Origin of the sequence: Cupriavidus oxalaticus, assembly GCF_038900635.1 — a bacterium.
GTDB classification, from domain to species: domain Bacteria; phylum Pseudomonadota; class Gammaproteobacteria; order Burkholderiales; family Burkholderiaceae; genus Cupriavidus; species Cupriavidus oxalaticus_B.
Map to the genome: position 1 here is coordinate 1 of NZ_JAYMRX010000011.1, position 115,343 is coordinate 115,343.

General features: G+C 64.4%; 98 protein-coding genes and 2 pseudogenes (1 of these 100 running past the window's edge). 55 read left to right on the forward strand and 45 right to left on the reverse strand.

The genetic code is table 11. The features are described from left to right. Positions 1–189: 189 nt before the first annotated feature. The 4 genes from VSR71_RS18310 to VSR71_RS18325 are packed head-to-tail and all read right to left on the reverse strand — an operon-like array spanning position 190 to position 3,728. Positions 190–798: a PqiC family protein gene (locus tag VSR71_RS18310; protein WP_342915266.1), complete on the reverse strand. Its 609-nt coding sequence runs from the start codon at positions 796–798 to the stop codon at positions 190–192. Beyond that, on the reverse strand, positions 795–2,426 hold the full coding sequence (locus tag VSR71_RS18315) for an intermembrane transport protein PqiB (protein ID WP_342915267.1): 1,632 nt from the start codon (positions 2,424–2,426) through the stop codon (positions 795–797). The genes VSR71_RS18310 and VSR71_RS18315 overlap by 4 nt, the downstream gene beginning before the upstream one ends. Then, positions 2,410–3,084 (reverse strand): paraquat-inducible protein A, encoded by a 675-nt coding sequence (locus tag VSR71_RS18320; protein ID WP_342915268.1) that lies wholly within the window; start codon positions 3,082–3,084, stop codon positions 2,410–2,412. The genes VSR71_RS18315 and VSR71_RS18320 overlap by 17 nt, the downstream gene beginning before the upstream one ends. After that, positions 3,081–3,728 (reverse strand): paraquat-inducible protein A, encoded by a 648-nt coding sequence (locus VSR71_RS18325; RefSeq protein WP_342915433.1) that lies wholly within the window; start codon positions 3,726–3,728, stop codon positions 3,081–3,083. Before VSR71_RS18325 ends, VSR71_RS18320 begins: the two co-directional genes overlap by 4 nt. Positions 3,729–4,026: 298 nt before the next feature. Between VSR71_RS18325 and VSR71_RS18330 the strand changes: the two genes are divergently transcribed. Next, complete coding sequence (locus tag VSR71_RS18330) at positions 4,027–4,674, forward strand: TetR/AcrR family transcriptional regulator (RefSeq protein WP_342915269.1); 648 nt, start codon at positions 4,027–4,029, stop codon at positions 4,672–4,674. 9 nt (positions 4,675–4,683) lie between these two features. Here the strand turns inward: VSR71_RS18330 and VSR71_RS18335 are convergent, their stop codons facing one another. Next, a complete protein-coding gene (locus VSR71_RS18335; RefSeq protein WP_342915270.1) occupies positions 4,684–5,397 on the reverse strand; it encodes a TetR/AcrR family transcriptional regulator in 714 nt (237 codons plus the stop codon). Positions 5,398–5,722: 325 nt separating this feature from the next. Here VSR71_RS18335 and VSR71_RS18340 point away from each other — a divergent pair, with 325 nt between their 5' ends. From VSR71_RS18340 to VSR71_RS18350, 3 genes are read left to right on the forward strand one after another with little or no spacing between them, the layout of a single operon-like run. Then, positions 5,723–6,874 (forward strand): efflux RND transporter periplasmic adaptor subunit, encoded by a 1,152-nt coding sequence (locus VSR71_RS18340; RefSeq protein ID WP_342915271.1) that lies wholly within the window; start codon positions 5,723–5,725, stop codon positions 6,872–6,874. Beyond that, the gene (locus VSR71_RS18345; RefSeq protein ID WP_342915272.1) at positions 6,871–9,924 is read left to right on the forward strand and encodes an efflux RND transporter permease subunit; all 3,054 of its coding nucleotides are present in this window, start codon (positions 6,871–6,873) and stop codon (positions 9,922–9,924) included. Before VSR71_RS18340 ends, VSR71_RS18345 begins: the two co-directional genes overlap by 4 nt. A 29-nt stretch (positions 9,925–9,953) precedes the next feature. Beyond that, positions 9,954–11,318 carry a TolC family outer membrane protein gene (locus VSR71_RS18350; protein ID WP_342915273.1) on the forward strand — a complete coding sequence of 455 codons (1,365 nt, stop codon included), beginning with the start codon at positions 9,954–9,956 and terminating at the stop codon, positions 11,316–11,318. Positions 11,319–11,498: 180 nt separating this feature from the next. On the opposite strand, the gene VSR71_RS18355 is transcribed toward VSR71_RS18350, so the two are convergent. The 5 genes from VSR71_RS18355 to VSR71_RS18375 all read right to left on the reverse strand — a co-directional run bounded on the left by VSR71_RS18355 (position 11,499) and on the right by VSR71_RS18375 (position 19,539). Next, on the reverse strand, positions 11,499–12,869 hold the full coding sequence (locus VSR71_RS18355; protein WP_342915274.1) for a HAMP domain-containing sensor histidine kinase: 1,371 nt from the start codon (positions 12,867–12,869) through the stop codon (positions 11,499–11,501). Further along, the gene (locus VSR71_RS18360; protein ID WP_342915275.1) at positions 12,862–13,542 is read right to left on the reverse strand and encodes a response regulator transcription factor; all 681 of its coding nucleotides are present in this window, start codon (positions 13,540–13,542) and stop codon (positions 12,862–12,864) included. The genes VSR71_RS18355 and VSR71_RS18360 overlap by 8 nt, the downstream gene beginning before the upstream one ends. A gap of 150 nt (positions 13,543–13,692) precedes the next feature. Further along, a complete protein-coding gene (locus tag VSR71_RS18365) occupies positions 13,693–15,150 on the reverse strand; it encodes an efflux transporter outer membrane subunit (protein WP_342915276.1) in 1,458 nt (485 codons plus the stop codon). Position 15,151: 1 nt separating this feature from the next. Next, entirely contained in the window at positions 15,152–18,313 is a 3,162-nt protein-coding gene (locus tag VSR71_RS18370) for an efflux RND transporter permease subunit (RefSeq protein ID WP_342915277.1), read from the reverse strand. Positions 18,314–18,327: 14 nt separating this feature from the next. Beyond that, positions 18,328–19,539, reverse strand: a complete 1,212-nt coding sequence (locus tag VSR71_RS18375) for an efflux RND transporter periplasmic adaptor subunit (RefSeq protein WP_428979428.1) — start codon at positions 19,537–19,539, stop codon at positions 18,328–18,330. Between the two features lie 380 nt (positions 19,540–19,919). Here VSR71_RS18375 and VSR71_RS18380 point away from each other — a divergent pair, with 380 nt between their 5' ends. Then, positions 19,920–20,864, forward strand: coding sequence for a hypothetical protein (locus VSR71_RS18380; protein ID WP_342915278.1), 945 nt, complete (start codon positions 19,920–19,922; stop codon positions 20,862–20,864). Between the two features lie 266 nt (positions 20,865–21,130). Here the strand turns inward: VSR71_RS18380 and VSR71_RS18385 are convergent, their stop codons facing one another. After that, positions 21,131–22,192 (reverse strand): porin, encoded by a 1,062-nt coding sequence (locus tag VSR71_RS18385; RefSeq protein ID WP_428979429.1) that lies wholly within the window; start codon positions 22,190–22,192, stop codon positions 21,131–21,133. A 368-nt stretch (positions 22,193–22,560) separates the two neighbouring features. Here VSR71_RS18385 and VSR71_RS18390 point away from each other — a divergent pair, with 368 nt between their 5' ends. Both VSR71_RS18390 and VSR71_RS18395 read left to right on the forward strand, forming a co-directional pair. Beyond that, the gene (locus VSR71_RS18390) at positions 22,561–24,213 is read left to right on the forward strand and encodes a methyl-accepting chemotaxis protein (protein ID WP_342915280.1); all 1,653 of its coding nucleotides are present in this window, start codon (positions 22,561–22,563) and stop codon (positions 24,211–24,213) included. A 266-nt stretch (positions 24,214–24,479) separates the two neighbouring features. Then, entirely contained in the window at positions 24,480–25,517 is a 1,038-nt protein-coding gene (locus VSR71_RS18395) for an AraC family transcriptional regulator ligand-binding domain-containing protein (protein WP_342915281.1), read from the forward strand. Between the two features lie 470 nt (positions 25,518–25,987). On the opposite strand, the gene VSR71_RS18400 is transcribed toward VSR71_RS18395, so the two are convergent. Beyond that, a complete protein-coding gene (locus tag VSR71_RS18400; RefSeq protein WP_342915282.1) occupies positions 25,988–29,395 on the reverse strand; it encodes an adenylate/guanylate cyclase domain-containing protein in 3,408 nt (1,135 codons plus the stop codon). A 427-nt stretch (positions 29,396–29,822) separates the two neighbouring features. On the opposite strand from VSR71_RS18400, the gene VSR71_RS18405 reads away from it, so the two are divergent. Together VSR71_RS18405 and VSR71_RS18410 are read left to right on the forward strand one after the other, a co-directional pair. Next, positions 29,823–30,497, forward strand: a complete 675-nt coding sequence (locus tag VSR71_RS18405; protein ID WP_342915283.1) for a heavy metal response regulator transcription factor — start codon at positions 29,823–29,825, stop codon at positions 30,495–30,497. Continuing rightward, positions 30,494–31,900 (forward strand): heavy metal sensor histidine kinase, encoded by a 1,407-nt coding sequence (locus tag VSR71_RS18410; RefSeq protein WP_342915284.1) that lies wholly within the window; start codon positions 30,494–30,496, stop codon positions 31,898–31,900. Before VSR71_RS18405 ends, VSR71_RS18410 begins: the two co-directional genes overlap by 4 nt. A 1-nt stretch (position 31,901) precedes the next feature. Here VSR71_RS18410 and VSR71_RS18415 read toward each other — a convergent pair whose 3' ends face one another. The 8 genes from VSR71_RS18415 to VSR71_RS18450 form a co-directional block, all read right to left on the reverse strand. Then, positions 31,902–32,117 carry a hypothetical protein gene (locus tag VSR71_RS18415; RefSeq protein WP_342915285.1) on the reverse strand — a complete coding sequence of 72 codons (216 nt, stop codon included), beginning with the start codon at positions 32,115–32,117 and terminating at the stop codon, positions 31,902–31,904. Positions 32,118–32,445: 328 nt separating this feature from the next. Then, positions 32,446–33,117: a c-type cytochrome gene (locus tag VSR71_RS18420; RefSeq protein WP_342915286.1), complete on the reverse strand. Its 672-nt coding sequence runs from the start codon at positions 33,115–33,117 to the stop codon at positions 32,446–32,448. Positions 33,118–33,292: 175 nt separating this feature from the next. Continuing rightward, on the reverse strand, positions 33,293–34,894 hold the full coding sequence (locus tag VSR71_RS18425; protein WP_342915287.1) for a gamma-glutamyltransferase family protein: 1,602 nt from the start codon (positions 34,892–34,894) through the stop codon (positions 33,293–33,295). Between the two features lie 86 nt (positions 34,895–34,980). Continuing rightward, positions 34,981–35,148 (reverse strand): tripartite tricarboxylate transporter substrate-binding protein, encoded by a 168-nt coding sequence (locus tag VSR71_RS18430; protein ID WP_342915288.1) that lies wholly within the window; start codon positions 35,146–35,148, stop codon positions 34,981–34,983. 18 nt (positions 35,149–35,166) lie between these two features. Further along, the gene (gene phnE, locus VSR71_RS18435; protein ID WP_342915289.1) at positions 35,167–36,189 is read right to left on the reverse strand and encodes a phosphonate ABC transporter, permease protein PhnE; all 1,023 of its coding nucleotides are present in this window, start codon (positions 36,187–36,189) and stop codon (positions 35,167–35,169) included. 22 nt (positions 36,190–36,211) lie between these two features. After that, positions 36,212–36,979, reverse strand: a complete 768-nt coding sequence (gene phnC, locus VSR71_RS18440; protein ID WP_342915290.1) for a phosphonate ABC transporter ATP-binding protein — start codon at positions 36,977–36,979, stop codon at positions 36,212–36,214. Positions 36,980–37,074: 95 nt separating this feature from the next. Further along, a complete protein-coding gene (locus VSR71_RS18445; protein ID WP_342915291.1) occupies positions 37,075–38,022 on the reverse strand; it encodes a phosphate/phosphite/phosphonate ABC transporter substrate-binding protein in 948 nt (315 codons plus the stop codon). Positions 38,023–38,136: 114 nt separating this feature from the next. Beyond that, complete coding sequence (locus tag VSR71_RS18450) at positions 38,137–40,287, reverse strand: phosphocholine-specific phospholipase C (protein WP_342915292.1); 2,151 nt, start codon at positions 40,285–40,287, stop codon at positions 38,137–38,139. A gap of 350 nt (positions 40,288–40,637) precedes the next feature. On the opposite strand from VSR71_RS18450, the gene VSR71_RS18455 reads away from it, so the two are divergent. Next, positions 40,638–41,486, forward strand: a complete 849-nt coding sequence (locus tag VSR71_RS18455) for an HAD-IIA family hydrolase (RefSeq protein WP_342915293.1) — start codon at positions 40,638–40,640, stop codon at positions 41,484–41,486. Here VSR71_RS18455 and VSR71_RS18460 read toward each other — a convergent pair. The 7 genes from VSR71_RS18460 to VSR71_RS18490 all read right to left on the reverse strand — a co-directional run bounded on the left by VSR71_RS18460 (position 41,473) and on the right by VSR71_RS18490 (position 48,936). Then, positions 41,473–42,330 carry a MurR/RpiR family transcriptional regulator gene (locus tag VSR71_RS18460; protein WP_342915294.1) on the reverse strand — a complete coding sequence of 286 codons (858 nt, stop codon included), beginning with the start codon at positions 42,328–42,330 and terminating at the stop codon, positions 41,473–41,475. The two genes, VSR71_RS18455 and VSR71_RS18460, sit on opposite strands and share 14 nt — an antisense overlap. Positions 42,331–42,476: 146 nt before the next feature. Further along, entirely contained in the window at positions 42,477–43,613 is a 1,137-nt protein-coding gene (locus tag VSR71_RS18465; protein ID WP_342915435.1) for a DSD1 family PLP-dependent enzyme, read from the reverse strand. Between the two features lie 32 nt (positions 43,614–43,645). Next, positions 43,646–45,244: a M81 family metallopeptidase gene (locus VSR71_RS18470; RefSeq protein WP_342915295.1), complete on the reverse strand. Its 1,599-nt coding sequence runs from the start codon at positions 45,242–45,244 to the stop codon at positions 43,646–43,648. Then, positions 45,199–46,182 (reverse strand): tripartite tricarboxylate transporter substrate binding protein, encoded by a 984-nt coding sequence (locus tag VSR71_RS18475; RefSeq protein WP_342915296.1) that lies wholly within the window; start codon positions 46,180–46,182, stop codon positions 45,199–45,201. The genes VSR71_RS18470 and VSR71_RS18475 overlap by 46 nt, the downstream gene beginning before the upstream one ends. Positions 46,183–46,359: 177 nt before the next feature. Then, positions 46,360–47,331 carry an ornithine cyclodeaminase family protein gene (locus tag VSR71_RS18480; protein ID WP_342915297.1) on the reverse strand — a complete coding sequence of 324 codons (972 nt, stop codon included), beginning with the start codon at positions 47,329–47,331 and terminating at the stop codon, positions 46,360–46,362. After that, a complete protein-coding gene (locus VSR71_RS18485) occupies positions 47,321–47,950 on the reverse strand; it encodes a helix-turn-helix transcriptional regulator (RefSeq protein ID WP_342915298.1) in 630 nt (209 codons plus the stop codon). The genes VSR71_RS18480 and VSR71_RS18485 overlap by 11 nt, the downstream gene beginning before the upstream one ends. Positions 47,951–48,033: 83 nt before the next feature. After that, a complete protein-coding gene (locus tag VSR71_RS18490) occupies positions 48,034–48,936 on the reverse strand; it encodes a LysR family transcriptional regulator (protein WP_342915299.1) in 903 nt (300 codons plus the stop codon). 148 nt (positions 48,937–49,084) lie between these two features. Between VSR71_RS18490 and VSR71_RS18495 the strand changes: the two genes are divergently transcribed. From VSR71_RS18495 to VSR71_RS18530, 8 genes and pseudogenes are all read left to right on the forward strand, one after another. Continuing rightward, a complete protein-coding gene (locus tag VSR71_RS18495; protein WP_342915300.1) occupies positions 49,085–50,068 on the forward strand; it encodes an aldo/keto reductase in 984 nt (327 codons plus the stop codon). 92 nt (positions 50,069–50,160) lie between these two features. Next, positions 50,161–51,054 (forward strand): NAD(P)-dependent oxidoreductase, encoded by an 894-nt coding sequence (locus VSR71_RS18500; protein ID WP_342915301.1) that lies wholly within the window; start codon positions 50,161–50,163, stop codon positions 51,052–51,054. Between the two features lie 44 nt (positions 51,055–51,098). Then, on the forward strand, positions 51,099–52,046 hold the full coding sequence (locus VSR71_RS18505; protein ID WP_342915302.1) for a LysR family transcriptional regulator: 948 nt from the start codon (positions 51,099–51,101) through the stop codon (positions 52,044–52,046). Positions 52,047–52,246: 200 nt separating this feature from the next. Continuing rightward, entirely contained in the window at positions 52,247–52,726 is a 480-nt protein-coding gene (locus VSR71_RS18510) for a (2Fe-2S)-binding protein (RefSeq protein WP_342915436.1), read from the forward strand. A 20-nt stretch (positions 52,727–52,746) separates the two neighbouring features. After that, positions 52,747–55,077: a xanthine dehydrogenase family protein molybdopterin-binding subunit gene (locus VSR71_RS18515; protein WP_342915303.1), complete on the forward strand. Its 2,331-nt coding sequence runs from the start codon at positions 52,747–52,749 to the stop codon at positions 55,075–55,077. 861 nt (positions 55,078–55,938) lie between these two features. After that, a complete protein-coding gene (locus tag VSR71_RS18520) occupies positions 55,939–56,208 on the forward strand; it encodes a hypothetical protein (protein ID WP_342915438.1) in 270 nt (89 codons plus the stop codon). Next, positions 56,196–56,462 (forward strand): annotated as a pseudogene (locus tag VSR71_RS18525) (xanthine dehydrogenase family protein molybdopterin-binding subunit); the annotation flags it as partial. The gene VSR71_RS18520 and the pseudogene VSR71_RS18525, both read left to right, overlap by 13 nt. A gap of 327 nt (positions 56,463–56,789) precedes the next feature. Then, a pseudogene (locus VSR71_RS18530) lies at positions 56,790–56,963 on the forward strand (DDE-type integrase/transposase/recombinase); the annotation flags it as partial. Here VSR71_RS18530 and VSR71_RS18535 read toward each other — a convergent pair. From VSR71_RS18535 to VSR71_RS18550, 4 genes are read right to left on the reverse strand one after another with little or no spacing between them, the layout of a single operon-like run. Beyond that, the gene (locus VSR71_RS18535; protein ID WP_342915304.1) at positions 56,915–57,976 is read right to left on the reverse strand and encodes a Wadjet anti-phage system protein JetD domain-containing protein; all 1,062 of its coding nucleotides are present in this window, start codon (positions 57,974–57,976) and stop codon (positions 56,915–56,917) included. The pseudogene VSR71_RS18530 and the gene VSR71_RS18535 overlap by 49 nt on opposite strands. Then, the gene (locus VSR71_RS18540; RefSeq protein WP_342915305.1) at positions 57,973–62,373 is read right to left on the reverse strand and encodes a hypothetical protein; all 4,401 of its coding nucleotides are present in this window, start codon (positions 62,371–62,373) and stop codon (positions 57,973–57,975) included. Before VSR71_RS18540 ends, VSR71_RS18535 begins: the two co-directional genes overlap by 4 nt. A gap of 2 nt (positions 62,374–62,375) precedes the next feature. Next, entirely contained in the window at positions 62,376–63,107 is a 732-nt protein-coding gene (locus VSR71_RS18545) for a hypothetical protein (protein WP_342915306.1), read from the reverse strand. After that, positions 63,104–64,624, reverse strand: a complete 1,521-nt coding sequence (locus tag VSR71_RS18550) for a hypothetical protein (protein WP_342915307.1) — start codon at positions 64,622–64,624, stop codon at positions 63,104–63,106. Before VSR71_RS18550 ends, VSR71_RS18545 begins: the two co-directional genes overlap by 4 nt. Before the next feature lie 322 nt (positions 64,625–64,946). Between VSR71_RS18550 and VSR71_RS18555 the strand changes: the two genes are divergently transcribed. From VSR71_RS18555 to VSR71_RS18585, 7 genes are all read left to right on the forward strand, one after another. After that, positions 64,947–65,273 carry a hypothetical protein gene (locus tag VSR71_RS18555; protein WP_342915308.1) on the forward strand — a complete coding sequence of 109 codons (327 nt, stop codon included), beginning with the start codon at positions 64,947–64,949 and terminating at the stop codon, positions 65,271–65,273. After that, the gene (locus tag VSR71_RS18560) at positions 65,260–66,543 is read left to right on the forward strand and encodes a HipA domain-containing protein (protein WP_342915309.1); all 1,284 of its coding nucleotides are present in this window, start codon (positions 65,260–65,262) and stop codon (positions 66,541–66,543) included. The genes VSR71_RS18555 and VSR71_RS18560 overlap by 14 nt, the downstream gene beginning before the upstream one ends. Before the next feature lie 561 nt (positions 66,544–67,104). Continuing rightward, positions 67,105–68,829 (forward strand): GMC family oxidoreductase, encoded by a 1,725-nt coding sequence (locus VSR71_RS18565; protein ID WP_342915310.1) that lies wholly within the window; start codon positions 67,105–67,107, stop codon positions 68,827–68,829. A gap of 55 nt (positions 68,830–68,884) precedes the next feature. Next, complete coding sequence (locus tag VSR71_RS18570; RefSeq protein WP_342915311.1) at positions 68,885–70,360, forward strand: aldehyde dehydrogenase family protein; 1,476 nt, start codon at positions 68,885–68,887, stop codon at positions 70,358–70,360. A gap of 555 nt (positions 70,361–70,915) precedes the next feature. Continuing rightward, on the forward strand, positions 70,916–72,019 hold the full coding sequence (locus VSR71_RS18575) for a porin (RefSeq protein ID WP_342915312.1): 1,104 nt from the start codon (positions 70,916–70,918) through the stop codon (positions 72,017–72,019). Beyond that, on the forward strand, positions 71,997–72,773 hold the full coding sequence (locus tag VSR71_RS18580; protein WP_342915313.1) for a cupin domain-containing protein: 777 nt from the start codon (positions 71,997–71,999) through the stop codon (positions 72,771–72,773). The genes VSR71_RS18575 and VSR71_RS18580 overlap by 23 nt, the downstream gene beginning before the upstream one ends. A gap of 51 nt (positions 72,774–72,824) precedes the next feature. After that, positions 72,825–73,811 (forward strand): tripartite tricarboxylate transporter substrate binding protein, encoded by a 987-nt coding sequence (locus tag VSR71_RS18585; RefSeq protein ID WP_342915314.1) that lies wholly within the window; start codon positions 72,825–72,827, stop codon positions 73,809–73,811. Here the strand turns inward: VSR71_RS18585 and VSR71_RS18590 are convergent. Then, positions 73,798–74,730: a LysR family transcriptional regulator gene (locus VSR71_RS18590; protein WP_342915315.1), complete on the reverse strand. Its 933-nt coding sequence runs from the start codon at positions 74,728–74,730 to the stop codon at positions 73,798–73,800. The two genes, VSR71_RS18585 and VSR71_RS18590, sit on opposite strands and share 14 nt — an antisense overlap. Before the next feature lie 298 nt (positions 74,731–75,028). Here VSR71_RS18590 and VSR71_RS18595 point away from each other — a divergent pair, with 298 nt between their 5' ends. From VSR71_RS18595 to VSR71_RS18605, 3 genes are read left to right on the forward strand one after another with little or no spacing between them, the layout of a single operon-like run. After that, a complete protein-coding gene (locus VSR71_RS18595; protein WP_342915316.1) occupies positions 75,029–75,559 on the forward strand; it encodes a flavin reductase family protein in 531 nt (176 codons plus the stop codon). A gap of 31 nt (positions 75,560–75,590) precedes the next feature. Further along, positions 75,591–75,806: a CDGSH iron-sulfur domain-containing protein gene (locus tag VSR71_RS18600; RefSeq protein WP_342915317.1), complete on the forward strand. Its 216-nt coding sequence runs from the start codon at positions 75,591–75,593 to the stop codon at positions 75,804–75,806. 27 nt (positions 75,807–75,833) lie between these two features. Next, positions 75,834–76,058, forward strand: coding sequence for a CDGSH iron-sulfur domain-containing protein (locus VSR71_RS18605; protein ID WP_342915318.1), 225 nt, complete (start codon positions 75,834–75,836; stop codon positions 76,056–76,058). 249 nt (positions 76,059–76,307) lie between these two features. Here VSR71_RS18605 and VSR71_RS18610 read toward each other — a convergent pair whose 3' ends face one another. Both VSR71_RS18610 and VSR71_RS18615 read right to left on the reverse strand, forming a co-directional pair. Next, positions 76,308–76,706 (reverse strand): cupin domain-containing protein, encoded by a 399-nt coding sequence (locus tag VSR71_RS18610; RefSeq protein WP_342915319.1) that lies wholly within the window; start codon positions 76,704–76,706, stop codon positions 76,308–76,310. A 136-nt stretch (positions 76,707–76,842) separates the two neighbouring features. After that, entirely contained in the window at positions 76,843–78,066 is a 1,224-nt protein-coding gene (locus tag VSR71_RS18615; RefSeq protein WP_342915320.1) for an AraC family transcriptional regulator, read from the reverse strand. Between the two features lie 136 nt (positions 78,067–78,202). Here VSR71_RS18615 and andAc point away from each other — a divergent pair, with 136 nt between their 5' ends. The 6 genes from andAc (at position 78,203) to VSR71_RS18645 (ending at position 83,963) form a co-directional block, all read left to right on the forward strand. Further along, positions 78,203–79,480, forward strand: coding sequence for an anthranilate 1,2-dioxygenase large subunit AndAc (andAc, locus tag VSR71_RS18620; protein WP_342915321.1), 1,278 nt, complete (start codon positions 78,203–78,205; stop codon positions 79,478–79,480). 13 nt (positions 79,481–79,493) lie between these two features. After that, complete coding sequence (gene andAd, locus VSR71_RS18625) at positions 79,494–79,958, forward strand: anthranilate 1,2-dioxygenase small subunit AndAd (RefSeq protein WP_428979426.1); 465 nt, start codon at positions 79,494–79,496, stop codon at positions 79,956–79,958. An 11-nt stretch (positions 79,959–79,969) separates the two neighbouring features. Then, a complete protein-coding gene (gene andAb, locus VSR71_RS18630; RefSeq protein WP_342915322.1) occupies positions 79,970–80,302 on the forward strand; it encodes an anthranilate 1,2-dioxygenase ferredoxin subunit AndAb in 333 nt (110 codons plus the stop codon). A 15-nt stretch (positions 80,303–80,317) separates the two neighbouring features. Next, positions 80,318–81,541, forward strand: a complete 1,224-nt coding sequence (locus tag VSR71_RS18635; protein ID WP_342915323.1) for an NAD(P)/FAD-dependent oxidoreductase — start codon at positions 80,318–80,320, stop codon at positions 81,539–81,541. Positions 81,542–81,610: 69 nt separating this feature from the next. After that, positions 81,611–82,996 (forward strand): MFS transporter, encoded by a 1,386-nt coding sequence (locus VSR71_RS18640; RefSeq protein ID WP_342915324.1) that lies wholly within the window; start codon positions 81,611–81,613, stop codon positions 82,994–82,996. Positions 82,997–83,048: 52 nt separating this feature from the next. After that, positions 83,049–83,963: a dioxygenase gene (locus VSR71_RS18645; RefSeq protein WP_342915325.1), complete on the forward strand. Its 915-nt coding sequence runs from the start codon at positions 83,049–83,051 to the stop codon at positions 83,961–83,963. Between the two features lie 97 nt (positions 83,964–84,060). Here VSR71_RS18645 and VSR71_RS18650 read toward each other — a convergent pair whose 3' ends face one another. From VSR71_RS18650 to VSR71_RS18660, 3 genes are all read right to left on the reverse strand, one after another. Next, entirely contained in the window at positions 84,061–84,882 is an 822-nt protein-coding gene (locus VSR71_RS18650; protein ID WP_342915326.1) for an ABC transporter permease, read from the reverse strand. Beyond that, positions 84,875–85,747, reverse strand: a complete 873-nt coding sequence (locus VSR71_RS18655) for an ABC transporter ATP-binding protein (protein WP_342915327.1) — start codon at positions 85,745–85,747, stop codon at positions 84,875–84,877. Before VSR71_RS18655 ends, VSR71_RS18650 begins: the two co-directional genes overlap by 8 nt. A gap of 119 nt (positions 85,748–85,866) precedes the next feature. After that, positions 85,867–86,907 (reverse strand): ABC transporter substrate-binding protein, encoded by a 1,041-nt coding sequence (locus tag VSR71_RS18660; protein WP_342915328.1) that lies wholly within the window; start codon positions 86,905–86,907, stop codon positions 85,867–85,869. Between the two features lie 448 nt (positions 86,908–87,355). Here VSR71_RS18660 and VSR71_RS18665 point away from each other — a divergent pair, with 448 nt between their 5' ends. The 6 genes from VSR71_RS18665 to VSR71_RS18690 all read left to right on the forward strand — a co-directional run bounded on the left by VSR71_RS18665 (position 87,356) and on the right by VSR71_RS18690 (position 91,280). Then, positions 87,356–87,826 carry a plasmid fertility inhibition factor family protein gene (locus tag VSR71_RS18665; RefSeq protein ID WP_342915329.1) on the forward strand — a complete coding sequence of 157 codons (471 nt, stop codon included), beginning with the start codon at positions 87,356–87,358 and terminating at the stop codon, positions 87,824–87,826. A 159-nt stretch (positions 87,827–87,985) separates the two neighbouring features. Beyond that, positions 87,986–89,050, forward strand: a complete 1,065-nt coding sequence (locus tag VSR71_RS18670; protein ID WP_342915330.1) for a VWA domain-containing protein — start codon at positions 87,986–87,988, stop codon at positions 89,048–89,050. A gap of 291 nt (positions 89,051–89,341) precedes the next feature. Beyond that, a complete protein-coding gene (locus VSR71_RS18675) occupies positions 89,342–89,662 on the forward strand; it encodes a hydroxyquinol 1,2-dioxygenase (RefSeq protein WP_342915331.1) in 321 nt (106 codons plus the stop codon). Between the two features lie 39 nt (positions 89,663–89,701). Then, positions 89,702–90,121, forward strand: coding sequence for an organic hydroperoxide resistance protein (locus VSR71_RS18680; protein ID WP_342915332.1), 420 nt, complete (start codon positions 89,702–89,704; stop codon positions 90,119–90,121). Positions 90,122–90,178: 57 nt separating this feature from the next. After that, positions 90,179–90,679, forward strand: a complete 501-nt coding sequence (locus tag VSR71_RS18685) for a DUF1097 domain-containing protein (RefSeq protein WP_342915333.1) — start codon at positions 90,179–90,181, stop codon at positions 90,677–90,679. Positions 90,680–90,845: 166 nt separating this feature from the next. Further along, a complete protein-coding gene (locus VSR71_RS18690) occupies positions 90,846–91,280 on the forward strand; it encodes a MarR family winged helix-turn-helix transcriptional regulator (RefSeq protein WP_342915334.1) in 435 nt (144 codons plus the stop codon). 42 nt (positions 91,281–91,322) lie between these two features. On the opposite strand, the gene VSR71_RS18695 is transcribed toward VSR71_RS18690, so the two are convergent. Together VSR71_RS18695 and VSR71_RS18700 are read right to left on the reverse strand one after the other, a co-directional pair. Further along, positions 91,323–92,099: an enoyl-CoA hydratase gene (locus VSR71_RS18695; protein ID WP_342915335.1), complete on the reverse strand. Its 777-nt coding sequence runs from the start codon at positions 92,097–92,099 to the stop codon at positions 91,323–91,325. A gap of 151 nt (positions 92,100–92,250) precedes the next feature. Continuing rightward, positions 92,251–93,330, reverse strand: coding sequence for a porin (locus tag VSR71_RS18700; protein ID WP_342915336.1), 1,080 nt, complete (start codon positions 93,328–93,330; stop codon positions 92,251–92,253). Between the two features lie 196 nt (positions 93,331–93,526). On the opposite strand from VSR71_RS18700, the gene VSR71_RS18705 reads away from it, so the two are divergent. Then, on the forward strand, positions 93,527–93,793 hold the full coding sequence (locus tag VSR71_RS18705; protein WP_342915337.1) for a DUF4148 domain-containing protein: 267 nt from the start codon (positions 93,527–93,529) through the stop codon (positions 93,791–93,793). A 379-nt stretch (positions 93,794–94,172) separates the two neighbouring features. Here the strand turns inward: VSR71_RS18705 and VSR71_RS18710 are convergent, their stop codons facing one another. Then, positions 94,173–94,976, reverse strand: a complete 804-nt coding sequence (locus VSR71_RS18710; protein WP_342915338.1) for an SDR family oxidoreductase — start codon at positions 94,974–94,976, stop codon at positions 94,173–94,175. A 334-nt stretch (positions 94,977–95,310) separates the two neighbouring features. On the opposite strand from VSR71_RS18710, the gene VSR71_RS18715 reads away from it, so the two are divergent. Both VSR71_RS18715 and VSR71_RS18720 read left to right on the forward strand, forming a co-directional pair. Further along, positions 95,311–96,054 (forward strand): response regulator, encoded by a 744-nt coding sequence (locus VSR71_RS18715; protein WP_342915339.1) that lies wholly within the window; start codon positions 95,311–95,313, stop codon positions 96,052–96,054. Next, positions 96,051–97,352, forward strand: a complete 1,302-nt coding sequence (locus tag VSR71_RS18720; RefSeq protein WP_342915340.1) for an ATP-binding protein — start codon at positions 96,051–96,053, stop codon at positions 97,350–97,352. The genes VSR71_RS18715 and VSR71_RS18720 overlap by 4 nt, the downstream gene beginning before the upstream one ends. 120 nt (positions 97,353–97,472) lie before the next feature. Here VSR71_RS18720 and VSR71_RS18725 read toward each other — a convergent pair whose 3' ends face one another. Continuing rightward, positions 97,473–98,912 (reverse strand): efflux transporter outer membrane subunit, encoded by a 1,440-nt coding sequence (locus tag VSR71_RS18725; RefSeq protein WP_342915341.1) that lies wholly within the window; start codon positions 98,910–98,912, stop codon positions 97,473–97,475. A 194-nt stretch (positions 98,913–99,106) separates the two neighbouring features. Between VSR71_RS18725 and VSR71_RS18730 the strand changes: the two genes are divergently transcribed. The 8 genes from VSR71_RS18730 to VSR71_RS18765 all read left to right on the forward strand — a co-directional run bounded on the left by VSR71_RS18730 (position 99,107) and on the right by VSR71_RS18765 (position 106,165). Continuing rightward, positions 99,107–99,595 (forward strand): helix-turn-helix domain-containing protein, encoded by a 489-nt coding sequence (locus VSR71_RS18730; RefSeq protein ID WP_342915342.1) that lies wholly within the window; start codon positions 99,107–99,109, stop codon positions 99,593–99,595. Positions 99,596–99,674: 79 nt separating this feature from the next. After that, positions 99,675–100,793: an HlyD family secretion protein gene (locus VSR71_RS18735; protein WP_342915343.1), complete on the forward strand. Its 1,119-nt coding sequence runs from the start codon at positions 99,675–99,677 to the stop codon at positions 100,791–100,793. Further along, the gene (locus tag VSR71_RS18740) at positions 100,793–102,394 is read left to right on the forward strand and encodes a DHA2 family efflux MFS transporter permease subunit (protein ID WP_342915344.1); all 1,602 of its coding nucleotides are present in this window, start codon (positions 100,793–100,795) and stop codon (positions 102,392–102,394) included. Before VSR71_RS18735 ends, VSR71_RS18740 begins: the two co-directional genes overlap by 1 nt. Positions 102,395–102,406: 12 nt before the next feature. Beyond that, positions 102,407–102,607: a hypothetical protein gene (locus VSR71_RS18745; protein ID WP_342915345.1), complete on the forward strand. Its 201-nt coding sequence runs from the start codon at positions 102,407–102,409 to the stop codon at positions 102,605–102,607. Between the two features lie 27 nt (positions 102,608–102,634). After that, positions 102,635–103,822: a thiolase family protein gene (locus tag VSR71_RS18750; RefSeq protein WP_342915346.1), complete on the forward strand. Its 1,188-nt coding sequence runs from the start codon at positions 102,635–102,637 to the stop codon at positions 103,820–103,822. Positions 103,823–103,891: 69 nt separating this feature from the next. Then, the gene (locus VSR71_RS18755) at positions 103,892–104,350 is read left to right on the forward strand and encodes a MaoC family dehydratase (RefSeq protein ID WP_342915347.1); all 459 of its coding nucleotides are present in this window, start codon (positions 103,892–103,894) and stop codon (positions 104,348–104,350) included. 12 nt (positions 104,351–104,362) lie between these two features. After that, positions 104,363–105,319 carry a ketopantoate reductase family protein gene (locus VSR71_RS18760; RefSeq protein WP_342915348.1) on the forward strand — a complete coding sequence of 319 codons (957 nt, stop codon included), beginning with the start codon at positions 104,363–104,365 and terminating at the stop codon, positions 105,317–105,319. 36 nt (positions 105,320–105,355) lie between these two features. Continuing rightward, positions 105,356–106,165: an oxepin-CoA hydrolase, alternative type gene (locus VSR71_RS18765; RefSeq protein ID WP_342915349.1), complete on the forward strand. Its 810-nt coding sequence runs from the start codon at positions 105,356–105,358 to the stop codon at positions 106,163–106,165. Positions 106,166–106,252: 87 nt separating this feature from the next. Here the strand turns inward: VSR71_RS18765 and VSR71_RS18770 are convergent, their stop codons facing one another. The 4 genes from VSR71_RS18770 to VSR71_RS18785 form a co-directional block, all read right to left on the reverse strand. Then, positions 106,253–107,254: a tripartite tricarboxylate transporter substrate binding protein gene (locus tag VSR71_RS18770; protein WP_342915350.1), complete on the reverse strand. Its 1,002-nt coding sequence runs from the start codon at positions 107,252–107,254 to the stop codon at positions 106,253–106,255. A gap of 95 nt (positions 107,255–107,349) precedes the next feature. Beyond that, entirely contained in the window at positions 107,350–109,287 is a 1,938-nt protein-coding gene (locus VSR71_RS18775; protein ID WP_342915351.1) for an acyl-CoA synthetase, read from the reverse strand. A gap of 2 nt (positions 109,288–109,289) precedes the next feature. Further along, positions 109,290–110,081: an enoyl-CoA hydratase/isomerase family protein gene (locus tag VSR71_RS18780; RefSeq protein WP_209754222.1), complete on the reverse strand. Its 792-nt coding sequence runs from the start codon at positions 110,079–110,081 to the stop codon at positions 109,290–109,292. Between the two features lie 28 nt (positions 110,082–110,109). Continuing rightward, the gene (locus VSR71_RS18785; protein ID WP_342915352.1) at positions 110,110–111,294 is read right to left on the reverse strand and encodes an acetyl-CoA C-acyltransferase; all 1,185 of its coding nucleotides are present in this window, start codon (positions 111,292–111,294) and stop codon (positions 110,110–110,112) included. Between the two features lie 438 nt (positions 111,295–111,732). Here VSR71_RS18785 and VSR71_RS18790 point away from each other — a divergent pair, with 438 nt between their 5' ends. The 4 genes from VSR71_RS18790 to VSR71_RS18805 all read left to right on the forward strand — a co-directional run. Then, complete coding sequence (locus tag VSR71_RS18790; protein ID WP_342915353.1) at positions 111,733–112,212, forward strand: carbon monoxide dehydrogenase subunit G; 480 nt, start codon at positions 111,733–111,735, stop codon at positions 112,210–112,212. A 117-nt stretch (positions 112,213–112,329) separates the two neighbouring features. After that, complete coding sequence (locus tag VSR71_RS18795; RefSeq protein ID WP_342915354.1) at positions 112,330–112,827, forward strand: (2Fe-2S)-binding protein; 498 nt, start codon at positions 112,330–112,332, stop codon at positions 112,825–112,827. Further along, on the forward strand, positions 112,824–115,196 hold the full coding sequence (locus VSR71_RS18800) for a xanthine dehydrogenase family protein molybdopterin-binding subunit (RefSeq protein WP_342915355.1): 2,373 nt from the start codon (positions 112,824–112,826) through the stop codon (positions 115,194–115,196). The genes VSR71_RS18795 and VSR71_RS18800 overlap by 4 nt, the downstream gene beginning before the upstream one ends. Then, positions 115,193–115,343, forward strand: partial view of a xanthine dehydrogenase family protein subunit M gene (locus VSR71_RS18805; protein WP_342915356.1) — the start only. The gene runs 716 nt beyond the window's last position; 151 of the gene's 867 nt are visible here — the first part of the coding sequence; its start codon is at positions 115,193–115,195; its stop codon lies off the right edge, out of view. The genes VSR71_RS18800 and VSR71_RS18805 overlap by 4 nt, the downstream gene beginning before the upstream one ends.

Genomic DNA, 115,343 nt, shown 5'->3' on the forward strand with positions numbered 1-115,343 from the left:
GAAACACGCGCTTGCGCGTGCGGCGATTGCTCAGGTCCAGGCCAAGGTCAGTTTGTTTCATGCGCCCATTGTCGCTGGAAACATTCTTCATGCGTACCCGAAGTCGCATGAGTTTTGAACACCATCCTTAGCTGGAACCGGTAGCAGCGACATGTGGCGCGGTGGCAGCCGGTGCGAAGCGTTTCACGTCTAGCGGTCAAGCGATTGCACGCCAACTGCAATATCGGCCGCGGTGGCCGCGAGGATCTCCCGATACGCCTTCACCACGCCCTCCACCTGCCCGGGCGCAGGCACCTCCGCTTCGGTGCGGCCGCTCAGGACCTTGCCGTCCGGCAGCCGCCGCACGGTCCAGGCGATTGTCGCCGCTGCCCGCTTGCCCACGTCGGCGTCGAGGGCTACCACATCGGTCGTCACGCGGAATGCCGGCTGCCTTGCCGACAGGCCGCGCTGGTAGACATCCACCGCATCGAGGCTAGCTTGCAGTTGCTGCGACAGCGCATCGCGCAGTTCGTTGGGTAATGGTGAGGTCCAGCGCGAGGTGTCGGACAGCTTGAGGCCACCGCTGTTGCCGTCACGCACCACCAGCTGAATGCGGTTCAGGCGCTCCGGCACGCGCACCGGCGTGACTTCGATCCATAACGGGTCGCCGCTACGGCTGGCTCGCCCGGTCACGGGCGGCGCGGCGTCGGAGCGATTGGCCGCCAGCGTGTAGTAGCGCGCCTCGGGCGACGCGCAGCCGTTCATCATCATCATGGCCGCGGCGGCCAGCGTAAGAACCATCGTCAGGCGTTTCATCATTTCTCTTCCCTCTTGCCTTGCAGGAGCGCTTCGGGATGCCGCTCGAGATAATCGGTGAGCATGCGCAGCGAGACGGCTGTCTGCGTGAGTTCCTGCATCATCCGGCGCGTATCCTGTTGCAGCGATGCATCGGGCGCCAGCGCCCCATTGGCCGTGTCGAGCGTGCGGCGCATATCCTGCAGCGCAGCGACCACCTGTGGTGCCACGTCGCCATTGACCTGTGCCACGAGCTTGTCCGCCTTGACCAGCATCTTGTTCATCGACACCATCGCCGTGCGCGCGTCCTGCCCGATCTGGTCGAACGGCACCTTGCCGATCTTGGTGACGATGTCGCCAAGCTTGGCCTGCAGTTCATCGAAGGTGCCCGGTGTGGTGGGCAGTTCAGGCACCGACGCGTTCAGGTCCACGTCAACCGGCGAGGACGCTTTCGGAAAGAAATCGAGTGCCACATACATCTGGCCGGTCAGCAGGTTGCCGGTGCGCAGCTGCGCACGCATGCCGCGCTGCACCATGCTTTGCACGATGGCGCGCTTGCGCATGTCGTCAGCCACGTCCTTCTCGCGCAGGCCCATGCGAGACGGATAGAGCTCCACCACCACTGGCATGCGAAAGGCCTTCTTGTCACGCTGGTATTCGATGCCAATCGAGCGCACCTGCCCGACGGTCACGCCGCGGAAATCGACCGGCGCACCGGGCGACAGGCCGCGCACGGACTGATCGAAGTTGAGCACTGCCAGCGCGGGCGCGAGCTCGTCCGGTTCCTTCATGGCTTCGGACTGGTCCGCCGCCAGCAGGTACTCGGTGTTCTCGGCGGCCGCGGCATGCGCGGTGGAGTGCTCCGGGGCCTGGAAGGCTACGCCGCCAAGCATCACGGTTGCCAGCGACTGCGTGGACAGCTTCAGTCCGTTCGCGTCGAGCTTGAGGTCGACACCGCTGGCGTGCCAGAAGCGCGTATCGGCGGAAACGAGCTTGTCATAGGGCTTGTTGACGAAGACCCGCAGCGTGATGTCGCGGCCGTTCGGTTCGAGCTGGTACGCCACCACATGGCCGACCCGCACGCGACGATAGTAGACCGGCGAGCCGATGTCGAGCGAGCCCAGGTCCTGCGCACGCAGCACGAACTGCCTGCCGGTTGCGTCGGTGGTGATGACCGGCGGATTTTCGAGCCCGGTGAAGCTGCGCCTCGTCTCGCCCGACTTGCCGGCATCCACGCCGATATATGCGCCCGACAACAGCGTCTCCAGTCCCGACACGCCGCTCATGGCAAAGCGGGGCCGTACCACCCAGAACCGTGTGTCGGCCACGGCGAAGCTTTTGGCGTCCCTGGTCAGCGCAATCGTCGCGATCACATGCGAACGGTCCGCTGCCAGCCGTGCCGTCTTGACCAGTCCGATATCGACGTCCTTGTAGCGCACGGCGGTCTTGCCTGGCGTCAGGCCTTCGGCAGTGCGGAATGTGACCGTGATCTCGGGCCCGCGCGACGCAAGCGTGCTGACCAGCAGCGAGAGTCCGACCACCGCCGCAACGATCGGGATTACCCAGACGAGGGAAGGTAGCCAGCGCGCGCGGCGCTTGCGTCCTGGCGGCGGTATATCGTTGGGTGGAGGATGGTTAGCGTGTTCGGGCATTGTCGGAGTGTTGCAATTCGATGGGGGAGGGCGACGTCTCGAGCGCATCCCACAGCAGGCGGGGATCAAAGCTCAGTGACGCGAGCATGGTCAGTACGACAACCGAGGCAAAGGCCAGGGCTCCGGCACCGGGCGCAATCGTGGCCAGCGCCCCTGCACGCACCAGCGATGCCAGCAATGCCACCACGAAGATATCGAGCATGGACCACCGGCCGATGACTTCGACCAGGGTGTAGAGCCGGGTCTGTTCGCGGATGCGCCAGGTCGATCCGCGGCGCACCGACAGCAGCAGCAAGGTCAGGATCATCAGCTTCAGCAACGGGACGACGATGCTGGCGATCAGCACCACGATCGCCAGCATGTATGAGCCGGACAACCACAGATAGATCACGCCGGACATGATGGTGTCGTGCTGCGTGCCGAAAATTGACTGCGTCACCATGATCGGCAGAAGATTTGCCGGGATGTACAAGAGGTAGGCTGCCAGCAGGAAAGCCCAGGCGCGCGCCAGGCTGGCCGGCTTGCGATGATGCAGTACGGTGCCGCAGCGCGGACACGGTTCGGCGTCGAGCGTCATCGGACTGAGCCGGTCGCACGTGTGGCACAACAGCAGTCCGCGCGAGGTGGCGGTAGGGTGGGGCGACCGAGGCGCGGTCATGACGCGGTATCCCGCGGGCAGGGCGGTACGTCATCCGCATCTTGCACATCGAGGTGGTGCCAGAGTTCACGCGGGTCGAACGAGAGGATGACGGCCAGTACGACCACCAGGGCGCTGAACGACCAGAGTGCGACGCCAGGCACCACCTGCGCAATGGTCGACAGCTTCACCAGCGTCACCAGCACGCCGATCATGAACACTTCGATCATGCCCCACGGCCGCGTCCGGCAAATGCCGCGCAAGATGCGCTCGAACCCGGGTGGCGTGCGGCGCCGCGCCATCGGTACGAGCAGGTAGCACATCATCAGCAACTCGGCCAGCGGAAACAGGATGGTCGTGGCGAACACGAGCATCGCCACCGGCACCATGTCGTCCGCGCAGAGTGCCTGTACCGCGCCCCATAGCGTGGTCTCCATGCGCGAGCCCTTGAGGTCCATGGCGACAATGGAGTACGCGTTAGAAATCAGAAGCAGGATCAAGGCTGCCACCACGAGCGGCAGCAAGCGCCGATAGGCTCGCGAACTGTCGCGATACAGCGCGCCGCCGCAGCGCAGGCACGTGGCGCGTTCGTCCGGTGTCAGCACCGCGCGCGTATGGAGTGCGTCGCAATGCTCGCAGGCCACCAGCTTGTCCGGATCCTGCATGGCAACTGGCAGCGAGGCGTGGTTCTGATGCACAGGGGTCCTGGGGAAAATGATCGGCCTCGTTGCGTGAGGCAAGCAGCGCGTGCGCGCATCGGAATTTTTCGCGAGTTCCGTATTCTTCCACATAATGACTGTAGTGTCATCATGACATCGTGTATGTTATAAGAACGGCACGGGCGCGTTGAAGCAGCGTATTGCTATAATCGCCGCGTCACATAAGGTCCTCTAACTGAAGATGCCTGCCGCCGCTGATCCCAAAGACCATCGCCCCCGCGTTGCCGCAGAACGTCGTGAACGGATGCGCAACCGTCTCATTGAAAGCGCAATGATCGTATTTGCGCAAAGGGGTGTCGGAGCCAGCGTGATCCCGGAAGTCATCGCGTCAGCTGGCGTCTCGCAAGGTTCTTTCTACAACTACTTCCGGACTAACGAGGATCTGCTGGCGGCTGTCGGCGACGCGCTCAGTCACGACATGGTGCAAATGATCGAGGGCGTGGTCGGCGATATCGAAGACCCGGCGTTGCGGGTTGCAACGGGGATTCGCTTATACCTGCACCTGGCGCGCTCCTATCCTGTCGTGGCGCAGTTCCTTTCCGGTACGGGCCTGCTGCTGGTCGGCAGCAAGAGTGCTGCCGTGTACGAATACCTGCCCACGGATATCAAGGAAGGCCTGAAGGCGGGCACGTTTGACGAGACGGCGGCCGACGTGGCAACGGACATGGTGGCCGGTGCGGGGCTGATCGCCGTTCACCGCATGGCCAAGGGACGAACACCAAGGGATTATCCCGAACGGATTGTCCGGGCGGTGTTGCGGTCGCTCGGCGTGCCTGCGGCGAGTGCGGTACGGTTGACCTCCACGCCTTTGCCAAAGCTTGTGGCGCCGCCGGAATCCTTGCTCGAAAAGGCCCAGGAGAAGCTCGCCGCCAGGGCCGAGCCCTCCAGCTAGCAGCCAGCGCTACGGCACATCGCTGATCGTTTGCGCGAGCAAGCCGTCGAACAGCGCCTCGCTCGCATGCAGTGGCGACCTGGATATCGCATCGGCCGCTGATTCCTCCACGCCCAGGGCGCGCAATGCCACGGCAGCGGCGAGCTCCGAAAAATCTTCGCGACCTTCGGTATCAAGCATGCTCTGCATGGCGCTCATTGCGGCGCCGGCAACGATATTGAAGCCCAGGGCGATCGGCATGCGCTTGAAGCGATTGCGACGAACGCCTTCCTCTATGTCCCTGCGGACAAACTCCAGCATATTCGGCGCGTGGTAGCCCGCCCATCCGAGCCGGCCAAGGATGCCAGCCACACCCGGCTGGTGTACCGTCAGAACCGACGCCAGCCGGATGCCCCTGGCGATGTGCTCGGCCGGGTCGTCATGGTCGCGCACAATGGGGTCGGCCGCCCGCACCCACTGTTCGGCGATCTTGCCGACAAGCTCCCGCATGATCGCGTCGGACGACGGAAAGTATTTGTAGAACGTTCCGCGTGAAACCCGGGCTGCCGAAATGATGTCGTCGATGGACGGCGTCGCGGCGCTGTTCTCCAGCATCAGGCGCATCGCACTGTTCAGCAACAGCGAGCGCATACGCTGCCGCCGCTTTGCCGCAACGCGCTGACGGTGGTCGCCCGGCTTCCACGGCTCTGTTTCCGCTGCGAATCGCGTCTGCATCGGGGTCATTGATCTGTTCTCTCCTCATGGTTGATGCGTCGACGATGCCGCGCGCCGGTCCTCCGGCGTCTTCGGCCTATGCCCTCGCATCACTCGGCGTATAGCCATTGTCGTTGCGCACCACATCCTTCCGGTGCACGTGCTTTCTTGGTCGCATGCGGTCCGGGACCTCGAAGTCGACCCGTCCTCACACACTAAAATAAATTGTACGTCATCATGACAAGTAAGTCATTATGACGTAGACTTCGAGCTCTCAGAGCGGGCGAAAGCCCGAACAGGCCTGCCGTCAATGACGCCAGCACGAGTCACGGAGGCTCGGTGACGTGGAACGCCGATGACTGGCAGGCGCGGGACGGACCTTAGCGGAGCGCAGAAATTGAACAGGAACCTTCGAGCGGCAGCTCTTACCATCATCGCGGCACATCTGGCCGCATGCACACCGGGTCCGGAGCCCGAACGCAAGGACGTCAGGCCGGTGCGGACAGTGGTCGCGGGCCGCACCGCCGGGTCGGTCGGTGCGACCTACTCAGGCGAGATTCGTGCGCGTTACGAAAGCCAGTTGGGATTCCGCACCGCCGGCAAGATCGTCGCGCGCATGGTGGAAGTCGGGAGTCATGTCAAGCGCGGCCAGCCGTTGTTCCAGCTCGATCCCACGCAAGAAGCGTTGCAGGTAGCCGCGGCGGGCGCGGAGGCTGATGCGGCAAGAAGCCGGGTAGCCCAGGCGCGGGTGGACGTCAAGCGTACCGAGCAACTGCTCGCCCAGAGCTTTGCCTCGCAAGCCGAGCTGGACCAGCAGCGGCTGGCGCTTAACCAGGCGGAAGCACAACTGCGTTCGGCACAGGCGCGCCAGCAGCTGAATGCCAATATGCGCGGATTTACCACGCTCGTTGCGGATCGCGATGGCGTGGTCAGCGCCATCAACGCGGAAGCTGGCCAGGTGGTTTCAGCCGGGCAGACGATCGCCACCGTCGCGGCCGACGGCGAACGCGAGGTCTCGATCAGCATTCCGGAGTCGCGCGTCGACGAACTGCGCAAGGCACCGACACTGACGATTACGGTGTGGGCGCAGCCGGACAAGTCCTGGACGGGCAAGGTCCGCGAGCTCGCGCCGGACGCGGACAGCGTCACCCGGACGTATTCGGCGCGCATCTCCATTCAGGAGGCGGATCCGGAAGTGCTGCGCTTGGGCATGACAGCGTCGGTGATCGCACCCGACGTGGACGGCAGTGGCGTAGTCCGCGTGCCGCTGACCGCCATCGTCGATCACGATCGCGGCCGCCAGATATGGGTGGTCGACCCGAAGACGTCGCGGGTGATCGCACGTGAAGTCAGGCTGGGCGCGGCGCAGAACGACAGCGTCATCGTGGTTGAGGGGCTGGCGGGCGGAGAAACCGTGGTCAGTGCCGGTGTGCACATGCTGCAGGCTGGCCAGCAGGTGAAGGTGGCCGAGACGGTAGCGGTCGCCAGGGCGGGAGGTGCGAAGTGAAAGGTATCAACCTGTCCGAATGGGCACTGAAGCACCAGCAGATGGTCGCGTTCCTGCTGTTGCTGTTGTCAGTGGCCGGCGCGCTGGCATACGGCAGGCTGGGCCAGAAGGAGGACCCCGAGTTCACGATCAAGACCATGGTTGTGCAGGCGTACTGGCCGGGCAGCTCCGCGCAGCAGATGGCCGACCAGGTCACCGACAAGATCGAACGCAAGCTGCAAGAGGTCGCGGAGATCGACTATACGTCCACCTATGTGAAACCGGGCGAAACGCAGGTCAAGGTCAACCTGCGCGAGAATGTTCCACCGGAGGCCGTGCCGGATGTGTGGTACCAGGTCCGCAAGAAGATGGGCGACATCCGGCATACCTTGCCCCAGGGTACGCAGGGCCCGTTCTTCAATGACGAGTTCGGAGACACGTTCGGTAATCTCTATGCGATCACGGGCGATGGCTTCGACTATGACGACCTGAGACGGATTGCGGATGCCGCGCGTAATGAGTTCCTTCGTGTCAATGACGTCAACAAGGTCGACCTGGTAGGCAAGCAGGAACAGAAGATCTATGTCGAAGTCTCCACCGCCAAGCTGGCCTCGCTGGGGATCGACCCGGCACTGATCGCATCGACGCTCGCACAAACCAATGCCGTGACCTCCGGCGGTACGGTGCAAACGTCGGCGGAACAAGTGCGGCTGGCTGTCAGTGGCGAGTTTGACTCGGTCGAGAAAATTCGCGCCATCGGTATCCGTGCCGGCCAGCGTGCCTTCCGTCTTGGCGATATCGCCGACGTCCGCCGGGGCTTTGTGGAGCCCGCCACCTCGAGGATGCGCTTCAACGGCAACGAGGCGATCGGACTGGCGGTGAGCATGCGCAAGGGCGGCGACGTGATTCGCCTTGGCGCAAAGCTGGACGAAACGATCCAGCGCATCGAGTCCAACTTGCCGGTGGGCGTGCAGATCCACGCCGTCAGCGACCAGCCGCGTATCGTCGAGCATTCCGTTTTCGAGTTCAAGAAGAGTCTGGCCGAGGCCGTGATCATTGTGCTCGTCGTCAGCTTCCTGTCGCTGGGCTTGCGCACCGGACTGGTGGTCGCGCTCAGCATTCCGCTCGTGCTGGCCATGACCTTCCTGGCGATGTACGTGATGGGCATCGAGCTGCAGCGCATCTCGCTGGGCGCGTTGATCATTGCGCTCGGACTGTTGGTGGACGACGCCATCATTGCCGTCGAGATGATGGCGCTGAAGCTGGAGCAGGGCTGGGACAAGTTCCGCGCCGCCACATACGCCTACACCGCCACGGCTTTCCCGATGCTCACCGGGACGCTGATTACGGCGGCGGGTTTTCTCCCGGTCGGTTTTGCGAAGTCGGGAACGGGCGAATATGTGTACTCCCTGTTCCAGGTGGTGGGCATTTCGCTGGTGCTGTCATGGATCGTGGCCGTCCTCTTTACACCGTACATCGGCTTCAAGCTGCTGAAGGAGCATGCGCACGCGTCGCATGACGAGGACGCGGTCTACCAGCGCGGCTTCTATGTCAAGTTCCGCCGATTCATCGACTTCTGCCTGCAGCAGCGCGTGTGGGTACTCGGCATTACGGTCGCCGCTTTCATCGGCTCACTGTTGCTGTTCAAGGCAATACCTCAGCAGTTCTTTCCGGCGTCTGACCGGCCCGAACTCATCGTGGACCTGTGGATGCCGAAGGCTTCCACGTTCGAGGCGAGTCAACGCGAGGTCCAGAAGCTGGAAGGCCTGCTCAAGGGCGATCCGGACATTGCGGCGGTGACCAGCTTTGTCGGCAACGGTACGCCGCGATTCTACCTGCCCCTCGACGTGCAGACGCCCAATCTGAATCTGGGCGAGATGCTGGTGATGACGAAGGGCGGCGAAGCGCGGGAGCGGGTGAAAGAGAAGCTCGAGAAGCTGTTCGACGAGAAATTCCCCAATGTGCGCGGCCGCGTCAATCGACTTGAGAACGGTCCGCCGGTCGGTTACCCGGTGCAGTTCCGCGTGTTCGGGCAGGACAACGCCAAAGTGCGCGCAATCGGGCAGAAACTGGCCGCGATCATGCGCGAAGAGCCGCACGTGCGCCAGGTCAACCAGGACTGGGGCGAACGCGTCAAGCGTCTGCAGGTCGACGTCGACCAGGACAAGGCGCGTGCACTGGGTGTCAGCTCCGGCCAGATCAAGGAGGCACTTGAGGCTTCGCTGTCGGGCACGCCAATTACCCAGTACCGCGAGGAAGACCAGGGTATCGACGTGGTCTCGCGCCTCGTCGCCGCGGAACGCACGGACCTGAACAACCTGAAGGACGCAAAGATCTACGTTCGCGACGGCAAGTTCGTGCCGGTCTCGCAGGTTGCCCGACTTACGCTTGACAGCGAGGACAGCGAGCTGTGGCGGCGTAACCGCGTGCCAACGCTGACGGTCCGTGCCGATATTGCCGGGGCGCAGGCACCCGACGTCACGCGTGCACTGCAGCCGAGGATCGACGCACTGGAAAGAGAACTTCCGCTCGGCTATGGCATCGAGATCGGTGGCGCTTACGAATCGAGTGCGAAGGCCCAGGCTTCTGTTTTTGCGGTGATGCCCGTGACGATCATCGCGGTGCTCCTGCTGCTGATGTTCCAACTGCAGGATATGAGAAAGATGGCGATGGTCTTGCTGACAGCGCCGCTCGGGCTGATCGGTGTCAGCATCATCATGGCCGCGTTCCGGATTCCATTTGGTTTTGTCGCCATGTTGGGCGTTATCGCCCTCGCCGGGATGATCATCCGCAACTCGGTGATCCTGGTAGTGCAGATCGACCAGGACGTGGCCACGGGTGTCCCGTTGTGGACGGCCATCGTCGAGGCGGCGGTGCGACGGCTACGCCCGATCGTGCTGACTGCCCTGGCCGCGATCCTGGCGATGGTGCCGCTTACCCATTCCGTGTTCTGGGGTCCGATGGCGTGGGCAATCATGGGCGGGCTCGCTGTTGCCACGGTGCTGACCCTCGTCTTCCTTCCCGCCCTGTATGCGACCTGGTACCGGGCCAAGCGTCCTGCGACCGTCTGATCGCCAATGTGACGATGAGAGTGATTTCGATGAAAAGATTGAGTATGGCCCTGCGGGCCGGGCAGGTGGCATTGGGCTGCGTGCTGTTCCTGAACGCCGGAGAGTCGGGCGCTATCGATGTCGTGACGGCCTATCAGCAGGCATTGGCGCATGATCCGACGAGCCTCGCTGCAAACGATGCGCTCACGGCGGGGCGGGAGAGGGCAGTGCAAGGCGATGCCTTGCTGCGTCCCCGCGTAAGCCTCCAGGCGACGCTGGACAGGATCAACAATCGTTCGTCAGGCAACCCGCCGGCCGACGTCGCGCCATTGGTATCCAGCGATAGTTCGGGAACGTCGCGGCAGGCCGGCGTGGTGCTGGTTCAGCCGCTGTACGACAGGGCCGCGGTCGCCACGAAAAAGCAGTTCCGCGAGCAATCAAACCTGGCGCAGACGCAGTTCGATCAGTCTCGCCAGGAACTGGCCTTGCGGGTGGCCGAGGCATACTTCGGCGTGGTGTTGGGCGAGGAAACGCTCCGTGTGGTGCGAGCCGAGAAGGCGGCCCTGCGCCAGCAACGCGACCGCGCCAAGGCGCGCTTCGACGTCGGCCAGGGCAAGATCACCGATCTTCATGAGGCCCAGGCGCGCCTGGATGGTGTAGAGAGTCGCGAAGTCACGGCGCAGTCCGCGCTGGAACAACGACGCACGCGATTCCAGGAAACGATCGGCATGCCGCCCGATCAGCTCAACGCGCTGGCACCCGGTTTCTCGCCGAGGCCGCCGGAACCAGACGATCTCGCGGCGTGGCAGGCAAGGGGCGAAGAACAGAGCTACCTCGTCAAGACCAGGCAATCGGAGCTCGACATTGCCGGCGCGGAGATCGACAAGTACCGCGTCAGCAGCCGCCCGACTGTCGCGCTGGTGGCACGTTATGGCGCACAAGGGCAAACCGGCAATCTGGCTCCCTGGATTGCAGCCAGCAACACCCGAACCGCGACGGTTGGCTTGCAGCTCAACATTCCGCTTTACGCGGGCGGCGGCCTGGATTCGCGCGAGCGTGAATCCGTTGCGAGGAAGAGCCAGGCGGCGCAGGAGGTTGCCGCCGCGCGGCGAGACGTGCGCCTGAAGGTGCAGGACGGATTTCTCTCGGTGAAAACGGGCGTGTCGCGCGTCGCCGCACTCGAGCAGTCGCTGACTTCAGCGCGCAGCGCGCTCGCGGCGACGACGCTTGGCCGGGACGTCGGCACCCGTACGGAACCCGACGTGCTGGACGCGCAGCAGCGCGTGTTCGCCGCCGAGCTTGACGTGGTCCAGGCACGCCTGGACTACCTGCTTGGCCGTCTGCGTCTTGCTGCCGCGGCGGGCGAGCTGAGCGAGGAAACCTTGCGCTCGCTGAATGCCTGGCTCGCATCCTGATCGCGAAATCCTATGATCGGAGATCTGCAGCACTTGGAGCGGTAGCTATCTCGTCGCCAACGCGATGCCTTCAAGGCTGTCGGTCAGAAAATGCAATTAATCGCCAAGCGAGCAAACCCAGCAAAAAATGGAGCAAGCAGGCGAGGGCTCGCGCCGCTTGAGGGCGGGCGCGCCGCGCCCTCAGGTGCGTCTGGGAGAAAGGACTAGCATTGCCCTTAACCCCGGGTGATTGTCAGTTAACTCAATGGCGCCGTCGTGCAGCTTTGCGACGGCGGCGACGAGACTGAGCCCCAATCCCACACCCGGCGTACTGCGACTTGCGTCGCCGCGGTAGAAGCGCTCGAGAACTTTGTGCTTTTCTTCGTCGGGAATGCCCGGTCCGTCGTCTGTCACAGCGATGACGACCGCTCCATCTGGGCGGTGCGAGGCCTCGACGGAAATCGTTCCATTCTTCTGGGCATACTTGAGCGCGTTGTCGATCAGGTTTCCGACCGCCTGCGCAAGCAACAGGGGATCGCCTGCCAGCGGGAGGGGACCGGACGACCGGAAAGACAGGGCGATCCCCTGGAGTTCCGCCACAGGTTGATAGAATTCGGCGGCTTCGCCTGCCACGGCGGCTGCATCGACTTCGATGAATCCGGAGCGGCGCGTGCCGGAGTCGATTTCCGCCAGGCGCAGCAGCGCGTTGAAGATGCCCATGACGCGATCCACGTCGGCGATGGCGGTGTCGATCTCGGCGAAGGTTTGTTCCGGACGAGGCCGGGTCACCGACAATTCTTCCAGGCGGGCTCGCAATTCCGCCAGCGGTGTGCGCAGGTCATGCGCGATCGCATTTGACACGTTTCGGATGCCCTCAACCAGGTGCTCGATCTGATCGAGCATTCGGTTTTCGGTCTCTACGAGCGTGTTGAGTTCGCTTTCACCGCCGTAAGCAGGCAACCGGTGCGCGAGGTTTCCCTGCATGATGGCCGCGGCTGCCTGGTTGATGTCGTGCACCTTCGAGAGTAGCGTGCGGCGGACCAGTAACCCTCCCGCTACGCCAAGCAGCAAAAGCATGCAGGCGGCGCCCACCAATCCGGACATGAACAACGCTTCGAGCTTTTCGAACCGGCTGACGTCCCGCCCCAACAATAGGTGATACCCGCCGGGAAGTACTTTGTGCAACAGCACAGCTCTTATCACTCGGTTGTGTACTTGAATTGACGCTGCATGCACGCCTGTCGATGCTGAAACCTCGCGGGGCCAGGCCGGCAGATTGCCGGCGAGTTTCGTCAGTGCCGGATCGGCGAACAGAATGACTGTATTCTCGACGTCCTCGAGTTCCCCGCCCACTCGCATTTGAATTGCCGTTGCCAGGGCATCGGCGCCCTGCCTGGCAAAGAGGTTCACCATATTCTGCGCATCGGCCTGTAGCACCTCGGTTCGACTTTGCTCGATGGTGTTGTGCCAGGCGTATAAGAGCGGTGTAGCGAACAGGCCGAGGACGACCAGGCTCACGGCGATATAACCGAGTCCCACATTCAGCGCAGAAAAGCGCAAGCGTTTAATCATCTGCCGTCAGCATGTAGCCGGCGTTGCGAATGGTCCGCAGCAGTTGCCGTCCGCTGCCGTCATCGATCTTCTGGCGCAGCTTGCTGACGTGGACGTCGATGACATTGGTCTGCGGGTCAAAGTGATAGTCCCATACGTTTTCCAGCAGCATGGTTCGTGTTACTACCTGGTTGGCGTGGCGCATCAGGTATTCGAGCAGCTTGAATTCACGCGGTTGGAGCGCGACGGCTTTGCCCGCCCGCGTTACCTTATGGGCAAGCAGGTCCATGGAGAGGTCGCCCAGCGTCAGCGTGGTCTCGGCCCGACCCTCCTGTGAACGCCGCAGGAGGGCGTCCAGGCGCGCCAGCAGTTCGCCAAAGGCGAAGGGCTTGACAAGGTAGTCGTCCCCGCCGCTCTTGAGACCCCGGATGCGATCATCCACATCGGTTAGGGCGCTCAGGATCAGGATAGGGACCTTGCTTCCGGTCTTGCGTAACGCCTCGATGATCGCCAGGCCATCAATGCCGCCTGGCAACATCCGATCCATGATGATCGCGTCATAAGGCTCGCTTGCGGCGAAGAACATGCCGTCGCGCCCGTTGTCGGCGTGATCCGCGGTGTGTCCCGCCTCGCTCAGTCCTTTCTTGAGGAACTGGGCGACGCGCTCGTTGTCCTCGACGATTAGTAGTTTCATGATGAATCCGGTTTTGCCATTGCGATTGCGAAGGACTTCGCCTCCGCGCAATATCTGGTCTCCAGGTATAAACTGATGAAATATTAGGCACAGTGTGATCCGGTTGCCAGCCCTGGGGTGATCCGACCGCCGATGCTCACAATTCCGGGATTATGAGGCACCTCCTGCCCGCCGCGGTGCATCGCCGGTGCGCTGGATCCAGCCGCCACCGAGCGAGCGGTACAGGCCGACAAGACTGGTCAGGCGGTTCAGGCGTGTCGTGACCAGCGCCAGTTGCGCGTTGTACAAGTCGGTCTGCGCGGTCAGTACGCTCAGGTAACTGTCGGTGCCGCTCGTGTAGAGCATGTTGGCCAGCTCCAGCCGGCGCTGCTGGGTATCGGTGTAGCGCTGCTGCGCCGCCAGCTGATCGTCATAGGTGCCGCGCGCCGCCAGGCCGTCGGCAACCTCCCGGAAAGCGGTCTGGACCGCCTTCTCGTATTGCGCGATGCCGATGTCCTTCTGGACAGTAGCGACATCCAGGTTGGCCTGGTTCGCGCCGGCCGTAAAGATCGGCATGACCAGGGAGGGTATGAAGGACCATGCGCTGGACCCGCCTGCAAACAAGCCGCCAAGCGCCGCGCTGGCCGTACCCAGGGTGCCGGTGAGCGAGATGCGCGGAAAGAAAGCCGCACGCGCGGCGCCTATGTTCGCATTCTCAGAGCGCAGGACGGCCTCGGCCTGCAGGATGTCGGGGCGGCGCTGCAGCAGATCAGAGGGCAGTCCGGCCGGAATATCGGTGAGGATCGGCTGGGCGCCGAGCCTGACCGGCGGGGGCTGGTCGGCCGGCAGCGGCTGGCCGACCAGCAGTACCAGCGCATTCTCGGCCTGGGCGCGCAGCCGGACCTGAGCGGCGTAATTTGCCTGTGCCTGTTCGACGGTGGTTTCCGACAGTCGCAGGTCCAGTTCGGACGCGGTGCCTGTGTCGAATTGCAGTTTCACGATCTTGTAGGCTGCCTGCGCGGTTTCCAGGGTGCTTCGCGTCACCGCGAGTTGCTCGTCGTAGGCGAGCATGGTGAGGTACTGATCCGCGATTTCGGATACCAGCAGGATCTCGATCGCCTGGCGCGCGTAGACACTGGCCAGGTACTGCTCGAACGCCGCATCGGAGAGGCTGCGCAAGCGGCCGAAGAAATCAATCTCCCACGACGCCGAAACACCCACCGAATAGTTGCGGGAGGTGTTCGCGCCGGAGCCTGAACTGCCGGTCGACGTGCCCGTGGCCGAAGCGCTCGCGCCGGCGTTTACCTGTGGAAACATGGCCGCATGCTGGACGCGGTATTGCGCCTGGACTTTCTCGACGTTCAGCGCCGCGACGCGCAAATCCCGGTTGTTCTGCAGTGCGAGTTCAACCAGCCGCTGCAGGCGAGGATCGGCAAGGAAGTCACGCCAGCCGATGTCCGCAGCCGGCAGCGTTGTACTGCCGGTACTGGCGGACGCGGTCTTGTAGGCCTCGCCCGCGGGAAACGCGGCTGCCACCGGCGCTGCCGGTCGCTGGTACACGGGCTGCAGCGAGCAGCCGGTGGCAAGGGTTACGAGTAGCGCACTGGCGACGCCCGTGTATCGCTTCATGTCAGTGTCCTCCGGTGCTCTGGTCAGCCGCAGCCATCGCGGATGCGGCGGGCTCGACCGGTTTCTTTTTGCCAAGCCTGTTGCTGACTACGACATAAAACATCGGGATCAGAAATGTCGCAACAAAGGTGGCGGTCAACATCCCGCCTATCACCCCGGTGCCGATTGCGTTCTGGCTGGCTGACCCGGCGCCGCGTGCAAGCGCGAGCGGCAGCACGCCAAGCACGAACGCCATCGAGGTCATCACGATCGGCCGCATGCGCATGTGTGCCGCTGCAATGGCCGCCTGGAGCGCGGTGAGGCCCTCGGCGTGACGCTCGCGCGCGAATTCGACGACAAGGATGGCGTTCTTTGCCGACAGGCCGATGGTGGTCAGCAGCCCGACCTGGAAGTACACATCGTTGGACAAGCCCATCAATGCCGTGGCCCCGAGCGCGCCCAGGATGCCGAGCGGCACCACCATGATGACGGAGACCGGGATCGACCAGCTCTCATACAGGGCGGCCAGGCTCAGGAATACCACCAGGATCGACAACCCGTACAGCAGGGGGGCCTGCGAGCTCGATTGCTGCTGCTCGAGCGAGGTACCCGTCCACTCGAAGCCGATACCCGGGGGCAGTTGCCGTGCGAGCCGCTCCATCGCCAGCATTGCCTGTCCGGAGCTCTTGCCCGGCGCGGCCTGGCCCTGGATCGCCATGGCTTCGACGCCGTTGTAGCGCTGCAGCACCGGCGGGCCGTAGGTCCATGCAGATGTCGCGAACGCGGAGAAGGGCACCATGGTGCCGCCGCTGTTGCGCACATAGAGCAGATTGATGTCGTCGGGATTCATGCGATATGGCGCATCGGCCTGCACATATACCTTCTTGATGCGTCCGTCGGTATCGAGGAAATTGTTGACGTAGCGCGAGCCCCAGGCAGTCGAGAAGGTCTGGTCGACGTCGCTGAGGCTGACGCCGAGCGCGGCGGCTTTCTCGCGATCGATATTTACCTTGAAAGTCGGGTTGTCCTGTTGCCCGTTGAAGCGCACCTGTGCCAGGTCCGGATCCTGTTTGGCCAGCGCGAGGAGCTGGTCGCGCGCCTTCGCCAGCGCCTCATGACCGAGCCCGCCGCGATCCTCGAGTTCGAAGTCAAAGCCCGCGGCAACGCCCAGGCCGCGGATCGGCGGTGGGCTGACGGGGAAAATGATCGCATCCTTGTAGGTGGCATAGCGCTTGACGATGCGCTCGGACAAGGCCTTGGCGGACAGCTCGGGACTGTTTCGCTGGCCCCAGTCCTTGAAGCGGACGAACAACTGGCCCTGGCTCTGGCCGCGGCCGGCATTGTTGAAGCCATTGACCATGAAGGTGGCCTCGACCATCGCCGCTTCATCCTTCAGCAGGTAATTGCTGACCTCGTCGAGTACCGCGCCGGTGCGCGCCTGCGTGGCGCCAGGCGGTGTCTGGACCTGCACGAACATGAAGCCCTGGTCCTCGTTCGGCAGGAACGAGGTTGGCAGCTTGACAAACATGATGCCCACGGCAGCCACGATCGCCGCGTAGATGATCAGCCAGCGTCCGGAGCGCGCTGCGACGTGCCGTACGCCATGCACATATTTGTCCCGGCCCTTGTCGAAGGTGCGGTTGAACCAGCCAAAGAATCCCTTCTTCTCGCCATGATCCTCGCGCGGTGGCTTCAGCAGCATGGCGCACAAGGCGGGCGTGAGCGAGAGCGCAACGAACACCGACAGCAGCATCGACGAAACGATCGTGAGGGAGAACTGGCGGTAGATCCCGCCGACCGTGCCGCTGGAGAACGCCACCGGCACGAACACCGCGCTCAGCACCATCGCCACGCCGATCAGCGCACTGCTGATCTGCCCCATCGCCTTGCGGGTTGCCTCAAGCGGCGACAGTCCTTCCTCGTGCATCACGCGCTCGACGTTCTCCACCACCACGATGGCATCGTCCACCAGCAGGCCGATGGCGAGCACCAGGCCGAACATCGACAACGTGTTGATGGTGAAGCCAAGCGCCGACATCACGCCGAACGTTCCCAGCAAGACCACCGGCACCGTGATCGACGGGATCAATGTGGCGCGGAAATTCTGCAGGAACAGGTACATCACCAGGAACACCAGGACGATGCCTTCCAGCAGGGTCTTGACCACTTCTTCGATCGAGATCTTGACGAAGGGCGTGACGTCGTTCGGGTAGACCACCTTCAGCCCATGCGGGAAATACGGTTCCAGCTCCTTGATGCGGGCGCGTATCGCCGCGGCGGTGACCAGCGCGTTGCCGCCCGGCGCGAGCTGGATGCCAATGCCGGAGGCGGGCTGGCCGCTGTACTTGTTATCGACGTTGAAGCTCTCAGCACCGAGATTGATGCGGGCGACGTCACGCAATCTTACCTGCGAGCCGTCGGGCAGCACCTTGAGCAATACCTTGCCGAAATCCTCGCTCGTGCGCAGCAGCGTCGCTTCCGTGATCGTTGCGCTCAGCTGCTGGTTCTGCACGGCCGGTGTACCGCCGAGCTGGCCTCCGGAGATCTGCACGTTCTGGCTTTGCAGCGCCGCAGTGACGTCAGTCGGGGTGAGGGCGTAGCTATTGAGCCTGTTCGGGTCGAGCCAGATCCGCATCGCGTACTGCGTACCGAACACGTTCAAGTTGCCGACGCCATTGATCCGGCTGATCGGATCCTGGACATTGGAGACAACGTAGTTGGCGATGTCGAACTTGCTCATGCTGTTGTCAGCCGACACGAAGCCGATCACCATCAGGAATGCGTTGGTCGATTTGGTGACGCGCACACCCGACTGCTGGACCTGGGCCGGCAGCAACGGCACGGCCAGTTGCAGCTTGTTCTGCACCTGCACCTGGGCGATGTTCGGGTCTGCACCGCTGGCGAAGGTGAGCGTCGTAGTCGACTGGCCGGTATCGTCGCTGGTCGAGGACATGTAGAGCAGGTTGTCGATCCCGCTCATCTGCTGTTCGATCACCTGGACCACTGTGTTTTGCACGGTCGTCGCGGAAGCCCCGGGATATGTCGTGCTGATCTGTACCGAGGGCGGCGCCACTGGCGGAAACTGCTCGATTGGCAGCGACTGGATGGCCAGTCCCCCCGCCAGCATGATGAGCAGGGAGAGGACGATCGCGAAGATGGGGCGGTCGATGAAGAATCGTGCCATGTCTGTGTCCGCCCTTATCTTTCCTGCGCGAGCACGGGAGTCTGGCGCGTTGCCGACGCCCCGCCGGTGTCTGTTTTTGCCGCGGCCTGCGCCGTCTGGCCTTGCGCTTCGACTGCCTGTACCAGCATCCCGGGTTGCACTTTCTGGCCACCGGCCACGATGATCCGTTCGCCATCGTTCAGGCCTCCGGTGACAATCCACTTGTCACCGAGCGTGCTTTGCGCCTGGATCGTGCGTTGGACAACCTTGTTATCAGGGCCGACAACCAGCGCGGTGGCCTGCCCCTGCGGGTTATGACCGACGCCAGGGACTGGCACCAGGAATGCGTTGTCATTCACGCCTTGCTCGAGGCGGGCGCGCACGAACATGCCGGGGAGCAGGACATTGTTCGGATTCGGGAAGATCGCGCGCACTGTCACCGAGCCGGTGGCCGGGTCGACCGTAACGCCGCTGAATTCGAGCTTGCCGGTCAGCGGATACTGCGTGCCATCCTCCAGCCTGAGCGTCACCCTGGCCTGGTCCAGGCCGTGCAGCTTTACCTGTCCGCTGGCGACGTCGCGTCGAAGCTGCAAACCGGCGACGCTTGCCTGGTTGAGGTCTACGTAGATCGGATCGATCTGCTGGATCGTGGTCATCAGCGTTGCCGCGCTGCCTTGCACATAGGCGCCCTGGGTGACCTGCGAAATACCGCTGCGACCGGCGATCGGCGCTACGACGTCGGTATATCCCAGGTTGAGCCTTGCCATCTCGACGGCAGCCTTGCTGGCGGCAACATCGGCGGCGGCCTGCTTCCGGGCCGCGATCGCGTTGTCATAAGCCTGTTTGCTGATCGCGTTGCCGGCAACGAGGGTCTGGTAACGCTCCGCCTGTGCGGTCGTGGTGGCGAGATTCGCTTCCGCCTTCTGCAGTGTCGCCAACGCGCTGTTCAGGGCGGCGCGATACTGAGCCGGATCGATCTGGTAGAGGGTCTGGTTCGCCTTGACGTCCGCGCCTTCCTGGAAGCTGCGCTTTTGCACGATGCCGTCAACACGGGCCCGCACCTGTGCAATGAGGTAGGCGGAGGTGCGGCCGGGAAGCTCCACCGAAACCGGGACGCTGGTCCGCTTGGCCGTGACCACCGTGACTTCCGGAGTCGCTGACTTTGGACGCGCTGGCTTTGCGGGACCGCAGCCCGCGATCGCGAGGACTGCCAGCGTGACAGGCAGGCAGGCACTGCGCCGAAGTATGTTGTGCGAATTTATCAAGGCTCGATCCCAGTAGTTTGTGAAGAGCGGGTGGTTGCACTCTGCGCGATCGCGAATTAAGACTGGGTTGGCGGTTCATTAACAATTGTTAATGTCCGGGGGAAAGCGAGGATGACAAATCCGTAATCGAATCGACAGCTTTGCACGCCCCTGCACTGACTAAAATCCACGCCGTCGCATGCGAAGGACGCCGGCCGGAACTCGCCCCGGCGCAGCACCACCGCAAAAATGCAGCCTTTGGTCTGAAATTGCTTCGCTGGAGAGCACCGCATGCGCCAGCGAGCGAACCTTGTCACCCTGAAGAACTGGAGCGGGACATGCCTGAATGGACTTCGGCAGGATCTTCGATACTTGCAGCATTCATGGCCTCGCTGGTCGAGTTCGTGGAGGCACTCACCATCGTGCTGGCGGTTGGTACCGTCCGCGGCTGGCGCTCGGCGCTGCTGGGGACTGCAGCCTCGCTGGCCGCCCTGATGCTATTGGTTGCAGTTGCTGGCCCCGCGCTCGCCAGGATTCCGCTGCCGGTGGCCCAACTGGTCGTTGGCACGCTGTTGCTGCTGTTCGGCCTGCGCTGGTTGCGCAAGGCAGTGCTACGGGCGGCGGGCATCTTGCCGATGCACGATGAAGATCAGGTGTTCACCGCGGAGACCGAAGCCTTGCGCCGGCACACCGGAGCATCCGGCAGGGCGATCGATGCGGTGGCATTCGCGACCGCCTTCAAGATCGTGATGCTCGAAGGGATCGAGGTGGTGTTCATCGTCATTGCGATTGGCGCGAGCGGCCGCGTGATCCTTCCCGCGTCCATTGGTGCCGGCCTTGCGTTGCTTGTGGTGGTGGCGCTCGGCGTGTGGCTGCATCGACCGCTGGCGAATGTCCCGGAGAATGGCCTCAAGTTTGGCGTCGGTGTCATGCTCGCTGCTTTCGGCACCTTCTGGGCAGGCGAGGGTATTGGCCTGTCGTGGCCGGGTGAAGACTGGGCGATCCTGGCACTGATCGGCGTCTTCGGCGTCGTTGCGCTGGCCATGGTTCATCTCTGCAGGCGTCTGCGCAGGACGTCCTCGGCGCTGCCGATCTCAGCCCCCGGCGAACGTCCGCCCACGCGGGGCCTCCTCGCGCATGTGGCCGAGGAAGTGATGGGACTTTTCGTGGATGACAGCTGGCTGGCCTTCGGCGTGGTGGCCTGGGTGATAGCTTCGTGGGAGATAGGCGCGATGCATGCCGTCGCTGTGGTCAGGGCGGGGCCGCTGTTCGCGGTGGGACTGATTGTGCTGCTGGCGGCTAGTATGGTCCGGCGTGCGCGCGCCTGAGGGGCAGTCTCCCGGCACCACTTTCCCGTACCGAGGTAGACGCCGATCTGATCCGGCTGGAACAGGCCAGCCACACACTGGGCCGGGGCGACGATGCGACCTATCCCGAAGATGGTTGGCAATCTGCTCCGGTAATTCTACAAGAATGCTTCTGACTTATCGTCCGCTGGACGATTATTGAATCTGTCATTCAAAAAAGGCCATCGCGGAATGGCGATGGCCGTAGAAGACCCCTGCAGGTTGCAGGAGTGTCGATAACACTTGCGTCAGAATCTGTGTCGGATACCGAGCACCGCACCGGTTTGATTGGAGCCTGGCCAGACACTCGTTGGGCTACCACTGGCCGCGTTGAAACCGTTCACGCCAAGCTGCGACCCGCCCTTGTTTCTGACGTATCCGAGGGTCAGGTATGCATCAGTACGCTTTGAAAATGCATAGTCGGCCGACGCCACAAGCATCAGTGGATCAGCGTTCGACTGACGTGTGTCGGTGTAGTATGCGGCTCCGGTAAGCGACAGCGCGCCGGTCGCGACGTAGCGTAGTCCTGCATAGTACAGGTTTGAGCGTACGTTGCCATTGGCGCTGCCGTTCAGCCAGCGGTACCCGGCGAATGCCTTCATTGTGCCAAAATCGTACGTGCCACCGACCAGCAGGCGGCGATCTTTCTTATCCTGTGTCGCAATCGTGCTGCCCTGGAATTCATCGTAGACCAGGCCGGCAGAAAGCGCCCCAGTTTGATAAGAGAGCGAGCCTCCGATATTCCGGTCGATCCGGAAATCACCTGGCACCTCTCCCGCGCCCGTTCTGCCGAAACTATAAAGCGCCGCGGCAGTCAGGCCACCGAACGAGATGTTGTACTTTACCGCGTTATCGGCGCGCCCAGCGACAATGGGATCGCTGCTGTACAGCGAGTAGCGCACAGAAATCGCCATTGGATCGAGTTGCTCCGACAAGTCGTACATCGGAGTGGTTTGTCGGCCAAGCTTCAAGGTACCGTACTTTTCGCTGGAAAGGCCGACAAAGGCGGCGCGGTCGAATAGCCTGCTGCCGCCGTTGTTCAATCCCGAATCCACGGAAATGCCGCTTTCGAGCTGGAAGATTGCCTTCAGGCCGGCGCCCAGGTCTTCCAGACCGCGAATTCCCCATCGTGAGGTCGACAGATTTCCGGATGACATGCGCGCCAGGTTTTTGCCGCCGTTGGCGGTGGGTGCGTTCGACAGGTATTCGATGCCAACATCGGTCACGCCGTAAAGCGTAACACTGGATTGTGCGAATGATGTACCAGACGCGATTGCCAGGAGAGCCGCCGAAGTCAAGCCCGATTTAATTCCCACTTTGTTTCCCCTACTTGTTTATTGAACTAAATGCCACCAAAAATCCCGCGCAGTATAGAGAGCGCCATCTTTCGGTTCGATTACGAAACAGTTACGGTGCACCGGGGACGGGTTGCACCAATCCTTGCTCAGCGACATGGTCTCCGTTCACAGTCTGGCCGTGGCTATGGCTGTGGTTGTGGCTGAGCTCGAGCCGGGCGACCTGCGGTCTAACGCGCTCGCCGCCCAGTTGTCGCGGGCCAAGGTCAAGCGACCTGGCGCGCAGAGAAGGTTGTGTGTCGCAAATTGACACATCAATGTCCTGACCCCCCCTCCGATAACCTGTTCAAGACACATCTTCCAAATATGATTGAGAAGGTTCCATGAACAGTGCTCCGCTTATCAATTCCCAACTCAGCGTCGCCGGGCGCCTGACGATTGGGTTCAGTGTCGTCATTGCGCTCTTTCTGGGGGTTGCCGCAACCGTTCTCTACACCAGCGCAAAGCTGGAGGAGGCGGAACGGTGGAACACGCACACCTATCAGGTCCTTGATAAGGCAGATCTGCTGCTCAAGAGCATGATCAACATGGAAACCGGGGCCAGAGGTTTCCTGATTTCCGGTGAAGACATATTTCTTGCCCCATGGGCCGCGGGCTTGCGTGATCTCGAATCCGGGCTGGCAGATGCCAGGCGCTTAACCTCCGACAACCCGGCGCAGCAAATGCGGCTGGATAACATGAAGGCAAGGAGCGACGAGTTCGTGGCGGTGGCGAACTCGTTGATTCGGCTTCGCCGGGATGTGTCTGCCGGAAAGCGGGAGATGCCTGAATTCATCGCTGAATTCACCAAGGCAAGGGACAAAGCCGCGATGGATGGCTTCCGGGCGGTCGACGGGGAATTCGACAAGGCGGAGCGAGACCTGCTTGTCACGCGCACTGTGGCTGCCGACGCCATGCGGTCACTAAACCACAATGTGACGATCGGGGGCGCCGTTCTTGCCATCCTCCTGGCTGCAGCCATGGGGATCTGGGTGACACGGGCGATCACGCGCCAGCTTGGCGGGGAGCCCAGCTACGCCGTGAACGTTGTAGGCGAAATTGCCAGAGGTGACCTTGGCGCCGATATCCGCGTCGCGGCGGGTGACAGTAGGAGTTTGCTTGCGGCGATGAAATCTATGCGCGACAGCCTGGCACAAATGGTGATCCAGATACGCAGCAGCAGCGACTGCATTGCCACCGGCTCGGCGCAGATTGCAACAGGCAATACAGACTTGAGCCAGCGGACCGAAGAGCAGGCCAGCAATCTTGAGCAGACCGCAGCGTCCATGGAGCAATTGTCCAGCACGGTACGGGCCAATGCCGAGACCGCGGCCCATGCCAATCAACTGGCCGCCGAGGCGTCGGCGGCAGCAGTCAAGGGCGGTGAAGTCGTCGGCGCGGTGGTTTCCACGATGCAGGAGATTGCGGCTTCGTCCAGCAAGATTGCCGACATCATCGGCGTCATCGATGGCATCGCCTTCCAGACCAATATTCTGGCACTCAACGCTGCGGTGGAAGCGGCGCGTGCTGGTGAACAAGGCCGCGGCTTTGCCGTGGTGGCCAGCGAGGTTCGCAGCCTGGCCGGCCGCTCCGCGAGCGCGGCCAAGGAAATCAAGTCTCTGATTGGCGCCAGTGTCGAGAAGGTGATGGCGGGGACGCGTCAGGCGGATGAGGCGGGCATTTCCATGGGCGAGATCGTGTCGCGGATCCAGCGCATGACCCAGATGATCGGTGAAATCTCCAGCGCCTCCGCTGAACAAGCGACAGGCATCGGCCAGGTGGACGATGCTGTGAGCCAGCTCGATGTGGTGACGCAGCAGAACGCCGCGCTGGTGGAAGAGAGCGCGGCGGCGGCGGACAGCTTGCGGCAGCAGGCGGCACGACTCGCCGAGGTGGTGAGCGTGTTCAAGCTCGGAAGCGGAGCGATTTATCAGGTAGCGCAGGTACCGGCCGTTGCAACCGGCGCCGAGCGGGCCATGGCACCGGCCGCACGGTGAATGCGGCACGCCAGGCCATCAGCTTCGTCGGAACGCATCATGACGCAGATCGTTGAAGCGCACAACGCGGTTCCGCTCGGGATTCAACCCAACGACCGTCCGAGCGCGCAAGGCGCCGGGTCGGAGAGCGGATGCTCATCCTCGTCAAGATCGGAATGCTGATGAACCAGGATTCGGGGCTGATTGACAGCTTCGCGCATTGAAATGGTTGCAGGCAGCACGCGTTACGGAAATGTAATCCGATCCGCCGCCGCGGAAGTCTATGCTTGGCCGAACATCAATGTACTAATAAGGCCGGCAACGGCCAGGTCGATCAGCCAACCACCATGTCTAGCATTCGGTCCAGTGCCCTGACAGCCTTCACCAGCGTCGTCACCCGCCTGGGCGGCTCTCCGAGAGACCTGATGATGGCGGCGGGCATTCAAGAGGATGCATGGCTTAAGTCCGGTGCCTTCGTTCCATTCGAAACCTTCGCACTGCTGCTGGAAATGGCCGCGGAATCGCTCGGCTGCGCTGATTTCGGACAATGCCTGGCGAACGGCCAAAGCGTGTTTACGCTAGGTCCGCTGATCTTCATGGTCCTCGGTGGCTGCACTGTCTGCCAGGCGTTCCAACGTCTGGATCGGTACTTCCACCTCTATGTGACGGGGATACGCCCGACGCGATGTTCCGGGCAGCAACGAGACACGACTGAGATCCGACTGGAGTTCCGGATGGAGGCTGCATCCAGGTACGCACAGGCTGGCGAATTTCTCCTGGCAACCGCGTACAAGGTTGCCAGGCTGCTCGCAGGTCGCAAGGTAGACTTCGTGAGTGCCGTGGCACCGTCACTGGCCATGCCCGGTGATGCCCCGGCGAACGCCACTCATGAGCCGTTTGTACGCCTCGGCCGCGGTGGGGATCACTACAGCCTGATCGTGGACAGGCGGATCATGGAGTTGACGGAGCCATATCGAAACAAGGCAATCAGGGAGGCTCTCGCCGAGTACGTGGCCTCATTCTCGGTTGACGGGGAGCTTTGCCTGGCCGATCAGGTGTCTCGTGCTATCCTGCATCTCCTGCCCACGGGGTACTGCAAATTGCCAGCGGTGTCCTCTTGCCTTGGCTGGCACCCCCGTGGCTTGCAGAGAGCATTGACACGTCATGGCTTGCGATTCTCCAGTCTCCTGGCGGAAGCAAGACGTGAGATGGCACTACGCTACGTGGCAGACGGAATACCGCTGTTGATCCAGGCGTCGCTGTTGGGATATGGCGAGAGTGCTTCACTGCACAGGGCATTCAGAGCCTGGCGCGGTCTGCAATGACATCGGCCCGACTGGGCAGACATCCAATACGATCCTGATGTAACGGTGGCTGAAGCTGGGCATGCCAGTTGTCATCAAATGCCACTTCCCGGCAAAAGGCGTCTTGCGGATACTGTGTCCCGCAATGCGTGAATCGAACTTTGATCGTGCGAGTTGTATCTCGTTGAATCGAGGCGCCGCTTGCATGGCGTCGGCATCCCTATTGCTGTGTGGCAGCTATAAGCGGCAAACGGAACGGCACTGTCTATCACTGGATTGCGGACGGCGTGCGGGGTAGCCGTCCGCAATCACTTCACGTCGCCACCCGAGCACGCGCTGGTGCTGTGCTGCGATGAGAAGCGCCAGCGCTATCAGGATCACTGCTATCGCTTGAATAGAGGCCGGGATCGGGCTGCCGAGAGATCATTCCGCGACTGACGGCAAAAGCGGCAGTAAGGCTCCAGGTCGATCACGGCCAATGACGCGCGCCCTTACGGCAGTTCGTCGAGCAGCGCCCGCGCCAGCGGCAAGTCAGTGGTGTCGAAGCCTTCCGCGAACGCGCCATAGATCTGAGCCAAGTGCTGCCGGGCTGCTTCTGCCTTTTCCTGTCGTTGCCATAGTCGAGCCAGGCTCAGTGTTGCGCGCAGCTCCAGCGACTTCGCACCCTGGTGACGAGATACCGCGATTGCCTTGTGAAAACACGCCTCGGCTTCCCCAACATTCGCGGAGGGGGCGCCTTCCATGCCGGACGCAAGGAGCATCAACTCCCCTTTAAGCCTGCGCAATTCCGCTTCATAGAAGCGCTCCCCGGTCCTATCGACGATGCCCAACGCCTCGTCCAGCACGTTCAGCCCCGCGTGCGCCTGCCCCGCGTTCCCGTAGCATTCGGCCAGCAGGGCCAGGAAATACGAGCGCTCCCGCTCAGCCCCCGTCGCCCGGTAGGCGGCAAGACCCTGGCGGATCTGGGCGATTCCCTCCTCGCTGTTCCCCTGCACGGCCACCGCCCAGCCGCGGAGGATGGGCGCCCATGCCAGCCAGAACGGAAATCCCTGTTCGGTTGAGAGCGCCATGGCGGCCTCGGCCGCCTCCCGGGTCTGCCGCGCGTCACGCCGAAACTGATGAAGCTCTGCCATAAAGACCAGGCAGTGAACCAGACTAAATGGGTGAGACATCTTCCGGGCCAGGGCAAGCGCATCCTGGCCCCGCTTGCCGGCCTGATCGGCATGGCCCTGATACCACAGGATCCAGGCCACAAAGGTCAGGCTACGGATGCCCGGATCCAGCCCGGAAGCAAAAGCACGGGTTTGGTGCAGCCCGGGCCAGTAGAGCGCGAGCGCCTGCTCGTGGTGGGCACGAGCTGTGGCGAGGTCACCTTGGAAGTACAGGGTCGCTCCCAGTGCACTATGTGCTTCCACCAGCAACGCCGAGTCCTGCGTGTTCCGCGCTATGCGGAGCAGCCGCTCACCTAGCTCGCGTGCGATAGCGTACTCTGCGCGCAACTGATAATAGGTCCGCAGTCCTAGGAGCGCCGGGAACAGTTGCGAAGCTTCCCCGACCTGATCGCACAGCGCCAGCGCGCGAGTGTAGGTCGTCTCCACCTCCTGGGCGGCATAACCTCGAGCGGCCATCAGGGCCGGGCCGATGGCAAGCTGCAGTGCGAGCTCCTGCTCGGAGCGTTCGGGCGCGTCGGGCAGGCGCTTGAGCAGTTCCAGCGCCAAGCCGAGGTGCCGGATCGCTTCGAGACTGGCGGAACGCTGGAGGGCCTGTTTCCCCGCAGAGTGCAGATACTCCACAGCTTTCGGAACGTTGCCGCTCTGGCTGTAATGGTGGGCAAGCTCGCTGCAGTACTCCTTGAGCTGGGTAGGATACAACGCCTCGATGGCCTGCGCGGTGCGTTCATGCAGCACGCAGCGCTGTTCTGTGAGCATCGAGTTCTTGGCAACCTCCTGCGTCAGTGCATGCTTGAACGCGTATTCCACCTCCGGGAACGCGGGCCGCTCGTAGATAAACTCGGCGGCCTCCAGGCGCGACAACAGGCGGCGCAGTTCGCCTTCAGGCCGGCCGGCGACCGCCTGCATCAGGCTCCAGGGAGATTCCGTGCCGACCACGGCCAGGGTCTGCAGCAGCCCCTTCTCCTCACCGGGGAGCCGATCCATGCGAGCGGCAAGCACGCCCTGCACGGTGGTCGGGATGCGAAACGCGGTCGGCGTCGTCTCGATCCGGTAACCTCCGGGCTCGCCGAGCAGCGCTTTCTCCTCGGCCAGGGTCTGGACGACCTCCTCCATGAAGAAGGGATTGCACTCGGTCTTCTCTAGGATGAGCTGCTTGACGGGCCTCAGTCCAGGATCGTCCCCCAGCAGGACGCTGAGTATGTCCTGGGCTTCCGCGGGGCCCAGAGGATCGAGCCGCAGCTGGGTATAGTAGCTTTTGCGGTCCAGGTCATGCTTGTACTCGGGCCGGTAGTTCAGTAGGAGGAGGATCCGGGCACTTGTCATGGAGTCGACGAGGAACCTCAAGAAGGCCGCCGTGTCGCTGTCCAGCCATTGCAGGTCCTCGAACAGGAGCTCAATGGGCTGATTGAGGCTCTCGCGCGCTAGCAGGCGCATGATGGCCTCGAACGTGCGCTGCCGCCGGATGAGCGGGTCCATGCTCGGCAGTGCCGAATCCGGCTCGCCGATGCCCAGTAGATACAGCAGGTAGGGCAAAAGGTCTTCCAGACTGCGCTCGAGCGTCAGCACCTTGCCCATGACTTTTTCCCGGCACCGTTGGTCGTCGTCTTGGGCGGTGATCTGGAAATAGTTCTTCAAGAGCTCAATCAGGGGCAAATAGGCAAAAGACTTGCCATGCGAAATCGAAGCGGTTTCGAGCACAAGACAGCCTCGATGCGAGCGCTCTTTGAATTCATGGAACAGCCGCGACTTCCCGACCCCGGCTTCCCCCAATACCCCGACGATCTGCCCGTGTCCTGCCCTGGCTTGGTCCAGCGCCCGGTGCAACTGCTCCAGTTCGGGCTGGCGCCCCACAAATCGGGCCAGGCCACGACGCTCGGCCACTTGCAGGCGCGTGCGCAGTGGCCCCAGGCCAAGTAGCTCATAGACAGTGAGCGGCTCGGGGATGCCTTTGACCTCGGTGTCGCCCAGGGTCTTGAACTCGAAATACCCTTCGGCCAGCTTATGGGTTGACGCGCTTACCAGGATGGACGAGGGCGCGGCAATCGTTTCCATCCGGGAGGCGATATGGGTCGTGTGCCCAACCGGTTCGTAGTCCGTGTGCAGGTCGTCCTTGCGAATCCAGCGCACCACTACCTCACCCGTGTGGATGCCCACCCGGATCTGCAGCGGGATGCCTCGCTCCAGACGTATCCGATTACTGTGGCGTCGGATTGCTTCCTGCATGCGGAGCGCTGCATACAGCGCCCGCTGAGGATGGTCCTCATGGGCGATGGGGGCGCCGAACAGGGCCAGGATTCCGTCGCCCAGCGACTTTGCCACGTAGCCCTCGTAGTGGTGCACGGCCTCCATCATCAGGGCGACGACGGGGGCGATCAGGCGGTCGACTTCTTCCGGGTCCAGGTTGTGTATCAACGCCGTCGAGCCGGCCATGTCGGCGAACAGGACGGTGATGGTCTTGCGTTCGCCGGATGTGTCGTCACCCCGCGCTTCCAGGGCAGCCTGCTCGGCCAGGATGCGCTCGGCCAGATAGGGAGGGGTGTACTGAACGGGGGCGGCGGGCGACGCTTGCGAACAGGCGCCCAAGGGCGCACCACATTGATTGCAGAATTTGGCGGCCGGACCCGAATCCTGGCCGCAGCGCGGATACACGCGTACCAGCCCGGCTCCGCACCCCTCGCAGAATTTGGCTCCGGCTGAATTCTCTAATCCGCAGTTCGAGCAGCGCATACAACCTCACTTGCGCACCTTCTTCAGATTAAACGCCTAACCAGCATCTGCGGGCAATCAGTTGACGCAAAATTCGATCGATTGGAAGAGTGCCAGGGCGTCGAAATGGATTGCGTGAGATCGAACGCGCACTTTCCATGCGGAGGGCCTCGGCCGCCTCCTTGGCCTGTGCCACATGTCCCGTAACGCTCCATACATGCGCTTCTCGGGTATCGCGCGCGATGCGGCTGTTCGCCCAGTCATCGGGCCCGCGTCGGCCGGCCTGGCCCTGGGACTTCGCGCAGGACGAGCAGTTTATTCCCTGCACCCCGGCACGGGGCTATCCAATACGCTCAGAACGATTACAGTCTTGTCATTCCGCGCAGGGTGCGCCGGGATATGATCACTGCCTGCAATCCAGACGGCAGCAGCAGGGGGGCGCAAGGCAATGAAGATCCTGGTGGTGGAAGACGAGCCCAAGACGGCGGCGTACCTGCGCAAAGGCCTGACGGAATCGGCCTTCGTGGTGGACGTCGCGGTAACGGGTGCCGATGGACTGCATCAGGCCATGGAGCATGCCTATGACCTGATCATCCTCGACGTCATGCTACCCGGGATGAACGGCTGGGACCTGCTCAGGCAACTGCGCGAGCACAAAGACACGCCGGTATTGTTCCTCACCGCCCGCGACGACCTGGAGGACCGGGTGCGCGGCCTGGAGCTTGGCGGCGACGACTACCTGGCCAAGCCGTTTGCGTTCGTGGAGTTGCTGGCACGCGTGCGCACATTGCTGCGGCGAGGGCCCTCGCGCGAAGCCGACCGGATAGAGATCGCAGACCTGGAAGTAGACCTGATTCGCCACCGCGTTACCCGTGGCGGGCAGCGCGTCGACCTGACGCCGCGTGAATTCGCGCTGCTGCACTTTCTTGCGCGGCGGCATGGCGAGGTACTGAGCCGTACCCAGATCGCTTCACACGTGTGGGACATGAACTTCGACAGCGACACCAACGTGGTCGATGTTGCCGTCCGGCGGCTGCGTGCCAAGATGGATGACCATTTCGCGCCGAAGCTGATCCACAGCGTGCGCGGCATCGGCTACGTCCTCGAAGCGCGCCAGTCGTGAAGTCAGCCGGCTCGCTCACCGCGCGGCTCGCGCTGGCCTTTGCGCTGATTGCGGGGGGGGCCTTTGCCGGGGTCGGGCTATACCTATATCATGCGCTGGCCATGCAGATCGTCGAGCGGGACGACGCGGAACTTCTGCGCAAGGCCGCCCGCGCCCGCGCCGAACTGGCCGAGACCGGATCGAGCAACGCCGAGGGGTGGAGCAAGCTCGGCGGCGTGGTCGCCGGCAATGCCGAGTATGGCTTGCTCGCCAGCGCGCCCGACGGCACGCCGCTGGTAGCAGCGGGTGCAGAGCCGGGCGTGCCGCCCGAAGCGCCGGTGCTGCCGCCGGGAGCGCCGATCGGGCCGGCATCGATTCGCGCATGGAGCGGCGCCGACGGACTGCCTGTACGCGGCATCTCGATGCTCGCGCACGCCGGCGCGCAGCCGCTGCCGGTGCAAGTCACGGTCTACCAGGTTGCAGCGTCGCGCATGGCACTGTTGCGCGCCTACCGTTGGAAGCTGGTCTTGGCGACGTGCCTCGGTGCCCTGGCCGCGGGCGTGCTTGGCTATGCCGCCCTGCGCACCGGCATGGCGCCATTGCGTCGCATCGCCGCCGGCACCCGGGCCGTGACGTTTACCAGCGGAGCGGTACCCGTCGATCCGTCGCTGCTTCCCGTGGAACTTAATGAGCTGGCGCTGGCGTTGCAGCACATGATCGAGCGGCTGCGCGAGCGCTACGAGCGCTTGTCGCAGTTCTCCGCGGACCTGGCGCACGACTTCCGCACGCCGATTAACAACCTGCTCGGACAGACGCAAGTGGCGCTTGCCAGCGACCGGTCGGTGGAGGAATACCAGGCACTCCTCGTGTCAAACGTGGAAGAATACGAACGCCTTGGACGGATGATCGAGAATATGCTGTTCCTGGCCCGGGCCGACAACGCGCGCGTGGCGGTGCACTACGCGGTGCTGGACCTTGCCACTGAGCTGGAGCGGCAGGCGGACTATTTCGAGTTGCTGGCGGACGCCCGGGGGGTCACCATTCTCGTCGATGCCCAGGGCCAGGTCTATGCGGATCCCGTGCTGCTGCGGCGCGCCGTCGGCAACCTGATCTCCAATGCCGTTCGCTACGCGCCCACCGGCACACAGGTGCGACTGTGGGCGCGCGAGGTGGGCACGCAGGTGCGGATCGAGGTATCGAACCCGGGCCCGGGCATTGCTGCGGAGCATTTGCCGAAGCTGTTCGAGCGGTTTTTCCGTGCGGACCCCGCCCGGGCCAACTCCGGCGAGTCATCAGGCATCGGGCTTGCCATCGTCAAGACCATCATGGATCTGCATCATGGCACCGCGCAGGCGGAATCGACACCGGGGCAGGAGACCTGCTTCCGGCTGATTTTTCCGGGCCGCGCGGATCCGGGCCAATGACTCAGCCTTGCGCCGGCAGGTGGGCGCCATCGAAGTATGGATCGCGCGCGTTGTGGTCGGCGCCGTCCGTGAAAGGGTCGCGCTGGCGGTGGACCTGGTCGGTGCTGCTGGTTCCGTTGGCGTCGCCGGGTTGATCGGTGGCTGAGGCAAAGGGCGCTGCGGAGCCCAGTACCGTGAGCAGCAGGGCGGCAATAAGGATTCGGCGGGTAGGCATCATGACACTCTCCGGTTGATTTGTGCGGCGCGGATCGTCGCGCCGTGCAAAGCAGTGTATGTATCCGATGCCAACCAAAGCATTGCTGCTTGATGACAGGGTTGAAAGCCTCCGTGAGCTACTGTGAAGCGATGCCGTCGCGTATCAGGTTCAGGGCTATGGCATGCCACTGCTCACCCGGGGGCTGCACCCGCTACGGCGCTTGGGCCCGCCGGCAATCAGACGAGTCAGGTCTGAAACGATGTGGTCGAATCCTCCTCCCCCAGTATTTCACCAGATGTGGTGCGAGATTCCCGATGCTGGCCCATGCCTCTAACGCGTGCCCGTCGCCTCAGGGATCAACCACCGACAGGTAAGCTGCAGCCTCTTCGATCTGCCGTTCGTTCAGCGTGGCCGCCACTGCCGTCATTGTTCCCGGCTCTGGCGTTCCCGCCTTCGCGCGGGCCTGGAATTCATGGAGGCGGTTGATGACAAATGCCGCCGGTGCACCGGCAATGCTCGGATAGCGCGCGCCGTTGCCTTTTCCACCGGCCGCATGGCAGGTGAAGCAAGCGGGAACGTTCGGCGCCGCTCCTAGCTCGGCTAATCGCTTGCCGGCCATCACCAGATCGGGCGGAGGTGGGTGTGCCCCCTCCACCCGCGGAGGATGCTGGGTTGAAAAGTACACCGCGAGGCTGCGTATCTCGCTGTCAGAGAGATCATGTGCAACACTTTGCATGACGGCACTCGCACGGGTTCCTGCCTTGAACATGGATAGTGCATGCGCAAGATAGTCCGGATTCATTCCCGCGAGCCTTGGTGCGCCAGCTACCGTACCGGCTCCCAAGACCCCATGGCACGAGACACAGCTGGCAAGGGAGGGCGCTAGCGCACTGGGAGCAGGATCCGTCGCCGTGACCGCGGATTGCGCATGACAGACGCCGGAAACAGCGATGAGCGCCAGCAAACCAAGCCGCAAGCGGCTGCGTCGCAATCTGGGAGGGTAGTGGCCGGTCATGAGCATCCTCCTGGTAGGCGTTGCCCGGACAATGATTCGGCAGGACTATGCCGGACCGATACTGACAAATGAGTTGCTGAGACAACTACGAAATTGTCATGATAAAAGCGTCATTCTTGCTCCCGGTACGGGACGGCGCCCGATCCATCGATTGATTTCCCTTTCAACTCAGCAGGTTAGTTTAGAAGCCCATCGGATACCCATCCTTGCGATGGTCCGACGCCGCCGCGTAGCCCTCGTCCAGCCGCATCGCCAGTTGGGCGGCGCCAAACTCCATGCTGTCCGGCGCCGCCACTTCCACCGGGTGTCCCATCGCCCGCAACGCCTCGACGGTGGCCGGAGGGCATTGCGCTTCCAGGGCCACGCCGTGGTTGTCGTCCATCACGCGCCAGCGCGGCGCGTCGCAGGCCGCCTGCGGGTTCTGGCCGAAGTCGGCCAGGCGGCTGGTCATCTGCACGTGGCCTTGCGCCTGCATCGAACCGCCCATCACGCCGAAGGCGGCGAGTGGGTTGCCGCCGCGCATCAGGAAGCCCGGAATGATGGTGTGGAACGGCCGCTTGCCGGGGCCCACCTGGTTCGGATGGCCAGGCTGCAGCGTGAAACCCCAGCCGCGGTTATGCAGCGCAATGCCGGTGCCGGGTACCACCACACCCGAGCCGAAGCCCTTGAAGTTGGACTGGATGAACGACACCATCATGCCGCTGCGGTCGGCCACCGTCATGTAGACGGTGCCGCCGCTATGCGGCTTGCCTGGGCCCGGCTGTGAGGCCCGCTCCGGATCGATGGCGCGGGCGCGCGCTGCCAGGTAGGCCGGATCGAGCAGGTCGGCCGCGGTGATGCCCGTGGTGGCGGCCATCGCGTCGGCATCGCCGACATAGGCCTGGAGGTCGGCGAAGGCGAGCTTCATCGCCTCGATCTGCAGATGCGTGGCGCGCGCCGAGTCCACGCCGGCGCCCGCGATATCCCAATGCTCCAGCATGCCCAGCGCCATCAGTGCGCCGATGCCCTGGCCGTTTGGCCCGATCTCGACAAGTTCGACATCGCGATAGGCCATGCGGATCGGGTCCACCCAATTGGCGCGGTGGGCGGCCAGGTCGGCCTCGTCCAGGCGGCCACCGGTGGCGCGCGCATGCGCGGCGATCTTGCTGGCCAGTTCACCGTGGTAAAAGTCGTCGCCCATGCTGCGCGCGATACGGGTCAGCGTGTCGGCCTGGCCGGGGCAGGTAAAGCGTTCGCCGGGCTGCGGTGCGCGGCCGCGCGGCGCGAAGGCCTCGGTAAAGCCCGGCTGCCCGCGCAGCACGTCGATCTGCGCCTGCCATTGCCGGTGCACGGTCGGCGACATCACGAAACCGTTGCGCGCATATTCCAGTGCTGGTTCGAACAGGTCTTCGAACGGCAAGGAGCCAAACCTCTCCCAGGCGGCGCGCCAGCCCGAGACAGCGCCGGGCACGGTCACGCTGTCCCAGCCCTTGTACGGCATTGCCGCATGGTGCGAGAACGAGTCCGGCGTCCAGGCGCGAGGCGCCCGCCCCGACGCATTGAGTCCATGCAGCGTCTCGCCGTCCCATATCAGCGCGAACGCATCGCCGCCGATGCCGTTCATGCAAGGTTCGACCACCGTCAGTGCGATCGCTGTGGCAAGCGCCGCGTCGACGGCATTGCCCCCGCGCGCCAGCATGCGCAGCCCCGCCGCCGCCGCGAGTGGCTGGGAGGTTGCGATCACGTTGTCGGCCAGCACCGGTACGCGTTTTGAGCGATAGGGGAAGTTCCAGAATGCGTTCATGTCGTTGGGAAAGGAATCAATGGGGAGCGGCGGCAAGCGCCACTCTTGCAGGGAGACAAGCAAGATAGGAGAGCCGGTCGGCCGCGTCAGTCGATCTTGACCTTGGCGGCTATGGCCAGCTTGTTCATGACCTCCGGCGGCGGGCCCTTGGGCGCGACCAGGCCGATCAGGTTGTCGGCAAGGAAGTCCTGGATACCGGCCTCGCCCATGGTCTGCGCCTGCGGCAGCGAACCGAGGCGCTTCTCGGAGGCCACCCGTGACTGGTCCGGGCCTTACATCAGCTTCGCACGCACGCGCGCCGAGAACTGGTCGAGCAGGAACACCACGATGAAAATCGCGATCAGGATGGTCGCAACATGGCCGTACTGGAACATGTCGAAGCGGCCCTTGAGTTCCTGACCGATGCCGCCCGCGCCGACCAGCCCGATCACCGTCGCCATGCGCACGTTGCGATCCAGGATGTATAGGGTGTAGGCCGTGTATTGCGGCAGCACCTGCGGCAAAACCCCATACCACAGCGTCTTGAGCTTGCCCGCGCCGATCGCTTCCAATGCCTCCTGGGGTTTGTTGTCGGCGTTCTCGATATCCTCGGCATAGAACTTGCCAAGAAAACCCGCCGCATGCAGGCTCAGCGCCAGCACGCCGGCGATCGGGCCGAAGCCATAGGCCAGGACCAGGAACAGTGCGACGATCAGTTCCGGCGCCGAGCGCAACAGGCTGATCGCGCCGCGCGCGAGCGTGTAGGTGAACCGGTTCGGCGTGTAGTTGCGCGCGGCGAGGTAGGCCAGCGGTATCGAGAGCAGCACCGACAGCAAGGTGCCCCAAATGGCGATCTCGACGGTCTGCACCATCTTCACGAATACGGTCCACAGGTAGCCGGCTGGCCTGACCAGGTACTCGGTACGCTCCAGCTTCGTTTCCCATTGCAGCGATTGCGGGTTGAGGTGCTGCTCGCGATTCTCCTGGACTTCAATATGGGAGAACATCGGCAAGCGCTGGCGATCGAGCCCGGGCAGGCGCGCCACTTCTTCCCTTTCGCCAAGCGCCGGTGGCCACATCGACTGGGCTACCCGACCCAGGCCGCGCACCACCTGCGAGTCGGGGCTCAGCCCAAGCAGGTTGCCCACGGCCTGGCCCGTCATGGCGAGCATGCGGTCCATCTCGGTTCGCTGTCCGGTGTAGAGCAAGGCCGCCAGCAAAGCGAGTGCGATCAGCAGATGGCGGGCGGTATAAGGCGGATCGAGTTTCCAGCCGGCTTGCGCGCCGGGCATTGGCATCAGGGCAGGTTTGTTCATCGTGGTGTCCTTCTAGCGTCCATCAAGCGGCTATCGGCAGCGAGACCGCGTCTTCCCAGCTTACGTCCCCATACAAGCGCTCGACCACCTCGTCGGTGAAGTCGGCAGGGGTTCCGTCGAATACGATGCGGCCGCCGCGCATGCCGACGATGCGGTCGCCGAACTCGCGCGCCAGCTCAAGCTGGTGCAGGCTGCACAGCACCGCGCTGTTGCGCGCACGCGCGGCGTCCCGGATCAGGGTCAGGATGTCGCGCGAGATGCGCGGGTCGAGGCTGGCGACCGGTTCGTCGGCCAGGATCACTTCGGGGTCGAGCATGAAGGCGCGCGCGATGCCTACGCGCTGCTGTTGCCCGCCAGAGAGTTCGCCGGCGCGGCGGCGCAGGTGCGCCGGGTCCAGGCCCACGCCGGCAAGCAGCGCGCACGCGCGCGCGCGATGTTCGGGTGCGAACCAGCCCAGCAGCGCGCGCGCCGTCGATACCGTCGGCAGCAGGCCGGCCAGCACGTTGCGCGCCACGGTCATGCGCGCGGTCAGGTTGAAATGCTGATGGATCATGGCAATGCGGCAACGCAGCTGGCGCTCGGTGGCGCGGGTCAGCTCGATGCCGTCGATGGCGACGCGCCCGGTGCTCGGCCGCATCAGGCCATTGACGGCACGCAGCAGCGTCGATTTGCCCGCCCCCGAGGGGCCGAGCACCACGCAGAATTGTCCGCGCGGTACCGACAGGCTGATGTCCGACAAGGCCGCCGTACCGTCGGGCCAGACCTTGGACACACTATGGAAATGAATCATGGGAGACTGCTGCTTGGAGGAATAGGAGCGGCGGCATCGCGCCGCCATCGGGGCCAGCATGCGCAAACGGAACGCAGTCGGTACGCAGTCGGCGCTTAACGCGCGCTGGCCTTCCTGATGATGTCGGTCTTGACCTGGTCGGTCACCAGGTCGAACATCTTGCCCGCGGCCGCCATGTCGGTTTCGCTCACCTTGGAGGTATAGCCGTCGACCTTGCTGCCGCCATAGCCGCGGATCTGGTCTTTGCTGATGCCCGGCAGCTTATTGATGTTGTTGAAAGCGTCGCGCAGCCTCGCCTTGACGCCGTCGCTCAGTTTCGGATGCATGGCCAGCGGAGGGTAGGGGATCGGCGCGCTTTTCGCCACCACCTTGATCCTGGCGGGGTCGATGGCCTTCGCGTTGGCCGCTTTCTCGAAGGAGTCGAACGAAGCACCACCGGCATCGACCAGGCCCTCGGCCAGCGCCTTGAGCACATTGGCGTGGCTGCCGGCCATGCTGATCGCGGCGGCGTCGCTGGCCGGCCGGATGCCGGACGACAGCATCATCGCCACGGGCACATTGAAGCTCGACGTCGAGTTGACATCGCCCAGCGCGATCTTCTTGCCCTTCAGGTCACTGATCCGCGAGATGCCGGCATCGGCGCGGGCAAAGATGCCAGAGTAGTACACCGACTGGCCGTCGCGCACGGCGAGCGCGAGCAATTCCGCGCAGCCGCGGGCGCGCGCCTGGAGATAGCTGGCGGCGCCATACCATGCGATATCGGCGGCGCCGCTGCACATTGCTTCGACCACGGCGCCGTAGCTTTGTCCGATCTTGATATCGAATTTCAGTCCCGTGGCCTGGCTGATGGCGCCGAAGATGGGCTCGAAATCCTTCTTCGTGCCGTCCTCGGTGCCGCCGTCGGCCGGAATCAGCACGACGCGCAACGGGCTGGCCGCGCTGCCGTCGTGCTGCGCCTGCGCGAATACGGTCGCGCTGCCGGCCAGGCCGGCGCAGGCCAATACGATGGCCGTGATGGTCCGGATGCAAAATCTGCGGTACATGGTGATAGGTCCTTCTCTCGGTGGTATAGCCGCCGCCGATGGCGGCGAATGGATAAGCGGCCTGCACCAAGGCAGGCCATCCGCTCAAGTCAAAAAGTCATTAAGCGCCGGAAATCACGCGACAGGCATGGCCATGGCCGGATCGCTGACGCTGTCCTTGCCGGTTTCGAGACGGCCGGCAAAGCGCCGCAGGTAGCTCGCGTCGTCCGTGCGCACCACGCTGAAGTCATACCAACGCGCGCTCCGTTCCAGCGACCAGCGCTCTTCCACGACCTCGCCGCCCGGGGGTACGGTCAGCGTCCATGGGCCATCATTCCGGTACGCGTTGGCCTTTACCGTCACGGTGCACGGGGCGTTGCCGGTGTTGCGCATGTGCAGGTACAACTGACCATTCTTCGGGTCGTAGCAGACCTGGCACTCCGGCTGCGCGCCGCTGGCGGCCACCGTGCCGGTGAAATGCCGGACGAAGCCGTTGGGCCCGAGCACCCACAGGTCGTACTTGCCGTTGTCCGCGACCACGTCCCACGCGTCCGACAAAGTCTTGTCCGCTTCCACGGTGTAGCGTCGCGGGATACGGTCCAGGTGCAGCTTGTCGTAGACATGGAACACCGCGCCCTGCGTGCCGCTGTTGGCGAACAGCAGCGTCACGCTGCGGCCCGCGCTGTCGACGCGCGCGCTGGTGTGCAGCTCATAGGGCAGCGCGCGCGAGAAGCGGGTGCCGGTTTCCTGGAACAGCGGCTGCGGCGTGGCGGGCGGCGTCGGCGCGGGCATGGACTTCTGCTGCGCTTCGATGATCGCGTAGTCGCTGGTGTCGGGCAGTGCCGGGAACTTCGGGTCGTTGGGCGTGGCGAAGTCGAAGGCCGAGGTGAGGTCGCCGCAGACCGCGCGGTGCCAGGGGCTGATGGCGGGAATGGTAATGCCAAAGCGCTGTTCGAGGAACAGCCCCACCGACGTGTGATCGAAGGTTTGCGAATTGACCCAGCCGCCCTTGCTCCATGGCGATACCACGTACATCGGCACGCGTGGTCCCAGTCCCCACGGGCGGACGACGCCGCTGATGGTGTCTTCGGGATGCAGGTACTTGCGTGCCGGGTCGGAGAAGTACTCGCCTTCCAGCGGCAGCGTCGATTTGCCGGCGAGCGTGCCATCCAGGTTGTAGGAGGGCACGGCCGGCGGCGGTAGGTGATCGAACAGCCCATCGTTTTCGTCGAAGGTCTGGAAGAACACGGTCTTGCTCCAGACGTCCGGGTTCGAGGTCAGCGCGTTCAGCACCTGGGCCGTGAAATTGCCGCCGTGCTGCGGGCTAGACGGCGCGCCCGGGTGTTCCGACTGCAGCTTGGTCGGCAGCACCCACACCACCTCGGGCAGCGTGCCGTTCATCACGTCGCGCTGCAGGTCCTCGATGGTCCACAGGCTCATGCCTTCCTTGTACAGCGGCGATTCCGGCTGCGCCGTGCGGAACGAATCGAAGGCCAGGCCGCCGTGCATGGCGCCGGTCCAGTTGTCGTTCGGATTTTGGTAGATACGCCAGCTAACCCCTGCTTTCTGCAGCACGTCCTGCAACGTGGGCCACCGGAACGACGAGCCGGCATAGGTGTAGCCCGGCGTCGGCAGCGCCCCCTTAATCCAGCAGCGCAGGTTGTTCGGCTCGGCGTCCGTATCGGTGCTGTTGATGCCTTGCGCGCGCAGGTCCGGATTGAAGTTGGAACCCGAGAAGAAAACGATGCGGTTGGGATCGGTGCCCGTGGTGATGGAGCAGTGATAGGCGTCGCAGATCGTGAAAGCTTCGGCCAGCGCGAACTGGAAGGGGATGTCGTCGCGCTTGTAGTAGCCCATCGAGTAGGGCTTCTTGTACTTGGGCCACATGCCGAACTTGCCCTGGTTCCAGGCCGCCTGCGCATCCGAGAACGAGTGCGGCGTGCTCGGGACCAGCAGCGCGTTCATGGTCTGCTTATCCAGGTGAAAGGGCGGAATCTCCCTGGTGCCGTCCGACTGGTACCAGACCGGCTTGCCGCTTTCGAGCGGGATCGGGAAGCGGTCACCGAAGCCCCGCACCCCTTTCATGGTGCCGAAGTAGTGATTGAAGGCACGGTTCTCTTGCATCAGGATGACGATGTGCTTGACGTCCTGGATGGTGCCCGTCTCTACGGCGGCGGGCACGGCGAGCGCGCGGCGGATGCTCGGCGGCAGCACCGTGAGCGCGGCGGCGGCACCCATGGCCTGGCTGGCGGCGCGGAGGAAGTTGCGTCTGTCGTTGGATTGCATGTGGCTGACCTGTGGGCGATGGGGGGAGGAGATCAACAGAGGCTCAGGGGGCGCAGCGCAGCGTGTCCGCCGGCTTTTTCTGCTGGTTCGCTTGTGCCGATGAAAGTTGCTGTGACGTTGCCGTGGATGCGGAGTCTTCTCCGCCACCGCAGCCGGCCAGCGCCGAGCTCAGTACAACGCCAGCCAGTACAGCGAGACATCTCGTTCGAAGGGGAGTCATGGAGGTTCCGTGTCGCGTGGTGGGGATGGGGCTACACGAATCCTAGGCACGCCACATGACAATTGAATGAACAATGCTCAATAAAAAGATAATGTAAAATGAGAAAAATTCAATGCTGATGGATGCATGCATGACGATCACCAAGCTATGCCTTTCCGACCAACGTCCGGCCGAGGCCGACATTGCACAGGCGGAGCTGCCACCTTGGCGCGCGGCGCCATGGCGTTACCTTCTCGACCTCGACGGCACGCTGATCCGCGACGGTGGGGCCCTGCCGGGTGCGGCCGCACTACTTGACGCGTTGCACGGCCGTTACGCCATCGTGTCAAACAACTCGACCGACACGGCGGGGGGGCTGGCGCGCAAGCTGCGCCGCATGGGCCTGTCGGTTGCGCCGGCGCAGTTGATTCTCGCCGGGGAAATGACCGTGAACTGGCTGTGGCGCACCTCTCCCGATGCGCGTGTGTTGTTGCTGGGCAGCCCCGCACTACGCCGCTATGCGAAGCGGATGGGCTGCAGGCTGGTGGAGCGAGATCCAGAGGTGGTGCTGCTCGCGCGCGACCCGCACTTCGACTACGACAAGCTTTCGCTGGCGGTGAACGTGCTGCGCGCCGGCGCCCGGCTGGCCGTCACCAATCCCGACCTCAGCCATCCGGGCGACAATGGCACATGTGTGCCCGAAACCGGTACGCTACTGGCTGCGCTGACGGCCTGTGCCGGGGTGCGGCCGGAGTGCATCATCGGCAAGCCTTCCGCCGTCCTGTTCCAGGAAGGGCTGCGGCGCTTGCGGGCTAGACCGGGGCAGGCGCTGATGATCGGCGATAATCCGGCGACCGACGCCATGGGCGCTATCGCGCTGGGCATGTCATTTCTACTCCTTGGCACGGCACCTGGTGCTGAGGCGGAGACGCCGGGGCAGCTGCTGGACACATGGTGTTCCGGCCGCAAGGCGCTGCACTTCAAGCTCAATAGCGTTTGAGCGACAGTATCTCGAAGGTGTGGCGAATCGTCTTGACCGCGTGCTCGTAGTCGGCGAGGGACAGGCAGGCGATCAACACATCGATGATCGCCAGCTGCGCCAGGCGGCTGGTCATGGCCTCCGTGCGGAACTGCGTTTCGCGCGCCATGGTCAGCAGCACCACGTCGGAGAAAGCCTGGAGCGGCGATTTTCCAAAGTTGGTGATGCAGACGGTGTGCGCGCCGGCTTCCTTGGCCAGCCGCGTCGCCGTTACGGTCTCATGCGTGCTGCCGGAATGGGAAATCGTCAGTACCGCGACATCCGGTCCGGTCAGCGATGCGCTGATGACCTGCACATGCGAATCGACCACGGCTTTAGCGTTGAGGCCGATACGGAGCATGCGGTAATGCGCGTCCTCCGCGATGGGGGCCGCGCTCCCGATGCCATAGATCTCGATGCGCTTTGCCTTCTTCAGGATGCGCACCGCGCGCTCGAGCGCGCCGACATCGAGGGCCGACTGCGTCTCGTGCAGCGTCTGCACGTTGCTCTGGAAAATCTTGCGCACCACCGTGGCGGCATTGTCGCTGGGCTCCAGGTCTTCGTGGATCAGTTGTACCGGCCGCACGATCTCCTGCGCGAGCGCGATCTTCAGCTGCTGAAAGCCTGTCGCACCAAGCGTCTTGCATACGCCCACCACGCTCCCCTCGCTGGCGCCGGTGCGATCTGCCACTTCACTGACTGACATATGGACCACCTCCTCGGGATGGCTCGCGATGAAGTCCACAATCCGCTGCCCGGTGGCCCCCAGCGTGTCGCGGATGCTGGCAATACGCGTCACGATGGCGCTCAGCGCATTCTGCGGCATGCTGGCGGCGGGCTTCCTGGCGGCTTTCTTCTTGTCGGCTGGCATGGAAATTCTTCTCTGGACGTCCGTTGCTGCGGACCGGTGCTCGCCATTGTAGAAGAACCCCGCACGCTATCGGCAGACCCACGGGGGAGTACTGGCTCGGCTCACCAGCCATGGAAACGCGCCCAGGCCGCCAATTGGCCGTCACCGGAAAGCGCCCGATACTCGGGGAACTGTGCACCGGTCGCACACGCATGGTTGGGAAGGATGCGCAGCCGCGTGCCAACCGGGAATCGCGCGGCGATGTCTGCATCGGGCGCGCCTTCGCGCGACACGATGCCGTGCTCCTGGTTGGCGCCGCTGAGCACGTAGCCTGGCAGCACTGCGCCGTCGATGGTGCAGACCTGCCCATAGCCATAGTCCCGATTCTGCTTCTGCGTGCCGCGATCGCGGCTCATCGCCATCCACCCTGCGTCGACAATGGCCCAGCCCTTGTCGCGCTGATGGCCGATCACCGTGGTCAGTACGCTGAGGGCGATGTCATCGGCGGTACAGACGCCCACGTTGCTCATCACCAGGTCAAACAGCACATAGACGCCGGCCCGCACCTCGGTGACGCCATCGAGCTGCGCCGCGGAAAGTGCCGTCGGGGTCGAGCCGATGCTGACCATCGAGCATGGGAGCTGCGCGGCCCGTAGGCGCTCGGCCGCGCGCACGCAGCCGGCACGTTCCTGCTCGGCCAAGGCACTCAAGGCTTCAGGATGATCTAGCTCGTAGCTCGATCCAGCGTGGGTCAGCACGCCACCAAGGCGCATGCCCCCATCGTGCAGGGCGCGGCCGACATCCAGCAGCGCAGGATCCTCAGGCCAGATGCCGGAGCGGTGGCCGTCCGTGTCGATCTCGATCAGCACCTCGAACACCTCACCATTCGCGCGCCCGAATTCTGCGATCGCCTCGGCCGAGGCCACGCTGTCGGTCAAGAGCTTTAGGTCGCAGCCGCGCCGGCGCAATGCCAGCGCCTGCGGCAGCCGGTGCGCTGCCATGCCAACGGCATAGAGGATGTCGGTGACGCCCTCGGCGAAAAAGTACTCAGCTTCCTTGAGCGTGGAGACTGTGATGCCGTTTGCGCCGGCGGCGAGCTGGGCACGCACTACCGGCGTGCACTTGGAGGTCTTGACGTGGGGCCGGAAGCGCACGCCGAGCGCGTTCATGCGTTGCTGCATCCGATCGATGTTGTGCTGCATGCGCGCGACGTCGATGACGGCTGCGGGTGTATCGAGGGTGTCGAGAGTAGTGTGCATGTCGGACCGGATGGGCGATGGGTGGGGAGCGATCAGCTCAACAGGCGGATGCGCGGCGTCCACTCTGTGATGGCGTCCAGGGGAACAACGGGCCGGGGCAGGCGCCGGAAGTCGAAGCGGGACAGTACCGGCGAGGTCAGGCCCGGGGCGTCGACGCTGAAGATCTGTTCGGGGCCGAAGAACTCGTCGAATGCGGCGCGGAAATGACCGCGCGATTTCACCACCACCGTGCGTGCCGCTGCGATATCGATGCCGAACATCTCGAAGAAAACGGGCTCGTGGCATTGATGGCGGTTGGTGATCACCACGACCTGCACGCCTCCCACGCGCAGGAGCGCCGACGGGCCCAGGTTGAAGCTGCATCCTGCCAGCTGCCCCCGGCGTCCCACGCATTGGCCCGAATGCAGCCGCAACACCGTGGCCGGCGCGCTGAAGGCTTCGGAGTATGCGGTGCTTTCGCCGCGGTTGAAATGGGCGGTGAACTCGGCGCCCACGCCGAGGGCGTGGGCCTGCGCGCTGAGCTGGGGATCGGTGACCACGCCCAGCGCGGCATCGCGCACGCCTGCGCGCAATAACGCCTGCAGCAGGAAAGGGGTATTGCCGCGCCCGCCGCCGCCGGGGTTGTCCGCCACATCGGCCAGCAGTACGGGCGGCAGCGCGTGGTCCTCGCCCGCGGCCTTGGCCAGCGCGACCGCCTCGTCAACAGACGTCAGCTCGGGGGTGAAGGCGGCGCGCCCGATCCAGGCTGGCATCACCAGCGCCTCGGCGGTCTGCCGGGCGAGCCCGGCATCGCCGCGCGTCGAGACAATCACCGTCAGGCCATTCTTGGGTGTATCGCCGAAGGCAAAGCCGCCTACTACCGAAACATTGACGATGCGCGGATCGTCCAGCGCTTCCGCTTGCCGGATCATGTCGGCGTAAGGCCCGGTTCCGGGCGCGGTCAACAACTGGGTCGGCGGCGCACAGACGGGCATGCGCACATGGGCGACGCAGAAGCGCGCGCCTTGCATCAGCTCAATCAGTATGTGGGCCGCCTCGGTGCCGCGTTCGGCCATGTCGGTATGCGGATTGCGGCGATAGGAAATGAGCGTGTCCACCGCGTCGACCATGCGATCGGACACATTGGCGTGTAGGTCGACGGTCGCGACGACCGGCACCGACGGCCCCACGATGGACCTCACCCTCTCGAAGACCAGGCCATCGGGATCATCCTCTTCGGTGGTGATGGCGGCACCGTGCTCGCAGATGTAGACGGCGTCCAGCGGCAAGGCGGCGCGCAGTCCCCGCTCGAAAATGGCAAGCGTCTCCATGAAGAAGTCGTGATCGACGGGGCCGCCCGATTCAGCATTGGCGAAGAGAATCGGCACCGGCGTCCACGGGCCGTTGGCATCCATGTGGCGGACAAAGGCCGGGATCTCCGGTGTCATCGCGGGTGCGGCGGCGCGGGCATCCGCCAGCAGCGCACTGCCGGCCAGGTAAGCTCGGTCGACAAAGTCGGCCCGTGTGGACACTGGAGCAAAACGGTTGGATTCGATGGCAAAGCCAAGCATCGCGATGCGGGGGGGGGACATGGTCGGCGGCATGCTCAGTTCTGCTTGGGGATCTTCGCGGTTTCGACCAGGTCCGCCCATTTCTTCTGCTCGCTGGCGATAAAGCGGATGAAGTCGTTGCGGTTGCCCGTGGCCGCGACCGCGTTGGCATTGGACAGGTCCTGGCGCAAGCTGTCGGACTTCAGCACCTTTTCCAGTGCCGTGCCGACCTTATCGACGATCGGCTGCGGCGTGCCCTTGGGAAACACCAGGCCACCCCACGAGACGTTCTCATACCCCTTCAGACCCGACTCATGGAGCGTCGGCACGTCGGGGTACAGCGCAATGCGTTCGCGGCTGGTGATCGCCAGCGCGCGCAGCTTGCCGCTCTTGACCAGCGGCCATGCCACCGATGCATTGGTAATGGTGTAGTCGAGCCGCCCGCCGGCGAGGTCGGTCAGCGACGCCGGGTCTCCGTTGTACGGGATGAACAGCACGTCGATGCCGGCCATCTTCTTGAGCAGTTCGCCGCCCATATGGCCGCTGCTGCCGGTGCCGGCAGCCGCGTATGAGAGCTTGCCGGGCGACTTCTTCGCCAGTGCGAGCAGCTCGCCAACGCTTTTGACCGGGGAGTCGGCACGGACAACCAGCAGGTTGTAGATGGAGAACATGCGGCCCACAGGCACGAAGTCGTGGTGCACATCGTAGGGCAGCTTGTTAAACAGGGCCGGGTTGATGGCTAGCGTGTTGATGTTGCCGTAGCCCAGCGTGTACCCGTCCGGCGCAGCGCGCTTGACCTGGGCCATGCCGATGTTGCCGGCGGCGCCCGGACGATTGTCGACGACAAAGTTGGCGTTGGTCTCTTTGGCGAGGTGCGTCAGCACGACGCGGGTCAATACGTCGGCCGATCCGCCGGCTGCGGAAGCAACAATGACGGTCACCGGCTTTTGCGGCCAGGCGTTGTCGGCGGCGCGGGCAGGCGCAGTGAAGCTACAGGCGGCAATCAGTGCGAGAGCCGTGAAGGCAGTGGTGGGGCGCATGAAACAATCTCCGGAAAATCAAAGACAAAAAAGACGATAGGGAAGGAATGGGGGTCCTTGACCGTCCGGAATCGCATCATTGGCACGCGGTAGGCAAGGCGCCGAAGCCGCGTAGCGGCTGCGGTGAGATCGTCGAAAGCAATGTGGTCCTACATAGTGCAGACTCCGATGCGCGCATTACCAGGACCACGCGATGCTGGAGCCCACGCGGGCCGCGCCAGCGCGCTGATGGAGCAGGCGTGCGACGGTCAGGTCCTGCAAGGCAAGACCAGTCATGTCGAATACCGTGATGTCGGTCGGGTGCCGGTCCACGGCTGCCTTTCCGGTCAATAGATCGCCTAGTTCGGTGCACGGCGTATCGGGAGCCCACTGGGTTTCACCGATCTGGCGCGCCTGCGCCCGGTCGTCGACAAAAAGACGCACCCGCTCCAGCAGGCCCTGTGGCAGCTCGCGCTTGCCCTTTGTGTCGGCGCCGACGCAATTCAGATGCGTACCGGGTTGTACCGACTCCGCTTCAAACAATGCACCGCCGCCCGGTGTTGCGGTGATCACGACATCGCTCTCGGCCACCGCAACATTGCGGTCGTCGGCATGCAAGACGTCGCAGCGGTGCGCGAAGTGCGCTTCAAACGCTGGGTCGGGCTTGCCGTCCGCGGTGGCATAGCGGACCTGGCACAGTGCCGGCAATAGCTGCAGCGCAAAGCTCAGCTGCACGCGCGCCTGCACACCGGTGCCGAACAGGCACAAGCGGGTACTGTCCGCTCGCGCAAGCTGCCTCAGCCCCAGGCCACCCGCGGCTCCGGTGCGCATGGTGGTGACCGCATTGCCGTCGATGATGCAGACCGGCCGACCGGTAGCGGGATCGATCAGCATGATCGTGGCCTGGTGCGGCTCGCCACCCAGCCGGCGGTTGTCCGGCCAGAATCCCGCGGCCTTGAAGCCGAGCAAGCCTTGCGCCTGCACATCGCCCGACTTGATGCCGAATACACCGCCGGTCGCGAGCGGCTCGCGCACCACGGGGAAAACACGGCCATCTCCCTGGCTATGCAGCACGAAGGCCTCGCGCACGGCTTGCATGACATCGTCAGGCAGCAGCAGTGCCTCGACCTCGTTCTTGTCGAGGAGCAGCAGGCGGGCGTCACTTGGCATCGCTGTACACCGTTGCCCGCGATACGCCCAGGTGCATCGCGACGATCTCCATCGCCCGGCGCACCTCCATGCAGCCCGCTTCCTTGAGTTCGCGTATCAGTGTACGCCGCTCGGTCGCCTTCAGCGAACGAGGCGTGGTTGCAAGCCGCGCCGCAAACTGGTCGATGCGCTCCCTGATACCGTCCGCGCTGATCGGATCGAGCGATTCGGTAACACCCGCGGCAGCGCCAACGCTGCCAAATTGTCCCAGCATGCTCTGCAAACCGCGGAAAAGGGTCAGGTCCACATTCAGGCACAAGGCCGCGATATATCGTCCGCTGGAATCCTTGATGCCAATGGACGTGCTTTTCGCTTGGCGGCCATCGGCAAACTGGTTCGCATAGTTCGCGATCACCTGCTGATATTGCGGATCGGCAATACGGGCCAGACCGAGTTCGGTGGCGGGATCCCCGGGCTGCCGACCGGACAGATTGTTGTGGATCGCCAGGATGGCGTGCTCAGGGTGCAGGAGGTCGTGGACAACCACCTCGCAAAACGGCGCCAGCGTCTCGCCGAGACCCTGCGCCACTTGCTCGAGTTGATCGAGCAGCGCTTGCTGCTCCTTGGTTCGTTTCGTCATATGGACAGAATATCCAGTGTTAGACGATTCGTCAAGGCAAAGAAATCCAGTTGTCATGGCGCACGCGTGCGCCCGTCGCCGGTTCAGGTGTTGGCCGCGCGGATCATGTCGATCAGTTGCCGCAGGCCGGGCAGCGTCTGCCGCCGGCTTGGGTAGTACATCACCATCGGTGGACCGGCGACTGCCCATTTCGGCAGCACCACTTCAAGGCGGCCGGCGGCGATGTCGTCGGCCACGCGGCGTTCGAGGCAGTACGCGAGCCCGACGCCATTCAGCGCGGCATCGACGGCAGTGTCCGTCTCGTTGGCGCTGACCGGGCCAGGTACGTCGAGTTCGAGTGCGCGGCGTCCGTTGCCAAGCTCCCACCGATACAGCGAGTTGTCGCCGATGCGAATGCGGACGCACGCGTGGCGCATCAGGTCGGCTGGCTGCGCCGGCCGCCCGTGCCGCGCCAGGTATGCGGGAGCGCCGACGATTACCCAGCGCAACGGTGGCGTCAGCGGCACTGCGATCATGTCGCGCGCGACCGTGTCGCCATAGCGAATGCCGGCGTCGTAACCGTCGGCAATGATGTCGATCAGCCGATCGTCGACCGTGATGTCGAGCTGTATTTCCGGATACGCGGAGGTGAAAGCGGGCAGGATTGGACCGATCAGCAGGCGTGACGCGTCACGCGGCACATTGATGCGCAGGCGGCCGACCGGCGAGGTGCGGTAGCGATCAAGCTGGTCGATTGCCGCGCCGATGGTCGCAAAGCCCTGGTCAAGCTGTTCCGCCAGCGCGCTGCCGGCCGCGGTCGGCACGACCGAGCGGCTGGTGCGATTGAGCAGCTTCACACCCAGCCGCGCTTCGAGATTGCGCATGGCGTGGCTCAGCGCTGACGTCGACACCCCCAGTTCGACCGCCGCCTGGCGGAAACTGCGGCGGCGGCAGATGGTGACGAACACATTGAGATCGGCAAGCTCGGTGCGGGTGAAGGCGGGCATGGCATAAAAGGTGATGTGGCTTGCCTCAACGGTTCGTTGAATTCAGCTCAATGATATATGAGCTAAATTGTACGCTTCGAGTCGCTGGCCGAGCGCAGTCTCAACGCGCTGTTCAGCGCTCGCAGCAACCACCCTTGGAGCATTGAGCATGAATGTCGAGACGATACGTATTGAAGGCATCCCGATTGCGGTATCGCGCATTGCGCTAGGCACATGGGCGATAGGCGGCTGGATGTGGGGCGGAACCGACGACACCGCCTCCGTGGCGACGATCCGCAGCGCGCTCGACCAAGGCGTCAATCTGATCGATACCGCTCCCGTGTACGGCTTCGGCCATTCAGAGGAAGTAGTGGGCAAGGCGCTGGCCGGCATGCGTCACCATGCAGTGATTGCGACCAAGGTGGCGCTCGAATGGGGCGATGGTGGCGTGCGGCGCAACGCCACCCCGGCGCGTATCCGGCAGGAGATCGAGGATTCACTGCGCCGTTTGCGCACTGACTATATTGACCTGTATCAGGTGCACTGGCCTGATACTCGAGTGCCATTCGAAGATTCCGCGGCCGAACTGGAGAAACTTCGCGTCGAAGGAAAGATCCTGGCTGTCGGCGTCAGCAACTTTTCCCCCCGGCAGATGGACGCGTTCTCTGTCGCTACACGGCTTGCGGCAGTCCAGCCCCCTTACAACCTGTTCGAGCGCGCGATCGAAGCTGACGTACTGCCATACGCGCGCGAGCAAGGACTTGCCGTGCTGGCCTATGGCGCGCTGTGCCGCGGGCTGCTGTCCGGGCGGATGCGCGCGGTCACCACGTTCGACGGAGATGACCTGCGCAATGCGGACCCGAAGTTCCGGCAGCCGCGTTTCGCACAGTACCTGGCGGCCGTGGAGGCGCTCTCGGCATTTGCCCGCGAGCGCCATGGCAAATCGATGCTTGCATTGGCGATCCGCTGGATCCTCGACCAGGGCCCGACGATTGCGCTGTGGGGTGCCCGTCGCCCGGACCAGTTGGGCGGCGTCGGCGACGCGTTCGGATGGAGGCTGAGCGCACAGGACATGGAGGACATCGATGTCCTGCTCGCACAGCATGTGACCGACCCGGTCGGTCCGGAATTCATGGCGCCGTCGCTGCGATAGCACGGCGTGGCAGCGGACGGGCAAGCTTCTTCCGTTACCGCGGCATTGCCAGGGCGCTGCCTTGTCTACATTTCGTTCCTTGGAGTTTCATCATGCAGATTGGATTTGTCGGGCTCGGCGCAATGGGTGCCGCGATTGCCAAGAATTTGTTCGAGTCCGGGCACTTGGTGCAAGTGTTCAACCGCAACCCGGCGCGTACCGAACCGCTTCGCAGGGCAGGGGCCGCGGTCGCTGCGAGTCCAGCCGAGGCTGCACATCGCGCTGAGGTCGTTTTCTCGATGGTCGCCGACGATGCCGCGCTCACCTCGGTCACGCTCGGTGAAACGGGAATCCTCGCGGGACTCAGTCCAGGCGCGGTGCATATCTCGATGAGCACGATCGGCGTTGATACCGCCCAGGCTCTCACGGTCCGGCATCGTGAAGCCGGGGTGGGCTTCGTCTCGGCACCGGTGTTTGGCCGGCCCAACGCGGCGGCGGCGCGCAAACTCTTCATCATGGCCGCAGGCGTCGACGAGCACCTGAAAGTTGCGGTGCCCCTGCTTGAGCAGTTGGGGCAGTCCGTCGGTATAGTCGGGGCCGATCCTTCGCAGGCGAATCTCGTGAAGCTGATCGGCAACTTCATGCTGTCGGTGATTATCGAGACGCTGGGCGAAGCCTGCGCGGTGGCGGACAAGGGGGGAATCGACCCGAAGCACTTTGTCGAGCTCCTCACCAATGCAAACTTTAACGCGCCGCCCTACAAGATCTATGGTTCCATGATCGCGTCGCAGCAGTTCCAGCCGGCGGGCTTTTCGCTGCCGCTGGGCCAGAAGGACAATCGGCTGATGCTGGCGGCTGCCGAGGCACTCGGGGTCCCACTGCCGCTTGCCAGCCTGGTTCGCGATCGCTTTCTTGCCGTGCGCGCGCAAGGCATCGGTGCCGAGCATGACTGGTCGGCCATGGCGCTTTGCGCGCTGAACGATGCAGGACTGCACAAGCACGTCTAGCTCTGATTCCGGCGTTGTACGTCAATCGATATTGCCGAGGGCGCATGCTGAACCGACTCGAATTGCTCAGGATTTTCTGTGTAACCGCGGAATCGCCTTCATTCAAGACGGCAGCAGCTCGTCTGAGCACCTCGCCACAGACCGTCACGCGCGCGGTGAAGGAGCTGGAAGATCTGGTTGGCGAGCCCCTGTTTCACCGCAATACGCGTAGTGTGCGAATTACCGCAGCAGGAGAGCGACTGGCCGAACGCGCACGCCAGACGATGCGGGATGTTGACGGCCTCTTCGCCCAGACTTCGGCGCGCGCCTCGACCGAGCTGAGCGGCGCTGTGCGAATCACAGCGCCGTACACGCTTGGGCGCGAACACCTGCTACCGGCCCTGCGGCAAATTGCCCTCGATCATCCGGGCCTCATGCTAGACCTGCGGCTGTCGGACCAGGTTGCCGACGTGGTGGACGAGGAAATCGACATCGGCGTGCGTCTTGGCATGTTTCGCGACCAACGCTTCGTTGCCCGCATGACGGGGCGGATATCGTTCCATGTGGTCGCGACGCCGGAGCTGGTGGCACGCGTCGGCAGGCCTGTGGTGCCCGCGGATCTCCACGGGCTGCCCACCACCGGCCTGGTGGCGGGCGGCACCCGCCGACCCTGGCCCTGGTACTTTGCGCAGGGTGAGCAGTTCATTCCCCGCACCCCGGCGTTCCTCACCGATGACCCGGAAACCGAGCTCAGCGCGTTGCTGTCCGGACTCGGTTATGGCCAGCTGCCGGACTACCTTGTCGGCGCGTACCTCCGCGCGGGCCGGCTCGTCAGCGTGCTGGAAAAGCACACGCCGCAGCCATGGGGCCTTTACGTATTCCGTCCGCGGCGCGCGCCGGTACCCAAGCGCGTTCGGCTGGTGTTCGATGCACTGGTTGCGCATTTCACCGATCCCGACCTGTTTCCCGGCAGCGGAGAGGGTGGCAGGTGCAGAGCGTCCGGCGTCGCGTAGGCGGTGCGCATGGTCCCTCGCGGCATCGCTGCCGCGCTGCCGGTCTTCCAGGCACAACGAAGAATTCCGACGCCTGGAATTATGAATTCCCAAGAATTTCATTCCGGGTGCGCCGCGCGCGCACCAGAATCTCTCTTGTATTCGCCGCGCTCGGCTTTGTAAAGGCCGTCCCTTCCCACTGGCACGCCCCGCAAGAGAACATGAGAACAATCACCATCAACGGTAAGCCCCGGAAGATCGATTTGCCCGACGAAGCGCCGCTGCTGTGGGCGGTGCGCGACCACCTCGGGATGACCGGTACCAAGTTCGGGTGCGGCATGGCGCTGTGCGGCGCCTGCACCATGCACCTGGACGGGCAGCCGATCCGCTCCTGTGTCACGCCCGTTTCTGCGGCAGCAGGCAAGAAGCTCACCACCATCGAGGGCCTGGCGGCCGATAGGGTCGGGCAGGCGCTGCAAGCGGCGTGGGAACAGTTCGGCGTAGCCCAGTGCGGCTACTGCCAGGCCGGCCAGCTAATGTCCGCCACGGCGCTGCTGAAGGCGAATCCGCATCCCAGTGAAGCCGATATCGATGGCGCCATGAGTGGCAACATCTGCCGCTGCGGCACCTACACGCGCATCCGCGCCGCCATCCAGCATGTGGCGAAGTCGAACGTAACAGGCAAAGGGGGCGCAAAATGAAACAGGCACCAGTGAGCGGGATGAGCGGTATTGATCTGGCAACGACGCTGGCAACGACGCAGGACGCCACCGCCGGCCCGCCCGCGTCGGCAGGTCGGCGCCGATGGCTCAAGGGCATGGGCGCGATGACAGGACTGGCACTGACTGTCGGCCTGGACGGCGTCGTGCTGGCGCAGGAGGCCAAGAAGTATGGCCGCGACGGGATGCCGGGTGGCGCGGTGGACGATCCACTTGTCTTCGTGCAGATTGGCGAGGATGGCCGCGTCACGGTCGTGTGCCATCGATCCGAGATGGGGCAGGGCGTGCGCACCAGCCTTCCGATGGTGGTGGCCGACGAGCTGGAAGCCGACTGGGGCCGCGTGGCGGTAGTGCAGGCCCTGGGCGACGAAGCGCGCTATGGCAACCAAAATACCGACGGCTCACGCAGCATCCGGCATTTCTTCGAGCCGATGCGGCGCGTCGGCGCCAGTGCGCGGCACATGCTGGAAGCTGCCGCTGCCGCGCGCTGGGGCGTGCCGGTGAGCGCAGTGCAGGCGCGTAACCATGAGGTGGTGCATGCGGCAAGCGGCAGGAAGCTTGGCTACGGCGCGCTGGCGCGCGACGCGGCCCGCCTGCCCGTGCCCCCGGCCGCGAGTCTCAAGCTCAAGGATCCCGCCGAGTTCCGCTATATCGGCAAGGACAGCACGCGCAATATCGACGGCCGCAATATCGCCACCGGCCGCGCGCAGTATGGGATCGACGTGCGCATGGACGGTCTGCTGTACGCCGTGATCGCCCGTCCTCCGGTATTTGGCGGCAAGGTGGCCAGCTTCGACGCGGCGCAGGCCGAAAAGGTGCCCGGCGTGGTCAAGGTCGTGCCACTTGCCGGCAGCCCGGCGCCGGCCCTGTTCAATCCGCTGGGTGGAGTTGCGGTGATCGCAAGCAATACCTGGGCCGCCATCAAGGGCCGCGAAGCGCTGAAGATCCAATGGCAGGACGGCCCCAACGCCAGCTACGATTCGGCTGCTTTCAAGACCAGCATGGAAGCGGCAGCCAAGCGGCCGGGCCGGGTGGTGAGAAACCAGGGCGACGCGATGGCAGCGTTGGCTGGCAGCGGCAATCGGATCACGGCGCAATACTACCTGCCGCATATCGCGCACGCGCCGATGGAACCGCCGGTCGCTACCGCAAGGGTGAGCAACGGGACGTGCGAGGTGTGGGCGCCGGTGCAGGCGCCCCAGGCCACGCGCGAGACCGTTGCCAAGGCTCTCGGTCTCAAGCCGGAGAAGGTGACCGTCCACGTGACGCTGCTGGGCGGTGGCTTCGGCCGCAAGTCCAAGCCGGATTTCGTCGCGGAGGCTGCGCTGTTGTCAAAGGCAATGGGCGGCAAGCCGGTCAAGGTGACCTGGACACGGGACGACGATCTTCACCACGACTACTTCCATACCGTCTCGGTGGAGCATCTGGAGGCCATGCTGGGCCGGGACGGCAAGGCGCTTGCGTGGCTGCACCGGACCGCGGCGTCGTCTATCAGCTCGACCTTTACGGCAGGCTCCAGGTCGGAATCGGCGGTGGAGCTGGGAATGTCCGCAATCAATGTGCCCTTTGACATCCCTAACCTGCGCGTCGAGAATCCCGAGGTGGAGGCGCATACCCGCATCGGCTGGTTCCGCTCCGTGTCCAATATTCCGCACGCTTTCGCCGTGCAGTCATTTGTCGCTGAACTGGCGACGGCGGCGGGCAAGGATCACCGCGACTACCTCCTGGCGCTGCTGGGGCGGGATCGCCGCATCGATCCTGGCCAGATGGGTGACACCTGGAACTACGGCGAGTCGCCGCAGCAATATCCGCTGGATGTGGGCAGGCTGCGCAGGACTATCGAAGTGGCGACGCGCGGAGCGGGCTGGGGCCGCAAGCTTCCGTCGGGCCGCGGCCTGGGCCTGGCGGTCTGCTACAGCTTCGTGACCTATGTGGCCGCGGTGGTGGAAGTGGTGGTCGGCCAGGACGGTAGCATCAGCGTACCGCGCATCGACGTTGCGGTCGATTGCGGTCCCCAGGTGAACCCGGATCGCATCCGCTCCCAGGTCGAAGGCGCTTGCATCATGGGCCTCAGCCTGGCCACCAGCGGCGAGATCACCTTCAGGAACGGGCGCCCTCAGCAGGACAATTTCCACCAGTACGAGGTCTTGCGCGCGCCGGCCGCTCCGCGGCAGATCCAGGTGCACCTGCTGCCGAGCCGCTTTGACGTGCCGCTCGGCGGGGTCGGCGAGCCGGCGACGCCAACCATTGCACCGGCGCTGTGCAACGCAATCTTCGCTGCCACGGGCAAGCGCATCCGTACGCTGCCGATCCGGGACCAGCTCAAGGCCTGATCTGACACGGACCGCCGATGAGCAGGCCGCGCGCCGTGGCGCACTATAGGAGGGCAAAGCGCTCATCGGGGTTTCGCGTGCTTGCTGTGAGCCGGGCAAGACGGTGTCGATGGTGCGCGCCGGCACGGCGTGAATCCCAACCGGCTTTTCCACTGTGCGCAAGCTGTTACCAGGACGGCAGCCTGTCGGCCGTCAGCGCCGACGAGGGTCTGCGATTGTCGACAGTAAAGCTTGAACTGCGCCCCCGCGATTGGCCACTTCCGGGGGGCGCGAGCAGGTGCCACCAGCGTCCGCCGGTGGTGGGGTTTGCCGCCGCAACGCTGAGGGACTCTAGGGACGGCTCCGAGGAGCGGACTCGCTCATTGTGCCCAAGTTGGCGGTAGGCGGTTTGCAGATCAACTACGCCGTTATGCCCAGCACACCGGACATCAAAAGCCACGCCATGGTCCCGCGTCTTGCCAAGATTCGCATCAGGCACTACAACAAATCGAGTCGGACGCCGAAGGAGGAGATATGGAGGGAATCTCTCGCATGGGCTTTCATCCGGTCTCCCTTTGCCGCATTACGGCCGTTTATGCCATGGCAATGTCCACTTCTGCGCGGCAGGCCCCGGCGGCACATTCCAGCCCACGCAGGTGTCGGCGGCGCCCGATCGCAATGCTGGCTTGCAAGCCTTTGCCAACATCGAACGCGTCCTACTACATCCCCGCTGCCTGAATTGCCATGTGCCCGACGGCCCACTGCAGGGCGACGCGAAGGCGACGCACTATCCCGTGGTGCAGCGCGGCGCCGACGGCAAAGGAGTTGCACCGCTGCAATGCGCCACCCGGGCTGGATACCGATGGCCAGTCAGGATGGCACATGCCACCGGCGAAGATGAAGATGTCCTGGCTTGGACTCAACGGCCCTGCGCTGTGCAAGGTGTTCCGCGATCCAAAAACCAACGGCGGACGTTCGCTCGCGATGCTCGAAGAACATATGGTCACAGACCACCTTGTTGCCTGGGGATGGCAGCCGGGGCCGGGCCGCACTTTGCCGCCGCTGGACAAGGCAGCTTTTGACGAGCAGGTGCGCACGTGGATCCGCAATGGCGCACCTTGCGATACGCGCGAACCTAGGGCGGCCTGTTGATGGGGCTGGGCACCACGCTACCGGGCGCGCAAATCACGCTAAAGGACGGCGTGGTGCAGCAAAGCAACTGGAACAATTACCGGCTGGCCACGCATGCAGACATGCCTGCGCAGGTTTCAGTGCACGTCGTGCCCTCGGCCGATCCGCCGACGGGTATCGGTGAGACCGCGGTGCCGCCGATCGCCCCCGCATTGGCTAACGCGGTGGCGGCGCTTACTGGCAAGCGGTATCGCAGCCTGCCGTTCGTCGCATGACGGAATGCAGCAATTGCAGCGCTGGTACCTCTTGGCTGACCCCTTGACTGCAAGGTCAAACCGTCTCCGATGCAGAGGCGGCATCCAGGGTTTTTAACGGCTGCCATCAACAGCGGGCCCCCCGCGATGGCCGTCACGGAGGAGTCATGCTCCGCCAGCACCGCAGCTTGCGGGGTATTTTTTGACCGCAGCCCAGCCGCTTGGCGGCCGATAGCCTGAGAGCGCTATTTCTACCCTCGCCGATACCGTCGAATTTAGTGCTTTGAAACAATCTCGGTCAGCGTTTCGCGTCGGCCATTGGGGGCTTGCCCGCTGCGCTTCATTTGCACCACCCACCGCGCGCCAACAGGCAGACCCGCACCTGATCTGGTGCAGCGGCACTTCTGTGCCGAGGCGCCCAATCAGCTGTGGGTCGCCGATGCGACGTACACTCCGACCGCTGCCGGCTTTTACTATCTGGCTGTCGTGCTCGACGTGTACAGCCGGTGCGTCGTAGGCTGGGTGCAGCCATTGATGCCAATGGCACCGGCATGGAGTTGCTCAGTGCCCAACGCCTCCTGAGGCAACCACGTGCCCGCAGACCAAACTGCTTCTAGTTCTGTGGCCAGCTCTACGCCGAGCCAGGCAGCCGCCAGTCCCGCTGCATAGGTTGCACATTCTGGCTTTTCACGCCGCACCCCGTTCAAAAGCAACCAGCGGTACAACGAGAGTGCCGCAGAAACAGTCGGATAGCCTGGCTCGACGGAACGGTTGAAGTCCACGGGAATCGACAAGCCCTTCGGGTCCAAGTCGCCGAAGTATTCCGCTGAAGAAGCTCCTGCTTCCTGCATCGCTTGGTGCAACGCTCGCCCAGTGAGCCTGAAGTTTTCACCTCCGCCATAGATGACCGCCGTGTATCGTCGCGTGGTCTCGTTCCATTCGGCGAAGCTCCAGTACGTATTGTGGTTTTCGACAACGAGTACGGCCTTGCCAGGCGCATCAACCTTGCGATACGGTAGCGGCTGAGGCACCCGGAAGCAACCGATGACGGAGAGTGGAAGCCGGCCGCCAAAGAGAAAATCCCCGGCAGACATGTTGTCGAGCCGCTTCTCGTCGCCGAAGATTTCCAAGGAACGTTCCTTGATCGGAACAGAGGAGAAAGTCCCTCTGCGTCGGAGTAGGAAGTCATTGATGGGCCGTAGCGCTGACAACTGCGATGGTCTCAACTCTGGCCAGAACCCCAGCTCCGGGGCCCAGGTCACGTCGACATGGATCACAGAAACCTTGGGGCGAGGCGAGCTCTTCAACGTGATCCAAAGTGGAAGAGCTGGCGAGCCGGTCTGTTCCCAACTTCTGGCAGCAGGCAGCGAGATGGCGCCGTCAGCTTCCAGCTCTTTCAGCGCCCTCAGCAGCATCACACCGCGGTCCGGGCTGTTCTGGACATCTGGGTACAGCGAGAAGTAGTGCCGGCGCAGCTCTTCGAGTGGCACACGCTTGCGCGGCGACGATAGTAGCGCTTCAAGAAACTCACTCAAGCCGTCAACTCCTCGGGTACGTTGTTAAGCTTTAGGTTCGCGAACTCGAGATGCCAGCGTCTCGTCTTGCTGTTCTGTCCTGCACGGCGCAGACGGATGAATCGCTGAAACTCGCCGAGAGCGTTAAAGTCCTGAAGTGCCGTGGCGAATAACAACTGGACGTCCATGGCCTCGGCCAGCAGCCGTTGGGCGCGCCACATGGTGGGGCTGGTGGCCTTCGCGAATGGGTTGTCGAGGATGAGCGGCCCACCGGCGATGCGATGTACCTGCGCGTGGTTCTCCGCCCGCAACTGGTTGATGACCAGGTACAGGAACATCGCCATGACGACGCCTTCGCCACCGGAGTTCGAAACTCGCTCAACCGGTACGTACTGCTCGGTCTCCTCAATGGACATCTTCAGGACTTGCAGTCCCAGCGGGCGCCCATAGATGCGCGTCACAGCATCGGCGATGAGGTCTGTACCGCGCGGAGGGAACACATTCGTATCAACCAACATGTCGAGATAGGCACTGAGGGTCTGGCGTCGCGTCTCGACCGGTACCGAGCTGAAGTTTGCTCGCATTTTCAGGACTTGCTTGCCCCCGACGTATGGGGCGCCCACCGGTACTGACTTGTCCTTGCTCGTCGCGCGATTGAGCGTCGTGATGGCCGAGCGGACGATGGCGAGAATCTCCTCGACGCAGGCATCGAAATCAGCTTGCATCGACTGCAGCGTTGCCTCGGTTGTCGCGATGCGATCGTCTAGATGCTCTAGAAGCCGTTTTGCGTCCGTACACGCGGCACCGAACTCGTTGGCGACCATCTGCTGCGCAACATCAGGGTCGACCTCGCGGAACGATTGCTCCGACGCAGCCGCTTTGACGAGCTCGAAGACATTGCGGGCCTTCGCCTGCAGATTGCTGACGCCTTGGTTTTTACCCGTGTAGTCCTTCAGCAGCGCGTTGACTTGGTTGCTGGCGTCGGCCTCGAGAACAAGGCTGTCAGAATCAGGCACCTCGAAGGTCATTCCCACTTGGGCGCCGATTTCCGCTGCGATGAGCATAGGATCGGGCTTGTCTTCAAATCCCATGCTGCTGCGCAGCATCACCTCAACCTTTCCGTCGGCCTCCGCGGCCATGCGTTTCCGATTGGCTCGGTCCGCGGCCTGGTTCGCGGCTTCGTTGGCCGCACGCATCCGTTCCAACGCCGCGTTCACGCGGTTCTCGGCCTCCGTCATGAGCGCAGCCAGGGAATTTAGGTCCAAAGCCTCGTGAACGGGTACTGCGGGGCCGAGGTCTGTCTTATTCGAGTCAAACCACTTCTTTGACTCGCCGTTCACGACCTGCAGATTCGAGGCGGCGTTTACCTGCTCTGGCTTGGCCGCCTCCAGCGCGGTCGCGACGTTGGCCAACGCTTCTTCATAGTTCGCATCCATGAAGGGCTTAAGGTCCGCCATCTGGACCCCCTTGAATTCGCGGGTGAACTCCTTGGCCTTGTCCTCTCGGCGGCTTCGAGCATCTTCCAGCTTGTGGGCCAACAGCCCTAGTCGCTCCCTTTCCTCGGCCAGATAAGCCGCTTCTGCATCGCTGTAGATGCGGCGCAACGTCTCTACAGGTCGCGGGTTCTGCAACAGCTGTTCGTGAGCCGGATAGTCCTTGTCATAGTGTGCAACGCCCGCACGCTCTTCGCCCGCGACCTTGAGTTCATGGTCAGTGCTCACGCGCAAACCATGGTCGTGGTCGTGTTCACCCTGCAGTCGCTCAAGGCCCTCATCGGCTGCGGATTTGCTTTCCTGTGCTGCGATGATGCCTTGCGCTACGTCCACCAGTCGGTGGACGCGCTCCGCATGGCCGGCTTCGTGTTCGTTCTGGAACGTGAGAACTGCTGCGGAAGACAGAAGTGCAGCCTGTCGTCTCGCATCAGCGGTCTGGGCTTGCAGCTCCAGCTCTTGTGCTTTCTCATCCAGCTCAAGCGCGAGCGATTCGAGGGACTCCGCGCGTGCTGTCGCTGCTGCTGCGTCTTCTTCGAGTGCTACCTTTCCGGCTCGTGCCTGTCCAAGTTTTCCGTCGCCGAATGCTTTCGCGTACGTATCCAGCTCGTGGATGGCCTTCAGCGTTTGGTCGTGGCGCTCCCGATACGCGGACCGACGCTCGTCTTCATCGGTGACGCGGAGCTCAAGATTCGAGCCCAGCTTGGCGGCAGCCTCGACGTTAAAGGCCGAATCGTCCTCGGCAGGGACGACCAGACGCTCCGACAGTTGCGCTGCAGGCTCAAGGGTTGCCGCTGATACAACCACGGGACGCGTAGGCCGTCGTGCCTCCCAGGCGATGGCCCTGGCCTTGTCAAGTTCCGCGGATGCCACGGAGACGCCGAGGAAGCGGGCGGGGTCACTGGCGACGAGCGCCCGCGCCTTGGAGGCATCCGGCAGGGCTCGTGAGATGTATTCGTTATAGGCTTTGGCCGAGCGCACTCCCGCCTGTAGAAGCGTCTCGACGACGAGTGCAACGTCGATGTTGTAGCCAGCAACCCCGGTCTCATCAATGGCCTGCTTGGTGGCGCGCAGCTCCGCCAGGCGAACGTCTCCTAAAGACACTTGTCTTGCCGACTCAGAGACGACCTCGCGCAGACGGGCAGGCAAGGCTGCGGACAACGGGTCGACGTGGTCAGATTCAACGGCGTTCAGAAGAGCAGGTAGCTGTGCCAGGCGTTCGAGTTCGGCTTCCCCTCGTGCGATGAACTCGCCGAGTGCCCGCCCCTTGCCAGCCAACTCGGCTGCTCGGACGTTCTCCGCTGCAGCGGCCTGTCGATACTCTCGCGCCTCCTTAGCGCAGCGTTGCTGCGATGCTCGACGCAGGTCACGCTCGGAAGCCGCAGTCGCAGCTTCGGTATTCAGTCGTTCGAGCGCCTCCGCAGTTGTCTCATCGGATCCGAGAAAGGTCCCATCCAATTCAAGAGCTTGCCTACGACGCGTGTAGGACTCCTCGGCCGCTTGAAGCTTCGAGCGTTCTCCTACCTGGCGGAGCTCATCAGTTTCAGCTTGAGTTCGTTGCTTGCGAAGGACTGTTTGTTCTTCACCCCGCGCGGTAGCTCGCTCATCGAGCGCTCGGAGCGCTGCCTTCAGCCGCTGCTCTTCGTTGAACAGTGCTCGGCGCAGCAGCGCCCCTTGAATCTCGACGTGGTCCTTCGTCGGTTTGAGATTCGCGCGCTCGGCTTCGGCCAGCGCGTCGAGGCCCTTGAGCTCTTCGGCGATGCCGGCAATTTCTTTCTGGAGCCGGGCGGCCCGGATGAGCCGTTCGTCTCGCTCCAGGTCTTTTACCCGGCCATCGGCAGCCTCCTTGCGCGCCTTTGCCTGCGCACTCCGCTTCTGATGCCAAGCCCAGGTGACCGTCGCCTGCTCCTTCGTATGGAACGCCGAGTCCGCAAGCGCAACCGAAGCCAGTTGTCGCTGGGTCTGTTCAAAATCCGCCTCTCGGTCATGGTCGAGGTGCAACGAGACGGCGCGGGCCTGCAGAGCCTGGACCATCTGAGCGCCCCGAATCAACATTGAGCGCTGCGCAGCCAGCGTCTCGAGGTACAGCTGGGCAGCTTCGGCGAAAGCGTTCAGTGACGCCCGGAACTTGGTCAGCTCATCACGACGCTTCTGGAATTGAGGCTTGCGGCGATGCTTCTCGCATACCGCAACTACTAGCTTGCGTGCCTCGTCAGCCTTCGTGGTGTCGCTGGTTAGGTGCAGGAATTTGCGCAGGAACTCGCCTTCCGTCTTGAAGTCGAGGAAACCCGTGTCGAAACCGCCTTCCTGGGCCGAGAAATTGACCTGCATGCGCAGCATATCCAAGTCAATGAGGCGCTCGTCTTTCAGATGCCGCTGCCATTCCGCTTGGCGATTGTGGCTGATGAAAACGTCACCAGGGTACTTCTTCTGCTGGGTGTGTAGCCAGCGAGAGAACTCCTGCATGGAGGACGGCGTGGGCTGCGCCAGACCTGGGGCAGGGATGTCCACCAGGCCGAGGCCGGCGTGCTCCTCGAATGAAAAGAACATGCGGTCGACTTCCGGTGGCTCGGTGTGTGACCGTACCGCGACCGCCTGACCGGTCACCAGACGGTAGGGGCTGCCTCCTGCCGTTCTGGACGGCATGAGCCATTCAACGATGATGAAACCGGGTGTGCCATCGTGAGTAAAGTACTGAGAGAAGGTGTTGTGCTTGCTCTGGATGTGCTTGAGAAACCTCTCTTGAGCGGTCTCGAAGCACGAGAACACAAGACCGATGAGCGTGGTCTTGCCCCCGCCGTTCTCCAGGTTGATGAGCGTGTCGGTGGGTTGGCCGCCGTCCGGGTCGGTCAGCTCGAAGGTCATCCCTTCGTACCATGCGGTGCGGTAGCCACAGTTACCCAGGTGTATGCGGGAAATCTTCTGCATGGTCACACCGCCTTGTGCTCGGTCGTAGCCAGTTGCGCCATCTCGTAGAGTCGCCGCAACGCCAGTTCTCGCAGCTGCACACGCAGCCGGAAGGTGGGCGTGTAGGTCGCAGCCGCCTCGTCTTCCGCATCGCGGTCAAGCCGAACAAGGCCGTTCTGCGCCATCTGGTTCAGCGCAATCTTGACGACGCCGACGACCGAGGCATGCGACGCTCGCTGGCCGGACGGAATTGCTACTGGCAGAGCTGAAATCGTCTCCCAACCAGGAGCGAGCTCAGGTGGCACATCCGGCGGAACGTCGGATGTCTCCTTCAGGCGTCGCGCCAGTGCATAGAGCGTGTCGCGGCAGGTGGCAACAGACGCCGGGGGCGGGGAATAGTTGTCGTCGTCCAATCCATCAGTCGTTGGGAAGAAGACCGCGGCAATGGCGACGTGAGCAAGCACGAGTGCGGCCTTCTGGTCTGGAGTCATGCCGCTGCGGATATCCGTGAGACGCACTGCGAAGCGGCTGTCCTTGGAGGACGGAACTACAATGAGCCCACGCTGCTCGCTCAAGTCGAGAATCTGCAGCTCCATGCCCGCCGCGACATCCTCGACGTGCCGTCTGAACGTCGGGTCCGCCCTGCATAGGGCAAGTAGTTCGCGGTACTCCGAGTCGTTGATAGGCGACAATGTCGTGTGCAGCGCCTTGTAGGTCAGGCGCGCGGCGTTGCGCACGGTAGGTTCTGCATTCATTCGGACTCTCCCTGGGGAACGAACTCGAGCGCACTGCCCTGAGCGATGTCGAGATGAAAAGTGTCTCCCGTGAGTTCGACGCTCACGCTCTTGAACTCGCTCTCGGACCGCGCGAACGAGCGGAACAGGATGAGAACGAGGCACCGCCGCGTCGTCCGGTCCAGGCCTTCATCTTCGGCGGTATCCAGCAGTTGGTCGATGCGCAGCCGTTGGCCGGTGGAGAACTTGCCTGCCAGCCAGTCGTTCGCGCGCTGCACGAGTTCCTTTGAAAACTGGTCGGGCAGCGGGTCGAGCTTCTCAATCGAGCCTGGGTCGGTCTCGACCTCTGAGTCTTCCCCTCGCTGCTCCAGTAGCAGGGCGAACACCGAGTTCAAGTCGTACACCCTCGGCCACACCGGTGGGTACAGCGCACTGATGAAGGCGTCCGCCTCTGCTGAGAGTGCTCGGGTCGGCAGGTTGACGAGCTGCGGAAGGAGTTGCGGCTCAAGGTCTGGGAGTCCGGTGGGCCTGCGTGCGCGGAAGACAGCGCGCTGCGCCTCGATGAAACGCTCGGGTGCTATGTTGATATCGGTGACAAGCTGTAGTCGGATGAGGCTGGCGCTACGGATGGTTTCCTTCAACTGTACGAGGCTCTCGCGCGTCTTCGGCTCATCGGCGTTCAGCAGGGCTTCGCCAACGGCTTCCTCCATCCGGGCATCTTCGGCTTGGCGCTGACGAACGTGCGTCCGTGCCTCATCGAGCCGCCCGGCCATGTCGCGGCTCCAGTTGACGCTGCCTGGCGCTCGATAAGCTTGATAGAGCCGGTCACGAATTAGCTGGCGGTACTCGATGGAGTACTTCCGGGCTCGCCGGGCAATCTCGACAGCTGCTTCGAACCGGCCGCGGTGCACGAGCAGGTCGAGCATCTTCTCCATCAGCTCTTGTGAGTCCTCCGGGGCGAGATCGAGCATTCCCAGGTATACGAGGTAGCCTTCGGCGGTGGGACGGTAGCGGTAGACGTCATCAGCGTCTGGCTCGAAGCGGACCAGTCGGTATCGGAGCGACTTGGTCGTGCCTGTAGACGCGTCGAAGAACTCCGCTGTGAACTCCCTGTGGTTGTTGGCCTTGTTGTCGAGCGCGTCGAGGACAACCTCCGCGATGCGGCGCGCCTGAGACGACGTGAGGCCAGGCTTCATGCGACTGGCGATGTACCCCAGGTGAACCACAACCTCGACCGAGGTGCTGCCGCTGGAGACCGTCGTCGCCTCCATCATCAGGTCAAGGGCAGACAACGCGAGGTAGTGGGTGTCGATGCCATGGAACAGCGTCCTATCCGCGCTGCCTTCATCACCAAGCATCGTCTTGTAGCGCTCGAGCTGGAAGATGGGCCGCAGGAGCAGCAAGTTGCGCTGCTGACGCGATAGGTCAAGCAGGTCTGCGGAACCACCATCCAGTTCCATGCTGCCTTCGGAGGATGCCAGCGGCTCAGGCTCCGCCGGCACTATCTTGTGCGACGCAAAGTCCTGTTCTGAGTCCAACGATGGCGTCTCCTGGTGCGGCACAGCTCCCTCCTAAGAAAAGGTGTACGAACAAAAAGTAGACACGTTTACTTTCGATGCTCACGGACGGTGCGCGGCGTGCTTTCGCTATCAGGCTTGGTAAAGAGGGATACCCGGAAGTCCGGTGCGCTACCCTCGATCACTGTGCCAGAGCGGTTTCTGGTTGGACTGCTGAAACCGTCGTTAAATCACATTAGAAAGGATTTAGTCTGTTTTTCTTGACTTGGATTCATTAAAAAAGCATACTGAAGCCGTTCCTATAGGGATTTTAGATGGTTTCAGGATGCCTCGTCCACTTCAGTTGAATCAGACCGCCCCGTTCGCTGTGAAGAACGGCGCTCAGCGCATCGGCGAGCGGCTGTCGACAGCCCGCAAACGCCGCCGGCTGACCCTGCGCGAGCTGGCCGCCAAGGCGGGCATCAGCTACGACACCGCGCGTGCCGTGGAGGCGGGTAACCTGCAAACCGGCTTGGGGGCCTACCTGGCTATGCTGTGGGCGATGGGTCTGGAATCCGAGATTCAGGCGTTTGCCGACCCAGAACGCGATGAGGAAGGCAAGCAACTGGAGCTTACGCGCCTGCCGCAACGGGTTCGCCATTCCAAGGAGCAATTCGATGGCGAGTTCTGATCAACGCGTCTACGTCTACTTGCAATTGCCGCAGTCATTGGAGGTCGTGACGGCGGGGTTCTATGAGTTGGACTTCGCGCAGGGAGTACCCACAGGCTCGTTCGTTTACAACCCGGCTTACCTGCAGCGTGCCGATGCCGTCCCGCTGGATCCGTATGAGCTGCCCTTGGCGCCGCGCCGTGTGCAGACGGTGAAACTCAAGGGAATCTTCGGTCCTCTGCGTGACGCGTCGCCCGATGCCTGGGGCCGCCGCATCATCGAAAAACACACCGGACGCACCGACCTCACCGAGATCGACTACTTGCTGCATTCGCCGGAGGATCGCGCGGGTGCCTTGTCTTTCGGACGTGACAGGATTCCGCCCGCACCCATTCGCAAGTTCAACCAGGTCATTCAACTGGAGGCGCTGCTTGAGGTAGCCGAGCAGTTCATGGATGACGAGGCCGCGGGCAAGCCTGGTGTTCCAGAGCAGATGTTCGAGCTCTTGCAGCCAGGTACTTCAATGGGCGGTGCCCGACCGAAGAACGTGGTCGAAGATGGCGAGGGACTATGGCTCGCCAAGTTCCCAGATAAAGGCGACAAGTGGAACAACGCTCGTGTCGAAGGCGCGATGCTCGTGCTGGCACGGGAGTGCGGTCTGCACGTTGCCAGGCATCGTATCGAAACCGTCGCTGGCAAGGACGTGCTGCTCGTGCAGCGTTTCGACCGCACGCTGACAACTGACGGGTACTTCCGCCATCGCATGGTTAGCGGCCTGACTGCGCTGGGCGCCGAGGACTCGCATGGAGACCGGGCTAAGTGGTCGTACCTGTTGCTGGCCGATGAGTTGCGACGGCGAAGCGCACACTCCGCTCAGGACCTTGAAGAGTTATTCCGGCGCATGGTGTTCAACGCGCTCATTTCGAATACCGATGACCATCCCCGCAATCATGCGTTGATTGCGCCGACGGCCAAGTGGGTGTTGTCACCGGCTTACGACCTGACGCCCAACCCGCTGACCAGCGTCGAGAAGCGCGATCTAGCGATGACCTGCGGAACCTGCAACCGCTATGCAAACCGTACCAATCTGCTCTCGCAACATGGCCAGTTCAGGCTCTCGCTTGAACGCGCGAGAGCCATCGTCGATCAGATTCAACAAGTCGTGACCGCACGATGGCATGCAACTCTGCGTCAGCAGGGGGTGACTCCCGTGGATTGTGACAAGCTGGTGGGCGCATTCAACTACCCAGGGTTTGAGCTGGATCCTACTGTGGTGCTCGCGGGTCAGTAGACGTGTCGTTGGGCTCTGGTGGTACGCCGCCGACAGGTACCTTCGCGCTTCGCTGCGAAACCCTCTCAATGGCCGTCGGAAGACGCTGACCCTCGGGCCGGTATCTCAACTGGCCAGCCCCCCAAAAAAGCTGCTCGACGCCAGGAAGACCGATGCACGGCAAGCCCGGCGCACGAGAAGCGGCATCGTAAAGCGTCGCCTGCGCCCCCGCTGCCAGGCCGTTGAAGCCGCAGCGCATGTCCGTGGCGCCGGCGGCCAGTCAAACGTGCATTGCCGCCGGCAAGCCTATCGCCGCGGTGCCCCGATGAGGCCTTGCAGAAGGTCCTGCATCTGAGCTTCGGCGTTGCTTGCGGGCCCTTTGTCCGCTGCAAGCCGAACTCCTCCTCCATTCCTCCCGTTTCATTTCCGGAACACAGTCTTCCCGGTTTGGTCCGCCATGGCCGGTTTATTCGAGCGATGATGACATGCACCCTCGCGAGCGAGCGTGGAGCCGAAACGCTGACGTGAAATCAATATCTCGACCGCCGGAGGCGACCCTCCGGCACGAAGGAGGGAACGGTTTTGAGAGCAGACGCATATGGCAGGCACCCAGGCGCGGCTGACGAACTGGAGGCATGGGCAATTCGCGGGGCGGTGACGCGAGAACAGTTTGTTGCGGCATCGCTTTCGCTCGGTGACACCTCGGCCGCCGAAGCCGGAGAGCTGGCCGGCAAGGCCATAGCCATCGGAGAAAACCAGCGCTCGCTACGCGCCAACCTGCGCGACTGCTACGACTATATCGTCTGCGGCTCAGGGTCATCGGGCTGCGTGGTGGCGGGGCGGCTGGCCGAGAATCCTGAAGTTTCGGTACTGCTGCTGGAGGCAGGGGGGACTGACGACCTGGCCAGCATCCTGTTTGCCAGTTCCTATCCCGTTTCGCGGTTCCGGCAACTCTTCTGGCAATTCAGGGGAAGTCCGGAGCCGAATCTCCATGGACGGCGTATTCACCAGCTGATGGGCAAGGTGCTGGGCGGCGGAAGCAGTGTCAATACGATGGTATGGGCCAGGGGCCATCAGGCCGATTTCGATGCCTGGGCGCATGCGGTCGACGATCAGGCCTGGAGCTACGCCAACGCCTTGCGATGCTATCGGAAGGCGGAGGACTGGCGCGGCAGGCCGGACCCTGAACGCCGCGGTACGGGCGGGCCGGTCTGGGTGCAGCCAGCCCAGGATCCGTGCCCGTTGGCTCCTGCCATGCTCGAAGCCGCTGCCTCGGTGGGCATTCCGAGCTTCGACGACCATAACGGAGCCATGATGGAGGGCGGCGGTGGGGCTGCAATCGCCAACCTGATCGTCAAGGACGGGCGGCGCCGGAATATGGTGACGAGTTATCTCTACCCCGTGATGGACCAGCCTAACCTGACGGTGCTGACCGCGGCGACGGTACGGCGCGTCACCATATTGAACGGGGCGGCAGTGGGCGTGGAGTTCGACCACGGCGGGAAGATTCACACGGTTCGTGCGTCGCGCGAAGTCGTGCTTTCCATGGGGGCGTTCAATACACCGCGCACCCTGATGCTGTCGGGCGTCGGCGACGAAGCCGAGCTGAAGCGGCTTGGAATTCCTGTCGAGGCGCATCTGCCAGGGGTCGGACGGAATTTCCAGGACCACACCCTGGTCGCTACCTGTCTTTGGGAATCTCCACAGCCCGTCGCACCAAGCAACAACAAGGCGGAAGCCACCTTATTCTGGCGTAGTGACAGCCGCTTGAGTGTTCCCGATATCCAGCCCTTCCTGATCGAGGTTCCGCATCTGACGGAGCCACACCTTTCCTCATCCTTGCCTAACGCCTGGTCGCTGTCGCCATCCATTATCCGGCCACGAAGTCGCGGTCGTCTCAGGCTGCGCTCGACGGACCGGGCAGATGCCATCGGACTCGACTGGAACCCGCTTGGGGATCCGGAGGAAATGCGGGTTCTGAAGTTTGCGACCGAGTTGTGCCGTGAGATCGGCAACGCGCCCGCAATGCGCCCGTTTGCGCAGCGCGAAGTCCTGCCCGCATCGGTCTACGGTGCCGATCTGGACGGCTTTATCCGCAACGGCGTGACCTCTTATGGCCATGCCAGTTGTACCGCCAAAATGGGGCGGGATTCGATGTCCGTGGTCGATGGCAACCTGAAGGTGTACGGCATCTCGAACCTTCGCATCGCCGATGGCTCGGTGATGCCAGAAATCACCACCGGAAACACCATGGCGCCGTGCGTGCTGATCGGAGAAGTCGCGGCAGAAAAAATCCGGGCGGCGTGAATAAGTCCGCTGACGGGTGTTGCGGAGTCCTGCATTGCCAACAAGGAGCATCCCCATGCCAGTACTGAAGCATCCTCGCTCACTTTTCATTGGAGGGGAGTGGCGCGAGACGTCCGATGCCGAGGCGATCTTCAATCCGGCCACGGAAGAAATCATTCACTATGCGCCGGTAGGCAGCGTCGCGGATGCGCGCGACGCGGTTGCCGCGGCGCGGCATGCATTCGACCACGGACCATGGCCCAGGCTGAGCGCGTCTGAGCGACGCACCAGGCTGCAGCAGTTTCTTGACCTCGTGCGCGGCAGGCGCGAGGAAATCTGCGCGCTGCTTGTCGCGGAGGCCGGCGCCACGGTCGCGCTGGCGCAGACGCTCCAGTTCGCCGTACCGGTCAAGCACGCGCAGTACATGATCGATCATTGCGAGCAGGATGCCGTCACCGGCGTCGGCCCGGAAATCAACGCGCTGCCTGGTGGCGGCAAGGCGCTCGGCACCGCTGCTGTGGTACGGGACCCTGTCGGCGTTGTGGTCGCCATCACCCCTTACAACGTGCCCTTCTTCCTGAATCTCGGCAAGGTCGTGCCCGCCGTGGCGGTGGGCTGCACCGTGGTGCTGAAGCCCTCGCCCTACACGCCGATGCTGGCACTGCTGCTCGGCGAGATCGCAGACGAAGCGGGTCTTCCCCGGGGTGTGCTGAATGTCGTGACCGGCGGAAAGGATGTCGGCGAGGTACTGACCACCGATGCGCGGGTCGATATGGTCAGCTTTACGGGTTCCGACGTGGTTGGCGAAGCCATCCAGCGGCAGACCGCCGGTACGCTCAAACGCGTGGTGCTCGAGCTCGGGGGAAAATCCGCGCTGATCGTTCGCGCGGACGCCGATCTCGATGCGGCCGCTCGCGCAGGCTTGCAAGGGTTTACTGCGCACTGCGGACAGGGCTGTCAGCTGCTTACGCGGCATATTGTCCACAACTCGGTCAGGCCGGCGTATGTCGAGCGCGTGGCGGCAATGGCGCGAGCGTTGAGGATCGGCAATCCCGCCGATCCGACAGTGCAGATGGGCCCGCTGATTCGAGGCGCCCAGCGCGCACGCACCGAGGAATATGTCGCCATTGCGAGCGCAGAGGGCGCGCGGCTGGTGACTGGTGGGGAGCGCCCGCGCGATCTCGAGAAGGGCTTCTTCTACCGGCCCACTTTGTTCGACGATGTCCGCGCGGACTACCGGATCGCGCAGGAGGAAGTGTTTGGCCCGGTTGGCGCCGTGATCGGGTTTGATTCGGATGCCGAGGCGATCGCAATCGCCAACGATAGCCGCTTCGGCCTGAGCGGCAGCGTTTATTCCGCCGATGCAGGCCGCGCTTACGAGCTTGCGCTGCAGATTCGCACGGGCGGGGTCTCCATCAATGGTGGCGCTGGCGCGATGCTCAGTGCGCCGCCGTTTGGCGGCATCCGCCGATCAGGATACGGCCGCGAATTCGGCATGGAAGGGATGCGCGAGTTCACTTACACCAAAACAATCTCGTTCCGGGCGGCATGACGTCGCGGGATCCGCTTGCGCGGCAAGACTGCTATTCCAATCTGGAATACAAGGCTGTGAATCATTGATTTTGGGGGGGCAGCTCGCCACTTCTAGACTTCTTCCCAGCTGGAGAAAGGCGCCTCGGCTGCGCCTGGTCCGGCCGGGAGGTCCCTCCACAAATTGCGAGCCGTGCCGTGCTGTCGCGCATCGCATTGCGCCTGGCCCGCCGTTGTCTTTCTCCTCCTGATTTCTGGTTTTCTCCCCGCAGCGCGGCAAGGCGCGGGTCGGCTTTCCGTGGGCGCACGCCACTGCGTTCATGAGAGCGCCGGATATTCAAATCCATCAGGCGCTACTCGATGAATCGTTCCCGGGCGGGAACATGGAGAACCGCCGTGCTGTCTTGTCCGGGGAATCAGGCGGGCCCTAGACTTTGCCCACGTCATACAGGGAATGGGCCAGCAGAAATCATCTGTATCGGCTCGCCATGGCGAGGTGCCGTTGCGATCAATAAATATAAACAGGCGAATATAAAAGGAGGAGACGGTTTTGAGGAAAATCAGGACAAGAGCAGTCTTGCGGTATTCGCTGCTCGCAGCCGTATCCTGCCTCAATGAGGCGCATGCGGAACCGGTGGCCCGCGTCTTCGGGGTCGTCGACGCGGGCATCGAAATCAGCGGTGCAGGCAAGGGCACCGAGGCGCGGATGATCTCCGGCGGCTCCGCCGGCAGTCGTTGGGGCATAGACGCGACGGAGGACCTGGGCCAGGGGCTCAAGGCCACCTTTCGCCTCGTCGGAGGCTTCGGCGCGGACGACGGCCAGGCCGGGCAGGGCGGACGGCTGTTTGGCCGTGAGGCGGCGGTAGGCCTGGTAAAGCGCGGCGCCGGCAGCCTGCTGCTGGGCCGGCAGCCAACGCCGGTTTCGCTGACAAACTCCTTTGTCGATGCGTTTTACTGGATGGGCAGTGGTGGCCTGATTTCCCTGAGTCGCAGCGGCGCAACGGCGGTGCAGCAAGTGATTCCGCAGGTCGTGTCGGCGCGTGCCGACAATGCCATCAAGTACTACTCACCCGAGGAGTGGAAGGCGGTGTCGTTCACGCTGCTGTTTTCGCCGGGCGAGAAATCGCCCCAGCTCGGCAATACCTACGGCGCTTCGGCTCGCTATCTGGAGGGGCCATGGGATCTGAATGCCGCCTGGGGCCGGCAGGACAGCGGCACGGGCGCAACGGGCCAGATCACTTCGTATTCCCTGGGCGGAAGCTATGATCTGAAGCTTGTTAAGATCTATCTTGGATTTACCGACGAAAAGAACTCGTGTTCCACTTGTACCGGGGCCCTGGCTCGTAACACGGGGGCGACCGTCAGCGAGTTCAGGTTGGCCAATCTGGGCGTCCGGGTTCCGATCGGACGGTTTACCGCGATCGCACAAGTGGTCAGGGTCGACGACCGCTCGAACTATCAGGTGGATCCCGGCAGCAGGGATGCGACGTGGTTCGCATTGGGCGGCGAATATTCGCTGTCGAAGCGCACGACACTGTATGGTTCCATCGGCACCATCGATAACCGGAACGGATCCATGTATGCATTAGGCAGCGGTGGTGTGCAGCAGCCGGCCAATTCGGTGGGCGCAGGCAATCCACGTTCGACCGCGGGTGGTCTTGGCATCAAGCATGTCTTCTGAGTCCGACTCCATGAATGTCATCACAGCAACTTCAGACTGGTACCGGTCGTCCGCCACCGCGGCTGCAGGCTACGACATCAGCACGGGACTGATCGGTCCCGAGTACACCGACGCCTATTCGCTGCGGCTTGCCCGCATCGAGCCCGGTGTCGGCATGCCCGCACACGCCAGCGCAGGTAACCGGGCATATTTTGTGATCGACGGTGAGGGCGTGGTCTTGTGCGCAGGCGCGGAACGCGATATTTCGCGCGGTTCTCTCGTCAAGGTGCCGTGCGGCGTAGAGACTGAATTGCGCAACGCAGGCTCGTCGACGTTGTGGCTGTTCATCATCTGCGATCCCGCGCCGGAGCCACGCGCCGACGCCGGCGAGTCGCTGCCGGCACGGCAATTGTCGCAAGCCGAAGTCCTTTCGGCCGAAGCTGTCGCCTGGAAGGCCTTTGAGGCCGCTGGCGTGCAAGGCTATGAACTGAAGCCCACGATCATTGGCGACGAACTGACCCATGCCTACAGCGTTGATCTGATGCGCGTGGCGCCCGGCGGATTTTCGGACGCGCACACGGACCAGGGCAGGCACGCCTTTGTCATTCTTGAGGGAGCGGGCCACGTCACGATCGACGGCCAGACGTTCCGCTTCCAGCAAGGCGATATCGTCAAGGTCCCGCCGGGGTCGCTGCATGAGCTGCGCAATCATGGCGCGGACTCGTTGGTGTTCCTCACCATCTACGATCCGCCGCGGCGACGCAAGACAAGCTGATTCGACCCGGTCGCGCTCGCAAGGGTGCGGAACAACGAAGCTGGAGATGCGATGAGCAAGCGTGAAAGGCTGGCCCGGGCCTGCAAGGCCGCAGGTGCGATCGTGGCGCTGTGCGGCAGCATGATGGCGCATGCCGAGAACTGGCCGAGTCGGCCGATAAAGCTGGTCGTGCCTTCCACGGCGGGCTCGACGCCGGACGTTTTCGCGCGGATTCTCGCCGACGCGCTACACGCGGGAATGGGCGCGACCATCGTCATCGATAACAAGCCTGGTGCCGGCGGCGCGGTCGCAGTGAATGCCGTGGCCAAAGCGCCTCCTGACGGTTATACGGTCGGCATCACACCTCCCGGCCCGCTGGGTGCCGACACGCTGCTGCAAAAGCGCCTGCCCTATGACCCGGCCAGGGAGCTGGCCCTGGTGACGCTTGCGGTCACGCAGGCCAATGTGCTGGTGGTGCGCGATTCGTTGAAGGCGCAGGATATGGGGCAGTTGATCTCCGCGCTGCAAAAGGATCCGGACAAATATACGTACGCGGCCATCGGTGCCGGCTCGGTCAATCGCCTGTGCATGGAGCTTGTCATCCAGCAGAGCGGCACGAAGATGACGCGGGTCGCCTACGCGGGCACACCTCAGGCCATCCTGGCCGTGGTCAGCGGCGAGGTCGATATGGCCTGCCTTCCCGAGCAGGCGGTCGCGGCGCAAGTGCGGGCCGGCAAGCTTCGCGCGCTTGCGATTGCCTCGGCCAGGCGCTCCGCCGTATTGGCCGCGGTGCCGACGCTGAAGGAGCTAGGCATGCCCGGCATCGAGGCGGATTCCTGGATGGGTATCATTGCGCCTGCCGGCACGCCACCAGCGATCGTCAATCGCTTGCGTAGCGAGATCGCGCAGGCGCTGACTCAGGCGCAAACTCGCGAAAAACTACGCACGCAGTTCATGGAGGTCGTGGCCTCGACACCGGAAGCATTCGCCAGGACGGTGCAGGGCGATGTCACGCGCTGGAAGTCCCTGATCCAGACGCGTGGAATCAGCGTGGACTGAGGGTCGGCCCGGCGCGCTGCTGACGGTCGCTGGCAGCGTTAAATTCATCAAAACGCTCGCACAGGAAATCGACAAAGGACCGCACCTTCGGGGTCACGGTCCTATGCCGCGGAAACACCGCATGGATATCGCGGTTGCCGCGGCCCCATTGCGGCAGCACATGCACCAGCGTGCCGGCTTCCAGATCGGCCCGGCACAGATAATCGGGAAGCCAGCCGATCCCGACGCCGTCCAGCACCACCGTGCGCAGGGTGCTGGTGTCATTGGCCGAGAAGCGCATATGCACCTGCACGGTCTCGACCTCATCCGAGCCCTTATACATGCGCCATTCGACCGCGCCGGCGAAGATATCCACCAGCATATGCTCCGCCAGATCGGCCGGCACCTGGGGCGCACCGTTGGCGTGCAGATACGCCGGCGTTGCCACCAGCTTCAATGCTACGGTTCCCAGGCGCCTTGCCGCGAGCCGGCTGTCTTCAAGGGCGCCGGTACGAATGACGACGTCGATCTCCTCCGCCATGGGTTCGACCTTGTTGCTCGTCAGCGTCAACGACACATTCATTTCCGGATAGCGCGCGAGGTAGTCGGCAATCAGCGGCGCGATCATCCATTGCCCTGGCGTGACAGGCGCACTGACGCGCAACAGGCCTTTCGGCGTGTGCCGGATCTGCCCAACCTTCTGCTCGGCCTCCTCGATGTCGGAGAGGATGCGGCGCGCGTCTTCGGTGAACAGCAGACCGGTCTCGGTCAATGCAAGCTTGCGGTTGGAGCGATACAGCAGCGCGACGCCGAGATGTGTTTCCAGCCGCGTGAGACTGCGGCTGACCGACGACTTCGGCATGCCCAGCACATTGGCCGCCGCACTGAGACTCATCAGCTCGCTGATCTTTGCAAATACTCTGATGTCGACCAATTCCATCTTGAGGGAGGGGCCTTGTCTGGACGTCATTAACGCTTGCGCTGCGGCAGCCGGCAAGCGCCATTCCAATAGCGGTCACGCCGTTGTGGTGCCGCCTCCCGTGTCTATACCGGCCTCGATCCTGAGCGTCAACCGGTGTTTGCCATGACGCGCGGCCCGCGTTAGCGGGCACTGCTCCCGCGCTGTTCCCGCCATGGAACGTCGCTTTCCATGGCCCCGGCTTGTGGGACCCATCGCGAGTTGCGACGATAGGCACAGGGTTCTGGGTTCTGGAACTGGACAGACACAAGGAGGGGATGTGATTCAACCGCTGCACATTGATCCGGAGGAATTCCGCAAGGGCCTGCGAGCGTTTACCACCGGGGTGACCGTGGTATCCATGGCCGACGGCATGGGAGGCATGCACGCGATGACCGCGAGTTCCTTCGCCGCCGTATCCGTTGCGCCGCAACTCGTCGCCGTGAGCATTGCAAAGACGGCCAGGTCGCATGCGCTGCTGACCGCCGATCGACCCTATGGCATCAATATCCTGGGCGAGCGCCAGGCATTTCACGGCCACTATTTCGCCAACCGCATGAGCGAGAAATGGGAGCCTCCCTACGAATGGGAGGCGGGCGCCCCGGTCCTGGCCGGCACCATGGGCTGGTTTGTGTGCCGGCGCTGGGCAGCCTATGACGGCGGCGACCACACCATCCTGGTTGGCGAAGCACTCAGGATCCGGCGCACCGATGACCGGCCGCTGGTTTGCAGCCGCGGCGAGTTTCACGCGCTTGGCGGCAAGGTCGACGTGGTCCATCCGGACAGCCTGCACACCTTCGGCGCTGCCTGAGACCCTGGCATTCCTGCATGAGCACTGACACATGATCACCACGATTACGCTGCAAGACGATGGGCCACTGGAGGTTTCCGGCGACTTCGAAATGGTGGACGATGCCGGCGCGCCGTTCCGTCGACGGAAAATGTGCCTGCTTTGCCGTTGCGGCCATACCAGGCGCCCGCCATTCTGCGATGCGTCCCACGCCGAGGCCGGTTTCAACAGTTGTCCGCGTGCTCCCGCGGAGGACGCCAACCATTAAGGGCGCCGCAAGCGTCCGGAGAATTCAATGCCGACTGCCAAGATCCGTGTCATGAATTCGGGCCCTCTCCATGTCACCGGAGAGTTCGAGCTCGTCGATGCCGAGGGGGTGCACTATCCCCACAAGGGAATCTTTTCGCTGTGCCGCTGCGGGAAATCCGCGTGCAAGCCTTATTGCGACGGGTCGCACCGGGCGCAGCGCTGGGAGAATATCGTGCACTCGGACAAGCCAGCCCCTGCAACTGCGACGTAGCTGACAAAGGGCCATACCGCCGGTTGTCTCCCCTCTCCCGCTTGCGGGAGAGGGGCCGGGGGAGAGGGCAGGCGCATGGCAAGCATTGTGTTGCCTCACTTCGTGGAGACTCCTGCCCTCTCCCCCACCCCCTCTCCCATAAATGGGAGAGGGGAGACAACAATCGTCGTTCTGGCTTTGTCAGCAACCTCGGGACGGGCTGATGCCCGTCCCTTTTTCCTTCAGCGATGCAATACCCGCGGCCGCCCGCTAGCTTGCCTCGACATGATCCACGGGCAGTACGACCCCATCCTTTGATGTGCGTACCCGCGGCGGGTCATAGATCGTCAGCAGCACCAGCTCGCTGTCGCCGGCATTGCGGACCGCATGCACGACGCCTCTGGGAATGCGCACGACCGCGCCGGCGCGTGCACGATGGGACGCGTCCGCAATGTCGATATCGGCTTCGCCGCTGACAATAAAGAAGGCGTGGTTGTCGGGGTCGATGTGCTGCGGCGAGTAGCCACCCTGGGCGACCCGGACGATATCCATCGAGTACGCGTCGGTGTACTCCACGCCCAGGATATTGAAGACGAATTCAAATCCCTTGGAGCCCTCGATCTGGTGGGAAATCCAGGGCGTATCGGAAACGTGAGTGACATGTTGCATGGTCTTCCGTCCTTTCGAAGTTGGCAGAACTGCGTTGGCAGTCGCCACATGATGCAACGTTATGAAGCCGTGCAATGCGCGTCGGATCGAAAACCATGTTGCAGTGCTGGAACGCATCTCTGCGTTCCGGAGTCAGCTACGATTGCCGCCTCTGCGTATCGCTTGGCAACTCGTTGAAACGCGCCGCGTAGTAGCCGGCAAAGCGGCCAAGATGGCCGAAGCCGAACTCGAGCGCGGTCTCGGTGACGCTCGCCGAAGGATCGAGGAACAGGCGCAAGCGCACGGCGTCGAGACGCGCATTGCGCAGCAGCTCCATCGGCGAGATGCCGAAATGGCGGTGGCACAGTGCGTTGAGCGTGCGGCCGCTGGTGCCCGCCGCACGCGCTAGGTCCTCGAGCGAGACCGGTGCGCTCAGGTGCGACTCGATGTAGGCAACCAGTGCGTCGATCCTGCGTGTGCCGCCGGCCGCGGGTTCGGATGCCGAGGGGCTGTGCAGGGCGGCCTGCAGCGGCGCGGGCAGCGGTGTGTCAGCCGTCGGCTGGTGCAGCAGCAGGAACAGCGCGAGATTGCGCTCGAGATGTCCTACCCAGTTGGCATGGACGGAGCCGTTGTCCGCGCACGAGAGCACATTCAGCAGCGAATGCGCGATCAGGTCCCATTGCGATTCCAGCGCGCGCGGCAGCAGGAATCCGGACGTAAGCAGCGGGCGGCTGTCGGCTTCCAGGCCGCCGGCTTCAAGGAGCAGGCTGTTCGGGACCCGCACGATCAGTTGCTGGCTGCCGGGACTCCAGCGCAGGCGGATCCGTTCCCTGGGAGAGAGCACCGCCGTGCGGCCTTCGGCGACCCACAGCCGTTGCCCGTCGCACTCGATCTCCGCCCCTGCGCCGAGCGAGGTATGCACCAGGGAGAACTGCTCGAACGGTCGCGCGGATACCGACACCTCGGGACCGTAGCGCAGCGCATAGATTCTGAGACGGTCGAGTTCGCCCTTGAACAGCGCCGCGTCGGGCGCGCCGGATTTCCAGCGCAGCTCGTGATCGGTAAGTTCCTGGGCGACCTGGTCATGCGCTTCTACCCGCACATCCGATTGAAATACCGGGTTGCTGTAGAGCGCGGCGAGGGCGGGCGTTCGTGGTGAAAGTGGCATCGTCTGTCCCCTGTTCCGGTCTGGCAGCGTTTCCGGCTTTTTGCGCCATTGCGCTCGAATCGCCTTGAAGACCCGGACTGGTCTGCAGGGGTCGGTCGCCCCTTTCCTTTGCATTTCATCTTGCCATAGCGTCGGTGGCATGGGTAGCGCGGCGAGGCGCCATGCACGCCACACCTGCGTGAACCGGATGGCCGGAGACGGATTGGCTTCCATTTTCGGATAGGCAGCGGCACGGCCGCCAGAAGCGGATCGGGACACCCGGAAACTTCACCAGTTCCGGATAGTGGGGCGGGGCAGCCGCTACCTACACTGCGTCCATCCCTACACCACAACCCTCGCGGAGACAGCGATGTCAGATTCCCCCCAAATCACCGCGCACACCGGCAGCCGGCAGGTGGCATTCCCCCAGCCCGATGGCTCATGCGTTCCCTACAGTGTCTTCAGTTCGCAGGAGGTGTACGAGCGGGAGCAGGAGCGCATCTATCGCGGGCCGCACTGGAGTTTCGTCGCCCTGGCCTGCGAGATTCCCAATCTCAACGACTTCAAGAGCACTTTTGTCGGCGACACGCCCGTGGTGGTGACGCGCACGGCCAGCGGCTTTTCGTGCTGGGTCAATCGCTGCGCGCACCGCGGTGCAATGGTATGCCGCGAGAAGCATGGCAATGCGGCATCGCATACCTGCGTCTACCACCAGTGGAACTACTCGTGCGAGGGCGACCTGCAGGGCGTGCCGTTCCGCCGCGGCCAGAAGCAGGGCGCCATCATGCTTACCGGCATGGCCAAGGCCTTCGATCCGTCGCAGCACGGCCTGCAGAAGCTGCGCGTGGCGGAGTACCGGGGCTTGCTGTTTGCGACCTTCAGCGACGAGGCGCCGCCACTGGCCGACTACATCGGCCCCGAGATGCGTCCGTGGGTGGACCGCGTGTTCCACAAGCCCATCGTCTACCTGGGGTGCACGCGCCAGTACTCGAAGTCGAACTGGAAGCTCTACTTCGAGAACGTCAAGGACCCGTACCACGCGAGCCTGCTGCACCTGTTCCACACGACGTTCAATATCTTCCGCGTCGGCATGAGCGCGCGCTCGATCCCGGATGCCGCGCATGGCCTGCACAGCCTGATCACGGTCACCAAGCCGAAGGTGGACACCAATACCGCGGCGGCCTACACCGACCAGAAGATCCGCTCGATGCAGGACGGCTTCGAGCTGGAAGACCCGTACGTGCTGGCGCAGGTCCCGGAGTTCGAGGAAGACTGCACCAACCACATCCAGCCGATCTTTCCGCAACTGGTCATCCAGCAGATCCACAACACGCTGGTCGCGCGCCAGCTGCTGCCCAAGGGTCCGAACAACTTCGAGCTGGTGTTCCACTTCTTCGGCTACGAGGACGATACCCCGGAGATGCGCGAGCTGCGCCTGCTGCAGGCCAACCTGGTGGGGCCGGCCGGCTACATCTCGATGGAAGACACCGAGGCGACCGAACTGGTGCAGCGCGGCACCGTACGCGACGGTGACAAGACGTCATACATGGGCATGGGCCTCGATGCGCCCGAGCAGACCAACAGCAATATCACGGAAAACCTGATCCGCCGCTTCTGGGCCGGCTATCAGCGTGCAATGGGGTACTGAAATGGACAACAACATGCAGCTCTGGCTGGAACTGAGCGCGCTGCAAAGCCGCTACGTGCATGCCATCGACAATGACCTGCTCGAGACCTGGCCGACGTTCTTCACCGAAGACGGGACGTACACCATCATCTCGCGCGAAAACGCGGACCGCGGCCTGCCCGCACCCATCATCCACTGCCGCAACCAGAAGATGATGCGCGACCGCGTGGTCGCGCTGCGCCATGCCAGCATCTACGAAGCGCACGGTTACCGGCATGCGCTGGGCGGGCTGGTGATCGAATCGGTGACTGCGGACGAGGTACGCACGGTGTCGAGCTATATCGTCGTCAACACCGGTGCGGCAGGCGATTCCATCGTGTACCAGGCTGGCGTCTACCGCGACACCGTCGTGAAGCAAGGCGGCGCATGGTGCTACCGCGAGAAGCGGGTCATCTACGACACGTCCCGGGTCCAGACCCTGCTGGCCACGCCTATCTAGGAGCAACTCCAATGAGCCATTGGCACGATGTCGGCGGCGCCGACGAATTCATCGAAGACGAACCGCGCGCCGTTGAGGCGGCCGGGATATCGATAGCGGTATTCCGCGTCGGCGACGAGCTGTTTGCGTTGCATGACCTGTGCACGCATGAGCGCGTGCCGCTGTCCGAGGGCTTTGTCGAGGACGGCTGCGTCGAGTGTCCGCTGCACCAGGGCCTGTTCGACCTGCGCACCGGCGAGGCGCGCAAGGCGCCCTGCGTGACGCCGGTGCAGACCTATCCGCTGCAGGTCAGAGAGGGGCGGGTGCACATCCAGGTGCTGCCGCCGGTGGTGGCGTTGTCCTGAATGAAGGCGGCAACCATGCATACCGACCAATCGACCATTGTCATCATCGGAGCCGGCCAGGCCGGCGCCTGGGCCGCGCGCACGCTGCGCGAGGAGGGCTTCGCAGGGCGCGTGCTGCTGATCGGCGATGAAATCCATCCGCCCTATGAGCGCCCGCCGCTTTCCAAGGCGGTGCTTTCCGGTGAAGCGGCTCCCGAAAGCCTGCACATCCTCGATGCCGCGGCGCTGACCGCCTTGTCGATCGAATGGCTGGCCAAGGCGCCGGTGGCGCGGATCGAGCGCGCGGACCGCCGCGTGATCCTCGCCGACGGCCGCGCCATCCGCTATGACAAGCTGATCCTCTGCACCGGCGGCAGGGCGCGCGAGCTGGATGTGCCGGGGAACACCCTGCCTGGCGTGCATACGCTGCGCACCATCGCCGACGCGCAGCGGCTGGGTCCGCTGCTGCGGACCGGTGCGCGCATCGTGGTCGTGGGCGGCGGCTGGATCGGGCTCGAAGTGGCGGCAACCGCCAGCAAGCGCGGCGCCGCGGTAACCGTGATCGAGACCATGGGCAGGCTGTGCGAGCGCAGCGTGCCCGAGGCGCTGTCAGCGCACCTGCACGGAATGCATGTCGCGCAAGGCGTCGACGTGCTGCTGGGCGCGGCGGTGGCGGGCTTCGCGCGCGCTGCGCAAGGCCCGCTGGAAGTCATGCTGGGCGATGGCAGGACCATCGACTGCGATACCGCGGTGGTCGGCATCGGCCTGGTCCCCAACGACGAACTGGCCCGCGCCGCGGGGCTCGACTGCGAAGGCGGCGTACTCGTCGACGCGCAATGCCGCACCTCCGACCCCGACATCTTCGCTGCCGGCGACGTGGCCGTCGCGCGCAACAGCTGGGCCGGGCGCAGGCTGCGGCTGGAGTCGTGGCAGAACGCGCAGGACCAGGGGATCGCGGCCGCCAGGTCGGCGCTCGGGCGCGATGTCGATTATGACCCGCTGCCGTGGTTCTGGTCGGACCAGCACGGCACCAACCTCCAGATCTACGGCGTGCCGTCGCCCCGGCATCAGGTGGTGGTGCGCGGCGACCCGGCGGCAGGCAGCTTCGTGTTTTTCTACCTGGAAGGCGAGCGGGTGATGGCCGCGCTGGGCGGCAATGCGGCGCGTGAGCTGCGTTTTGCCCGGCGACTGATCGAAAGGCGAACGCCGGTCAGCGCGCAAGACCTGGCCGACCCGGCGGTGTCGCTGGCAAAGCTCTGACCACGGATTTCGGGCATCGATGCCCATCCGGTCCAGGCGCAATCAAGACATACAGAAACGGAGGAGAACGTGCGGAACATCGACATTCACAGGATGGCCGGCGAGGCCCGGCTCAATGGCTTCCACTACGGCGTGCTGGGCTGGTGCGCGCTGATCATCATCTGCGACGGCTATGACCTGGCCGTAGCCGGCATCGCGCTGCCGTCCATCATGAAAGAGCTGGCGATCGAGCCGGGACAGGCGGGTTTGCTGGTCAGTACGGCGCTGTTCGGCATGATGTTCGGCAATATCCTGCTGGGCACGGTCGCCGACAGGATCGGCCGGCGCTGGGCCATTGCCCTCTGCATCGCGCTGTTCAGCGTATTCACGGCCGCCGCCGGACTTTGCAGCGACCCGCTGCTGTTTGGCGCGGCACGTTTCCTGGCCGGCATCGGCATCGGCGGTGTCATGCCGAACGTGATCGCGCAGATGACCGAATACGCACCGCGGCGCGTGCGCAGCACCATGGTGACGCTGATGTTCAGCGGCTACTCGGTCGGCGGCATGCTGGCGGCCGTGCTGGGCAAGGGGCTGATCGAAAGCTATGGCTGGCAGTCGGTGTTTCTCGCCGCGGGCTTGCCGGTGCTGTTGATCCCGCTGATCCTGAAATCGATGCCGGAGTCTGTATCGTTCCTGATCCGGCACGGACGCACCGACGAGCTCAAGCGCCTGGCCAGCCGTATTGACCCGAGCTACCGGCCTGAGGCCAGCGACCGCTTTGTGGTCATGGGTGCCGATGCCGTGGACGCGGCGCCGATTCGCCAGCTGTTCCAGCAAGGGCGCGCGCGCAGCACGCTGATGTTCTGGCTGTCCTGCTTCATGTGCCTGTTCATGGTCTACGCGCTCAGCTCCTGGCTGACCAAGCTGATGGCCAATGCCGGCTACAGCCTTGGCTCCGCGCTGACCTTTGTGCTGGTGCTTAACCTGGGCGGCATGATCGGCGCCATCGGCGGCGGCTGGCTCGCGGACCGGTTCCACATCAAGTACGTGCTGATCGGCATGTACGTGCTCGCGGCTGCGTCGATCACGCTGCTGGGGCATCCGCTGCCGACCGGCTGGCTGTATCTGCTGGTGGGCATGGCCGGGGCCTCCACCATCGGCACGCAGATCGTCGGCTGCGCCTATGCGGGCCAGTTCTATCCCGACCGCATCCGTGCCACCGGCATCGGCTGGACCCTTGGCATGGGCCGCGGCGGCGCCATCCTCGCGCCGATCGTGATCGGCATCCTGGTTGCGATGAAGTTGCAGCTCGAACTGAACTTCATGGCGATTGCCGTGCCCGGGCTGGTCGCGGCGCTGGCTGTGATGATGATCGATCACGGCCGGTCCGCGTCGGCCGTCGCCGGCCAGGGCAAGGCCGCCGGCGGCACCGCGCTGGCCGATGTCCCGCAACAACCCGCAAATTCCAACACGTAGTCCCGACACCTAGTCCCAACACTTAGTCCCACACCAAAGGAGACCATGCACCATGGCCGAGTACACCCCTTCCGAACTTCTCGCGCTGGTCAATGACAGCCAGGTCAGCGCCGGCGATGAGCGCGTGCGCGCCATTACCGCCCGCGTCGTTGCAGACCTGTTCCGGACCATCGAAGAGTTCGAGGTCACGCCAAACGAATTCTGGTCTGCCATGAAGTGGCTGACCCGCCTGGGCCAGGCCGACATGGTCGGTCTGATTACCGCCGGCCTGGGCTTTGACCGCCTGCTCGATATTCTCGAGGAGGAGGCCGACGAGGCGCAAGCGCGGGCGCTGGGCACGCCGCGCGCGATCGAAGGGCCGCTATACGTGGCCGGCGCGCCGCTGTCCCAGCGCGAAGTACGGCTCGATGAAGGCAATGAAGGCAAGGGCGAGACGCTGGTCATGGAAGGCCGCGTGCTCGGGCTGGACGGCAAGCCGGTGCCGCACGCGGTGGTCGATGTCTGGCATTGCAACGAGCAGGGCCGGTACTCGCACTTCGATCCGAGCCAGCCGGACTACAATCTGCGCCGCCGCATCGAGACCGACGCCGAAGGCAACTACCGCTTCCGCAGCTTCCTGCCGCCGGGCTACGCGATTCCGCCGGACAGCCCCGTATCCGAGCTGTTCGGGCTGCTGGGCCGGCATGGCAACCGCCCCGCCCATATCCATTTCCTGGTCTCGGGACAGGGCAAGCGGGCGCTGACAACGCAGGTCAATATCCCCGGCGATACCTTCCTGGACGACGATTTCGCCTTTGCCACGCGCGACGGCCTGATCGTGTCGCTGGAGAAGGTCGAGCGTTCCGCGGAATATGCGTCGCTCGGCGTGACAGGGCCGTTCACCCATGTCCGATTCGACTTTGTGCTGCAGGAATCCCTGAACGAAGCGGAGACCATTGCGGCCAGCCGATACCAGACTGCCGCCTGACGGCAAGGGCGCCGCTGTTCTGCTGTCCTGCCGGAATGAACATGCCGGCTCCCGGGAGGCATCCCGGGAGCCGGCCAGTTCACTGCGCTGCTTGTACTTACCGGCTGGGCGGCTGCCACGGAATCAGGCGCCGCTCAAGCTGCTGGAACAGCGCGAAGATCACGGCGCCCATGATGCCCGCGGCAAGCAGCGCCGCCAGCGAGAGCTTGAGCGACAGGATCTGCCAGGACTGCCAGATCAGGTAGCCCAGGCCCTTTTCGGCATTGAGATATTCGACCGCGGTGGTACTCATCAGCGCCAGGCCGACCGAGATGTGGACGCCGCTCATGATGACCGGCATCGCCGCGGGAAGCATCACGCGCAGGTAGAGGTCACGCGGCCGCGTCTCGAAGCTCCTGGCAACATCCTTGTAGATCGTGTCGATGCTCAGCACACCCGCCATGGTGCAGATCACCATGGTGAAGAACGGCCCGAGCGCGATCATCAGGATGTTCGACTTTTCGTTGAGGCCGAGCAGGATCAGAAACAGCGGAAAGAGCGCAATGCGCGGCAGCGGGTAGAGCACCGTAACGATCGGCTGGACCAGCACGCGGCACCAGCGGAACATGCCCATGCTGAGCCCGAGGAAGATGCCCGGTATCGTTCCAAGCAGCATGCCCAGCGCGAAACGCCACGCCGTCTGCCCGACATGCTCGTAGAGGCCGCCTTCGCGCGCGAGCTCCGCCAGGGTCCCGAGCACGACGGTCGGCGCCGGCAGGATCCGTTCATCGAATACGCCGAGCCGCGAGCACAGCTCCCACAGCACAAGCAGGGCGAGCGGGCTCAGTATCGAGAACATCAGCTCCGGCCGGGGCAGCCTGATGCCTCGCGTGGTAGGCGGCAGCGGCTTGACGGGGTTGTTGCCGAGGGCTTCACTCATGGCCTGCTCCCTTTACCTTCAACTCGGTGCGCAACGAAATGACCTCTTCGCGCAGGCTGTCCCAGATGCGGCGCCGTACCTCGATAAACTCGCGGTCGTTCTGCATGTCCAGCACATTGCGCGGGCGGGGCAGCCTGACGTCGATGATGTCCTTGATGCGGCCGGGCCGCTTGCCCATGACGGCCACGCGGTCGCCGAGGATGATGGCTTCATCGAGATTGTGGGTGATGAAGACAACGGTCTTGCGGCTGCCCTCCCAAAGCGCAAGCAGGTCTTCATACGCCAGCATCTTGGTCTGCTCGTCGAGCGCGCCGAACGGCTCGTCCATCAGCAGGATCGCCGGATCGTTCGCAAACGCCCGCGCCAGGTTTACGCGCTGGAGCATGCCGCCGGACAGCTCGCGCGGGTAGGCGTTCTCGAATGCGAGCAAGCCGAGCTTGTCGAGATACTCGCGCGCGATGGCATTGCGCTCGCTTCTGCCAACCTTGCGCGCGGCCAGGCCGTAGGCCGCGTTGTCGAGCACGGTCATCCACGGAAACACGCCGTTCCCCTGGAACACCATCGAGCGCAGGGAGCCGCCTTTGGCGCTGATGCTGCACTGCATGGTCCCGGTCGACTGCGTTTCAAGCCCGGCCAGCACGCGCAGCAGCGTGGTCTTGCCGCAGCCGCTCGGCCCGACCAGGCAGAGGAATTCGCCCTCGTGGATGGTAAGGTCCACCCGGCTGAGCGCCGTCATGTAGCCGGTTGCTGTCTCGAAAACCTTGGTGAGGTTGCTGAGTTCGATGCGGCCGCCGCGCCGCCCGATCTCGGCCAGCGTTGCGCCGCCTGCCGGCGGTGCGGCAGCCAGGGGGGTGCTTGCATTCATGTGCATGGTCTCCGTGGGTCGTAGCCCGTCGGGATGGCGGGATTCGTCCCGATGCCGACGGATTGGGTGCATGGTGCGGGCAGGGTAAGGCCCGCGGTTGGCTGAGAAGGGGTTCCGTATCAGGGCGCGCCCGCAGCCTGGCGCGCCCGCTGCAGCTGGGTCATGTCCACGACCTTGGCCGGATCGATCGGCTTCTTGACCAGTCCGGACTCGACCCAGAAGCGCTGCACGCGCGCCAGCGAATCCAGCTGGATCGCCGCCTTTTCGTTCCAGTAGGGAATGCCGCCGACGCTGCGCAGCAGATCCTCCGGCAACCCGGTCCATTTGGCGGCAAGGGCCAGCAACTCGGGCGTCCATTGGCCCTTGGCCTTCGCAACTTCGCGCACGGCCTTGAGATACGCCGTGAGGAAGCTGCCGACCGCGGCCGGGTGATCGCGCAGGAAGGCCTCGGAAGAGGCAAGGTAGGTTTCCTGGTACCACGGCACCACGTCCTTGTAGGACAGCCAGCGAACGCCGATGCCCCGGCTCTCGATCAGCGTCGCGGTGGGCTCGCTGACGCCGGCTACATCGACCACCTTCTGGCGCAGGATCTCAGGGGTGTCGCCGGGAGTGCGCGGCTTGTACGACAGGGTTACGTCAGACTTCTTCAGGTCTGCGCTGTTCAGCGCGCTGCGCAGCAGGAAATCGACCGGATTGCCTTCGACCGCGCCATCGACCTTGCGGCCCTTGAGGTCCTGCAGCTTGCGAATCGCGCCGGCATCCCAGAGATCCTTGCGCACGACCAGCACGGCGCCATCGCGATAGCCCTGCTTCGGCTCGGTCAGGGTCGAGATCAGCTTGATATTGAAGCCCTCGGAGAACTGGTTGAACATCGCAGGCCCCGCGATCACCGCGCTGATATCCCCGTCGCCGCGTGCGAGCAAGGGCATCTGGCTGTTGGCGGACCCCTTGTACGGCATGACCTGCACATCGAGGCCCTCTGCGCGGAAGTAACCGCGATCGACCGCAAGGAACAGCGGCAGGTAGATGATCTGCGCCGGATTGAGCGAGAACCGGACCTTCTGGTACTGGCGGCTGGCCTGGGCCTGGGCCGCTGCGCAGCCTAGCGCGAGGCCAAGTGCGGCAAACAGTAAGCCGAGGCGCCTGAATCCGTGTGTCATGCGAGTCTCCGTGAGATTGGGATGAGTATTCAGCCTCGCTGGAAGGCCGCGGCATGGGCCATGGGCCGGCAGGAAGCGAAAGATGCGCCCGTCCGGGGCTGGACGGGGCCCGGCTCTGCGGGCCGGCAAGGACAGTGTGCGCGCGGGTAAACCGAGGAACAAGACAACCCGGAATGGAAATCATGTTCCAGAACTGGAACGCTATCCGGCATCGCAGTGCTGGCGCCTGGCGTTTGGCGTCTGTGCGAGCGCGGACCGAAGCGCCCGCAATGCAGGCGTTGCGGACGCCGATGCGGGACTGCGGCGTGTGACTGGCGAGTTCACAAGGGCCTGGCGCTGACGCATAATCCCAGTGCATACGGATAGCACTGGCAGCGGCGGTTGAAGCCGCGCCGCATTGAATCCGGCCCCGATAAAAGCTTCGGGATAACAAGAAATCGGAGTCGCCTTGTCAATAGATCAGGTGCAACGGGGTCCTGACGGGAACTGGATAGTTCCTATCCCCGGTCACAGTCCTTACACGTTCACCCGCATGAAATGCGGTTTCGACGCCCCCGACTCGCGCCATAAGGTGGTCGTGATCAACCTGGCGAAGCTGCTCGCTTGCGCCGATCGCGATACGACGGACTATGTCCTCCAGGCTGCGCAGTACTGGCATGCGGGCAAGGTGCGTGGCATTCGCGAGTTCCTTGCCCCCGGCCAGAAACGGATCCCGGAAGTCCCCTATGTCACGTTCACAACCCGGCGCCGCCGTACGTTATCCGGGCTGATTGGCATTGCCACCGAAGGCGTAGTGTCGTTTCGCAACGGCCAGCATCGCGCCCGCTATCTGGCGTTTGCCGGCGCAAGCAGCCTGCCGGTTGAAGTTCATGAAACCGAGGCGGAACTGCTGGAGCGATTCTGCGGGTGGGGGCGTTAGCAAGCGGCTGGATGCCTGGCAGGCGCGTGTGCCTTGCCGTGGATGAAATTGTGCGGCAAATGGCATTTGCCCGTTACCCGGTCTGATCGCTCCGCGATCCGGTTCGCCCGGGAAACTACAGTAGTAACATCGTCCTACCCACGCGCCAAGGAGCAGGGCATGCAGTTTCTCTGGCCGCAAATGCTATGGCTGCTGCTCTGGCTCCCCCTGCTGGCGGCCGCCTACCTGTACCTGCTTGCGCGGCGCAAGAAAATCGCCCTGCTGTATTCCAGCCTTGCGCTGCCGCGCGCCGCGCTGGGCCGCAAGCAACGGCTGCGGCGTCACATCCCGCCGTTGCTCTTCCTGCTCGCGCTGGGCGCGGCCCTGCTGGCTTGCGCCCGTCCTACGGCGACCGTCACGCTGCCGTCGGACACCATCACCCTGGTGCTGGCCATGGATACTTCCCGCAGCATGGAAGCGACCGACGTCGCGCCGACCCGGATCAGCGCCGCCCAGCAGGCCGCGCGGGATCTCATCGTCGGGCTGCCGGCCAGCGTGCGCCTGGGCATTGTCTCTTTTGCCGCCACGGCGACCGTGGTGCTGCCGCCCACCGACAACCGGCAGGACATGCTCGACGCGATCGACCGCTTCCAGCTCCAGCGCGGCACGGCGACAGGCAGCGGACTGATTCAGGCACTGGCGATGCTGTTCCCCGACGATGGCATCGACCTGGAATCGATCCTCTTCAGTGGCGAGTCGCTCGCACCCGGGCCGGGGGGCAGATCGATGACGGAGGCCGCCGCGGCCGACGCTGTCCGCAAGCGCGATCAGGAGCAGCCGGCGGCGCAGCCCGGGTCTTACCGGCACGGTGCGGTGATCCTGCTCAGCGATGGCCGCCGCACCACCGGCCCGGACCCCCTGGACGCCGCGCGCATGGCGGCCCAGCGCGGCGTGCGCGTCTATACCGTGGGTTTTGGTACGCCGCAGGATGCGGGTGCGGCGGTGTCGGGCCTGTCTTTCTACATGCAGCTGGATGAACCCACCTTGCGTTCGGTGGCCGCGCTCACTGACGGCGAGTACTTCCAGGCTGGCTCGGCCGCGGACCTGACACAGGTGTATCGCCGGCTGAGCGCCCGTTTCGCGCTCGAGCGCAAGGAAATCGAGATCAGCGCCTTGCTGGCGGCGGCCTCGGCGCTGCTGCTGATGGCGGCGTGCGGGCTGTCGCTGCTGTGGTTCCGGCGCTGAGGTGAAGCGCGCGCGACCTGGCCGCGTTCAGCGCGGCGAACAGCGTTGCAGCGCCGGGACCTCTGCAGGCGTCGGGATGGCGGCGCAGGCCAAACCAGGACCTGACAGCGATTTTGTATGTCTTTGTATTGCGCAGCCAGGGCGATACGCTTGCTGACAGCATCGGCCTTGCTGCACTACACGCGCGATACACCGGTCTCCTTAAATACGTTCCGTGGCCCGGCGCCGAAATCCAGCGAAAGCGAGCACCGGGCGCTCACGGTTCAATGTCAATTCTTAAGGAAACCAATCATGACTACCAACATCGCCCGCCGTTTCGTATTGGCCATCGCCCTGACTGCCGCAGCGGCAGGTGCCCAGGCCGCGAGCCTGTCCCATGTGGGCGCGCGCGACCCGTACACCGACGGCGCACGCTCGGTGCTGGATGCACGCGACCCGTACAGCGACGGCGCGCGTTCGGTGCAGGAACCACGCAGCCCGTACAGCGACGGCGCTCGCAGCTTCGATCCCTTTACCGATGGAGCCCGGACCCTGGCCGGCCGTGACCGCACCGGCGTTTCCGCGGAACCGGCGCGCAGCGCCGACCCTTACCTCGACGGCGCGCACGCCTGAACCCACACCAACCACCCATCGTCAATCCAGGAGCAAAACATGACCCGAATCGAAAAAGTGCTGTACACCGGCAAGGTCCATATCACCGCGGGTGGCCGCGACGGCGAAGCCCATAGCGATGACGGCCGCCTCAACCTGCAGTTGTCGTCGCCGGGATCCAGGGGCTCCGGTACGAACCCGGAGCAATTGCTGGCTACGGGATGGTCGGCATGCTTTATCGGCGCGATCGGCCTGGCTGCCGGCAAGATGAAGATCAAGCTGCCGTCGGACCTGTCCGTCGACGCGGAAGTCGACCTGGGCACGGCCGGCGAAGCCTATCTGCTGCAGGCCCGCCTCAATGTCCGGATTCCCGGCATCGAACGCGACGTGGCCCAGGCACTGGTCGATACCGCGCACCAGACCTGCCCGTATTCGAAAGCCTTGCGCGGCAACATCCATGTCGAAACCAATCTGATCTGAAGACCCGGGGACCTGCCTGAGTTCGCCAGGCGGTCCCGCTAACAGAAGGAGGTACCCATGTCGAACACCAGCACTCCCGCTGCCATGGCCATCTCGCCGGGCGCGTTCCATGGCATTACGCTGGTCGGGGCCGTGGTGGCCGCATTGACAACCTTCGTGACGCTTGCCGCGGCGTTGCCGGCCTGGGCCATGTTTCTTGGCTGGGTCGGGTACAACTCCCGCGGGCAGACGGTACGCGAAGGCCTGGCGAACCTTGTGGCACTCCTGCTCGGCATCTTGTTTGGCGCAGGGACGGCATTGCTGATCGGATGGCTGACCCCGCATGTCGGGGACCTTGCTACGCCGCTTGCGGTATTCGCCGATGTGGTGCTCGTGCTCAGCCTGCGGGCCGTGCCCGGCATCAACAACCCGCTTGCCTACTTTCTCGGGCTGATCAGCTTCTTTGCCGCGAGCCAGCCACCGTCGCCGTCATTGCTGGCCGGATTGGTCGCGGCGGGGGTGCTCGGCGCGCTTGGCGGCGGCATCAGCAATGTGCTGCAGGGACGGCTGGCGCGCTAGCGCCGATACCAGTGATCACAGCGAGATCAGTAATGCCGTGGTTGCAACGCGATCGCATTCGGTCAGCGCCGGATGCGATCGCGTACGTCTTTCGGCCGGCTGCGCCATTGCCGGGCGGCTCCATGATATATTCGCATGCGAACAAAACCACAATGCCGTCGAACACATGGAACATCGCCTCGTCTACCTGTTGAACGTGGGCCAGCGGCGCCTGCAGCGGTGGTCACAAGCGCGCACCGCCGCCGGTGGCGTGACCTCCGCCCAGGCCGGGCTGCTGTTCTTTCTGGGCAGGAACGATGGCGCGCTGATGAGCGAGGCCGCCGCCGCGCTCGATCTGGGCGCGCCCGGAATGAGCGGGCTGGCCGACCGGACCGAACGGGCCGGACTGATCGAGCGCCGGCCGGACGATACCGATCGCCGTGCCTGGCGCCTGTGGCTGACGGAAGCGGGGCGCAAGGCGCGCCTGCGTTCCAAGGCCAGCATGAAGGTATTGAATGCCAGACTGACCGAGGGCTTCACCCCGGACGAGATCGACGTGGTGGCGCGCTGGCTGGGCAGTTTGCAGACGAAGTTTCCGGCCGCCGACGAGGATCAGGTGTAACCGGGGCGGCGGCGCGGAAGCGAGGCAGCGGGGCAGTCCGGCTTACTGCCCGTCAAGTCTGGTGAAGTCCGGTTTGCGCTTCTCGGCGAAAGCCTGGAAGGCTTCCCTGGCTTCCGCACTGGCCAGCCGCTCCACGAACCGGGCGCTTTCGCTTTGCATCTGCGCTACCAGTTTTTCCGCATCGCGCATCAGCTTTTTCATGGCGCTCAGCGAGCCGGCAGGGCGGGTGGCAAGCTTCTCGGCCATCCGGCGCGCTTCCGCCCGCAACTGGTCGTTGCTGCAAACCTTGTTCGCGATGCCCCAGGCCACCGCGGTCTGCGCGTCGAGCGGCTCGCCCAGCGCGAACATCTCGAAGGCCCTGACGTGGCCGATCCGCAGCGGAAGCAGGTGGCTCGATGCCGCTTCGGGAACCAGTGCAAGGTTGACGAAAGGCGTGATCAGCTGCGCATCCTGGCCCAGCACGACGTAATCGCAATGCAGCAGCATGGTGGTCCCGACGCCGACGGCCTTGCCGTTGACGGCGGCGACAGTCGGCACCGTCGAGTTGGCAAGGGCGTGCAGGAAGCGATGCACGTGACGTTCGCCGCTGTGCTTTCCTGCCGCGATCGCGGCGAACTCGCCGATGTCGTTGCCGGAAGTGAACATGTCCCCATCTCCCTGGACCAGCAGGACGCGGATACTCCGGTCCTGTTGCGCCTGCTCGATCGTGTCGGCGAGTACGCCATACATGTCGTTCGTCAGGGCGTTCTTCTTGTCGGGGCGGGCAAGCGTCATGGTCAGCACGCCGCCGGTGAGGTCAATGCGGATATCGGGGGTCATGAGTCGGTCTCCGGGTCAGTTGCAGGATGCTGTGCGAGCAGCGGAATGAATTTCGCATGCGAAGTATATAGATAATTCGCGTGCGAAGTAAACCGATGAGGCCAGGTGCGCTATCCGTGGCCTCAAGCCTGCTTTCCCGTTCCCCGGCCGGCTAGAACCGGTGGCGCACGCCCATCACGGCACCGAGCTGGTTCTTGCCAGGCTGCACGTTAAAGACAGCCGTCGCACCAGTGCCAGTGTTGTAGCCGTTGACCCCGAGGTTCGACTGGTCCTTGTTGAGCGCGTAGGAGACCGATGCATAAAGGTCGGTACGCTTGGTGAAGGTGTAGTCCGCCGTGACCACGAACTGCCAGGGATCCGCGCCGGTCTGGCGGAAGTCCTGGTAGTAGGCCGCCCCCATCAGCGAGAAGGCAGGCGTCAGCTTGTAATTGACGCCAAGCCAGTAGAGATTGGCGCCGGCGTTCGCGGCCTGAGCGCCTGGCAGCCGGGCGCCGTCGAGCGCCTTTGCCAGGCGGTACCCGGCGAAAATCTTGGCAGGGCCAACTGCGTACGTGCCGGCAACCGCGTAGCGCCGCAGCACCGGTGCCTGGTTGGCCGGCGTCCCGGTGTGCAGGTCGTCGTACGCCAGGCCCAATGAAAACGGGCCGCTGGCGTAGCTGAGGTAGGCGCCGTACTCGCGCCCGAACACATTGCTGCCGGCGACTTCGTTGCCATTGGCCTGGAACGAATAGAAGGCGGCGCCGGTCAGTGCACCGAACTTGCCGACGTACTTGACGGCGTTGTCTGCCCGCGCGCCGAACTCCGGCGCGATGGCCAGGATGCCGTAGCGGTCGGCCGTCGCTGCGGGATCGTAGAGATTATTGAAGTCGCGCAAGGCGGTTTGCTGCCGGCCGAGCAGCAGGCTGCCATAGGGACTCTCCACGCCAACGTAGGCATTGCGTCCGAACAGGCGCCCGCCCTGGCCGGAATTGCCCGTATCGATATCAAAGCCGCTTTCCAGCAAAAACACGGCCTTGAGCCCGGCGCCCAGGTCTTCGGTGCCGCGCACGCCCCAGCGCGAGCCGGATTGATTGCCGGAACTGAGCCTGAACAGATTGTCGCCGTCGCGGCCGGAGTTGCTGTTGTACTCGATGCCGGCATCGACAATGCCGAACAGCGAGACGCCGGACTGGGCGCAGGCAGCGTTGGCCGCCACGGATGCGGCAAACGCCGCGAACATCTTCTTCATCATTTCTCCAGTTTTTCTTGCGTCTTGAAATTTGTAGCGGCGCGGCGCTGACAAGCTGCGATACAAAGACCCCGCTTGCCGGAAACAACCGGGATACACAGGCGCGATGCAATGTCAGCATCCGGATGCGCCCCTGAGCGTGGCCGCCGGCGGGTGTCATTGGCGACGCCCGGTACGTCTGAACAGGATCTCAAAGACTATGAAACCCATCACGATCTCTCTCCTTGCTTCGGCGCTGATGGCTTCGAGCCTCGCTTTCTCTGCGCCTGCAGCCGATACGAATGGCGCCAGCCGCGCCCTGACCCGCGAAGAAGTGCGCGCGGACCTCGACGCCTGGCACCGCGCCGGTCTGTCGGAGTACTGGCGTGGCAACCGCGGTCCCAATTTCGACAGTCCAGAGTATCTGAAGCGCTTTGCGCTGTATCAGCGCCTTCGGGCCGAGCAGACGGCCACCACGGCACCATGAACCAGAAACGCACGGCGCCCTGGAAGAACGCCGTGCGTGGGGTGCTACGCATGTGGTTTCCGTTCGCCGCCGAGGCGCGAGACGTATTAGAAGGAAGCGGTGTATCTGTGCTTTGGCGCTGGAACCCCATTTCTGTCAGCGCGTGTATCGTTCCCCGCGCTGGATACAAGGCGATACAAAGCGATGCGCGACAGTTCCCCGGAAGATGAGCCGGGTTTGGCGCTTTTTCGGAATCGGGCGTGCGTGCCGGTTCCCGCCTTCCCGGCTTCGGGGCGCCGATCTGGCACCCGGGGCAGGGAAGACAGGGGAGACAGGGAACACAGGGCACACGAGGAACAGCCAGAGGACTGCAGAGGACTACAGAGGACTGCCAGCGTCCTTACCGCGCCACGCCGTACCGGGCCGCGGGCTGGTCACGTGACAGGTTGGGGCCGAGTGCGGCACGCGCAGCCTCGAATGCCTTCCAGTCTGCCTCGTCAGGCAGCGATGGCACGGTAATCACTTCACCCTGGTCGAGCCCGGCCAGCGCGGCATCGACCAGATCGTCGCCGCTCATCACGATGCCTTGCGGCAGGTTCTCGACCGGCTGGCCGGCGGTGTCCCAGAACTCGGTCCGCGTTGCGCCGGGAAGCACGGCCTGCACGCGCACGCCCTTGCCGGCAAGCTCATGCTGCAACGACTGGGTAAAGGCCAGCACGAACGCTTTCGAGCCGCCATAGACACCATTCAGGATCTCGGGCGCCACCGCGACGATCGACGCGATATTGATGATGGTGCCTTCGCCGCGCGCCACGAATGCAGGCGCGGCGGCGTAAGTCAGGCGAGTCAGCGCCGTGACGTTGAGCTCGATCATCGCCTGCATCTTGTCGACGTCCGACGCCAGCAACGGTGCCGCGGCGCCGATGCCGGCGTTGTTGACCAGCGTGGTGATGCTGGCGTCGCTGCGCAACAGGTCTTCGATGCGGCGGACATCGGCAGCCTGGCCAAGGTCCGCGGTCACGATCTCGACCGAGCGGCCGGTGTCGTCGGTGATGCGGCGGGCCAACGCTTCGAGCCGGGAGCGGTTGCGCGCCACCAGGATGAGATCGTGGCCGCGGCGCGCGAGGCGATCCGCATAGATCGCACCGATGCCGGACGATGCGCCCGTGATGACGGCGGTGCCGGCGTGGATTTGAGTGGTCATGTCTGAGCTCCGGGATTCTTGGAAGAGGGGGAAGCCGTGGCCGGACTGGCCGGCTGCCTTGGACTCAAGAGTAGGGGCACAAAGGCATGGCGCCAATGTCATTGATGCCACCTTTTCTGCCATCTGCCGGCGGCGGGCTCCCTGCACCGAGGGAGCCCGTATGAACGGCACGGCATCCGCCGATATTGCGGGTACCGGGCGGGCAGACGGATATGTACCGGATTGTGGCGTGTGCTGCGCCGGATACAGTGAGATACACGGACAAGCGCCGGCACCCATACAATGGCGTCGACGCAGACCTGGCGGTTCACCTGACTCTTCTGAGGGGATAGAAATGGATGCACACGTCGACCATGTCCTGGTTGTCGATGACGACCGGGAAATCCGCGAACTGGTATCGACCTACCTGACCAAGAATGGCCTGCGTGTGACCGTGGCGCAGGATGGCAGGCAAATGCGGTCGATCCTGGAGGCCAATGCTGTCGACCTGATCGTGCTGGACGTGATGATGCCCGGGGACGATGGCCTGGTGCTGTGTCGCGAACTGCGCGCCGGCAAGCACAAGACCACCCCGATCCTGATGCTGACCGCGCGCAGCGACGAGACCGACCGCATCCTCGGCCTCGAAATGGGTGCCGACGACTATCTTCCCAAGCCGTTCGCGGCGCGTGAGCTGCTGGCCCGCATCAAGGCTGTGCTGCGCCGGACGCGCATGCTGCCGCCCAACCTGCAGATCACGGAAGCAGGCCAGCTGCTGGCGTTCGGCGACTGGCAGCTGGATACCACGGCACGGCACCTGATCGACCGTGATGGCATCATCGTCGCGCTGAGCGGCGCGGAATACCGCTTGCTGCGAGTGTTTGTCGACCATCCGCAGCGCGTGCTCAACCGCGACCAGCTGCTCAGCCTCACGCAAGGCCGCGAGGCGGAAATGTTCGAGCGATCGGTCGACCTGCTGGTCAGCCGCTTGCGCCAGCATCTGAAGGACGATGCGCGCGAGCCCCGCTACATCAAGACCGTGCGCAGCGAGGGCTACGTGTTCTCGGTGCCGGTCGAGATCCGGGAGGCCCGGCTGTGAATTTCCGCGCCTTGCCGTGGCCCCGCACGCTGGGCTCGCGGCTGTTCCTGATCCTGCTGACTGGTCTCCTGGTGGCCTATGGGCTGTCGTTCGCCGTGCTGTTTGCGGAGCGCTACATCACCGCGCGGCAGGTGATGCTCGGCACGCTCGAAACCGACGTGTCAACGTCGATTGCAATCCTCGACCGTGTGCCCGCGGCGGAGCGGCCGCAGTGGCTGCGGCACGTCAATCGCGGCAATTACCAATACATGCTCGGCACGGGCCTGCCGGGCGTGCCGGAGATGAGCGATCAGGCCAAGGAGATCGCCGAGCGCATTACCGAAGCGAGCGGTGGCCGCTTCCCCGTCAGGGTCGAATCGATCCCGGGGCAAGGCAAACGCCTGCAGGCGCACCTCACCCTCAGCGATGGCAGCCCGCTGACCATCGACGTCCATCCGAAGCCGCCCGCCATCGCGCAATGGCTGCCCTATGTGCTGGTGCTGCAGCTGCTGCTGCTGGTGCTGTGCTGCTGGCTGGCCGTACGGCTGTCGCTGCGCCCCGTGGTGGCGCTCGCCAATGCCGCCGACGCGCTCGACCCGAACGCCGCGAGCGAGCCGCTGCCCGAGACCGGTCCGACGGAACTGATGCGTGCCGCGCGCGCGTTCAACGCCATGCGCGAGCGCATCGCACGTTTTGTCGAGGAGCGCGTGCAGATCCTGGCGGCGATCTCGCACGACCTGCAGACGCCGATCACGCGCATGAAGCTGCGCGCCGAGATGGCGGACGACTCCGAAGACAAGCGCAAGCTGGTGCACGACCTCGCCGAGATCGAGACGCTGGTGAAAGAGGGACTGGCCTATGCGCGCGCCATGCATGGCAATGGCGAGAAGGCATCGCGGATCGACATCGGGTCATTCGTCGAGAGCCTGGTCTACGACTATCAGGACACCGGCAAGGCCGTCACGATCCTGCAGAACATCGGCGGCGCCATCATGACGCGCCCGCACGCCCTGCGCCGCATCCTGACCAACCTGACCGACAACGCCATCAAGTTCGGCGGGGCGGCGGAGCTGAGCGTGCGGCGCGACGGCGCAGCGGTGGTGATCGGCGTGCTGGATCGCGGACCCGGCATCCCGGCGGATAAGCTCGAATCCGTGGTGCAGCCCTTTGTCCGGCTCGAGGAATCGCGCAACCGCGAGACCGGCGGCACCGGCCTGGGCCTCGCCATTGCGCACCAGCTGGCGCTGGCGATCGGCGGCTCGCTGACGCTGCGCAATCGCGAGGGCGGCGGGCTCGAGGCGCAGCTCAGGCTGGGCTGAGGGAGCAGGCCTCGCTTGCGTGGTTTGCGGCAACCTGCTGCCGGTCGACCTTCATTCCCGAGCTCTCCTTCGCCGCCGGACTACCGGATTACCGGACTACCGGACTATTTCACTACCCGACTACCAGCCGCCGCCCAGCGCCCGGAACGTTGCCACCGCCGCGCGGGCATTGTCGGCGCGCACCCGCGCCTGCTGGTCGCGCGCGGCCAGCAGCAGGCGGTCTTCTTCGAGCACTTCGAACAGGCTGACGGCGCCGCCCTTGTAGGCATCCTCGGCCGCGCCGCGAGCGCGCGCGTGCGCCGCCACTTCGACGGCGAGGTCCTTGCTCTGCAATTCCAGCTGGGTCAGCGCGATGATCGCGTTTTCCACGTCCTCGGTGGCGCGCAGCATGGCCTTGCGGTAGGTAGCCAGGGCCTCGGCGTTGGCGCCTTTGGCCTGCGCTACCTCGGCGTCCACCCGGCCGAAGTCGAACAGCCGCCAGCGCAGCCCGGCGGCAGCGGCAGGCTGGAACGCTGAGGCGGTGAACAGCTTGCCGGCCGAAAGGCTTTCGAACCCGAGCAGCGCCGACAGCGACAGCTTCGGGTAGTACTCGGCAGTGGCCACGCCGATGCGGGCGCTCGATGCCGCCAGCCGGCGTTCGGCGGCGATCACGTCGGGGCGGCGCTGCAGCAGGTTGGCGGGACCTTGCGCCACGGAAATCCGCGGGACCGTGGCGCGCTCGACAGGCGCGAGCAGTTCCGCCGCATACGTGCCCGGAGGCGCGCCCATCAGTACATCGAGGCGGTTCAGCTGGGTCTCCAGCTCGATCTGCAGCGGCGGGATGGTCACGCGGGTCTGCGCGAGCTGTGCTTCCGCCTGGGCCCGCTCTCGCTCCGCGCCGACGCCGTCGGCCAGCCGGAACTGCACCAGTTCTAGCAGCCTGGCATTGGTCCGCACCTGCTGCTGGGCAATCGCGATGCGCTGCTGCGCGCCGCGCACGCGGAAATACGCATCGGCGGCTTCCGCGGCCACCAGCACGCGCACGCCCATGTGCTCGGCTTCGGCGGCCTGCGCTTCCGCGCTGGCGGCCTCGGCGCCGCGCCGCAGGCCGCCAGCAACGTCGATCTCCCAGCTCGCGCCGGCGCCCACGCTGTACAGCGTGTTGTTGCGGTCAAAGCCGGGCCGGTTCCTGGCAAGACTGCCTAGCGGTCCTTCCAGCGATTGATGCTGTCTGCTGACGCTGCCCGACAGCGAGCCTTCGGGCAGCAGCGCGGCGCCGGCGTACTGCGCCGCCGCGCGGGCCTGGTCGACGCGCGCGATGGCTGCTGCCAGGTCGAGGTTCTGTTCCAGCGCGCGCTGGATCACCCGGGTCAGCGCGGGGTCGTCGAAACCCTGCCACCAGCTGTCCAGCGCCGGCGCTGCGCGGGTGGCGTCGCGGGCTTCCAATGCCACGGCGTGCGGGTAGGCGGCGGGCAGGTCCGATGGCGGGGCCTGGTAGTCGGGCCCCACCGCGCAGGCGGCGAGCGCGGTCGCCAGCAGCAGCGGCACGGCACGGGCAATGCCGGCGCCGGCTCGCCGCATACGGGAGCGAGCGTGGGAACGGGAAGCGGAACGGGAGGGATCTTGCGGCATTGCTAACACCTTTCAACGGCGACGTTCAACGACTCGGCAGCGACGGATGCTGCACAAACCAAAAACTAACTTGCATGATGATAGTGACTACTCTAGACTAACTTGCAAATTGAAAGCAACTAGATTTTCCGAGGACGCCGATCATGTCGAAAAAGCCACTTGCTGAATTGCCGTGTCCCATTGCACGCACCGCGGCTCGCGTTGCCGACAGCTGGAGCGTGCTGATCCTGCGCGAGGCCTTCTATGGCGTAACCCGCTTTGACGAGTTCCAGCAGAACCTGGCGATCGCTCCCAATATGCTCACGCGCCGCCTGAACTCGCTGGTCGAGGAAGGGATGATGGAGCGCCGCCAATACTGCGACCGGCCGCCGCGATCCGAGTACATCCTGACCGAGCGCGGGCGCGATTTCCGCCAGGTGCTGCTGGCCATGCTGGCGTGGGGCAACAAGCATCTCGCGCCCGAAGGCGAAAGCGTGCTGCTGGCGGACCGGCGCACCGGCGCACGCGTGGAACCCGTGCTGGTCGACCCCGCCACCGGCAGCCCCGTCACCGGTGCCGACTACCACATTGCGCCCGGCCCCGCCGCCAGCGAGCGCGTGCGCCAGCGGCTGTCCCGCTCGGCCGAATCCTGATCCCGATTTCCCGACCCTGCCGCACCACAGGCGGCGCAGGTCCCCGAAAGCCAAGAGCAGAAAGCAGAAAGGAAGTGCCATGAGTAGCAACACGCTGACTGAGCGGGCAGGTACCGAGCCCGTTCCCGAGTCGAAATCCAGGATCAGCCCCAAGCGCCTGCTGGTGGCCGGCGCGGTGGTGGTCGCGGGCCTGGCGGCCATCGGCTATGGCCACCACTGGTGGACGTCGGGCCGTTACCTGCAGAGCACCGACGATGCCTACGTCGGCGGCGATGTCACGGTGATCGGTGCCAAGGTCGGGGGCTATATCGCCGAAGTCGCGGTGACCGACAACCAGTCGGTGCACGCCGGCGACGTGCTGGTGCGCATCGACGACCGCGACTATCGCGCCGCGCTGGCCAAGGCCGAGGGCGCCGTGGCCGCACAGAAGGCGCTGCTGGCCAACCTGGATGCGACCGCGCGGCTGCAGGAGGCGGTTATCGCGCAGGCCAGGGCGAGCATCACGGCGGCCAATGCCGACACGGTGCGGGCGCGCGACGACCAGGTCCGCTACGCCAGCCTGGTGGCCAAGGCGGCGGTATCGATCCAGAGCTCGCAGAAGGCCGACTCCGACTACAAGCAGGCGCAGGCCAATGGCGACAAGGCGCGCGCCGCGCTGCTGGCGGCCCAGCGCCAGCTGGACGTCATCGGCACGCAGAAGCAGCAGGCCGAGGCCGCGCTGGCGCAGGCGAGCGCCGAGCGCGATATCGCCAAGCTCAATCTCAGCTATACGGAACTGCGCGCCCCGGTGGACGGCACCGTCGGCAACCGCCGCGCACGCGTCGGCGCCTTTGCCGGTGCGGGCAGCCAGCTGCTTTCCATCGTTCCGGCCAACGGGCTGTGGGTGGACGCGAACTTCAAGGAAGGCCAGCTGGCGCATATGCGCCCCGGCATGCCGGTCGAAGTGGAGGCCGATATCCTGCCCGGACGCGTGTTCCATGGCCGGGTCGCGAGCCTGGCGCCCGCCACCGGCGCGCAGTTCAGCGTGCTGCCGGCGGAAAACGCCACGGGCAATTTCACCAAGATCGTCCAGCGCGTACCGGTGCGGATCCGCCTCGACGACCAGGACGCCAGGCTGGGGGTCTTGCGCCCGGGCCTGTCGGTCATCGCGCAGGTCAATACCCACCCCGTGACGCAGTCCACCTCGCAGGTGCGGTGATGACGACGGCCAGCCTGACCACTCCAGCGGCCGCCCTGGAGACGACGCCGGACGCGATGTCCACCGGCGCCAAGGTGTTCGCCTTCGGCACCATGTGCGTCGGCATGTTCATCGCCTTGCTGGATATCCAGATCGTTTCCGCGTCGCTGCGCGATATCGGCGGCGCGCTGTCGGCCGGCGCCGATGAAACGGTATGGGTGCAGACCAGCTACCTGATCGCCGAGATCATCGTCATTCCGCTGTCGGGCTGGCTCTCGCGCGTGATGTCGACGCGCTGGCTGTTCGCTGCCTCGGCGGCCGGCTTTACCGTGACCAGCCTGCTGTGCGGGGTGGCGTGGGATATCCACAGCATGATCGTGTTCCGCGCGTTGCAGGGATTCCTGGGCGGCTCGATGATCCCGCTGGTGTTTACCACGGCTTTCGCGTTCTTCGCTGGCCCGCAGCGCGTGATCGCCGCGGCCACCGTCGGCGGGCTGGCTTCGCTGGCGCCGACGCTGGGGCCCACGGTGGGCGGCTGGATCACCGATCACTTCTCGTGGCACTGGCTGTTCTTCATCAACCTGGTGCCGGGCATCTTCGTCACCATCGCGGTGCCGCTGCTGGTCAAGGTCGACCGCCCCAACTGGTCGCTGGTGCGCGGTGCCGATTACCTTGGCATCGTGATGATGGCGCTGTTCCTGGGCTGCCTGGAATACACGCTGGAAGAAGGGCCGCGCTGGGACTGGTTCGACGATGACGTGATCCTCACGACCGCCTGGATTTCCGGCGTGTCGGGCGTGGCCTTCATCTGGCGCACGCTGACCTACGCCAATCCGATCGTCGACCTGAGGGCGCTCAAGGACCGCAACTTCGCGCTCGGCTGCTTCTTTTCCTTTGTCACGGGCATCGGCATCTTCGCCACCATCTACCTGACGCCGCTGTTCCTGGGGCGGGTGCGCGGCTTCAGCGCGCTGGACATCGGGCTGGCGGTGTTCTCCACCGGCGTGTTCCAGATGGCTTCGATCCCGCTCTATGCCTTCCTGGCGAACCGCGTCGACCTGCGCTGGCTGATGATGGCCGGGCTGGCGATGTTCGCGGTATCGATGTGGTTCTTCGCGCCGATCACCCACGACTGGGGTGCGGCGCAGCTGATGCTGCCGCAGGCACTGCGCGGCATGGCACAGCAATTTGCCGTGGCGCCCACCGTGACGCTGACGCTGGGCAGCCTGCCGCCGGAGCGGCTCAAGCTGGCGTCCGGCCTGTTCAACCTGATGCGCAACCTGGGCGGCGCCATCGGCATTGCGGCCTGCGCGACCGTGCTCAACGACCGCGGCAACCTGCATTTCCTGCGCGAGGCGGAGCACCTGAATATCCGCAATGAAGCCATGGGAAGCGTGCTGCAACGTCTCACCGAACAGTTCGTGGCGGCCGGGCACGACGCCCTCGATGCGCATACCGCCGCGCTCAAGCAACTGTGGGGGCTGGCCTGGCGCGAGGCCCAGACGCAGACCTTCGGCGACGCGTTCCTGGTGATCCTGGTCTGCTTCGTCATCGCCACGGCGATGGTGCCGCTGATGCGCAAGGTCGGGGCGCCGAAGGGCCCGTCGGCGGATGCGCATTGATCGGAGGCAGCGATGAAAGCCGTTCTGTTCAGACGATTGCTGTGTGCCGCGCTGATCGCGGGCGGGGCGCCGCTGGCATACGCCGGCAATGAGCGCCCGCGTGACACCGGCGTGGCCTGTGCCCGTGCAGGCAATACGTATTGCAACCTTCAGGAGCCGGCCGCCGGGCGATTGCCACATGGCGCCACGACTGAAGCGCGCATGACCGATTGATCTTTGGTTTTTGGCAGGGAGAAAGCGATGAATGCAAGAGATGTCGTGCTGTGTCAGCCGGTGCGGACCGCCATTGGCGCCTACAACGGCTCATTGAAGTCCATTGCGGCGACCGAGCTCGGCGCCGCGGCGATCCGGGCCAGCGTGGAACGGGCGGGTATCGATCCCGGCGAGGTCGGCAGCGTAGTGTTCGGCAATGTGGTCCAGGCCGGCAACCGGATGAACCCGGCCCGGCAGGCTGCCATCGGGGCGGGGCTGCCGGTGTCGGTCCCGGCAATGACCGTGAACCGCGTGTGCGGCTCGGGCGCGCAGGCGATCGCCACGGCCGCCGACGAGGTGCGCCTCGGCTATGTCGACATCGCCGTCGCCGGCGGCATGGAGAACATGGACCGTGCGCCTTACCTGATGATGTCCGGCCGCTGGGGCCAGCGCATGGGCGATTCCGTGCTGCGTGACAGCATGCTGTACGACGGACTGCACGACGCCTTCTCGGGCGAGCATTCCGGATGGCATACCGAGGATCTTGCCGCCCGCTATGCGCTCAGCCGCGAGGCGCAGGATCGCTGGGCCGAACGTTCGCAGCGCAATTTCGCGCAGGCACAGGCGAACGGCCGGTTCGCCGGCCAGATCGCCGGCGTGGCGGTCAAGGGCAAGGGCGGCACGACCCTGTTCGAGGTCGACGAAGCTAACCGTCCCGATACCACCCTGGAAGCGCTCGGCCGGCTCAAGCCGGCGTTCCGCCCGGACGGCACCATCACCGCCGGCAATGCGCCCGGGCTCAATAGCGGCGCCGCGGCCATGATCGTGGCGGAACGTTCGCTTGCCGAAGCCCGCGGCCTCGAGCCGCTGGGCCGGCTGGCGGCCTACGGAGTCGGTGCCGTGGAGCCGGGCATGTTCGGCCTGGGCCCTGTCCCGGCGGTGCGGCAGGCGCTGCAGCGCGCCGGCTGGGCGCTGGGCGATATCGAACGCATCGAGATCAATGAAGCCTTTGCCGCCGTGCCGCTGGCCGTGGCGGCGGAACTGGGCTTGCCGCACGACATCATCAATGTTGACGGCGGCGCCATTGCGCACGGCCATCCGATCGGCGCGACCGGCGCGGTGCTGACGACGCGCCTGCTGCATGCCATGCGCGCGGATGGCATCCGGCGCGGCATCGTCACGCTGTGCATCGGCGGAGGACAGGGGATTGCGCTGGCGCTTGAGGCCCTGGCCTGATCCGTCAGCCGTCGTTGCGCGCGCGCCGGTCGTCGGGATCGGCGCAATAACAACCTGGAGGAGCAAACCATGAACATCCAATATATCGAGGATCTGGCCCCGGGCCAGAAATATGGTTCGGGACGGCTGACCGTCGAGCCCGAGCGGATCAAGTCCTTCGCTGCCGAGTTCGACCCGCAGCCTTTCCACCTCGATGAAGCCGCTGCCCGCGACACGCTGTTCCGCGGCCTGGCCGCGAGCGGCTGGCACACGGCGGCGCTTACCATGCGTCTGCTGGTCGATGGCGAGCTCCGGCCCGCGGGCGGCATCATCGGCGCCGGCTTCGAGGAGCTGCGCTGGCCCAAGCCGGTGCGGCCCGGCGATGCATTGCATGTCGAGAGCGAGATACTGGAGGTGCGGACTTCCAGGTCGCGGCCTGACCAGGGCATCGTGAAGGTGCGCATCACGACCTTCAACCAGCATGACGAACCGGTGCAGGCCGGCGTAGTCAACCTGGTGGTGCAGTGCCGTCCCGGCGGCACTGCATAGACGGGAGGCGCCATGAAGATACTGGTACTCGGTGCCGGCGCCATGGGCGGCTACTACGGCGCGCGGCTGATCGAGGCGGGCGCGGACGTCACCTTCCTGGTGCGGCCGGGCCGCGCGCAGGCCCTGGAACGCCACGGCCTTGCCATGCGCAGCGAACTCGGCGACTTTCATCGCCCGGTCAAGACGGCCCTGGCCGGCCAGGCAGACGCGCAGTACGACCTCATCCTGCTGGCATGCAAGACCTACGACCTGGCCGATGCCATCCGGGCGATCAGCCCGGCCGTGGGCCGGGACACCGCGGTGCTGCCCCTGCTCAACGGGCTTGGCGCCTATGACTGGCTCGACCAGTGCTTTGGCAGGGAGCGCGTGCTGGGCGGGGTCGCCTACATTGCGACCACGCTGGCGGCGGACGGAACCGTCATGCACGCCGGCCGCATGGACCGGCTCGTGATAGGGGCGCGCGCCGCGCAGACCGCGGCAATAACCGCGGAATTCCACGCGCTGCTGTCGCGGGCGGCGGGCACGCGTGAAGTATCGGGGGCCATCGGGCAGGAACTCTGGAACAAATGGGCCATGATCGCCGCGGGGGCCGTCATGACATGCCTGATGCGCGGCTCGGTGGGGGACATCATGAAGACACAGGATGGCCGTCAGCTGATGCTTGATGCGATGGCCGAGTGCCGCACGGTGGCGCGACTGTGCGGCCATGCCATTCCCGAGCCCGTGGTGGCTGCCATGCAGTCGCGGCTTCTTGACGAAACCTCGACCTGGGCCGCGTCGATGATGCGGGACATTGCGCAGGGCGCGCCACGCATCGAAGCCGACGCCATCGTCGGCGACCTGATCCGGCGCGGCGCCGCGCACGGGAACGAGCTGCCATTGAGCCGCATGGCCTATTGCCACCTGCAGGTCTACGAGAGCCAGCGCGCTGCCGCACAGGCCGCGGCCTCTGCGGCCTCGGTTGCATGAATGCCCCCGCTCACCCAAACCATGAAGAATCACGACATGACGAATTTTTCCTCCCTGTTGCAGCGCACGGAAGGCAGCGTGCGGGTGCTTACCATCAACAACCCGGGCAAGCGCAACGCTATTGCGGCGGATCTCTATGACAACATCCGCGCCGCGCTGGCCGCCGCCGCGGACGATCCGGCGGTAGGCGCCATCGTGCTGACCGGCGCCGACAACTACTTCTGCGCGGGCGGCGACCTGTCATTGATCAGCAAGCGGCGCGAACTCACTTACGACGAGCGCATCGAGAAGCTGGGGCACCTGCACGACGTCGTGTGCAAGCTGCGCGACTTTCCCAAGCCGATCGTCGCGGCGGTGGAGGGCGGCGCGGCGGGGGCGGGCTTCTCGCTGGCACTGGCCTGCGACCTGCTGGTGGCATCCGCCGGCGCGGCCTTCTCGATTGCCTATGTGAAAGTGGGGCTGACACCGGATGGCGGCATCACGGGCCTGCTGGCGCAGAGCCTGTCGCGGCAGGTGCTGACGCAGCTCGCGCTCACCGGCGACCGGATCACGGCCGAGCAGCTGCTGCAGTTCGGCGTGGTCAACCAGCTGGTAGAGGCGGGGCAGGCCGGCGCGGCAGCGATCGCGCTGGCGGCGCGGCTTGCCCAAGGCCCGCAACAGGCGCTGGGCTCGATCAAGGCGCTGTGCCGGCATGCGCACGAACGCACGCTCGATGACCAGCTCGAAGCGGAACGGGTGGCGATGGCCGTGGCCCAGGGCGGCGCGGAAGCCGCCGAGGGCATCGCCGCCTTCCTGGAAAAACGTCCCGTGGACTTTGCCCGCTTGCGCCGCGGCGATCCGGCTTAACCGCGGCGCGGGGCTGCCCGCATTGCTGCCCGGCTCTGTTGCCGGGCTCTACTGCCCGGCTTCACCGCCGGGCTTCACCGCCGGGCATTACTGCCCGGCGAGCTTCAGGTTCCTGGCAATGCGGGTCAGCTTGGCGTGTTCGCTGCTCAGGAAGGCTTGCGCCTGGGCCATCGTCATTGGCTCGATCGCGCGCTGCAGATTGACGGAGCGCCGGGTACGGTTCTCCGGGCTGCCCACCCAGGCATTCATGGCCTCCACCAGCCGTGCCGCGACACCGTCCGGGGTATCCGGCGGCGCCAGCACGCCTGCCCACTGGCTGTACTCGAAGTCGGCAAGGCCCGTGGTTTCCGATAGCGCCGGCACATCGGGCAGGGACGGATGCCGGGCCTTGCTGGCGACGCCGATCGGGCGGAAGCGGCCGGCCTTGATCATCCCGTAGGTCGGGCCGCCCATCGGAATGAATGTCAGGTCTACCTGCGCACCCGCGATATCGCTGGTGACCGGTGCCGCGCCCTTGTACGGGACTTCCAGGAAGCGCACGCCGGTACGGGCCTGGAAGTCGGCGCCGACCAGGTGAGGGGCCGAGCCGGGGCCCCAGTGCGCCAGTGACAACGGGCGGTTCTTCGGGTTCTTCGTGTATGCGATGACCTCGTCGACGTTCCGGAACGGCAGCGAGGGATTCGCGACCAGGATGAAGTCGGAAATCCCGCTGAAGCCCGCCAGCTTGAACTTTTCCGGCGAATACTTCGCCGATGCGATGGTCAGCGGCGCGACCAGGAAGTCGATGCCGGTCGTTCCCAGCAGGGTGTAGCCATCATTGGCGGCGCGCAGCACGTTCATGGCACAGATCGAACCGCTCGCCCCGGGGAGGTTGTCGGCAAGGACGTTCTGTCCCAGGTTTCTCTTCATCACGACGGCTGCCGCGCGGATCGATTCATCCGCCGGGCCACCGGCGGGAAATGCGACCTTGACGACCACCGGCTTGCTCGGATAGTTGCTGTCGGCCCGCAGCCAGGATGGCGCAAGCATGGCCGGCACGGCGCCGCAGGCCATTTGCAGCAGGCGGCGGCGCGATAGCTGGATAGTCATGGTTGTCTCCTCGATGGATTGTGCAAGCCGGCAGCGCATCCCCGGATGGGGCGGCTGCCGGCAGGCACTGCTTCTGGTGAGGTTGGCTGAGCGGACTATTCGTAGACCACTGCGTACTTGATGGTCAGCGTCGTGAAGGCCTTGCTTATGCTTGCGACCGCGGCTTCCCGCTCCTCGGCGCTCAGCGCGGACGGCAGCACCAGCGTGGACAGCAGCCCCTGGTCGCCCCGGTCCTCGATGCGGATATCGACAAGCGGCACGGGCGTCTGCGCATTGACCTCGGCAAGCATCTGCCGTTGCGCACGCAGCACGGCGTCGCTGCGCAACGAGTTCTTCTGGATCTTGCCGACCGCAGTCTTGGGAATGGCGTCGACCAGGTAGAACTGCTTGGGCACGGCGGCGCGTTCCGGGATCACCTCGTAGGCATAGTGCTTGATGCGTCCGAGCGGGTAGGTGCTGCCCGGCTTGAGCGCGACGTACGCCACCGGCAGTTCCCCGGCATGCGCGTCGGGCAGCCCGACCGCGGCGGCATCGAAGACCTCCGGGTGGCGATACAGCGCCTCTTCGATCATGCGCGGGTCAATATTGTTGCCCCCGCGGATGATCAGGTCCTTGGCCCGCCCGGTCAGCCAGAGGTAGCCGTCCTCGTCCGCATAGCCCAGGTCGCCGGTATTGAACCAGCCGCCTTCGAACCAGATGCTCTGGTTCTGCTCGGGATTCAGGTAGCCGGCGAAGATGTTGGGACCGCGCACCACCACGATGCCGGGTTCCCCCGGCTCGCAGTCGCGCTGGATGCGCCCGTCCGCTACCTTGACGACCTTCATCTCCTGGTAGGCCATGGGCAGGCCGATGGAGCCGATGCGGCGCTGGCCATAGCGCGGGTTGGTGGCACTGAGCGCGGTCCCTTCGGTCAGGCCGTAGCCCTCGAAGATCAGCGCGCCGGTCAGCCGTTCGAAGGCTTCGGCGACGGCCACCGACAACGGCGCGGTGCCGCAGCTGGCCGCCTTGAGCGAGCTGATGTCGGCGTCGCCGACCGGGATATTCAGCGCCATGTTGACCACGCTCGGCACCATGCCGAGCGCGGTGACGCCGAAGTGCTCCACGATCTGCCAGAGATTGCGGATGACGGAGGGATCGCGCCAGCCGCTGGATGTCAGCATTACCACCGAGGCGCCGCGGGCCAGCGGCATCAGGCAATTGGTCAGCACGCCGGTGACATGGAACATCGGCACGCCGCAGACGCGGACATCCTCGGGCTGCACGTCGATCTGCATCGCGCTGACCCACGCCATCGCCACTTCGTTGCCATGGGTGTGCAGCGCCAGCTTGGGTGTGCCGGTGGTGCCGCCGGTATGGAACATCGATGCGGTGTCGCCCGGGGAGAACACCCGCTGGCTGTCGAGCGACTCGCTGTCGAAGCGCTCGAGCGCGGCGTCGAGATCGACGATGCCCGCCTCGCTCGCCTTGCCGCCGCCAGCCTTGATCCAGTGCTGCACGCCGGGCAACTCGCGGCGCACCAGCATGGCCTTGTGCCAGGCTTCGATATCCGGGTCGGGGCCGTAGGCAATCACCGCCTTGGCGCCGGCATTGCGCAGCAGCGCCGCGATGATCTCGGGCTCGAGCATCCAGTTGACCGGGCAGGCGATGCCGGTTGCCTCGCTGCCCCAGATCGCGTATTGCGATTCCGGCGTCACCGGCATCAGCACCCCGATCACGTCATCGGCGCCGAGGCCGAGCGAGTGCAGCAGGTTGGCGGTCTGCGTGATGCGCCCGAACATCTGCGCATGGGTAATGGTGACCGACTTCGCGAGCTCGTCGCCGGAGGTGAAATAGTGCAGGGCGGGCGCCTCTGGCGCACGGTCGCGCGCGAGGCGCAGCAATTCATAGGTGCTGTCAGGCAGGCCGCGGTCGGCAAGCGGTGTCTGCTCGAAGCGGCGGATATCGGCAAGCGCCGTCACCGTCAGCCTCGGTCGGTAGGGGTCCGGCCGCACCAGGCCGGCGGCTGCCTGCACGCGTGTAGTGAGTTGCGTCATGATCAGACTCCGCGATAGACCGGACGGCGCTTGTTGAGGAATGCTTCGCCGCCTTCATGCATGTCTTCGGTGCTGAACAGCGTGGCAAAGGCCAGCTGTTCCAGCATCAGCGCGGTATCCAGCGTGGCATCCTGGCCGTTGTTGATCATCAGCTTGGCCATCGCGATGGAGTGCGGCGATTTCTCGGCAATGCGCTGCACGTAGGCCTTTGCCTCGGCCAGCAGTTCGTCCGCGGGCACCACCTTGTTGACCAGGCCGATGCGGTAGGCCTCGTCGGGTTTGATGATCTCGCCGGTAAAGATCATTTCCTTGGCGCGTGTCGCGCCAACCAGCCGGGTCAGCCGCTGCGTGCCCCCGCGTCCCGGAATCAGGCCGACGTTGGTTTCGGTCTGGCCCATCAGGGCATTGTCCGCGGCGACGCGCAGGTCGCACGCCATGGCGAGTTCCAGGCCGCCGCCAAAGCACGGCCCGGCGATGGCCGCGACCACCGGGATGGTGCTGTGATGGATCAGTGCCCACAGGTCGGGCGCGCCGCTGGTCGGCACGAAGGCTTCGATCGGCCGGCGCGCCAGCATTTCGGGAATGTCGCCGCCCGCCACGAAGGCCTTGGTGCCGCCCCACAGGACGATGCCGCGAACCGTGCGGTCCGCCATCAGCGACGACAGCGCCGCGTAAAGGTCGCTGCGCAGTCCAGTGTTCAGCGCGTTGTACTTCTCCAGCCGGTTCATGGTGACGACGGCGCAGGGGCCGTCGCGGTCGATGAAGACGGTGTCGTACTCGGTGATGTCGGTCATCGGTGTCTCCGTTATTGCTGTGGGATGCTTAGTGGATGAACTCGAACAGGCCGGCCGCGCCCATGCCGCCGGCAGCGCACATGGTCACGACGCCATACTTGGCCTTGCGGCGGCGGCCTTCGAGCAGGATGTGGCCGGTCTGGCGCGCGCCGGTCATGCCATACGGGTGGCCGATGGCGATGGCGCCGCCATTGACGTTGACGCGCTCCAGCGGCAGGCCGAGCTTGTCGATGCAGTACAGCGCCTGGCAGGCAAAGGCTTCGTTGAGTTCCCACAGGTCGATGTCGTCGATGGAGAGCTCGTTGCGTTCCAGCAGGCGCGGCACCGCGCGCACCGGGCCCACGCCCATTTCGTCCGGTTCCACGCCGGCCGTGGCCAGGCTGACAAAGTAGCCGAGCGGCTCCAGGCCGCGGCGTTCGGCTTCACGCTCGGACATCACCACCAGCGCCGCGGCGCCGTCGGACAACTGGCTGGAGTTGCCGGCCGTCACCTGGTAGCCCTCGCCCTTCACGGCGGGCAGCGCACCCAGGCCTGCCAGCGTCGTGTCGGAACGGACGCCTTCGTCGGCCTCGAGCAGGAACTCCACCGTCGAAGTCTCGCCGGTCACCTTGTCCTTGACCGACTTCACCGTTGGCAGCGGGACGATTTCCTCGGCGTAGCGGCCCGCCTTCTGTGCTTCCACGGTCAGTTGCTGGCTGCGCAGCGCGAACTCGTCGGAGCGCTGGCGCGACATGCCGTAGCGCTCGGCCAGGATTTCGGCCGTATCGATCATATGCAGGTAGACGTCGGGGCGATTCTTCGCCAGCCACGCTTCCTGCTGCGCGACCTTCAGCGTGACCGGTTGCGACAGGCTGATGGATTCGACGCCACCCGCCACCATCACCGGCACCTTGTCGATCAGCACGCGCTGCGCGGCAAACGCGACCGCCTGCAGGCCGGACGCGCAGAAGCGGGTCAGGGTCGTGCCGCTGACGGAGACCGGCAGGCCGGCGCGGATGCCGCCTTGCCGGGCGACGTTGCCGCCGGTTGCGGCGATGGGCTGGCCGCAGCCGAAGATGATGTCCTCGACTTCCGCGCCGTCGATTCCCGCGCGCTGGACGGCATGCTGGATGGCATGGCCCGCCATGGTTGCGCCATGGGTCATGTTGAATGCGCCCCGGGTGGCTTTGCCGATCGGGGTGCGGGCAAACGAAACGATCACTGCACGCGACATGGGTTCTCCTTTGATGTGGATGAGAAGGGGCGCTGATGGCCCGCGGGATCTAATATAGACAGTGGATACATTGAGGTGTCTGTTGGTCTGTGTGTTGCTTTAGACAATCCGGAAGCGTTGAGAGGCGGGATGCTTCGCATGCCTTGTTGCGCCAGTGCAGCCCGACGCAGGCACTTGGTGTATCCACTGTCTACATACTAGGATTGCCGCCGCGGCGACGTCAAGGAGTCGTTGGGCAAGGTCGGGTTTACCTCCCTGTCGATGCGTTGGCGCCGCGGCGTCAGCCGGAGTGGCGCAGGTGCTGCTAGGGTTAGCACTAAGGGCAAATGGCTTCCCGTTCCTTGACGCTGGCCGATGCGCTCCCTACGATATAGACGCTGGATACATTGATGGCCAGCGATGCGGTGACGGGATAGCAGAAGCCGAAAGGAGCGAACATTGGAATTCACTGGCACACAGGTAATCAAGGCTTCCAGGGCAGAGGTCTGGAAGCGGTTGAACGACCCCGCGACCTTGCAGCAGTGCCTGCCGGGATGCGAGAAATACGAGCAAGGCGAGGACGGCAGCTATGACGCGGTCATCGTCGCGGCGGTCGGGCCGATCAAGGCCCGCTTCAAGGGAACGGTCCGTTTTTCCGGCCACCAAGCGGACCTCGGCTACCACATCGAAGGCAGCGGCAGCGGCGGCGTCGCGGGATACGGCAAGCTGGGCGCCGATGTCCGCCTGGAAGACGTCGATGGCGGTACCTCGCTGCAGTACGTGGCCGCGGCGCAGATCGGCGGAAAGCTCGCGCAGATCGGTTCCCGACTGGTGGGCTCGGTGGCGAACAAGTTCCTTGCCGAGTTCTTTTCCCGCTTTGAGCAGCGGGTCACGCAGGAGATGGAGCAAAGTGCCTCCCTGGAAGCTTGCTCTGAGTAGGCTTCTGGCGGAACGGGGGTGCACCCGAAATTTTTTTGACCTTTAGTATTATGATCGTCATACTATGCGCATCGCGCGTGCTGATGCTGAAGTGATAACGGAGACACAGAGGCGACCGTGAAAATCGAAAACACCATCAATGGCGTGACCGGCACGACCGAGATCGAGCCAAGGCGGCTGCTGGTGCATATGCTGCGGGACCAGAAGCGCCTGACCGGCGTCCACATCGGCTGCGACACTTCCCAATGCGGCGCCTGCACTGTGCTGCTGGACGGCTCGACCGTGAAGTCATGCACGGTGCTCGCCGCACAGACCGACGGCTGCGAACTCCGCACAATCGAGGGAATGGAGCATGACCGCACCACGGACGCCCTCAAGCAAGCCTTCAACGAACTGCATGGCTTGCAGTGCGGTTTCTGCACGCCGGGGATGCTGCTGGCAGCGCGCGCGCTGCTCGAGCACCAGCCGGCGCCGGCCGAGACCGATGTCAGGGAGGCGCTGCATGGCAATCTGTGCCGCTGCACCGGGTACCAGAACATCGTCGATGCGGTGCTGCTCGCCGCGACCAGGCTGCGGCAAACGCAGGCCGTGATGCACGAGGAGGCCTCCAGATGAGCGAAGCACCGAACGGCAGCGCAACCCGCTACATTGGCAAGTCGGTCACGCGGCGGGAAGACAAGCGGCTGATGAGCGGCCAGGGCAGGTTTACCGATGACCATCAATTCCCTGGCATGGTCTACGCGGCCTTTGTCAGGTCGCCCTATGCGCACGCCAGCGTCACCGGCATCGACACGTCAGCGGCGCGCGCGCTTCCCGGCGTGGTTGACGTGCTGACCTACGCGGACATCCACGGCAAGGTCGGCGACATCCGGCCGAACTGGGTGGTGGGCAATTCCAGGGTGCCGCCTCATCCGGCCCTTGCGGCGGAACGCGTGCGGTACGTTGGGGAAGCCGTTGCGATGGTGGTTGCCGAGAGCCGGGAAATCGCGGCGGACGCCGCCGAGCTCGTCGAGGTAAGCTACCAGGAACTGGAGCCGGTGGTCGATGCGGAAGCCGCGCTCGCGGACAGCGCACCCCAGCTGCACGATAACGTGCCGGGCAATCATATCGGCACGTTCCGGCTCAAGGGCGGCAGCTACGAGGACGCATTGAAACGGGCCGACCGCGTGGTATCGATCCGGCTGGTCAACCAGCGGCTGATACCCAGCCCGCTCGAGCCCCGCGCCTTGTGCGCGAACTTCGACCCGGTCGATGAGCGCCTCACGTTTATCGTCCCGACCCAGGTTCCGCACATGTCGCGACGCTGGCTGGCTGAAACCCTGCGCTGGCCCGAGCACCGGGTCCGGATCGTGGCGCCGGATATCGGCGGCGGATTCGGCGCGAAGATGCACTTCTATGCGGAAGAAGTGCTGGTGGCGTTCGCTTCCAGGCATTTCGGGCTCCCGGTAAGCTGGACCGAGACGCGCAGCGAGAACTTCGTCGCGACCACCCATGGCCGCGCGCATACCGAATATGTGGAAGCCCCCGTCACGAGCGACGGCAAGGTGCTGGGCATCCGCTTGCGTTCGTTCGCCAACCTCGGCGCCTACCTGTCGAACATGGCGACCGGCATTCCTACCGTCAACACGGCCAACTACATCACAGGCAACTACCGGATCAACTCGGTCGACGTGGAAGTGAACCTGGTGACGACCAATACCACGCCGGTCGACGCATACCGCGGTGCCGGCCGGCCGGAAGCCGCATACATCATCGAGCGGCTGATGGACGCGGTGGCGGGCGAACTGGACCTGGACCCGGTCGAACTGCGGCGCCGCAACCTGGTGCAGCCCGATCAGTTCCCCTATCAGCCGCACGACGGTGCGCGCGGCAAATGGGACTCCGGCGATTACGAAGCCTGCCTGAACCAGGCAACCGAGCTGATCGGCTACCAGCGCTGGCGGGAGCAGCAGGCGGCGCTGCGAGAGCAGGGCAGATACATCGGCATCGGCGTGATCTGCTATCTGGAGCTGGTCGGCATGGGCATTTCCCCGATGCTGGAAAAGGTCGGGTTCAACCGCGGCGGCTGGGAAAGCGCGCATATCCGCGTGCACTCCGATGGCAAGGTCACGCTGTTCAGCGGCTCGATGCCCCAAGGCCACGGCCATGCCACCAGCTTCGCGCAGATCGTCGCGGATGCCTTGCAGCTGCCGATGGAAGATATCGATGTGGTGCAGGGCGACACCGACCGCGTGCTGGCTGGCCATGGCACGTTCAATTCACGCTCGATGCCCGTGGGCGGCAGTGCTGCCTATATCGCAGCGGGCAAGATCCTGGCCAGGGCCAGGCGCATCGCCGCCTTCATGCTGGAAGTCCCGGAAGAGGAAGTGAACTATGCAGATGGCCGTTTCTCGAGCGCAGCCAATCCCACCGTTATCCCGTTCTCGCAGGTTGCAAGAATGGCATACCTGGCGCACAAGCTGCCCCGGGATTTTGAAGCAGGGCTGGATGAGCGCGTCTTCTATGAGCCGGTCGCCCTGGGAGCGCCGAATGGCTGCCACGCCGTGGTTGTGGAGGTCGATGCAGAGACCGGCGTCGTGACGATCCTGGACTATGTGGCCGTCGACGACGTCGGGGTGATGATCAATCCGATGCTTTGCCACGGCCAGATGCACGGTGGCATCGCGCAGGGGATCGGCCAGGCGCTGTTCGAGGAAGCCAGCTACGACGATGCCGGGCAGTTGCTGTCCGGTTCGCTGCTCGACTACGGCTTTCCGCGCATCGAGCAGATTCCCCGCATGCGCACCGGCTTCCATGTCTCTCCGGCGCCGTCCAACCCGATCGGCGTCAAGGGCATCGGCGAGGCGGGCTGCGTCGGTGCGCCGCCCGCGGTGGTGGCGGCGGTATGCGATGCACTGAAGCCATTCGGCATATCCCATCTCGATATGCCGCTGACGCCGCCGAAGGTCTGGCGTGCCATCCAACAGAGCCGGAGCGCGACATGATTCCTTACGAAGTCGAATACCTCAGGGCCGGCAGCGTGCAGCAGGCGCTTTCGCTGCTGGCCCAGCATCCCGAGGCGAAGATCCTGGCCGGAGGCCATACGCTGCTGCCGATGATGAAGCTCAGGCTGGCGCGGCCCGGACTGCTGG

Coding starts and splice junctions, on each gene's coding strand:
- VSR71_RS18310 (WP_342915266.1), bottom strand. CDS start 798: ATGATGAAACGCCTGACGATGGTTCTTACGCTGGCCGCCGCGGCCATG.
- VSR71_RS18315 (WP_342915267.1), bottom strand. CDS start 2,426: ATGCCCGAACACGCTAACCATCCTCCACCCAACGATATACCGCCGCCA.
- VSR71_RS18320 (WP_342915268.1), bottom strand. CDS start 3,084: ATGACCGCGCCTCGGTCGCCCCACCCTACCGCCACCTCGCGCGGACTG.
- VSR71_RS18325 (WP_342915433.1), bottom strand. CDS start 3,728: ATGCAGGATCCGGACAAGCTGGTGGCCTGCGAGCATTGCGACGCACTC.
- VSR71_RS18330 (WP_342915269.1), top strand. CDS start 4,027: ATGCGCAACCGTCTCATTGAAAGCGCAATGATCGTATTTGCGCAAAGG.
- VSR71_RS18335 (WP_342915270.1), bottom strand. CDS start 5,397: ATGACCCCGATGCAGACGCGATTCGCAGCGGAAACAGAGCCGTGGAAG.
- VSR71_RS18340 (WP_342915271.1), top strand. CDS start 5,723: ATGACTGGCAGGCGCGGGACGGACCTTAGCGGAGCGCAGAAATTGAAC.
- VSR71_RS18350 (WP_342915273.1), top strand. CDS start 9,954: ATGAAAAGATTGAGTATGGCCCTGCGGGCCGGGCAGGTGGCATTGGGC.
- VSR71_RS18355 (WP_342915274.1), bottom strand. CDS start 12,869: ATGATTAAACGCTTGCGCTTTTCTGCGCTGAATGTGGGACTCGGTTAT.
- VSR71_RS18360 (WP_342915275.1), bottom strand. CDS start 13,542: ATGAAACTACTAATCGTCGAGGACAACGAGCGCGTCGCCCAGTTCCTC.
- VSR71_RS18365 (WP_342915276.1), bottom strand. CDS start 15,150: ATGAAGCGATACACGGGCGTCGCCAGTGCGCTACTCGTAACCCTTGCC.
- VSR71_RS18370 (WP_342915277.1), bottom strand. CDS start 18,313: ATGGCACGATTCTTCATCGACCGCCCCATCTTCGCGATCGTCCTCTCC.
- VSR71_RS18380 (WP_342915278.1), top strand. CDS start 19,920: ATGGCCTCGCTGGTCGAGTTCGTGGAGGCACTCACCATCGTGCTGGCG.
- VSR71_RS18390 (WP_342915280.1), top strand. CDS start 22,561: ATGAACAGTGCTCCGCTTATCAATTCCCAACTCAGCGTCGCCGGGCGC.
- VSR71_RS18400 (WP_342915282.1), bottom strand. CDS start 29,395: ATGCGCTGCTCGAACTGCGGATTAGAGAATTCAGCCGGAGCCAAATTC.
- VSR71_RS18405 (WP_342915283.1), top strand. CDS start 29,823: ATGAAGATCCTGGTGGTGGAAGACGAGCCCAAGACGGCGGCGTACCTG.
- VSR71_RS18415 (WP_342915285.1), bottom strand. CDS start 32,117: ATGATGCCTACCCGCCGAATCCTTATTGCCGCCCTGCTGCTCACGGTA.
- VSR71_RS18420 (WP_342915286.1), bottom strand. CDS start 33,117: ATGCTCATGACCGGCCACTACCCTCCCAGATTGCGACGCAGCCGCTTG.
- VSR71_RS18425 (WP_342915287.1), bottom strand. CDS start 34,894: ATGAACGCATTCTGGAACTTCCCCTATCGCTCAAAACGCGTACCGGTG.
- phnE (WP_342915289.1), bottom strand. CDS start 36,189: ATGAACAAACCTGCCCTGATGCCAATGCCCGGCGCGCAAGCCGGCTGG.
- phnC (WP_342915290.1), bottom strand. CDS start 36,979: ATGATTCATTTCCATAGTGTGTCCAAGGTCTGGCCCGACGGTACGGCG.
- VSR71_RS18445 (WP_342915291.1), bottom strand. CDS start 38,022: ATGTACCGCAGATTTTGCATCCGGACCATCACGGCCATCGTATTGGCC.
- VSR71_RS18450 (WP_342915292.1), bottom strand. CDS start 40,287: ATGCAATCCAACGACAGACGCAACTTCCTCCGCGCCGCCAGCCAGGCC.
- VSR71_RS18455 (WP_342915293.1), top strand. CDS start 40,638: ATGACGATCACCAAGCTATGCCTTTCCGACCAACGTCCGGCCGAGGCC.
- VSR71_RS18460 (WP_342915294.1), bottom strand. CDS start 42,330: ATGCCGCAGAATGCGCTGAGCGCCATCGTGACGCGTATTGCCAGCATC.
- VSR71_RS18465 (WP_342915435.1), bottom strand. CDS start 43,613: ATGCACACTACTCTCGACACCCTCGATACACCCGCAGCCGTCATCGAC.
- VSR71_RS18470 (WP_342915295.1), bottom strand. CDS start 45,244: ATGGGCGGACCTGGTCGAAACCGCGAAGATCCCCAAGCAGAACTGAGC.
- VSR71_RS18475 (WP_342915296.1), bottom strand. CDS start 46,182: ATGCGCCCCACCACTGCCTTCACGGCTCTCGCACTGATTGCCGCCTGT.
- VSR71_RS18480 (WP_342915297.1), bottom strand. CDS start 47,331: ATGCCAAGTGACGCCCGCCTGCTGCTCCTCGACAAGAACGAGGTCGAG.
- VSR71_RS18485 (WP_342915298.1), bottom strand. CDS start 47,950: ATGACGAAACGAACCAAGGAGCAGCAAGCGCTGCTCGATCAACTCGAG.
- VSR71_RS18490 (WP_342915299.1), bottom strand. CDS start 48,936: ATGCCCGCCTTCACCCGCACCGAGCTTGCCGATCTCAATGTGTTCGTC.
- VSR71_RS18495 (WP_342915300.1), top strand. CDS start 49,085: ATGAATGTCGAGACGATACGTATTGAAGGCATCCCGATTGCGGTATCG.
- VSR71_RS18500 (WP_342915301.1), top strand. CDS start 50,161: ATGCAGATTGGATTTGTCGGGCTCGGCGCAATGGGTGCCGCGATTGCC.
- VSR71_RS18505 (WP_342915302.1), top strand. CDS start 51,099: ATGCTGAACCGACTCGAATTGCTCAGGATTTTCTGTGTAACCGCGGAA.
- VSR71_RS18510 (WP_342915436.1), top strand. CDS start 52,247: ATGAGAACAATCACCATCAACGGTAAGCCCCGGAAGATCGATTTGCCC.
- VSR71_RS18515 (WP_342915303.1), top strand. CDS start 52,747: ATGAGCGGTATTGATCTGGCAACGACGCTGGCAACGACGCAGGACGCC.
- VSR71_RS18520 (WP_342915438.1), top strand. CDS start 55,939: ATGCCACCGGCGAAGATGAAGATGTCCTGGCTTGGACTCAACGGCCCT.
- VSR71_RS18540 (WP_342915305.1), bottom strand. CDS start 62,373: ATGCAGAAGATTTCCCGCATACACCTGGGTAACTGTGGCTACCGCACC.
- VSR71_RS18545 (WP_342915306.1), bottom strand. CDS start 63,107: ATGAATGCAGAACCTACCGTGCGCAACGCCGCGCGCCTGACCTACAAG.
- VSR71_RS18560 (WP_342915309.1), top strand. CDS start 65,260: ATGGCGAGTTCTGATCAACGCGTCTACGTCTACTTGCAATTGCCGCAG.
- VSR71_RS18570 (WP_342915311.1), top strand. CDS start 68,885: ATGCCAGTACTGAAGCATCCTCGCTCACTTTTCATTGGAGGGGAGTGG.
- VSR71_RS18585 (WP_342915314.1), top strand. CDS start 72,825: ATGAGCAAGCGTGAAAGGCTGGCCCGGGCCTGCAAGGCCGCAGGTGCG.
- VSR71_RS18590 (WP_342915315.1), bottom strand. CDS start 74,730: ATGGAATTGGTCGACATCAGAGTATTTGCAAAGATCAGCGAGCTGATG.
- VSR71_RS18600 (WP_342915317.1), top strand. CDS start 75,591: ATGATCACCACGATTACGCTGCAAGACGATGGGCCACTGGAGGTTTCC.
- VSR71_RS18605 (WP_342915318.1), top strand. CDS start 75,834: ATGCCGACTGCCAAGATCCGTGTCATGAATTCGGGCCCTCTCCATGTC.
- VSR71_RS18610 (WP_342915319.1), bottom strand. CDS start 76,706: ATGCAACATGTCACTCACGTTTCCGATACGCCCTGGATTTCCCACCAG.
- VSR71_RS18615 (WP_342915320.1), bottom strand. CDS start 78,066: ATGGAAGCCAATCCGTCTCCGGCCATCCGGTTCACGCAGGTGTGGCGT.
- andAc (WP_342915321.1), top strand. CDS start 78,203: ATGTCAGATTCCCCCCAAATCACCGCGCACACCGGCAGCCGGCAGGTG.
- andAd (WP_428979426.1), top strand. CDS start 79,494: ATGCAGCTCTGGCTGGAACTGAGCGCGCTGCAAAGCCGCTACGTGCAT.
- andAb (WP_342915322.1), top strand. CDS start 79,970: ATGAGCCATTGGCACGATGTCGGCGGCGCCGACGAATTCATCGAAGAC.
- VSR71_RS18635 (WP_342915323.1), top strand. CDS start 80,318: ATGCATACCGACCAATCGACCATTGTCATCATCGGAGCCGGCCAGGCC.
- VSR71_RS18645 (WP_342915325.1), top strand. CDS start 83,049: ATGGCCGAGTACACCCCTTCCGAACTTCTCGCGCTGGTCAATGACAGC.
- VSR71_RS18650 (WP_342915326.1), bottom strand. CDS start 84,882: ATGAGTGAAGCCCTCGGCAACAACCCCGTCAAGCCGCTGCCGCCTACC.
- VSR71_RS18655 (WP_342915327.1), bottom strand. CDS start 85,747: ATGAATGCAAGCACCCCCCTGGCTGCCGCACCGCCGGCAGGCGGCGCA.
- VSR71_RS18660 (WP_342915328.1), bottom strand. CDS start 86,907: ATGACACACGGATTCAGGCGCCTCGGCTTACTGTTTGCCGCACTTGGC.
- VSR71_RS18670 (WP_342915330.1), top strand. CDS start 87,986: ATGCAGTTTCTCTGGCCGCAAATGCTATGGCTGCTGCTCTGGCTCCCC.
- VSR71_RS18675 (WP_342915331.1), top strand. CDS start 89,342: ATGACTACCAACATCGCCCGCCGTTTCGTATTGGCCATCGCCCTGACT.
- VSR71_RS18680 (WP_342915332.1), top strand. CDS start 89,702: ATGACCCGAATCGAAAAAGTGCTGTACACCGGCAAGGTCCATATCACC.
- VSR71_RS18685 (WP_342915333.1), top strand. CDS start 90,179: ATGTCGAACACCAGCACTCCCGCTGCCATGGCCATCTCGCCGGGCGCG.
- VSR71_RS18690 (WP_342915334.1), top strand. CDS start 90,846: ATGGAACATCGCCTCGTCTACCTGTTGAACGTGGGCCAGCGGCGCCTG.
- VSR71_RS18695 (WP_342915335.1), bottom strand. CDS start 92,099: ATGACCCCCGATATCCGCATTGACCTCACCGGCGGCGTGCTGACCATG.
- VSR71_RS18700 (WP_342915336.1), bottom strand. CDS start 93,330: ATGATGAAGAAGATGTTCGCGGCGTTTGCCGCATCCGTGGCGGCCAAC.
- VSR71_RS18705 (WP_342915337.1), top strand. CDS start 93,527: ATGAAACCCATCACGATCTCTCTCCTTGCTTCGGCGCTGATGGCTTCG.
- VSR71_RS18710 (WP_342915338.1), bottom strand. CDS start 94,976: ATGACCACTCAAATCCACGCCGGCACCGCCGTCATCACGGGCGCATCG.
- VSR71_RS18715 (WP_342915339.1), top strand. CDS start 95,311: ATGGATGCACACGTCGACCATGTCCTGGTTGTCGATGACGACCGGGAA.
- VSR71_RS18725 (WP_342915341.1), bottom strand. CDS start 98,912: ATGCGGCGAGCCGGCGCCGGCATTGCCCGTGCCGTGCCGCTGCTGCTG.
- VSR71_RS18730 (WP_342915342.1), top strand. CDS start 99,107: ATGTCGAAAAAGCCACTTGCTGAATTGCCGTGTCCCATTGCACGCACC.
- VSR71_RS18735 (WP_342915343.1), top strand. CDS start 99,675: ATGAGTAGCAACACGCTGACTGAGCGGGCAGGTACCGAGCCCGTTCCC.
- VSR71_RS18740 (WP_342915344.1), top strand. CDS start 100,793: ATGACGACGGCCAGCCTGACCACTCCAGCGGCCGCCCTGGAGACGACG.
- VSR71_RS18745 (WP_342915345.1), top strand. CDS start 102,407: ATGAAAGCCGTTCTGTTCAGACGATTGCTGTGTGCCGCGCTGATCGCG.
- VSR71_RS18750 (WP_342915346.1), top strand. CDS start 102,635: ATGAATGCAAGAGATGTCGTGCTGTGTCAGCCGGTGCGGACCGCCATT.
- VSR71_RS18755 (WP_342915347.1), top strand. CDS start 103,892: ATGAACATCCAATATATCGAGGATCTGGCCCCGGGCCAGAAATATGGT.
- VSR71_RS18760 (WP_342915348.1), top strand. CDS start 104,363: ATGAAGATACTGGTACTCGGTGCCGGCGCCATGGGCGGCTACTACGGC.
- VSR71_RS18765 (WP_342915349.1), top strand. CDS start 105,356: ATGACGAATTTTTCCTCCCTGTTGCAGCGCACGGAAGGCAGCGTGCGG.
- VSR71_RS18770 (WP_342915350.1), bottom strand. CDS start 107,254: ATGACTATCCAGCTATCGCGCCGCCGCCTGCTGCAAATGGCCTGCGGC.
- VSR71_RS18775 (WP_342915351.1), bottom strand. CDS start 109,287: ATGACGCAACTCACTACACGCGTGCAGGCAGCCGCCGGCCTGGTGCGG.
- VSR71_RS18780 (WP_209754222.1), bottom strand. CDS start 110,081: ATGACCGACATCACCGAGTACGACACCGTCTTCATCGACCGCGACGGC.
- VSR71_RS18785 (WP_342915352.1), bottom strand. CDS start 111,294: ATGTCGCGTGCAGTGATCGTTTCGTTTGCCCGCACCCCGATCGGCAAA.
- VSR71_RS18800 (WP_342915355.1), top strand. CDS start 112,824: ATGAGCGAAGCACCGAACGGCAGCGCAACCCGCTACATTGGCAAGTCG.